Source organism: Sphingomonas sp. CBMAI 2297 (assembly GCF_029870595.1).
GTDB lineage: Bacteria > Pseudomonadota > Alphaproteobacteria > Sphingomonadales > Sphingomonadaceae > Sphingomonas.
This window is the reverse complement of the sequence record NZ_JAPDIR010000003.1, coordinates 225173-340515: the sequence shown is the minus strand read 5'-3', so window position 1 is coordinate 340515 and position 115343 is coordinate 225173. Positions and strand designations below refer to the sequence as shown.

The window sequence follows — 115343 nt, the reverse complement described above, 5'->3', positions numbered from 1 at the left end:
GAAAGCGTGCTCGCGACCTGCACGTCGCCGCCCAGCTGGCCGATGACCGCGAGGCCGCCGCCCGACACGGTGGTGGTGCCGGCAAAGGCCGCGCTGTTGCCGCTCAGCGTCAGCGTGCCGGTGCCGGCCTGCGCGACCGTGCCGCTGCCGGAGAAGCTGCCGGCATAGGTCGTGGCGCCGGCCCGGTCGAAGGCTAGGGTGCCGCCGTTGATCTGCGCCGAACCGCCGGCAAAGCTGCCGTGCAGCACCGACACGCCGCTGTTCTGCACCAGGGTGCCGGTGCCGAGATTTGCATGCACGGTTGCGCCGTCGAGCGTGTAGCTCGCCGCCGAGAGCGTGCCGGTGCCCGCGAGGGTTCCGGCGAGGGCCAGAGTGCCGACGCTGCCGCCAAAGCCCTGGAGGTCGAGCGTCGCGTCGCGCGCCACGGTCACGGCCGCGCCGGCGGCAAGGCGATCCGCGCCGCCCAGGCGCAGCGTGCCGCCGTCGATCCGGACGGTGCCGCTCGCCGCAGTGCCGCCGAGCAGCGAGGTTCCCGAATGCTGGACGAGCGTGCCGGTGCCGAGATTGGCGCTCACGATCGCGCCGTCCAGCGTCGTCGTGGCGGCGGTCAGCGTGCCGGTGCCCGCCAGGGTTCCGGCGAGGGCCAGCGTGCCGATGCGGTCGTCAAAGCCCTGGAGGTCGAGCGTCGCGCCGCTCGCCACGGTCACCGCCGCGCTGTCGGCAAGGCGATCGCTCGCGCCGAGCCGCAGCATGCCGCTATCGATCCGGACGATGTCGCTCGCCGCAGTGCCGCCGAGCAGCGAGGTCCCCGAATGCTGGATGAGCATGCCGGTGCCGAGATTGGCGTTCACGACCGCGCCGTCCAGCGTCGTCGTGGCGGCGGTGAGCGTGCCGGTGCCCGCGAGGGTGCCGGCCAGTGTCAGCGTGCCGATGCGGTCGTCAAAGCCCTGGAGGTCGAGCGTTGTGCCGGCCGCGACGGTGACCAGCCCGGTATCGAGAAGGCGATCGCTCGCGCCGAGCCGGAGCGTGCCGCCGGCGATGTCGAGCCTGCCGGCGGCCGTGGTGCCGCCGAGCAACGAAGTGCCGGAGCGCTGGACGAGCGTGCCGGCGCCGAGATTGGCGGCGACCGTCGCGCCGTCGAGCATCGTCGTCGCCGCGGTCAGCGTGCCGGTGCCGCCCAGCGTGCCGGCCAGCGCCAGGCTGCCGATCGTGTCGCTATTGCCTTGCACGTCGAGCACTGCGCCGGAGGCGACAGCGACCGATGCCGTATCGGACAGGCGGTCCGACCCGCCAAGGCGCAGCGTGCCGCCCGTCACGTTGATGATGCCGGCAGCCGCGGTGCCGTTGAGGTCGGAAACACCCGAATGCTGGGTCAGTGTGCCGGTGCCGAGATTGGTGAAAACCGTCGCCCCGTCGAGCGTGTAGGTGGCGGCGGTCAGCGTGCCGGAGCCCCCGAGCGTGCCGGCCAGCGCCAGGCTGCCGATGGTCTCGTCATGGCCTTGCAGGTCGAGCGTCGCGCCGGCGAGCACCGTCACGATCGCGGTATCGGCAAGCCGCTGGCTCGCGCCGAGCTGAAGGGTGCCGCCCTCGACATGCACCGCGGATCCGGCGGAGGTGCCGTTGAGCAGCGTGACGCCGCTGCGCTGATAGACTGCGCCGGCGCCCAGATCATGGTCGATCGTGCCGCCGAGCAGATTGTAGATCGCGGCAGTCAGCGTGCCGCCGCCGATCAGATTGCCCGCGATGGTGAAGCTGGCGACGGTCTCGTCGAAGCCGTTCAGGTCGAGCGTCGCGCCGTTGCGCACCTCGAGCGTCGAATCGTCGGCGAGCACCCCGGAGGCCCCGAGGCGCAGCGTGCCGGCATCGACCAGGGTGAGGCCGGAATAGGTGTTGGCGCCCGAGAGAGTCAGCACGCCGGTGCCCGTCTTGGTGAGGCCGCCGGTGCCCCCGATCACGCCGCCGAAGTCGCTGTCCTCATCGTCCCAGCCGACCGTCAGCCGGTTGGCACCGAGAGCCACGGTGCCGTTGCCGGAAAGATTGGCGATCTCGATGTCCGCGCCGGCGCCCGAAATGTCGAACGCGCCATGGGCGATCAGCGCGCCGCCGCCGATCGTGCCGGCGCCGGCGAGCGCCAAGGTGGCGCCGCCGTCGATCGTGGTGGTGCCGAGATAGGTGTTCGCGCCGCGCAGCGTGCTGGTGCCGTTGGCAAAGGCCAGGTTGCCCAGGCCCAGGATCTCGCCCGAAAAGTCGCTGGCGCCGAGCGAAAGATCGGCGAAGACAAGCCGGACCGCGCCGCCGCCGGTGAGGCGGGTGAGCGCCGCGCCCCATCCCCCGATCGCGAGCGTGCCGTCGGCGATGACGGTGCCGCTCGCGAGCGAGCCGCCGTTGAGGAACAGCGCCGCGCCGTCGTTGATGTTCGTGTCGCCCGTATAGGTGTTGGCACCGCTCAGTATCTGGAAGCCCGAGGCGATGGTCAGGCCGCCGCTGCCCTGGATGACGCCGCCGAAGCTGGTGCTGTCGGGGTTGTTGAACGTCAGCGTGTTGGCGCCGAGATCGACCGTGCCGTCGTCGCGCAGGCCGCCGAACTCGGTGGCGCCGCTGGTCAAGCCCGAGAGGTCGAGCGTGGCACCGCTGGCCACCGAAACCGCGGCATTGGCGCCGAGCGCGCCGTTGCCCGAAAGCGCCAGCGTGCCGACCTCCACCGTCACGCCCTGGAGCATGTTCTGGCCGGTGAGCGTCAGCGTGCCGGCACCATTTTTGAGGAAACCGCTGCTCCCCGGGAAGGTCGCTTCCTGCAGGGTGCCGGCGAAGAGTGTCGCCGCGCTGTTGTTCACGGTCAGGCCCTTCGGCCCGAGATTGACGCGGCTGCCCGCGACGCCGGACAGGTTGTTGATCCGCTCGCCGATGCCCGCGCCGACGTTGAGGACCGCGTTCGCGCCGGTGAGCGCGACCGAGGACGCGGCGAGGAGCTGGTTCGGCCCGCTCAGCGAAAGCGTGCCGTCGGCGACAATCACATTGCCGGTGAAGACTCCGCTGCCGGCAAGGTTCGTCGTTCCCGGGCCCGCGATCTTCAGCGTGCCGGCGCCCGACAGACCGTTCACCTGGACGGTGCCGGTCCGGTTGGTGGTCAGCGTGCCGCCGTTCAGCGCGATCGCGCCGCTGAGCGAGCCGTTGCCGGCGCCATCGCCGATGGTCATGCTCGCGCCGTTCAGCAGCGTGGTGATGCCGCCATAGCTCCAGTCGGTGGCGACGGTCTGGTGGCCCGAGGCGATCGTCACCGCGCCATTGCCATAGCCCGCCGCCTGGGTGATGGCGCCGGTGAAGTCGCTCTCGCCGCCATTGCCGGCGATGCTGAGCACGCCGTTGCCGAGCCGGATGTTGCCCGTGCCGGTGAAATGAGTGAACGGGAGCGCGCCGCTCGCGCCGGATACGTCGAAGACGCCGTTCACGGTGATGGTCGGGCTGGCGATCGAGCCGCTGCCCGTCAGCGCGAGCCCCGCGCCGGCATCGATCACGGTGGTGCCGGTATAGGTGTTGACGCCGCCGAGCGTGAGCGTGCCTCCGGTGAGGTGCAGCCCGCCATTGCCCTGGATCACGCCGGAGAAGCCGCCGCCCGCGTTGCCGATGGTCAGGTTCTTGTCGCCGAGCGTCACGGTGCCGATGCCGGCAAGCCCGCCGATCGCATGGCCGGCGCCGGCCACGCCCGACAGGTCGAGCGTGCCGCTGGCCATCGTCAGCGCCGCGCCGCCGCCGATCGAACCGCTGCCGGCGAGCGCAAGCGTTCCGCCGTCGATGCGCACCGCTGCCAGATCGCTCTGGCCGGTGAGGGTGAGCCTGGCCGTGCCCGCGAGCGTGAGCGCCGGCGTGGGGGAAATCGCGCCGCTCGCCACGTCGTCGAAGCTGCCGGCGAAGATGGCATCGGCGCCCTGGACGATGCGCATGCCATGATCGCCATAGCGGACCACGGCGCCGGAAGCGCCCGAGAGCGTGTTGATCGTGCCGCCCGCCACCGTCAGGTCGAGCACCGCGCCCGTGCCGGAAAGTGCGATGCCGCTGCCGTTCGACAGCACTTGGCTGGTGTCGAGGGCGAGGGTGCCGTTCGCGACGGTGACGGCGCCGGTGAAGTCGGCCGCGCCGCCCAGACGGGTGGTGCCGCCGCCCGCCTGCACGAGGCTGCCGCTGCCGATCAGGCCGGTGACCGAGAGGCTGTCCGAACGATCGACGGTGAGCGTGCCGTTCGCGGTGATCGTGCCGCGCACCGATCCGCCGGCGCCGCCATTGCCGAGCGTGAGACCGGCACCCTGCGCGATGGTCGTCGCGCTATTGGCGTTCGCGCCGGTGAGAGTCAGCGTGCCGCCGGCGATGACGAGCGTGCCACCATTGCTGTCGCCGATCACGCCGGAGAACATGCCGCCATTGTTGATGGTCAGCATATTGCCGTTGAGGATGAAGCTGCCCGCGCCCGAGAGGCTGCCGATGGTCTCGTCGGAACCGAACAGCTCGGCGGTGCCGGCCGCGCCGATGATCAGCGCGGATCCATCGTTGATCGCGTTGCCGTTGAAGAGGCGCAGCCGTCCGTTGGTGACCGTCGTGGAACCGGTATAGCTGTTGTTCCACAGCGAGAGAATGCCCGAGCCCGCCTGGACGAGGTTGCCGGCACCGCCGCCGATATTGGCGACGGTCCAGTCGTCGGCCTTGTTGATCGTCAGCGTGCCGTCGTTGAGCACGAAGCTCGTGCTGTAGAGATAGCCGTCGGTGCCGCCATTCCCGAGCGTGAGGTTGCCGCCGTTCAATGCGATCGTGTTGAGCGAATTGTTGCCGGTCAGGGTCAGCGTGCCGCCGGTCAGGTTGAGCGTGCCGTTGTTGAACTGGCCGGCATAGCTGCCGCCATTGGCGATCGTCAGCGTGTAGCCGTTGAGGAAGGCGGAGCCACCCCCGCCCGAGAAGCTGCGGACGCTCGCATCCGCGTTGAGCAGCTGGAAGAAGCCGTTCGCCGCGACGTCCGAACTGGCGAGCGATCCGGCGCCGCTCAGGTTGAGCTGCGCGCCGCTGGCGATCGTCGTGGTGCCCGAATGGGTGTTGGCGCCCGCAAGAGTCGCGACGCCGGCGGCGAGCGTGATGCCGCCATTGCCGGAGATCACGCCGCCGAAGCTGTTGCCATTGGCGGCCGCGGTGATGGTGAGCAGCTTGTCGCCCAGGGCCACCGAGCCGCCGGTGCCGCGCAGATCCTTGATCGCCGCACCCGCGCCGCTCACGCCGGAAATGTCGAAGGTGCCGCCGTTGACCGCGACATAGCTGGCGCTGGCAAGCGTGCCGCCGCCGGACAGGGCGAGCGTGCCCTGGTTGACCAGCACCGGCAGCAACAGGTCGCTGTTGTTCCCCGCGAGAGTGAGCGTGCCCGTGCCGCTCTTGGTCAGCGCGCCCGTCGATGTCGGCGTGCTGCCGAGCGTGCCCGCGAAGATCGTGTTCGCGCTGTTCGCCAACGTCGTGCTCTTGCCCGACAACAGCACCCGGCTGCCAGCGACGCCGGACAGATTGTTGAGGACAAGTCCGTCCGAGTTGAGGCCGGCGGCGTCGAGCACCGTGTTCGTGCCGGTCAGCGCAATGGCGGAGCTGCCGGCCAGCGCGCCGGTGTTCGATAGCGACAGCGTGCCGGCTTCGATCGTCGTCGTGCCGGTGAAGCTGTTGGCGGAAGCGAGCGTCAGCGTGCCCGCGCCGCGCTTGACCAGGGCGCCGCTGCCGGAAACCACGCCGATCTGGAAATAGCTGCTGCTTTCGTCGAATATGATCGTGCCGTCGTTGGCGATGGCATAGGAGCCATTGCCCAGCGCGGTTCCCGAGCCCTGCAGCGTCGCGCCCGCCAGGATCTGGGTGCCGCCGCTCCAGAAATTATTCTGGTTGGTGAGGATGATCGTGCCCGCGCCGCCGATCACCAGCGGCTGGCCGCCGCTTTGTTCGATGAGCTGGCCGGTGAGCGTCGCGACCACGCCGGCATCGGCCTCCAGGCGGGTGGGATCGTTTGCCGGATCGATCGCGGCCAGGATGATCTGGTTCGCGTAGCTGCCCGTCGCGGCATATTGGATCGTCGGGTCGATCGCGGTGATCGTGCCGGTGCCGAACGCACCGGCGCCGGTCGCGCGGATCGTCGCGCCGTTGACCTTGATCGTGCCGGTGAGCCCGGTGCCGCTGAACACCAGCGTGCCGCTCGGAGTGCCGTTGCCGGCGGTGATCGCCATTGCCGGGCTCGCGGCCGCGCCGCTCAGCGTCCAGGTGCCGGTGCCGACCTTGTTGAGGATCTCGAAGCTGTTGACGGTTGCCAGGTTCAGCGTGCCCGTGGTGGGGCCGTCCAGCACCACCGTATCGGTGCCGTTGCCGCCGGCAATCGTCCCGAACGTCGCGCCGGTCATGATGTTGATCGTGTCGTTGCCGTTGCCGAGGTTGATCGAGCCGATCGTGGTCGAACCGGAATTGAGCGTGACGATGTCGTTGAAGGTCGACAGCGAGATCGCGCCCGAACCGCCCGAGATGGTGCCGTCATTGACCACGATGGTCGCGGCGCCGGCGGAAGTGATGCCATAGGACACGCCGATCAGCGAACCGGTGTTGGTGATGCTGCCGCCGCCGTTCAGCGTCGCGCCGACCGAGCCGTTGACGGTGCCCGAGTTGACCAGCGTCGCGGTGCCCGAGGGCACATAGATGCCGAAGCTGGTCGCGTTGATCGTGCCCGAATTGTTCAGCGTCGATCCCGAGGCATCGGTGCGGATGCCGATATTGGCGTTGATCGTGCCGCGATTGTCCAGCGTGGAGGCCGCACCCGTGCTGCGCAGGCCGGTGCTGTTGTTGCCCGTCGCGGTGATGTTCGCATGGTTGGTCGCGGTGCCGCCCGCGTTGAGCATGATGCCCGCGGCGTTCCCGGCGGTGATCGTGCCGTAATTGTCGATCGTGCCGGCCGCGCCGGCCACGTTGACGCCGAAGCTGCCGCTGCTGATCGTGGCGCCCGAGCGATTGATCAGGCTGCCGCCATTCAGGAAACTGACCGCTGAGCCGTTGCCTGGCGTGCCGGCCGCGCCGTTGACGATCGTGCCGTAATTGTCGATCGAGCCCTGGGTCAGCGTGATCGTCGTCTTGCCGGCCTGCGACTGGTTGCCGCGCAGGGTGATGCCCGATCCGATCGTGAGCGCGGTCGCGCCATTCTCGGCATAGATCGCTTCGTCCTGCGCGGTGATGTCGCCGCCGATGTCGAAGGTCGCGGTTCCCGAATTCAAGCTGGCGTAAATGCCCCGTCGCGCATTGATCGAGGCGGTGGTGCGAAGCGATCCGGCCGGGCTGTCATAATATATGCCCTGGTCGAAGAGGTTGTCCGTTCCGGTGCTCAAGCTGCCGATCGCGCCACCGATCTGAAGATCGGCAACCGCGGAGAAAGTCAGGATAGCCGAGCCGCCATTGCCGACAGTGTCGATCGTCGCGCCCGCGCGGGTGACGATCCTGTTTTCTATCAGATCGGCGTAGATGCCGTAGCGACTGAAGGCGTTGTCCAGCCCCGCCTCGCCGAACATGATCGAGGCACCGACATCGATATCCGAGCGCAGGCCAAAGCCGTTGCTGACATAGATGCCGCTGTCGCTAGCGACGATCGATCCGCTGTCGATCTTGACGATCATCGTTTCCGTCGAGGCGAAACGGACGCCATTGGAGCCGCTGTTGATGTCCACCCGGCCAAGCTGCGCATTCAAATAGGTGCCGCCGTTCGCGAAAATACCTTCGCCGCTCCCGTTGAACGTCAGCGTGCCGTTGTTCCGGATGTTGACCGTGCCGCCCGGGCCATTGACCCAGATGCCGCTTCCGCCGGAAAAGCGATTATCGCCGTCCAGCGTCAGGTTCACTGCGGCGTTCCCCGTGGGCGCCCTCAGATAAAGCGCGACCGCATAATAGGCGCTGGATGGGGCCGTGGCCGCCAGGTTGCTGTCGGTGACGCGTAGGTTCACCTCCGGACTGGCGGTGTCCTGGAAATAGGCGGCGACGTATCGCGGCGGGATGATCGTCGTGCCTGAGACGTTGTTCACGGTGACCCCGGTGATCGCCACATCGGTCGTCGTGCCGTTCAGGACGATGCCGCCGCCGATCGGCGTCTCGTCGGTCACCTGGGTCGGCGCGCCGCCTTCGATCGTACCGCCTCCCACCGAGAGCGTCTGCCCATAGGCCGGTGCTGCCGCCGCAGCGGCCGCGACCAGGGCGGTCGAGGCGAGCAGGAGATTGCGGGCGCGGCGCGGCGTGCGCAGGATCGGAGCGGTCATCTTCATTCCCTCAGCTCGGCGCTTGACGCGCGCATATGCGAAGCCGTGCGCACGGGAACGGCCCGACACGCGGCAAATGATCTTCGGTTGGGAGATTCGCCGGCTATCCGCCGACGACGATCAGACGGTGTGGAATGTCTTTCGCATGGTGCCCCCCGTCGCCCCTGAAACGAGCGCTTTCCTTAAGGGAAGCTCCAAAATGGCTCAATGAAACAAATTGGTACTATTTCGCTATCGTGGGAGAAATTTTCCAGTAAATACAATCGAGTTTCAGCTCGATCTCACGGAATCCCAAACCCGTCCATGGCTTCGCAACCCTTGCCACTGCCTCCTTATGCCACTGCCGACATGTTGAAGCGGCACCCCCGGTTCGACGCGGCGGTATCCAATCTGACCGATGGTCTCGCCACGCTGTACGGCGGGGACCGGCGGCTCATCCGCGAGCTTTCCGAATATAAGCGCGCGGTCACCTTCATGCTGGCGATCTGCATCGCCGCGGGCGAACGCGAAGAGGATCCGGAGACCTGGCTGACGGTCGCCAGGCTCGTCGAGCTGGCCAAGATCATGGCGATCGGCCCGGCGCGCCGGGTGCGCCGCTATGTCGAGGAAATGCGTGCCGACGGCCATCTGATCGAAACGCCCATGGCGGAAGATCGGCGCCGGCACCGGCTGCGCCCTACCGAGGCGATGCTCGCGATCGATCGGGAGTGGGTGGCGGTATTTCACGCGCCCCTGGCACTGATGTTCCCCGAAGAGCCGCGCTACCGGGCGGCGGTCTCGCAGGACCCGGCCTATCATCATTATTATCGCGCGCGCTCGCTCATAACGCTTGCCATGGCCCGCGAGACGATGGTCGAGCATCCACCTGTCGATTCCTTCCTGCACCAGGCGGGCGGCGCGCGTATCCTGGCCACGCTGCTGCAATCGGCGCGCGACAATCCCGACGGTTGGACTGAACCTGGCTTCTACTCGCTGGCAGCCGAGCGCAGCGCCACTACCCGCGTGCATGTTCGCGGTATTCTGCGCACCGCCACCGCTGCCGGCTATGTCGAGATAGTCGAGAGCCAGGGCACGCGCGTTCGTGCGACCGCCGCGCTGGTGGAGGATTTCAGGAATTGGTCGGCGGACTCCCTGGCGACCACCGATCTCGTCTCGCTGCTGACCCAGTCGCTATGAGGTCGCCCGCGGCCTGAGCCACGGCAACGTCGATACTATCGGCGGCGTCGGTGCGCCCACGGCCCCTGTCGCATCCGGCTGCCCGGCGTGCTTCGCGTTCCTCGATCGCGATCCGGACTGCTCCGCCGGACGCTGGCGGAAAATATCCTGAAAGCAAGGTGACGTGGCGGCATATCCATGCTGCCGGCGGGAGGCCCCGAGGCGGAGTGGGGAGGCGGGGCGCGGAAGAGCGCCGTGCCCCGATCCCCCGGAGGCCTGGCCTCCGGAGGAAGGGCAACCGCGTGGTTACATGCGCAGCGAGACACCGGCGACGATCTGCCGGCCGAGCAGATCATAGCCCATGATCGTGTTGCCGCGCAGCAGGCCGATGCGCGAACGGCTGTCCGGCACGATCGGGGGATCGCGATCGAAGATGTTGTTCGCGGCAAGCCGGAACGTCATCCGCTTGGTGACGTCGAAGCTGAGCGCCAGGTCGAACCAGTCATAGGCCTTGATGCCCGGGAACTGGTCGCGCAGCTGGCTGGGGGCCGCCGTCGGGATGCCGGTGCTGGCCGGCGCATAGACGTCGAGCGGCATGCCCGCGCGGTGGCGCCAGTTCACCGAGACGCTGGCGATGCGCTCCGGCAGGACCCAGGTGGCGCGCATCTGGTGCGCCCATTTGGGCATGCTCTCACCGCACGAATTGCCCCAATAGCCGACGCAATTGCGCGAGGTGGCGGTGGGCGATGCCTGCGAGGCGACCCGCGTCATCAGCGTGCCGTTGAAGATCATCTCGAGGCGGCCGACCGATCCCATGCCGACGTCATACTGCCCCTGGAAGTCCCAGCCATGCGACTGCGAGCGATAGCCATTTGCCGGGCCGCGCGCGACCCAGCCCGTGGCCGGACGCGTCGCCGGCGAGCTGTACAGCGTGCCGTCCGCGTTGCGGACGATGGCGCGGCAGAAATACTCGTTGCCGGTGGTGAGGCAGTCGTTGATCAGGTTCTGCGGCTGGAGGAAGTCGAGCTGGTCCTTCAGATCGATCAGCCAGCGATCGACCGAGACGGTCAGCCCCCGCACGAAGCGCGGGCGGAACACCACGCCGAACGTCTTGGTGTACGCGGTTTCCGGCGTGAGGTTGAAGCCGCCTTCGCGGACGGAGCAGCGATCGTCCGGGCAGATCAGCGTGGGGCTGTTATAGAGGTTCGCCGGCAGGCCGGTATTGGCGCATTGCTGCTGCGTTGCGGCCGGGGCGATGCGCGGTCCGCCGGGGTTGGCCGCATCGATCCGGGGGGCGCAGGGGTCCGCGTAAAAGCCCTGGTTCCAGAAGATGTTGGACGCGCTGGCGGCGGTGCCGACGCCCGGTGCCGCCTGCGCCTTGTTGAACGAGGCACGGAAGCTGATGTCCTCGACCGGCGACCAGATGCCCTCGATCTTCCAGGTGCCGAACTTGTTGTCCAGGCGGTTATACTTGGACAGGCGATAGCCGCCGTTCAGCTGGAGCAGCTTGGTCCAGGGCTTGTTCTCGACCAGCGGCACCTGGATTTCGGCATAGGCCTCCAGGATGTTCTGGGTGACGCGCTGGTTCGTGCCGCCATTGTTCTGCTGGTAGATTGCGTTGACGACGGTGCGTTCCATCTCCTCGCGATATTCGCCGCCCAGCGCGATCGCGATGCCCTGCTCGGCGAGGGGCGAGGCAATGCCGTACTTGCCGAGATCGCCGCTGACGGTGCCGATGAACTGCAACAGGCGCGGAATACGCGTGCTGATGCCGCCAGAGGCGTTGCCGTACAGATAGCTGTTGAGCGCCGCATCATTGTTGAACGGCGCGAAGGCGTTGAACGGCACGCAGTTCCTGTCGGTGCCGTTGACCACCGAGCGGCAGGTCGGGCGGCCGTTGACGTTCACCACGTCGAGCGAGCGGTTGACGGTGGCGAACTCCGCGGCCGGCACGTCGATCGTGTCGAGCTGCGCGCGCGAGAGCATGCCCGCCACGTCATAGGACCAGACATTGTCCAGCACGCGGCCACGCAAGCCCGCGACGACGCGATAGCCCGAGTTGATGAATTGCTGGCGGACCAGCGGCATCGAATCGAAGCGATAGCGCACGTCGAGCGGCGCATACTGACCCGCCACGCCCGCATTCGCGCCGCACAGGGTCTGTGCCTGCGATGCCGAGAGGAACGGGTTGTCGCAGTTCACCTGATAGGGCGTGTTGCCATAGACGCTGTACGAATAGGTGCGGTTCAGCATCGTGTTGTACGACTTGTCCCGATACCACAGCGCATTGCCGTACAGCTCGACATGATCGGTCAGCTGCGCGGTCAGGAAGCCGCCCGCGTTGACGCGGTTGAACGCCCGCTGGAACGCCCAGTCGTCATAGGGATTGGCCGAGGCGCCCACCGGGCCGCTGTTGATCGGAATGAAGGTGCCGTTGCCGTTCGGGTTGTTGACGAGCGTCGTCCCGCTGCTGGCGCCGGCGCGCGGGATGATCGTGCCGGCCGGGGTATAGGTCGCCCGCGAGCAGGAGAGCGGCGAGGTGTTGCTCGTGGTCACCACTTCGCAGACGGCGTTCGCGCGGTCGCGCAGGCGGACCAGGCTCGACTGGCGATAGTTGACGAAAGCCGAGATGTTGACGCGGTTGTCGAACAGGTTGGTGCCGGCGGCGAGGCTGACATCGGCGCGGCCGCCATCGTTGCTCATGCCGCTGGCGGAATTGAACCCGGCGCGCTGCGCGGCCTCGGTCACTGCGCTGGAGCGGTTGTTGTGGTTGAAGAAGCTGTAGTTGCCGTTGATGTGGATGCCGTTGAAATTCTTCTTCAGGATGAAGTTCAGGACGCCCGCGACCGCATCCGAGCCGTAGACCGCGGAAGCGCCGCCGGTCAGCACGTCGACCCGCTCGACCAGCGCGTTCGGGATAATGCCGACGTCGACCGTGTTGGGCAGGCCGATGCGCATCCCGTCGATCAGCATCAGCGTGCGCTCATAGCCCAGGCTGCGCAGCTTGATGCGCTGGCGGCCTTCGGAGTCGCTGAAATTCTGCTCGGAATTGACCTGCACCTGCGGCAGGCGGTTGACCACTTCCTCGATCGTGGTCGCGCCCTGTGCGGCGATCTCGGCGGCGGTGGTGGTGACGATCGGCGCGGCCGAGCGGTTGTTCAGGCGAACGATGCGGGTGCCGGTGACGACGAGAGTGCCGTCGTCCCGGGCGTCGGTGGCGGAGCTCCCGGCAGTGTCCGGCACGGTTTCCTGCGCCATGGCAGGTGCGGCGAGCAATACCGCGAAACATGTCGAGCTCAGCAACAATGCATTGAATTTCTTCATTACTTCCCCCCTTTTGGAAATAGATACGGTCACTTGGTCGTTGCGGGCATTTTCAGGCTCTGGGCGGCCTGGACCCGCGTCCGCCCCGCAAGGTCGGTCGCGGCGAAGGTGAAGCCGGGCTGGAGCGCGAACGCGCCGATCCGGCCGTGATGGTCGATCGCGAGGAACCCCACCTGCGCGTCACGCACGGCGTCGCCGCGCAGCCTGGCGATGTGGAGCACGGCCTCGCGGCAGGCGGCCTGGGGCGACATGCCGGCGCGCATCGACGCGACCACTCGCGCCGACCCGGCGATCCGGGTGACTTCCTCGCCCACGCCGGTGGCCGTGGCGGCGCCGACGCCGGCCTCGACGAACAGGCCCGATCCCGCCTGGGGTGAATCGCCGACGCGGCCGCGCAGCTTGAACGCCATGCCCGAAGTGGTGCAGGCGCCGGCCAGCCGCCCGTCCGGCGCGCAGAACAACATGCCGATCGTGTCATGGTCGAGCGCCGAGCCGCGCTGGTTCTCGATATTGACGACCGGCTTGTACCGGGCGGTCCGGAGCCAGTCGCGCCATGCCTTCTCGGCCGCCGGCGTCGGCATCGCGACCTTGTCGAAGCCCTCGGCCTCGGCGAACTGGTGCGCGCCTTCGCCGACCAGGAAGGTGTGCGGCGTCTTTTCCATCACGCGACGCGCCACCGAGATCGGATGCGCGAAATCCTCGAGCGCGGCGACCGCGCCGACATTGCCGCGGTCGTCCATGATGATCGCGTCGAGCGTCACATGCCCGTCACGATCGGGATAGCCGGCATGGCCGACCGAATGGTTCTCGGGATCGGCCTCGGGAATGCGGGCGCCGGCTTCGACTGCGTCGAGCAGGCTGCCGGTCCTGCGCCACTGGGCATGGGCCGCGGCGTTGGCGGCGGCGCCGAAATCCCAGGTCGACAGGATCAGCGTGCGTTCCGCGCCGCGGGCGAGCCCGGGCGCGGCGGAGGCGAGGGCGGCGCCTCCCATTCCCCATGCCATGGCGCCGCGGCGAGACGTTCTCATCGATGAATATTACCCCAGTTACCCGCCGCGTGGCCGCGGCCTTGCCGTGCCGGGGTGCCGATTCCACGCCCCGATCGTAGTGAAGCTGTCATAGGTGAAAATCTATTTCAATTCCAAAAAGACTACTGATGTCCTATGTCGCGAACATCCCGCGTGGCAGTTGCAAAATTACGCCACTTGCGCCGGGGCAGTGCGGGGCGGCGCTGCTACGACAGCGGCGTGTCCCGGCCAAGCGCCAGGTCGAGGAGCCATGATCTTCTCTCGTCGCCCCGTTCTTCCCCCGTCATCGCCGCTGGCATCCCGGTCGTCCCCGCGCGGGCGGGGGTGACGAAAAATGGGGGCGTAGGGCCCGGGCCGGAGGTGGGCCGCGACCGATGCTTTGGTCCGTCACCGCGCGCGGGCGAGGGGAGGGGCCGATTCCATCGCGGTCGTGTCCCGGTCGCCCGCAGGTGAGACTTTACAACATAACATCTTTGTTGCATCGCCTCGGCCGTGAACGGCAGTCGCCCGAATCGCTTGCGCGAAACGAGGGCGCCGCGGGGCGGGCAGCGAACCGTGACGCGGTGGGCGCTGCTCTGCGCCCTGCTCCTCGCGTTCGTCTGGCAGGGCGCCGTCGTCCAGACGCACAATCACTTCGATCGCGGCATCGCCCTGGAAGCGGCGGGGCTTGCCCCGGCCGGCGCGGGCAAGGCGACGGATCGCCAGGCGCCCGCGGATTCCCCGGCGAACTGCCCGATCTGCCGGGAAGTGGCGAATATCGGAGCGGTGCTGCTGCCCGCGCCGGTCGCGCTTGCCGCTCCGGCCCCGGTCGCGTTCCGCGCCGCGCCGGTGCGCCTGCCCATATTATCCTTCTTCGCACCTCCGCGAACCACGCGCAGCCGGGCGCCGCCACAACGGCTCCAAGCCTAGGGAATCGGGACCACCCCGGTGCAATTGCGCGCCGGGGCCTCGTGTCCGCGTCCCTCCCGCGATAAAATCAAGGTTCTCGGAGTCATTTTCGATGCGTCATCTGTTCCTGCTGCGCGCGGCCACGCTCGCGCTTGCCATCCCCGCCGCCGCGCACGCCGCCGGCCCCGACAGCAACAACCCGCCGGCGCCCCCGGCCACTCCCGCCCCGGCCGGTGACAGCGGCCCGGACGGGCAGAGCACGACCGGCAACAAGGGCAACGAGATCGTCGTTACGGGCATCCTGCCGACCAGCGAGCGGGACGTGCTCGCCGGCACCTCGGTCGTCTCGGGCGAAGTGCTCACCCGCGATCTGCGCCCCAGCATCGGCGAGACGCTGTCCAAGCAGCCGGGCGTGTCGGCCACTTCCTTCGGCCCCAGCGCCTCGCGGCCGATCCTGCGCGGTTTCCAGGGCGAGCGCGTCCGCGTGCTCACCGACGGGATCGGCTCGATCGACGTCTCGAACACCTCGGCCGACCATGCGGTGATCATCGATCCGCTGCTGGCGGAGCGCATCGAGGTGCTGCGCGGCCCGTCGGTGCTGCTCTACGGCTCCTCGGCGATCGGCGGCGTCGTCAACGTGATCGACAAGCGCATCCCGCGCGCGCTGCCCGAGAACGGCTATGACGTGGACGCGATCGCCACTTATGGCTCGGCCGCGAACGAGCGCTCGATCGCGGGCTCGGGCGATGTCGCGCTGGGCGGGCATTTCGTCTTCCATGCCGACGGCTCCTACTCCAAGAGCGACGACCTGAAGATCGGCGGCTATGTGCTCAGCCCCTCCGCCCGGGCACAGGCGCTCGCCGCCGCGGCGGGGCCGACCACGCCCGACGATCCCGATTTCGCCGAAACCGCGGCGCTCCGGGGCAAGCTGCCCAACACCCAGGCCGAGACCTGGACCGCGGGCGCCGGCCTGGCCTATGTCAGCGATACCGCCAATATCGGCGTGTCCTATTCGCATTATGACAGCCTGTACGGCGTGCCTATCCGCTATGCGCTCGCCTCGGGCGAGGAGCAGGAGGCGCCGCGCCTCTCCGTGCTCCAGAACCGTTTCGACTTCCGCGCCGACATCGACACCGGGGGCGGCTTCCTCTCCAAGGTCCGCGCGCGCGCCGGCTATGCGAATTATCGCCATTTCGAGCTCGAGGAGGACGGCTCGATCGGCACCGCCTTCTACAACAAGGGCTTCGAGGGGCGGCTGGAGCTGGTCCAGGCCAAACGCGGCGGCTGGCAGGGCGCCTCGGGCGTGCAATATTATCATCGCGACTTCAACGTGGTGGGGGACGAGGCCTTCCTGCCGCAGAACAATACCAGCCAGATCGGCCTGTTCACGCTCCAGCAGTTCGACTTCGGCAAGCTGCGTGCCGAGGGCGGCATTCGCTACGAGCATAGCAGCCTCCAGTCGAACCCGGCGGCGGGCGACCTGCGCTTCCCCAATGCCAAGCGCAATTACGACGCCTTTTCGGGGTCGGCGGGGCTCTCTTATGCCCTGTCCGACGATGTCCGCATCGGCATCAACGCCTCGCGGACCGAGCGCGCGCCTTCGGGCGAGGAGCTGTTCGCCAATGGCGGCCATGCGGGCACCCAGGCCTGGGAGCTCGGCAATCCCAATTTCGGGCTGGAAAAGTCCTGGGGCCTCGAGACGACGCTGCACGTCCACAAGGAGGGGTTCAGCTTCGACGCCTCGGCCTATTATGACTGGTTCGACGGTTATATCTCCGAGAACCAGGTCGCGCAGAGCGTCTGCCAGGCGGCGGCGCTGCCGAGCGGCCGCACCGTCGATCTGCCCTGCTTCCAGTTCCAGCAGGTCAAGGCCCGCTATTACGGGCTCGAGGGCGACCTGTCGGCGCGGCTGGCCCGGATCGGCGACTATGCGATCAACTTCGACCTGCTCGGCGACTATGTCCATGCCAGCCAGGGCAATGGCGATCCGGTGCCCCGCATCCCGCCGCTGCGCGTGCTCGGCGGCCTCGAGGCGCAGTCGAGCCGGCTGACCGCGCGCGTCGAGCTCGAGCATGTCTGGGCGCAGGACCGGATCGCGGCGTTCGAGACGCCGACCGCCGGCTATACGCTCACCAACGCCTCGCTGAGCATCCGGCCGTTCGCGCAGAACCGGAAGATCTCGTTGACGCTGAGCGCCAACAACATCTTCGATGTCGATGCGCGGCGCCATTCGAGCTTCCTGAAGGACTTCGCGCCGCTGGCCGGCCGGGACCTGCGGGCGACGCTGCGGCTGGGCTTCTGATCCGCCGGGCGGCGCGCCGCGAACGCGCGCCGCCCGGCCATCCCTTCGGCTTGGAGATACCGCATGCGTTGCGATCCGCACGCAGGCCGGACCCGCGCGATCGACCTGATCGAGCGCGCGGCGGTCGGCGCGTCCCTGCTTTGCCTGGTTCATTGCGCCGGGCTGCCCCTGCTGCTCGCGGCGCTGCCCGCATTGTCGCGGGTGCTGGCGATTCCCGAACAGCTGCACCTCTGGCTGCTTGCCTTCGCCATCCCCAGCTCGGCGCTGGCGCTGATCGGCGGCTATCGCCGGCACGACCAGCCGGAGATGCTCGCGCTCGGCGGCGCCGGGCTCTCCCTGATGGCCGCCGCGGCGCTCGTCTTCGCCGAGAGCGCGGCGGAGGCGCCGATGACGGTCGCCGGCAGCCTGTGCCTTGCCGCGGCGCATATCGGCAACTGGCGGCTGCGGCATCGCGGCCACCGCCATGGCTAGGCGCCGCGCGGGCGCGCTGGCCGAGCGGATCGCCGCGCTGCTCGCACAGGCCCCCGGTCCGCTCGGCGGCCTGGAACTGGTCGAGCGGTTGCGGGAAGGCGGCGATCCGGCCGCGCCCAGCCTGGTGTTCCGGGCGCTGCGCCAGCTCGTCGATGCGGGCAAGGTGCAGAAGCTGCTGTTGGCGCGCGGCTATCTGCTGCGGGAGGATGGCGACCAGCCGCTCTACCTGCATTGCACGCACTGCGGCGCGATCCTGGTGGCGCCGGGCGAAGCGGTGCGGGCGGCGGTCGAAGCGGCGGCCGGGCGCGCCGGCTTCCGGGCGCACCGGATCTTCGCGGAGCTTCCGGGATGCTGTTCGGACTGTGCTGGGGAGCGCGCCTAGGTTGGGGGCCTCATGCTGGTTCCGTCATCCCCGCGAAGGCGGGGATGGCGGGAATGGGAAAATATGAGCCCCTAACCGAATGCGAGCCCGCCCCGTAACGGCGCGGATCAGGGCAGGACCTTGTGCAGCCGCAGCCAGGTGAGGAACAGGTTCGGCCATTGCGCTACCGGGGTGCCCGGCTTGCCGGCGCCCCAGCTGTGCCCGCCCTTTTCGAAGACATGGAGCTCCACCGGCCGCCCGGCCGCGCGCATCGCCGCGAACATGCGCAGCGAATGCTCGACATTGGCGATGGGATCGTCGGTGGCGTGGGCCAGGAAGACGGGCGGCGTATCCGGCCCCACCTGCGCCTCGACCGAAAAGGCGTCGCGATAATCGGGCAGGACCGAGAGTTTCTTGCGCGTTTGCGTCGTATCGATCGGCGGGCGCATCGAAACGACGGGATAGATCATCCCGGCAAAGGCCGGGACGGCGTTCAGCCGGTCGGCCTCGTCCGCCGGCGGATAGAAGTCATGGCTGCCGCGCGTCGCCATCATCCCGGCGAGGTGCCCGCCGGCCGACATGCCGACCACGCCGATCCGCGCGGGATCCAGGCCCCAGCGCGCGGCCCCCGCCTTGAGCAGCCGGAGCGTGCGCTGCGCGTCCTGGAACGGCGCGTCCGCGTTCCAGCCGTCGCCGGGCAGGCGGTAATAGAGGATCACCGGCGTGATGCCGGCCGCCGCCAGCTTGGCCGCGACGTCCTTGGCCGAGCCGATCTGGATGCGGAAATAGCCGCCGCCACCCAGCAGCAGCGCCGCCGCGCCATTGGGACGCTTCGGCCGATAGACTTCGTAGCGCGGCTCCGAGATGTTCGACCAGGAACCGGTCTGTCCGCCCTCATTGCCGATCTTCTCCGGCCCCGAAGGCTTGCCGAAGCCCGGCGCCTCGCCCGGCCACACCCGGTAGGTTTCGGGCTTGCCCAGCCCGTCCTGGGCGAGGGCAGGGCTGGCCGCGGCAAGAACCGCGGCCAGGAGGGAGACGAGGAAGGACAGGCGCAGCATCAGAACCTCTTGCCGATCGTCATGTAGAGATGGCGGCCATAGGGGCTGTAGAGCGAGCCCAGATAGCCGTCCGCGGTGATCGGCGGCTGCTTGTCGAAGATGTTGCGCGCGCCGATGCGGATGCGCGTGTCGTCCAGCACCCCGCCCTTGAAGCGATACTGGGTATAGAGGTTGAACGTCACCTGGCCGTCCAGCTTGTAGGGGCGGCCGTTCGCGTCGAGGAAATTGCTGTCGTAGACGGTGTCGATATAGTTGGCGAAGGCACCGATCTGCCAGCCGCTCTTCGACCAGGTGAGCGAGCCGGTGACGCGCCATTTGGGCTTGCCGCGGTCCGCGATCAGGTCGCGCGCGTCGGTGAGCGGGGTGGCGGCGTTGATCTGCCCGGCTGTGCGCGCGTCGAACAATGCCTGTACCGCCGGCGGGGTATCGCGCGAGAATTTGGTCAGCCGCGCGCCGTTCAGCGCCAGGTCGAACTTACCGATGCCGGTGCGGACATTGTAGAGCAGCGCCAGGTCGACGCCCTGCACCGTCTGCGGCAGCAGGTTGACGAACTGGTCGTTGATCCGGGTGACGACGCCCGCGGGCGCGAGGCCGGTGCCGGTGAAGACCGGCGTGTCGTCCGCCGTCGGCGCGGCGCGGATCACGTTCGGGTTGCTCGACCCCTGCAGGCGCAGCAGATAGTCGAGCACCAGCGCGTTCTGCGCGCCGAACTGGCCGACGATGCCGGTCTGCTTGATCGACCAGAAATCGGCGGTGAGCGTCAGCCGCCCGGCGCTTTCGGGGATGAACTTGGGCTGGAGCACCGTGCCCAGCGTCCAGCTGGTGCTGTTCTCCGGCTTCAGGTTCGGATTGCCGCTGACGAAGATCGAATAGCTGATGCCGCGCGAGCAGGCGCTGTAATTGGCGATGCGCCCGGCACGCAGATCCGCCTCGCAGCGATAATAATCGGTGTTCGAGTTGAGGCGCGAATAGGCGACGGTGTTGGTCTGCTCCAGGTTCGGCGCGCGGAAACCCTGCGACCAGGAGCCGCGGATGCGCAGGCCGTCGACCAGGTCCCAGGCCGCGGCGACCTTGGGCTTCGCCACCGAGCCGAAGTCGCTGTAATGCTCGTAGCGCCCGGCGAGCTGGACATCGAGGCGATGGACCAGCGGCACGCGCATCTCGGGCGAGACCAGCGGCACGGCGAGTTCGGCGAATGCCGAGAAGACTTCGCGGTGCCCCTTGGTGCTCGGCGTCGGGCTCACCGCCGCCACGTTCGACAGGTTGGTCTCGCCGGTCACCATGTCGACGAAGCCGATCGTGCCGTTGAGGTTGGGATCGCGGTCGTCGCGCTGAGTCTCGCGGCGGCCCTCGATGCCGAAGGCGACGCCCAGATTGCCGCCCGGCAGCGCGAGCAGCCGCGCGTTCGACATCTTGAAGTCGGCCAGCGCGAGCGTCGTCCGGGAGCGGCGCTTGAGCTTGAACTGGAAGGAGTCGATCGTCGCGGCGGAAGCGGGCGAGCAGTCGCCCACGCTCGGCGTCGCCGCGCAGCCGCCGCTGAACGGATTATACGCATCCGGCGTCGACAGCGCGAGATTCTGCTGCAGCTTGGTCATGTTGATGGCGTTCGAGACGTCGGTCGCCTGCGCCGCCGAATAGAGGAACGCGCTGTCGAAATCGAAGCTGCCGATCTGCCCCTTCAGGCCGCCCAGGAAGCGGGACTGCCAGTTGGTGACGTTCACCACCTGGTTGCCGGCATCGACAAAGCGATAGGTGGAGAGGCGCACCGGCAGGCCGGCGGCGGGCACGTTGGTGAGATTCGGGATACGGTTCGGATTGGGCTGGCCGTTGATCGTGGTCGGCCCGAACGGATTCCAATAATTGGAGGCCGGAATGACGATGGCGTTGAGGTTGATCGTCGGCGGCTGGATGCGGCGCGTCTCGGCATAATAGAAGCCCGCCTCGCCATAGACGGTCAGGCTGTCCGAAATGTCGTAATGCGCGCTGGCGAAGCTGTTGTAGCGGTTGATGCGCGGCGAAACCGTTGTCCCCGGGCGGGTGTCGAACCGTTCGGAGCGCAGCGTCGAAGCCGTCGCGCGCGTGCCGCTGCCCAGGCAGGTGTCGGCGCTGAGCGCCACCAGGCAGCCCGGATTGGCGCTCGACTGGGTATGGAAGGCGCCGGCCGAGGAGGTCAGCGCCTGGTTGCCCGGGCTGCGGCGGATCGTGCCGGGGCCGCCCACCACGGCAAGGTTCGCCCAGGGCGACTGGGTGGCGCGCCCGTCGGCGGTCAGGTTGCCGGCATAGGCGGGATCGTTGGCGAAATAGGACATGAGGTTGTCCGTCGCCGTATAGGGCTGGTCCTCGGCCAGCTGGGCGGTGCGATGGGTATAGTCGAGATACAGCGAGACGTTGCCGCGGCCGCCGGCGAAGTTGCTGCCCGCCGTGCCGGTCACCTGGAACTCGCGGCGATGCGTGCCTTCGGCCCCGCCATAGCGGAAGTCGAGCGAGCCGCCATGGATGTTGGTCTTGGTGACGGTGTTGACCACGCCCGCCACCGCGTCCGAGCCATAGATGGCCGCCGCGCCGTCGCGCAGGATCTCGAGCCGCTGGATGCCCGCCACCGGCAGCGAATTGGCATTGTAGCCGAGCACGGGCACGTTGCCGTCGCCGGCCTGGCTGGTCGGGTGGTTCACCAGGCGGCGGCCGTTGAGCAGCACCAGCGTGTTGCCCACGCCCAGGTTGCGCAGGTTGATCGAGTTGACGTCGCCGCGCGCCGCGTTGCTGGTCTGCGGATTGTTCGCTTCGTTGAAGGTCACGTCGCCGGCCTGCGGGATCGAGCGGAAGAGCTCGTCGCCCGAAAGCGCGCCGGTGGCGTCGATCTGGTTGGCGTCGATCACCGAGACGGGGAGGGCGGCCGTGGTGCTGGCGCCCTTGATCTGGGTGCCGACCACGACGATCTCGTCGGTCGCGACGCTGCCTTCCTGGGCCGCCGGTGCCTCCTGGCCCGCCGGGACCTGCACTTCCTGCGCCTGTGCCGCCTGCGCGAGCATCAGCACCCCGAGCGCGCTGCCCGCCGTCAAGGCAATGTGCCGATATCCTTTCCTCATGTCTTCTCTCCCTGTTCTGTTTTTTCTTGTTTGTTTTGGTCTGTTGATCTTGTTCTAGGCCGCCTGGCTCCGCTCCAGGCTCTCCGGCTGTGAAAGGGTGCGACCCGAGAGCGCGGCATCCAGCGCCGCGCGATCGAGCTTGTTTTCCCAGCGCGCGACGACGATCGCCGCCACCGCGTTGCCGACGAAGTTGGTGAGGCTGCGGCACTCGCTCATGAAGCGATCGACGCCGAGGATCAGCGTCATGCCCGCCACCGGCACGCTCGGCACGATCGAGAGCGTCGCCGCCAGGGTGATGAACCCGGCGCCGGTGACGCCGGCCGCGCCCTTGGAGCTCAGCATCGAGACGAGGACGAGCAGGATCTGCTCTTCCCAGCTCAGATGCACGCCGGTCGCCTGCGCGATGAACAGCGCGGCAAGCGTCATGTAGATGTTGGTGCCGTCCAGGTTGAACGAATAGCCGGTCGGCACGACCAGGCCGACCACGCCCTTCTCGCAGCCCGCGCGCTCCAGCTTGGCGATCAGGCTGGGCAGCGCGGCCTCGGACGAGGAGGTGCCCAGCACCAGCAGCAGCTCGGCCTTGAGATAGCGCAGCAGCTTGAAGATCGAGAAGCCGTTGAACCAGCCGACCGCGCCGAGCACGACCAGGACGAAGAACAGCGAGGTGGCATAGAAGGTGCCGACCAGCCAGGCGAGGTTGCCGAGCGACTCGACGCCGTACTTGCCGATGGTGAAGGCCATCGCGCCGAACGCGCCGAGGGGCGCGACGCGCATCAGGATGCCGACGATGCGGAAGACGATCAGCGCGACTCGCTCGACCAGGTCGAGCACCGGCTCGGCCGGCTTGCCGACCAGCACCATGGCGACGCCGAACAGCACCGCGACGAACAGGGTCTGCAGGATCGAGCCCTCGGTCAGGGCAGAGGGGAGCGTCGTCGGGATGATCGACATCAGGAAGCCGATGACGGTCGTCTCGTGTGCCTTGTGCGCATAGTCGGCGACGGCGCTGCCATCGAGCGTGCTGGGGTCGACGTTCATCCCGGCGCCCGGCTGGACGACATTGGCGACGACCAGGCCGATGATCAGCGCCAGCGTGGAGAAGAACAGGAAATAGCCGAACGCCTTGGCGGCGACGCGGCCCACCGAGCCGAGTTCGCGCATGCCGGCGATGCCGCTCACCACGGTGAGGAAGATCACCGGCGCGATCACCATCTTCACCAGCTTGATGAAGCCGTCGCCAAGCGGCTTGAACGACTCGCCGACGGATGGCCAGAAATGACCGAGCGTCACGCCCAGCGCGATCGCCACGAGCACCTGGAAATAGAGGTGCCGGTAAAAGGGCTTGCGGGCAGCGCTGGGCTGCCCGTCGGGGATCGACTGGATGATCATATTCTCCTCTCGTCGCGCCGGCATGGCGCGCGCACCCTCTTGTGTCGGGGCCTTGGCCGTGCACCATATCCCTCTTGCTGCGGCCCTCCAGCGCTTCGGATTTTTTGGGATAAGTATTTGAGTTATATATGTTCCTGTGAATCGAGCCCCGATGCCGCCGCGGAAAAGCGTGTGAAAGTCCGCGCGGATTCTCCTGAAATGTGCGATAAACCGCACAAATGAGATTCCTGGCGGCGCTTCGGTATCGGCATCTGCTGCTCGCGTGCGCGACGATCGCCATGATCCTGCTGCTCGCCTGGGCGGGCAGCCGCTGGGCCATGGGGCAGGCGCGCGCTTCCGCCGATGCGATGGCGCGGCAGACGGCCCGCGCGCATGCGGGGCTGCTGACCAGCGAGCTGCAGAAGTTCCGGCTGCTGCCGCTGGTCCTCAGCGAGAATCCGGAGATCGCGCCGGCGCTGCGCGGCGGCGATCCGGTGGCGCAGCGCCGGCTGAACGCCACGCTCGAACTGCTCGCCGCACGCACCGATGCCGCGGTGATCTACGTCATCGACCGCCACGGCCGGACGGTCGCCGCGAGCAACTGGCGGCTGCCGACCAGCTTTGTCGGCCAGGTCTATGGCTTCCGGCCCTATTTCCGCGACGCGATGGAGCGCGGCGCCTCGGAGCTGTTCGCGCTGGGCACGATCAGCGGCCGGCCTGGCCTGTATCTCGCGCGGCGGGTCGATCGCGGCGGGCAGGCGCTGGGCGTGGTCGTGGTCAAGGTCGAGTTCGACGATGTCGAGACCGCCTGGGCGCGCGCGCCGGGCATTACCATCGTCACCGATGCCCATGGCGTGATTCTGGTCACGTCGATTCGTGCCTGGCGCTTCCAGACCACGCGGGCGCTCGATGCGGCGACGCTCGCCGATGCGCGCCGCACGCTCCAGTTCGGTGCGCAGCCGCCCCGGCGCGCGCCGCTCGCGATCGACGGTGCTGCGGCGAGCGTGGCGGCCGGGGGCAAGCCGCAACGCTATCGCGCCGCCGCCGAGCCGGCGCCGCTGGCGGGCGCGCATCTGATCCATCTCGCGCCGCTCGAGCCGCCGCTGGCCGCGGCGCGCACCCAGGCGCTGCTGATCGCGCTGGCGATCCTGCTGACGGCCGGCATGCTGCTCGGCTTCGCCTTGCGCGCGGCCGAGAAGCGCCGTCTGCAGCGCCATCACCAGGCGCGGCTGGAAGCGGAGGTGGAACGACGCACCGCCGAGCTGCGCGACGCCAATGCCCGGCTGATCGTCGAGTCCGACGAGCGTATCGAAGCCGATCGCCGCTATCGCGCGGCGCGCGAGGAGCTGGCCCAGGCCAGCCGGCTCGGCTCGCTCGGCCAGATCACCGCCGGCGTGGCGCACGAGATCAACCAGCCGGTCGCCGCGATCCGCACCTTCGCCGAGAATGCTTCGACCTTCCTCGACCGGGCGGCGCCCGACAATGCGCGCGCCAATCTGGCGCAGATCGTCTCGCTGACCGAGCGGATCGGCACGATCACCGCCGAGCTCCGTGCCTTTGCCCGGCGCAAGACTCCGGCCGAGGGGAATGCCGAGCTGGGCTCGATCCTCGACGGCACGCTGCTGCTGCTCGGCGAGCGCGCGCGCGGCGTGGTGACACTCAAGATGCCCAGGGGACTGCGCCAGGTCGTCGTCCGGGGCGACCGGATCCGGCTCGAGCAGATCCTGATCAACCTGCTCCAGAATGCGCTCGATGCGATTCAGGGCATGAAGGAGGCGCGCGTGCTCGTGGAGGGCACGCGGGAAGGGGAGACGGTGCGGCTTTCGGTGATCGACAATGGACCGGGCGTCGATCCGGAGATCGCGGACACGCTGTTCTCGCCCTTCACTTCGGCCAAGCCGGGCGGCCTCGGCCTTGGCCTCGCCATCGCCCGCGACATCGCGCGCGAGTTCGGCGGCGATATCGCGCACACCGCCAATCCGGGCGGCGGCGCGGCGTTCCACCTCCTGCTGAAGGCGGCATGATGCTCGCGCCCGACAATGCCACCGTGATGTTCGTCGAGGATGACGAGCAGCTCCGGCTCGCCACGGTCCAGACGCTGGAGCTGGCCGGGCTCCAGGTCCTGCCGTTCGATCGCGCGGCGGCGGCGCTGGGGCGGCTGACGCCGGACTTTCCCGGCGTGGTCGTGTCCGACATCCGCATGCCGGGCATGGACGGGCTCGAGCTGCTCGCGCGCATCCTGGCGGTCGATGGCGACATCCCGGTGCTGCTCGTCACCGGGCATGGCGATGTGCCGATGGCGGTCGCGGCGCTGCACGATGGCGCGTTCGACTTCATCCCCAAGCCCTTCGCCACCGAACGGCTGCTCGCCGCCATCCGCCGCGCACTCGATCGCCGCGCGCTGGTCATCGAGAATCGCCGCCTGCGCGCCGCGGCGGCGGCCGCCGCGCAGGAGGAAAGCCCGCTGATCGGCGAGAGCCCGGCGATGGTCCGGCTGCGGGCGATGATCGGGCAACTCGCCGAGACCGATGTCGACATCCTGCTCGAGGGGGAGACCGGCACCGGCAAGGAACTGGTCGCGCGGATGCTGCACCGGAGCAGCCGGCGGCGGGGCAAGCCTTTCGTGGCGGTCAATTGCGCGGCGCTGCCCGACGGGATCGCGGAGATCGAGCTGTTCGGCCATGCCGCCGACAGCGTGCCGCATACCCGGCTGTCACGCACCGGGCGCATCGCATCGTCGAGCGGCGGCACGCTGCTGCTCGACGAGATCGATTCGATGCCGCTGGCGATGCAGGCGCGCCTGTTGCGGGTGCTGGAGGAGCGCGAAGTGCAGCCGATCGGGGCGGAACGTCCGGAGCCGGTGGACCTGCGCGTGATCGCGACCGCCAAGGAAGACGTCGCCGGAGCGGTTGCGGCCGGGCGGTTCCGCGCGGACCTTTACTATCGCCTGGCGACGATGCGGCTGCGCGTGCCGGCGCTGCGCGAATGCGCCGGCGACGTGTTCCTGCTGTTCGCGGCCTTTATCGAGGAAGCCAAGCAGCAGCTGGGTGTCGGCGACGTGGTGCTGGACGCGGCGGTGCACGCGCATCTCGCCGGGCATGGCTGGCCGGGCAATGTGCGCGAGCTCAGGAACTTCGCGTTCGAAGTGGCGGCGGGCCGGAGCTTCGCCGGTGCCGAGGGGGCGGGCGGCCGGGCGGATCTGCCGGCGCGGGTGGCCAAGTTCGAGGAGAATCTGATCCGCGATGCGCTGCTGCGGCATGGCGGCCGAGTGTCGCTGGCGCTCGCCGAGCTCGGCGTCCCGCGCAAGACGCTGTACGACAAGATCGCCCGCTTCGGCATCGATCTGGCCGAGATCAAGCGCTCGAGCCGGGGCTAGGTTCGGGGCCCCGGCAGCGCGCCCGGCGGCAAGGACGACCCGCGCAGGTGGGGCTGCGCGGGCCGGGGACACGGGAAGGAGGGGTGTGTCCCTATCGGGCCTTGGCCGATACGTTCTGCGCGTCGCATCTGGCGCGTGCGGGCAGGGCGGTCTTGCCCGCCTGATGATGGCTCTGCGCCGGCTGGCAGGCCGGCTTGTCGCGCATGCGCCAATGCGCAACCGGGGTCTTGCCCGAGGGCGCCCAGACCAGCTGGTGAGTCTCGTGCAGCGACTGGGCCTGCGCGGCCGGGGCGAGGAGCAGGATGGGCGCCGCCGCGGCGGCCAGGGCGAGTTTCATGCAATCTCCTTTGTGCAATGTCCGGAGATAACGGCGGCGCCTGAGCGGCGCTTTGCCCGCCTGTAAGGAAGATTTTCCCGCCGGTTGCGAAGCCATGCTGGTTCGTGACAAAGCATTGCTGTAATCGCGGGTCAGCCTTGAGGGTGCCCCGGGAGACGCCTAAGTGCCGGCAATGAGTTTTTGCGAGACCATGGCATGAGCGCCCCTGTCATCGTGCTGGTGGAAGACGATCCGGCCCTGCGCACCCTCACCGCGCGGGCGCTTCAGGAAAATGGCTATTCGGTCCGCCAGGCGGCCACGGCGCCGGAGATGTGGCTGGCGTTCGAGAATGGGCCGGTGGACCTGGTGCTGCTCGACATCATGCTGCCCGGCACCAGCGGCATCGATCTGTGCCGCGAAGTGCGGCGCAAGAGCGACGTGCCGATCATCTTCATCAGCGCCAAGGGCAATGAGCATGACCGTGTGCTCGGGCTCGAGCTCGGTGCCGATGATTATCTCGGCAAGCCGTTCAGCACCCGCGAGCTGATCGCGCGCATCCGCGCGGTGCTCCGCCGCGGCGGGCTCGAGCGGATGGCGGGCGGGGACCGCGAGACCCAGGCGCATTTCGATGGCTGGACCGTCAACTTCCCGCGCCGCGAAGTGAAGTCGCCCAGCGGCGCGGTGGTCGAGCTGACGGGGGCGGAGTTCGATCTGCTCGCGGCCTTTCTGAGCCAGCCGCAGCGCGTGATCGCGCGCGAGCGCCTGGTCGAGCTGTCGCGCGTCCGCCTCGGCGACAGCTCGGATCGCAGCGTCGACGTGCTCGTCAGCCGGTTGCGCCGCAAGATCTCCGCCGCCGGCCATCAGCCGCCGATCGGCACGGTGCGCGGCATCGGCTATATCTTCCGTACAGAGGTAACCCGCTCCTGAGCCTGGTGCCGCGCCATCCGCTGGGACTGCTCGGCAGGATCCTGCTCATCCTGCTGCTCACCGTCGCGATCGAGTTCGGGGCGAGCACCTTCCTGTACGAGCGCGCCTCGCGCTACTCGATCGAGGAGAGCGACGCGCACCGGCTCGCCGAGCATCTGGTGATCGCCGAGAAGCTGCTGAGCGAGCGTCCGGTGGCCGAGCGGTCCGACGCTGCGCGCGAGCTCACCACCGATCGCTACATCGTCCGCTGGTCGCCCACCATCCCCGAGCGCCCCGCCTTTCCGCCGCGCCAGAAGCGGATGGAGGCGCAGGTGACCAATTGGGAAAAGGGCCTGGCCGCGTCGCACCTGCAACTGCGCCTGGCGCCGAGCGCGCATGGCTCGGTGGTCGCCGGCGAGATGCGCCTGGCCGATGGCAGCTGGATCGTGTTCAAGACCCGCGAGGCGGTCCAGGTCTGGCAGTTCGCGATCGAGCGCACGCTGGTGGCGCTGGTGCCGGCGCTGCTGCTGCTCACGCTCGGCGCGCTGCTGATCCGGAGCACCTTGCTGCCGCTGCGCAAGCTGGTCCGCGCGATCGGCCGGGTCGGCTCGGGCGACGGGGTGACGGTGGTGGAGGAAGAGGGCACCGCGGAGATCCGCGGGCTGATCCACGCCTTCAACGGCATGCAGCGCCGCATCCATGAGCTGATCGAGAACCGCACCCAGGCGCTGGCCGCGGTGGGGCACGACCTGCGCACGCCGCTCGCCCGGCTCCAGCTGCGGCTGGAGGACGTCCGCGACGAGGACAGCCGCCGGGCGATGCAGGACGATGTCAGCGAGATGGACGACATGATCGCCTCGCTGCTCACTTTCCTGAAGGGCGAGGATGATCCCGAGCCGGCCGTCGCCGTCGACGTCGCGGTGATGGCGGCAACGCTGGTGGAGGACGCCACCGATCGCGGGCGCGACGCGCGCTATTCGGGGCCGCAGCATCTGGAATGGGTGGCGCGCCCGTCGATGCTCCGCCGCGCGCTGAGCAATCTGATCGAGAATGCGCTGCACTACGGCAAGTCCGTTCGGGTGACGGTGGGGCACGAGGAAACCGAGCTGGTCTTCCGCATCGAGGATGACGGGCCCGGCATTCCGCCGGCGCAGATCGAGGAGGCGATGCGCCCCTTCGTCCGCCTCGATGTCGAGCGTGGGCGCAATACCAAGGGGTTGGGCCTGGGCCTTGCCATCGTCCAGCAGGCAGTCGCGCTGGAGAAGGGGCGGCTGACGCTCGCCAATGCCGAGCGCGGGGGCCTGATCGCGGAAATCCGCCTGCCCGGCTGACGGCAACACTTTCTCACAGTTCCGCTGCGCTGCGGCAAAACTGGCTCCTTAGGTTGCAATCCGCTGTAAAAGGAGTTGTAACCGTGAACGAGTTGATTGGTCGGGTCTTCAGCTTCGAGAAGACCGTCTTCCCGAACCAGAGCGACCTCTATGGCAAGCTCGCAACCCAGGGGCAGAGCCCCAAGGCGCTGATGATTTCCTGCGCCGACTCGCGCGTCGTGCCCGAGCACATCATGCAGGCCGACCCGGGCGACCTGTTCGTCTGCCGCAATGCCGGCAACATCGTCCCGCCCTTCGCGCAGAAGATCGGTGGCGTCTCGGCGACCGTCGAATATGCCGTGATGGCGCTCGGCGTGCGCGACATCATCGTCTGCGGCCATTCGGACTGCGGCGCGATGAAGGCAGTCGCCCATCCCGAGATGGTGGCGGGCATGCCCAATGTCGCGGTGTGGCTGAATCACAGCGACGCGGCGCAGAAGGTCGTCGCCGATGCCTATCCGGGCCTCGACGAAGCCGCTCGCGTCCGCGCGATCAGTCTCGAGAACGTCGTGGCGCAGATCGCGCACCTGCGCACCCATCCCTCGGTCGCGTCCGGGATCGCGCGCGGCGAGATCGCGCTGCACGGCTGGTTCGTCGATATCCATGCCGGCCAGATCCTGGCGCTCGACGGCGAGACCAGCCGCTTCCAGATCGTCCGTGACGATCAGCCGCTGCCCGTGGCCGTGAAGCCCGCCCAGCGCCGCGCCGCCGACTTCGACCTGGTGGAAGCCGCCGAATGACCTCCGCTACCCTCCCCAAGGGCTGGGTCGTCCGTGACTTCACGGCTTCGATCGTGGTCTTCCTCGTCGCGATGCCCCTCTGCATGGGCATCGCCGTCGCGTCCGGCATGCCGCCCGAAAAGGGCCTGCTGACCGGCATCATCGGCGGCGTCGTCGTCGGCCTGATCGCGGGCTCGCCGCTCCAGGTGAGCGGCCCCGCGGCGGGCCTCGCCGTCATCGTGTTCGAACTGGTGCGCGAGCACGGCCTTGCCGCGCTCGGCGCCATCCTCGTCCTCGCCGGCGCCCTGCAGGTGCTGGCCGGTGTCGTGAAGGTCGGCGGCTGGTTCCGCGCGATCTCGCCCGCCGTGGTGCACGGCATGCTCGCCGGCATCGGCGCGCTGATCGTGGTCGGCCAGTTCCACACGCTGTTCGACGCCAAGCCGCTCTCCAGCGGCCTCGAGAATCTCGCGGCGCTGCCGGGCCGTCTGTTCGGCCTCGACCCGACCAACATCGCCGGCACCGAGCTGGCGCTGGGCCTGGGCGTGCTGACGATCGTGCTGATGCTCGGCTGGGACAAGCTCAAGCCCCAGGCGCTCCGCCTGATCCCGGGCGCGCTGGTCGGCGTGGTCGGCGCGACGCTGGTCGCCTTCGGCTTCGGCCTCGACGTCGTCCGCGTCGCGGTGCCGGATTCGCTGGCCTCGGCGGTGACGCTGCCGGGCGGTGATTTCCTGAGCTCGTTCCTGAGCCCGACGATCATCATCGCCGCGATCGCGGTGGCGTTCATCGCCAGCGCCGAGACTCTGCTCTCGGCCGCCGCGGTCGACCGTATGCATGACGGCGTGCGCACCGACTATAACAAGGAACTGCGCGCGCAGGGCGTGGGCAACCTGCTCTGCGGCTTCGCGGGCGCGCTGCCGATGACCGGCGTGATCGTCCGCAGCTCGGCCAATGTCCAGGCGGGTGCGATCACCCGCATGTCGGCGATCCTCCACGGTGCCTGGCTGCTCGGCTTCGCCGCGCTGCTGCCCTGGCTGCTGCGCGAGATCCCGATGGCGGCGCTTGGCGGCGTGCTCGTCGTCACCGGTTGGAAGCTGGTGAGCGTCAGCCATGTCCGTCACCTGTTCCATCACTATGGCATGCTGCCCGCCGCGATCTGGGCGGTGACCTTCGTGCTGGTGGTGGCGACCGACCTGCTGACCGGCGTGCTGGTCGGCCTGGGCCTCTCGGTGCTGGAACTGCTGCCGCACTTCCGCCGCCTGCGCCTGAAGGTGGACGCGGAACATGGCGAGGAGACGCACCGGATCAATCTGGACGGTGCCGCGACCTTCGTCACGCTGCCGAAGCTCAACAGCGCGCTCGACGCGGTGCCGGGCGACCAGCCGGTCCATCTCGCCTTCGAGAAGGTGCCGGCGATCGACCATACCAGCGCAGAAACGCTGCGTGACTGGGTGCAGCGGCGCCGGGCCCGCGGGCTGAAGGTGGAGCTGAGCGGCCATCCCGATCAGCTCCGCAAGCTCCAGCCGGCCTGAGGCGCAGCAACATTTTCTCACAAAGGAGAAACCCGCCGGCCTGACTGGGCCGGCACTTTGAAAGTCGGAAAGCAGCGGCTCCCTTCCCACTACCCATCCCGGGATGAGAGGGTCGCGCTTTCCGACGCAGGCGGGAACATTCTCAAGCTAAGGGGAATGCCCGCATGAAACACTATCTGATCGCGGCCGTGCTTTGCTGCACGGCCGCACCGGCTTTGGCGCAGGAAGAAGCGCCGCCCAAGCCGATCACCGTCTCCGGCAATGTCGCGCTCGTCTCCGACTATCGCTTTCGCGGCGTGTCGCAGAGCGACAAGGGCATGGCCATTCAGGGCGGCATCACCGTCTCCCATGAAAGCGGCCTCTATATCGGCACTTGGGGCTCGAGCCTTGCGGGTTGGGGCACCTTCGGCGGCGCGAACATGGAGCTCGACCTGATCGCCGGCTACAAGAAAGAGCTGAGCGACGGGCTGGCGGTCGATGTCGGCGTCACCTGGTACATGTACCCTTCGGGCGCGGACAAGACCGACTTCGCGGAGCCCTATGTGAAGCTCAGCAGCTCGATCGGGCCAGTCTCGATGCTGGCCGGGGTCGCCTATGCGCCGCGCCAGGAGGCGCTGGGCAATTGGAGCAACACCCCGCGGAGCCGCCCCGGCGACAAGCAGGACAATCTTTATCTATGGGCCGACGCCAGCACCGGCGTTCCCGGCACCCCGATCACGCTCAAGGCGCATCTCGGCGGCTCGCGCGGCAATCCGGGCCTGGGGCCGAACGGCACCAGCGTGGCGCCCACCGGCAGGTATCTCGACTGGTCGCTCGGCGCCGATGCGGTCGTGGGGCCGCTCACGCTCGGCATCGCCTATGTCGACACCAATATCAGCAAGGCCGATACGGCCTATATCCAGCCCAATTTCTCGCGCGTGAAGGACGGCAGCTCGATCGCGGACGGCGCGGTGATCTTCTCGGTCAGCGCGGCCTTCTGAGGCAGGAATAGATCCACGGGAGAGGATCATTTCACCGGAGCGGCGGGGCCCGCTCCGGTGATCCGCCCGGAATGCGGGCGGATCCGGGAAGGAAATGCATTTCAAGGACGGGCGCGGCGCGCTAATCCCGGGCTTCACCAGCATGAGAAGCCTCCCGATGACCGCATCCACCGACACGAATTCCCCCATGGCCCGGGATCCGCGGCGCGTGCGTTCGGTCGTCATTCTGGGCGGCGGAACGGCGGGGTGGATGACCGCCGCCGCATTGTCGCGCCAGTTCGGGCGGGCGCTGCGGATCACGCTGCTCGAATCCGAGGAGATCGGCACCGTCGGCGTGGGCGAGGCGACGATCCCGACGATCCACTGGTTCAACGAACTGATCGGGCTCGACGAGGCCGCCTTCCTCAGCGAGACCAAGGCGAGCTTCAAGCTGGGCATCGAGTTCGTCGACTGGGTGCGCCCCGGCCATCGCTATTTCCATCCGTTCGGCGAATATGGCGTGCGCTTCCCCGGCGTGGCGTTCCACCATCGCTGGATGAAGGCGCGGGCCGAGGGCGTGGACCTGCCGCTCTCCGCCTTTTCGCTGGCGACCGAGCTGGCCAGGCAGGGGCGCTTCGCCATGCCGACGGGCGATGCGCGCTCGATCCTGTCGACGCTCGGCTATGCCTATCATTTCGACGCGAGCCTCTATGCGAAGCATTTGCGCGGGCTCGCCGAGGCGGCCGGAGTCACGCGCGTCGAAGGCCGGTTGCAGGATGTCGAGCGCGACGCCGAAAGCGGCCTGATCACCGCGCTCACCACCCAGCGCGGCGAGCGGATCGAAGGAGAGCTGTTCATCGACTGCTCGGGGTTCCGCGCGCTGCTGATCGACGGCACGATGGGCGGCGGGTTCGAGGATTGGTCGCACTGGCTGCCCTGCGACCGCGCCGTGGCGGTGCCCTGCGCGCGGACCGAGCATACCACGCCGTTCACGCGCTCCACCGCACGCCCGGCGGGCTGGCAATGGCGCATTCCGCTCCAGCACCGGATCGGCAACGGCCATGTCTTTTCCAGCCGCTTCATGGGGGAGGACGAGGCGACCGCGATGCTGCTCGCCAATCTCGACGGCGAGGCGCTGGCCGAGCCGCGCACCCTGCGCTTCACGGCGGGCACGCGGCGCGAGGCGTGGATCGGCAATGTCGTGGCGATCGGGCTTTCCTCGGGCTTCCTGGAGCCGCTGGAATCGACCAGCATCCACCTGATCCAGAGCGGCATCGCCAAGCTGCTGACGCTGTTCCCCGATCGCGACATGGATCCGATGCTGGCCGCGCGGTACAATGCGCTGCTCAATGCCGACATGGACAATATCAAGGACTTCCTGATCCTGCACTATCATGCCAATCCCGGGCGGAGCGACCCGTTCTGGGTCGAGCGGCGCGAGATGGCGCTGCCCGAGACCTTGGTGGCGCGCGAGGAGCAGTATCGCCGCTCGGGCCGGCTGATGCTGGGTCCCGAGGAGCTGTTCCGCGACGCGAGCTGGCTGGCCGTGCTCAACGGGCAGGAGATCGTGGCGGAGGACTATAATCCGCTCGCCGACGTGCTGGACAGTGCCGCCAACAGCACGCAGGTCCGCCAGGTCGCCGAAGTGATCCAGCGCGCCGCGCCGACGCTGCCGCTGCACGATGCCGCGCTGGCGGCGGCGATGGGCGGGTGACGAAGCCGGACATCGTCGCCCGGCGGATCGGCGGCGAGGGCCAGCCGATCGCGATCGTCGACGGCTTTCATCCCGATCCGGATTCGCTGCGGGCGGCGGCACTGGCGGCGAAGTTCGAGCCCGGCCGGCATCATTATCCGGGCATCCGCGCGGCCCTGCCGGTCGACTACTTCGCCAAGGTGCGGCCCGCGCTGGTGCCGGTGCTGCGCGAAGTGTTCGGGGTTTCTGGCGTGGACCTGCTCGATGCCAGCTTCTCGATCGTGACGACGCCGCCGGGCGAACTCGGCGTCGAACAGCGCCTGCCGCATGTCGATGCCGTGCAGCCCGGCCGGATCGCGCTGGTCCATTATCTCGCGCCGACAGGCGGCGACGGCACCGGCTTCTTCCGCCACCGCGCGACCGGCTTCGAGACGATCGATGCGGCGCGTTCGGCGGGCTATCTCGCCACGCTCAATGCCGAGCTGCGCGCCGACGCGCCGGCTGCGGCCTATCCTTTCGGCGATACGAGCCTGTTCGAGCGGATCGCGCACGTCGAGGCGCGGTACAATCGCGCGGTGATCTATCGCAGCGCGCTGCTCCACAGCGGGGCGATCGCGGCCGATGCGGTGCTCGATCCCGATCCGGCGACCGGGCGGCTCACGGCGACGGCGTTTCTGTCCGCGGGTTGACCTCGTGATCGGCATCACCGCGAAGGTGGGGGCCAGGACAACAGAGCGATGTCCTGCGTGACTCTGGATCCCCCGCCTGCGCGGGGATGACGGGCGGGGGAAGGGCGCTCCCTCAAAAAAACGCCCGCCACCCCGGGGAGGGATGGCGGGCCGAGGTGGGGTGTTGGGTTGGCTCAGCTCAGCGCTTCTTCTTCGCCGGTGCCGCCTTGGGCGGCTGGACCGCGAGATAGACGGTGCTCCAGAGCTGCGCGGCGTTGGATTCGTCGACGTCCGCCTTGCCGGCGCCGAAGGCGACGACCTTGTAGCGGCCATTCTCGAACGCCCAGGACCAGAGCTCCGAGCTCTGCGTCGCCCGGGTCGCCTGGATCGCGCGCCACAGCTTGGCCTGCGCATCCTTCAGCACCGCGCGGGTAGCGGCGGGCAGGTCGGTGCGGGCGAGCTGGCGCTCCAGGCCGGCGGCGAACAGCGCCTGCTGCCATGACCAGACCACCGCGCCATGATAGGCGGCCGGCGTGAAGCGGTCCTGTACTTCGGTGCTGGCCAGCGCCGGATTGGCCACGAGCAGCCCGATATCGGTCATCAGCCCGGCCGGGAAGGGCCGTGCCAGCGCGCCGACATAGGCCTGGAGATCGGCCGGATCGGGATGGCCGAACAGCAGCGCGAAGCCTTCGTCCGAATTGATGATCGGCACCGGCTTGCCATCATCGTCGAGCGCGATCGCATGGTAGCGCAGCGCCTGCCCCTTGAGCGCGGCGAGCGCCGGGGCGGCGGGCACGCCGACACGGGCGGCATAGTCGCGAACCTGGGCCGCGGCCTCGGCGGCGGGGGTCTCCACGGCGAATAGGCCCGGCGCCTTGCCGCGCCAGGTCGCGGCCATGGCATGGGCATGTTCGAGCGCGGCGCGGTCGTCCGGGGTCAGGAAGCGGTCGAGCAGCCCGGCACGGAGCAGCTTGTCGGCCGCTTCGAGCGCGGCGGGGACGAGGATGGCGTTGACGTCATAGGGATAGCGGCCCCGGCCGAGCCCTTCCTCGCTGTCGCGCCATTCGCCGGTCAGGCGACCGGCCCTGACCGCGACGAGCTTGTTCCAGCTCGGATCCTTCGCGAAAGGCGCGGCGTGCTCGAGCACGAAGCGCAGGTTGCGGACCAGCAGCGCACCGGCGGGCTGGGCGGTGCCCGGATGCGCGACGCTCGGCACGTCACGCGCCAGGAAGGCGCCGGCGGCGGCGCGATTGGCCGGGGCGAGCAGATATTCGGCGGCGACCGGCGCGAGCATATAGTCGTCGTCGATCATCGCGTAATCGAGCGTCGGCGTGTCGCCGCCCGGCTGCCCATGGTGCTGATGGTCGACCAGCGCGAATTCGGAGAGCCCCTCCTCGTGCGCGACATCGCCCTTGTCGTCGAGGCGGGCGAGCACCGCGCCGAGCCCGGCCTCGACTGCCGGGCCCTTGAGCGCCGGCATCAGCAACCGGACCGACATCAGCGTGTCGCGGCCGAAATAGGTATCGAAGCGCCACGAGCCGGCGAGGAACTTCTCGCGGTAGCTGAGGAAGGCGAGGGCATTGCGCGCGGCGGGATCGGCGGCGGCCTTGGCATTGAGCAGCTCGGCCTTGCTCAGGCCGGTCAGCGGCGTATCGCCGGTCGCGGCGACGATGCGCAGGCGGATGCGGCCATCGGCACCGGCGACGATCGCGCCATTCTTGATCCGGCCGCCCAGCACCTGGATCTCCAGGCTGTAGCCCGGCGCGCCATCGACGCGGTCACGGGCGTAGAGGATGCGGTTGCCCTCGACGCGCATCGGCGCGGCCACTTCGGCGGGGAAGCGGCTGACCGACTGATAGTCGCGCAGGAAGCGGACATTGGAGAGCACTGCCTGTTTGGGAGCGAGGCGGGCGGCATCGATCGTCGCGATGCTCTCGATGCCGTGGAGCGGGCGACCCTTGGCATCGGCGAAGGTGACCGGGCGCGGCGCCTGCTCGAGCCGCCAGGTGGCGGGACGGGCTACAGGCTCGAACCACAGGCCGACGCCGCTGTTGCCGGCGGGGAAGGCGACGAGGATGCGCGGATCGCTGCCGTTGCGCAGCAGCAGGTGCGCCGCGACCTTGCCGTCCCGCACAAAGGCATTGAGATTCTGCCCCTCGGTCAGGCTATAGGCCAGCTCGGGTGCCTTGCCCCCGCGCTGCTGCGCCATGGCCGTTTTGCTCGCGCCCGCAAGCAGCAGCCCGCCCACCAGCATCAATCGCATCGAACCTCGCATCCGCTTCCTCCTTTTTATTCCAGATACGGAAAGGCGCGGCGAACCTCTCAGTTGCCGCGCCCCCCTTTTGCGACCCTCGCGGGTTATCAGAACTTGAACGTGATCGTGCCGCCATAGGTAGCGCCGACGATGCCGCGGGCGTAGAAATAGCCGTTGGTGATCGCCTGGGTCTGGCCCTGGCGCGGATTGCCCTCGGTGAGGCCGATGACGTTGAAGATGTTGTCGGCGTTCACGCTCAGCTGCAGCTGCTTGCTGAGGTTGAACGAGGCGCCGACGCTGGTCACGCCATAGCTCGGCAGCGCCACGCCGTTGCCGGCATCGGCATAGATCTTGCCGATATACTTGTAGCGGCCATAGATCTCACCGAGACCGTTCGGCAGCTTGTAGCTCGGCGTGATCGTGAACAGGCGCGCCGGGGTGCGCTCGGGGCGATTGCCCTCGAAGCCCGCCTGGTTGGCGCCGTTGATCGCCAGATTCACCAGCTTCGGATCCTGGAACACGCCCTGGAAGTCGATCGAGAACGCATCGACCGGACGGACGTTCAGGTTGAGCTCGACGCCGTTGGTGCGCAGGTCGGCGTTGATGTTGCTCTGCACCGACGGGTTGATCGGATCGGCGAAATTGTAGTTCTGGTTGCGGAAGTTGGTGCGGAACACCGTCGCCGAGGCCGAGATCAGGCGACCATGCTGGTAGCGCACGCCGGCTTCGTACAGCTCGATCCCGGTGATGGGATCGACGTTGTTCATCTGGAAGCCATTGGCGTAGCGGGCATAGATCGAGAAGTTCGGCGTGATCAGATAGTTCGCGCCGACGGTGTAGGCCACCGCCTTCTTGTTCGCCTTGCGCACCGAATAGGTGCCGTCCCAGGTCGAGCCGACCGTGGTGAGCACGCCGGCGGTGCCGGCCGGGACGAGCTGCTCGAACGAATTTCCCGGAGTCCGGATGATGCGCGCGGCGGCATTGGCGGCGGTCGGCGTATTGCCGTCCCACGCCGTGGCGCTGTCATGCTCCCAGCGCACGCCCGCGTCGACGTGCAGGTCGCCGATCGAGAACTCGTCGTTCACATAGAGCGACAGGCTCGAATCCTTGCGGCTGCGGATGCCCGCGCCCCAATCGCCATAGGAGACCAGGCCGTTGTCCGACAGCGTGCCGATGACCTGGTTGCTCGCATTGAGCGCGACGATGTCGTAGATGTCGCTGTTGGTGCGCACGTCGTTGACCACGCTGGCGGTCGCCGACTGATCCTGGTTGCGCTTGGTGTTGTAGTACATCACGCCCGCGGTCAGCGAGTTCTTGAAGCTGCCGCTCTCGAAGCTCCAGCGGCCGCCGACGTTCATGCCGAAGTCATAGGCGTCGATCGCGTCGTGGTTGAGCGTGGTGCGCTGCAGGAAGCCGTTGCCGTTGAGGGCGTTGAGCACGTCCGTCTGGTTCGAGCCGATCACCTGGCCGGTGCGCAGGTTCTTGATGCCGAAGCGCGCGGTGGCCGGGAAGGCGGCCTGGCCGAGCGTCAGCAGGCTGTTGATCGGCGAGTTGTTACCCGGGGTCAGATAGTTGACCGCGCTGGTCAGGCCGGCATTGCCGGTGCCCGAGCCCGGGAACAGGCCGTTGAAATCGTACGAATAGTCCAGATAGCGGCCATGGCCGAACAGGGTGAACGAATCGCTGACCGGCTTCTCGAAGTCGAGGCGCGCCTGCCAGGTCTTGGCGACCACGCCGTCGCGATACTTGAAGTCGCGATAGCCGCTCGAATGCGCGAAGGTCGAGACCGGCACGGCGATGTTCGCGAAGGCGTCGCCGCCGACATTGCCGAACTGGGTGTCGAGGCTGGTGATGCTCGTCGGCTTGCCGTTCTGGAAGCGATAGGGCTGGTCGGCGTAGTAGGCGTTCTCCACGTGGCCGCCCTTGCCCGACAGGCGGATATAGCCGCCGTCGTCGAACTTGTACTCGAGCGAGCCCTTCAGGCGCCAGCCCTGATAGTCGAACGGGTTCTTGCGGACGCCCGGGCTCGACTGGAAATAGCCGCCGACGTTGAACGCGAGCTTGTCGGTGATCGGCTGCGAATAATAGAAATCGCCGCGCTTCAGGCCGTAATTATAGGCAGTGAAGCGGGCGATGCCCTCCGCCTTCTCGTGGTTCGGGTTCTTCGAGACGAAGTTGATCGTCGCGCCCGCGCCGTTGACGGTGAGCACGCCCGACGAGCCGCCCTTGACCGCTTCGAGGCGATCGATGGTCAGGTCCTGGTCGAAGAAGAAGTCGGCGCCGCCGCCGCCATAGAGGATCGGCATGCCGTCCTCCTCAAGCTGGACGAAGCGCTGGCCGCCGCCCTGCAGGCCGCGGACCGAATAGTTGTTCGAGATCTGGCCGGCGGTCGCCTCGACGAAGATGCCCGGGACCATCTCGAGCAGGTCGGCGGTCGAGCGCGGGGCCTTCTGGTCGATCAGCTCGCGATTGGCGAGCGTGATGTCGGCCGAGGCGGTGATCAGCGGACGATTCGGCGTGGTCTGGCCGGTGACGATGATCTGGCCCTCGTCGGCGGCATCGTCCTGCGCGGCCGGCGCGGCCGCGTTGGTGGCCGCGGTCTGGGCCTGGGCGGCGAGCGGCAGCATGGCTGCGCTGGCCAACAGCGCAGCGCGAACGCCGGCGCGAACGGAAAGCAACATATATCCTCCCCAACCGAGTTTATCGCCGGACTGTCCGGCGGTTGATCCCGCCCGACTAATCGCGGCCGCAGGATAATGAAATCGTTTTCTGCAACTGTCACGCGGAATTTGCCAACCAGTGGTGCACTGGGGCAACACGTCCAGATTCCAACGGTTTTCGCCTGCTCCCTGGTGGGGCCGCGGGTGTGGGAGAGCGGATTTTGAGGCAGGGAAGGATGGCGCGCGACGCCGGAACGCGAATCGGCCGCCGTGCCTTGCTCGCCGGATCGGCCCAGGTGGCGCTGCTCGGCATGCTGCCGGTCGCGGCGCGGGCCGCGTCCGCGCGGATCGACGATCTGGTCGCGCGGATGACGATCGCGGAGAAGGCGGGCCAGCTCAGCTGCTTCAACGACGAGATCCGGCCGGTGGGGGCGGTGTTCAACCCTGTGGTCGACCCGCGCGGCGCCGATGCGCTGCTCGCCGATATCCGCGCCGGCCGGGTGGGGATGCTGTTCAACGGTTATGGCGTGGCCGGCGCGCGGCGGGCGCAGCAGGCGGCGCTGCGGAGCCGGCTCGGCATTCCGCTGCTCTTCGCCGCCGACGTGATCCATGGCTGCCGCACCATCTTCCCGATCCCGCTGGCAGAAGCGGCGGCGTTCGATCCCGAACTCTCCGAGCGCGCCGCCCGGGCGGTGGCCGAAGAGGCGAGCGCCGGCGGCCTGCACTGGACCTTCGCGCCGGTGGTCGATGTGGCGCGGGACCAGCGCTGGGGCCGCGTGGCCGAAGGCGCGGGCGAGGACGTGCTGCTCAACCGCCAGCTCGCCGTGGCGCGGGTGCGCGGGCTCCAGGGCCCCGATCTGCGGCGGCCGGACAGCCTGCTCGCCACGCCCAAGCATTTCGCCGGCTATTCGGCGGTGCGCGGCGGCATGGAATATGCCGCGGTCGACATGAGCGTGGCCGAGCTGCGCGAAACCTATCTGCCGCCCTTCGCCGCCGGCTTCGGCGCGGGCGCGCTGGCGACGATCGCTTCGTTCACGGATTTCAACGGCGTTCCGGCGACGGCCAATCGCTGGCTGCTCACCGACATATTGCGCGGCGAGCTGGGCTTTGGCGGCGTCTGCGTCTCCGACTATGACGCCGATCGCGAGCTGATCGCGCATGGCGTGGCCGCCGACGAGGCCGATGCGGCGCGGCTGGCGATCCTCGCGGGCGTCGATGTCTCGATGCAGAGCGGGCTCTACAACAAGCATTTGCCGGCGCTGGTCGCGAGCGGCCGGGTGCCGATGGCGCGGGTGGACGAGGCGGTCCGGCGCGTGCTGGCGCTGAAGGAGGCGCTGGGGCTGTTCGACGACCCCTTCCGCTCGCTCGACGCCGCGGCCGAGCGGAAGCGGACCGCCACGCCCGCGATCAAGGCGCTGGCCCGCGAGGTGGCGACCCGCTCGGTCGTGCTGCTGCGGAACCGGGGCGATCTGCTGCCGCTGCCGCGCGCGGGCAGGCGGGTGGCGCTGATCGGCCCGTTCGGGGCGGACCGGGCGAACCTCAACGGCCCCTGGTCCTTCGCTGGCGATGCGCAGCATGGCATCGACCTTGCCACCGGCATCCGCGCGCTGCTGGCCGATCCCGACGCGCTGGCGGTGGAGGCGGGGAGCGGCATCCACGAGCCGCTCGGCGGCGGCATCGCGCGGGCAGTGGCGGCGGCGAGGGCGGCCGATGTCGTGCTGCTCGCGATCGGCGAGGCGGGCGACATGTCCGGCGAAGGCAATAGCCGCGTCGAGATCACCGTGCCGGCGGCGCAGCAGGCGCTGGCAGAGGCCGTGGCGGCGACCGGCACGCCGGTGGTGGTGCTGCTCCGCCATGGCCGTGCGCTGGCGCTGGAGGGGGCGGTGCGCGATGCGCCGGCCTTGCTCTGCACCTGGTTCCTCGGCGAGCAGACCGGCGCGGCCGTGGCCGATATCCTGTTCGGTTTGCGCGAGCCGACCGGGCGGCTGCCGGTGAGCTTCCCGCTGGCGACGGGGCAGCAGCCCTGGTCGTATGATCGGCGCGGCACCGGCCGCCCGGCGGCCGACGCCGATCCGATGGCGCCGGGCCGCAGCCATTGGCGCGATGCGCCCGATCGCGCGCTGTTCCCCTTCGGCAGCGGACAGGGCTATGCCCGCTTCGCGCTTGCCGATCTCCAGCTCTCCTCGCGGGTGGCGCGCGGCGAGGCGGTGCAGGTCCGCATTGCCGTCACCAACATCGGCGGCCGCCGCGGCGAGGCGTTCGTCCGCGCCGACATCCACGACCGAGTCGCCAGCCGCACGCGGCCGGTGCGCCAGATGAGGGCCCATGCCCGCGTCACGCTGGATCCGGGCGAGCGGCGCGTCGTGACGCTCGCCATTCCCCATGCCGAGCTCGCCCTGGTTGCCGCGGACGGGCAGTGGCGGATCGAACCGGGCGCGTTCGACCTGTGGGTCAATGCTGGCGGCGAGGAACTCCACAGCCAATTCGACGCGGTTTGACGCAGCCGTTGAAATGCATTGCATGATCTGCTTCGCTGCCGGGCGACAGAGAGACGGAGAGGATCACGAATGAAGCGCGCAGCCTGGGCGGTACCCGCCCTGATCACCAGCTACGCCCTGCTCGGGCTGCTGATGAACAGCGTCGGCACGGTGATTCTCCAGTCGATCGCGCATTACGGCGTCAGCAAGCCGCAGGCGGCGACGCTCGAGGCCTGCAAGGACCTGTCGGTGGTCGTCGCCTCCTTCCTGTTCGCCACCGCGCTGCCGCGCTTCGGCTTCCGGCGCGCGCAGATCGGCGTGATGCTCGCGGTTGCCGCCGGGGCGCTCGCCATCTCCTTCGCGAACAGTTTCTGGGCGATGCAGCTGTTCTTCGTGCTGGTCGGCCTGTGCTTCGGCATCGCCAAGGTGGCGACCTACAGCTCGATCGGCCTGGTCCGCCCCGATCCGGCGCGCCACGCCAGCCTGACCTCGCTGATCGAGGGCGTGTTCATGGTCGGCATCCTTGCCGGCATCTGGCTGTTCGGCTGGTTCATCGGCCAGGACATGACGGGGCAGGGCTGGCTTGGCGTCTACCGGGTGATCGCGGTGCTCGCGCTGGCGACGGCGGTGCTCTGGTGGTTCGCGGATCTCGACGAGAGCGCCGCAAAGGCCGCGCAAGGCGAGCCGGGCACCGGCTATCGCGACGCGCTGGCGCTGCTCGTGCTGCCCTCGACCATCGCCTTCCTGGCCGCGATCTTCCTCTATGTGCTGATCGAGCAGGGCGTCGGTACCTGGCTGCCGACCTTCAACAACCAGGTGCTGCATCTGCCCAGCGCGATGAGCGTGCAGGCGTCGAGCATCTTCATCGCCGCGCTGGCGGTGGGGCGGCTGAGCGCCAGCGGGCTGGTCGCGCGGCTCGGCTGGCTCAGGCTGCTGCTCGGCTGCCTCGCGCTGATCGCGGCGCTGGTGCTGCTGACGCTGCCGACCACCCAGGGGCTGCACCCCCGTGCGAACATGGGCTGGCTCGACGCGCCGGCCGCCGCGTACATCTTCCCGCTGATCGGCATGTTCATGGCGCCGATCTACCCGATCGTTTCCTCGGTGGTGCTGAGCGCGCTGCCGCGGGAGCGGCATGCGGCGATGGTGGGGCTGATGGTGATCTTCTCGGCGCTGGGCGGCACCATCGGTTCGTTCATCACCGGCTTCACCTTCGATCGCTTCTCGGGCCAGACGGCGTTCTACCTGGTGCTGGTGCCGCTGGTGCTGATCGCGCTGGCGCTGGTGCGACTGGAGCGGCTGACGCGGAAACCTTCCAACGGCACGGCCTGAGTCGGGGCCCGGAAGGTCGCGAGAGTCACGACGTCGCGCGGATTTCATGGAGCGAAAACCGTGACTTTCGCAACATGCTTGCGCATCGGCGATCCTATATTTCCAACATGCAAAGAGCGGTCTGACGACGGCCAAGCCCAGCAGTTCGAATCCTACATCGCAAGGCATTCGTCATCCCCGCGAAGGGCGTCGCTCCGCTGCCCGAGGCGGATGGCGAACCAGGAAATGCAACCGGCCTAGAAGACGTACTCGGCCAAATCGAAATCGGCGATCGCCGGGATGATCCAGTCGGCTTCCGGGAGCGCGGCGCGATCGCCGACGCCCAGTGCCTTCATCCCCGCGGCATGGATCGCCACGACGCCCGCCGGGGCATCCTCGACGCCCAGCATCTCGGCGGGCGCGACGGCAAGCGCACGGGCGGCGGCAAGGAAGATGTCGGGCGCGGGCTTGCCGGCGGCGAGGCTGGCGGGATCGATCACCGCGTCGAACAGCTCCGCCACTTCCATCCGCGCGATCAGCAGCGGCGCGTTGCGGCTGGCCGAGGCGAGCGCGATGCCCAGCCCGGCGGCGCGGCACTGCGCGAGCGCCGCGCGGGCGCCGGGGAACAGGTCGCCGGGGCCGAAATGCGCGATCTCCTCGAGATACCAGTCGTTCTTCCGCGCGGCGAGGCGCTGGCGCTCGGCCATGTCATGGCCCGGCCGGTCGCCGAGGATCAGCGCCAGGCTGCCCATCCGGTCGACGCCCTTCAGCGCCTCGTTTGCTTCCTCGTCGAACGGAATGCCGAGGCTGTCGGCAAGCTTCTTCCAGGCGCGATAATGCGCGCGCGCCGTGTCGGTCAGCACCCCGTCCAGGTCGAAGGCGACGCCCTTCAGGGTCATGCGGCCAGCGCTCCGGTCCAGCTCTCGCCGGGGGCGAGGCGGATCTCGCCGTCATGGTGCCCGATGGTGATCGCGGGGCCCGAGACGGCGCGATAGGTGATCTGGTCGCCCGCCACCTCGACGCGCACCAGCGTGCCGCGCCAGACCAGGCCGAAGCCATAGCCCTGCCAGGCTACGGGGCGAGTGGGGCGGAAGCGCAGCGCCGGCCCATGGGGGCGGAAGCCCGCAAAGCCCCAGACCAGCGCCAGCCAGGAGCCCGCCAGCGCCGCCATATGGACGCCGTGCCCGGTATTGCCGTGGCGATCGTCGATATCGACCAGGCTGGTCTCCGCGAAGAAGCGCAGCGCTAGTGCCTCGTGCCCGACCTCGCTCGCCAGGATCGCGAAGGTGGAGGCGGAGAGCGTGGAATCATGCGTGGTGATCGGCTCGTAATGGTCGAACACGCGGCGCTTGCGCTCCGCCGAGACCTCCTCGCCGCCCAGCACCATGGCGAGCACCAGATCGGCCTGTTTCGAGACCTGGTGCCGGTAGAGCGTCATCGGGTGATAATGGAGCAGCAGCGGGAATTCGGACGCAGGCGTGCCGGCCAGGTCCCAGCGGGGCTTGTCGAGGAAGCTCGCATCCTGCGCGTCGAGCTCGCGCGCCGCGTCCCAGGGCAGGTGCAGCGCATCGGCGACGCGGCCGAACTCGGCGAGCTCGTCCGCGTCCAACGCCATGTCGGCGGCCAGGCCGGCCCAGGTCTCGGGCGCCAGCGCGGCGACGCGCGCGGCGGCGGAGGCGGCGAGGCGCAGATGCTTCTGCGCCATGCGGTTGGTGTACCAGTTATCGTCGACCAGCGCGGTATATTCGTCCGGGCCGGTGACGCCGCGCAGATGGAACCGCCCATCCGCCCAATCGCCCAGCGCCAGCCAGATCCGCGCGGTCTCGACCAGCATGCGCGCGCCGTGCTCGACCAGGAAGGCTTCGTCCCCGGTCGCATCGACATAAGCGCCGATCGCGAAGGCGATGGCCGAATTGATGTGATATTGCGCCGACCCGCTCGGATAATGGGCTGAGCATTCGCGGCCCTCGATCGTGCGCCAGGCATAGAGCGCGCCCTTGCGATGATCGAGCGCGCGGGCATTGGCGAAGGCGGCGTCGAGCGTGTGCGCCCGGTAGACGAGCATCGCCCGGGCAATGTCGGGCGCGAGCACCGAGAGCACCGGCAGCATGAATGCTTCGGTGTCCCAGAAATAATGGCCCTCATAGCCTTCGCCGGTCAGGCCCTTGGCCGCCGCGCTCGAACGGCCGTCGCGCCCCGCCGAAGCGAAGAGGTGGAAGAGGTTGGCGCGCAGGGTCGCGGCGAGGCGCGGCTCGCCGGCAATGGCGAGATCGGCGGCGGCCCAGAAGCGATCGAGCAGCGCATGCTGCGCGGCCGCGGCGGCTTCGAACCCGGCGGCGAGCGCGGTGTCGGCGAGCGCGGCGGCCCGTTCGGCCAGCGCGTCCGAGCCGTCGCGTCCGGTGGCGAAGCCAGTGGTCGCCAGCAGCCAGCCCGCGTCCTCGCGGGTGCGCTGCACGGCGGCGACGGCGATGCCGCTGCCGGGCAGGCGCTCGACGACGATATCCTCCGCCGCCTGCTCGGTCTCGAAGCCCCGCGAGGCGAGGTTCACGCCGATGCGCGGATCGTCCGACTGGGCGGCGCCATGAGGGGCCCGGGCGAGGCGGGGATGCAGCGTGACGCTGCCCGCGCCTTCGATTTCTGCCTGGAGCCGGCGGACCAGCAGCGTGCTGCCGTCGAGCGGCACGATCCGCTCGGTGCGGATGCGCAGCAGCCGTCCGTCGGGCAGGGACCAGCGCGTCTCGCGGCGGAGCATGCCCGCGCGCAGGTCGAGCGTGCGCCGAGTCGCCGAGCGCAGCGTCGTGAAATCGATTGCTTCTCCATCGATCCGCACCTCCATGCCCAGGGCTTCGGCAACGGGCACGCGCGAATCGGAGCGGGCGGCGAAGCCCTTGAGCTTTTCGTGATAATGGATCGGCGCCTGTTCATAGGCATGGGCCAGGAAGGTGGTGGCCTCGGCACGCTCCTCGATCGCCCCGCGCACGCCGATCGCGCCGTTGGAGAGCGCGAGAATCGTCGCTGCCCAGCCCTCACGGGCCGGGTCGTCGCCGATCACGTCCAGCGACCAGCCGTCCTCCGCGAAGAGCACTCCATCTTCCGCGCCGTTCAATGTCCGAGCCAACACCCGCTCCCCAACTCTTATGAAAAGTTGCGTTACAGGCTCTTTGATATCGTTTTCAAGAACAAAGGATCAGGGTTGTCGCGCGGCGTGGTTTCCGTTCCCTTTCCTTACGGCCTGAGCCGCCCGTTCAGGTATCGCGCACGACGATCTCGGTGGGCAGGGTGGTGGAACGGGCGCGGCCGCCATCGACCTGCTGCATCAGCTTCTCGACGAGCAGCGCGCCGGCCACGTCGGTCTTCTGGTTGATCGTGGTGATCGCCGGGCTGAAATGGGCGGCGGGCGGAATGTTGTTGTAGCCGACCAGCGCATAGTCGCGCGGCGCGACGAGGCCCCGCTCCCTGAACGCGCCGGTCACGGCCATGGCGGCGGTGTCCGAAAAGGCGAATACCGCGTCGGGCTGGCGGCCGGCGGCGAGATAGGCGGTGACGGTGTCGGCGGTGGCGTGGAACGCCATCGAGGCGATCGGCAGGAAATCGACGGTCACATCGGCCTGGTCCCTGGCGGCCGCGCACAGCCCCTCGTAGCGCAGCCGCAGCTCCTCGTGGCGGATGTCGCCGACGAACAGCCAGTGCTTGCGGCCTGCGCGCAGGAAATGGCGCCCGGCCAGCTCTCCGCCCAGGAAATTGTCGCTGCCGACCGAGCAATAGCCGGCATCGGGCGCAACGGCGCCCCAGACCACCAGCGGCACTTCGCTGCGGCCGAGCTCGCGCAGCATCGTGTCGCGGGTGCCCTGGCCGAGCACGATGAACCCGTCGGCGCCCCGCGCCTGGTAGAAGTCGCGAAAGGCGCGGACGTCCTCGAGCCCGGGCGGGGAGAGGAGGAGGTCCTGGTTGCGGATCGACAATGCTTCGGAGACGCCGGCGAGCAGTTCGAAGATGAAGGGATCGCCGATGGCGCCGTGCCGGTGCGAGCCGAAATCGAGCATCACCGCCACTGTGTTGGTGCGGGTATGCCGCAGCTTGGCGGCGTTGCGGTTGACGGCATAGCCATGCTGGCGCGCCACTTCCATCACCCGCTCGCGCGTTTCCTCGGTCACCAGCGGGCTGCCGTTGAGCACGCGCGACACGGTGGGCGTGGAAACCTGCGCCAGGCGCGCAATGTCCTGCATGGTGAGTCGGGCGCCCGTCTTGCCGGGCCGCTCCTTGGCGGTCTTCCTCGTCATCGCCCGCTTTATGGGCGCACAACCGCGCCGCAGTAAACCGCAAGCGGCCCATCCCGGTTCAGCTTATTCGCTCCCCTCCCTTGCAGGGAGGGAGAATGGGGCCGAACTCCTCAGCTTGTTCTGCGGACGATCAGCCGGGGCGGGAGCAGCCGCATCTCGGACGAATGGTTGCCGATCTCGCCGATCAGCGTGTCGACCAGCATCTCGCCCGCGGCATTGTAATCCTGCGCGACGGTGGTGAGCGGGGGATTGGTAAGGCTGGCGGCGGGGATGTCGTCGAAGCCGACCACCGATATGTCGCCGGGCACCGACTTGCCCGCTTCCTGCAGCGCCCGCAGCGCGCCCATCGCGATCAGGTCCGAAGCGGCGAAGATCGCGTCGAAGGGCACCCGGCCCGCGAGCAGCCGGCGCGCGGCCTCGAATCCCGATTCCTCGATCGACAGCGCGCCGGTCTGCAGGCGCGGATCGGGCTCGATCCCGGCTTCGAGCTGGATGTCGCAAAAGCCGTGATAGCGGTCGCGGAACTCGGGATAATGGCTGGTCGCCTCGCCGATAAAGGCCAGCCGGCGGCGGCCCTGGGCGAGGAGATGCGCGGCGGCGAGCCGCCCGCCGAGCATGTTGTCGCAGCCGATCGTGGTGCCCAGCCCGTCCAGCTCCACCGATCCCCAGCGCACGAAATGCGTGCCCTGGCGGACCAGGTCCTGCAGCCGGGCGCGGTACAGCTCGTAATCGCCATAGCCGAGCAGGATCAGCCCATCGGCCTTGCGCGCGTCCTCATAATCCTTGTGCCAGTTCGACGAGAGCTGCTGGAACGAGGTGAGCAGGTCGTAGCCGCGCTTGGCGCAGGTGCGCAGGATCGAGCCGAGCATCGCCAGGAAGAAGGGGTTGATCGCGGTGCCGTCGGGCAGCGGGTCCTCGAAGAAGAGCAGGGCGAGCGTGCTGCTCTGGCCGCGGCGCAGCGAGGACGCGTTCTTGTCGACCTTGTAGCCGAGCTGGGCCGCGATCGCCTCGATCCGCTTGCGCGTGCCTTCGTTCACGGTGGGATCGCCGCGCAGGGCACGGCTCACGGTCGGCTGCGAGACTCCCGCCAGTGCCGCGATGTCGAACGATGTCGGCTTGTCCGGCGAGGCCATGCCGCTCCCTGCTCCCCAGCCGCGCGAATTGTTGCGCGCTTGTTGCAACTAGCCTGACTGGGCCGGAAGCGGAAGCAGCGCTGAATACGTATGCGGTTGCCTTCACTTGTCGGCCGCATGCGGCGAATTGGGGGAGGCTTAGAAAAACCGTCGCCAGTGAAAGGCGGCGAGGACCTTTGGGGAGGAAGACGATGGCTCAGTCCAATCACGCCGAGATTCTGCGCGCCCGTTCGGCGCTTTCGCTGGGAACGAGCAGCCGCGCGCTCGGCGCCGCACTGCTGCTGCTGGGCGCGACCCCGGCCTTCGCCCAGGACGCCACGCCGGCACCGGCGCCCGCCGACCAGGCGGAGGAGGGCAACCTCATCGTCACCGGCATCCGCGCCTCGCTGACTTCCTCGGCGAACATCAAGCGCAACAACGTCACGATCGTCGATTCGGTCTCTTCGGAGGATATCGGCAAGCTGCCCGACGTCTCGATCGCCGACTCGCTGGCGCGCATCCCCGGCGTCACTGCCCAGCGGCTCGAGGGGCGCGACCAGCGCCTGTCGATCCGCGGCCTTGGCCCGGACTTCTCGACCACGCTGCTGAACGGCCGCGAGCAGGTCACCGTTGGCGACAATCGCGGCGTGGAATATGATCAATATCCGTCCGAATTCTTCAAGAACGTCAATGTCTACAAGTCGGCCGACGCCTCGCTGATCGCGGCGGGGATCTCGGGCACGGTCGACCTGCGCATGCTGCGCCCGCTCGACCAGAAGAAGGACACGTTCGTCGTCTCGCTGCGCGGCCAGATGAACGAGAAGGACAAGCTCAACCCCGACGGCACGCGCTATGGCTATAAGGCCTCTGCTACATATGTCGGCAAGTTCGCCGGCGACACGCTGGGCATCGCGCTGGGCGTCTCGGCGCAGAACACGCCGACCCAGATCGAGCGCTACGCCGCCTGGGGCTTCCCGAACGAGCCGCTCGCCGGCGGCAACCTGTTCCTCGGCGGCGCCAAGCCCTATGTCCAGTCGAACCTGCTGAAGCGCTATGGCGGAGTCGCCACCATCGAATGGGCGCCGAGCGAGAATTTCCACTCGACCTTCGACGCGCTCTATTCGAACTTCAAGGAAACCCAGCATCTGCGCGGCATCGAGTTCGGCGTGGCGCCGGCCTGGGGCTCGGGCGGCGTGATCGCGCCGGGCTATACGGTGCGCGACGGGCTGGTCACCGAAGCGACGATCAGCAACCTCGTCGCCGTCCAGCGCAACGACCTCAACGAGCGCAAGGCCGAGAATATCTCGCTGGGCTGGAACAACGACCTGAAGCTCAGCGACACGATCCACCTCAATGTGGACGCCAGCTGGAGCCGCGCCACCCGCACCGACTTCCTGCTCGAGACCTATTCGGGCACCGGCTATAATTCGAGCGGCGCCAAGGACACGATCAGGATCCGCCAGAACAGCGACGGCACCTATGACATCGTGCCGACGATCGACTATTCGAACACCGGCGTCATCCGCCTGACCGATCCGCGCGGCTGGGGTTATAACGGCACCACCGCGGTGGTGCAGGCCGGCTTCCTCAACCGGCCCGATTTCGTCGACGACCTCAAGGCGCTGCGTGCCAGCCTGAAGGGCGAGATCAGCGGCAGCGTGCTGAGCGCCTGGGAAGTGGGCGGCAATTTCAGCCGCCGCAAGAAGGAGAGCAACTACACCAGCTACTTCCTCTGCCCCAAGGGCGGCGGCACCAACTGCACCGTCGCCAGCGGCACGCCGACCAGCCTGGCGGTGCCGAACGACGTGCTGCTCGGCGAGACGGTGAGCCTCGACTATCTGGGCGTGCCCCGGATGCTGACCGTCGATCCGATGAAGGTCTATGGCCTGCTCAATTCGGTGTACGACAACCGGCCGGATTCGCTGGTGCGCGACAATGTCGTGAGCGAGGACGTGTGGACCGGCTATGCCAAGCTGACCGTGGACGGCACGGTGGGCGACAAGCCGCTCAAGGGCTCGCTCGGCCTGCAGGTGATCCGCACCAAGCAGCAATCGTCGGGCCAGATCGCGGCGCTGGTGGGCGGCGTCGTGACGATCTCGCAGGTGGCGGGCTCGGTCAGCTACACCAATTTCCTGCCTTCCGCCTCGTTCAGCCTCGAGCTGGAGCCAAGCTTCTACATCAAGCTCGGCGCCGCGCAGACCATGGTGCGCCCGCGCCTCGACCAGGAGCGCATCACCCAGGCAGTATCGATCGACCTCTCGAAGATCGGCCTGGGCGGCCAGCCGCAGAACAGCCCGTTCAGCTCGAACGGCGGCAATTATCGCCTGCGCCCCTATCAGTCGACCAACATCGACATCTCGTTCGAGAAGTATCTGGGCAATAGCGGCGGCTATCTGGCGCTGACCGGCTTCTTCAAGCACCTGACCGATTTCGTCGATCCGAACAATTCGGTGCTCTACGACTTCTCGCCGCTGCTTGCCGCGCTCACGCCGGCGCAGCGTGCCATCGTGGTCGCGCAGAACGCGCAGATCGGCCTGGTCAGCTCGCCCAAGAACACCGGACGCGGCGATATCCTGGGCGTGGAAGCCACCGCGTCGCTGCCCTTCACCGTGTTCAGCCAGGCGCTGGACGGCTTCGGCATCTTCGCCAGCGGCACCTATGTCGACAGCAAGATCCGCTACGCCAACAACGTCACGCCGATCACGCTGCCCGGCCAGTCGAAATGGGTCGCCACCGGTACCGCATATTTCGAGAAGAACGGCTTCCAGGCGCGTGCGACCTATCGCTGGCGCGACAGCTTCCTGGCGGAGCTGGCCGGCCTTTCCGCGAACCCGGAATATCGCCTGGGCCGTTCGGAAGGCGTGCTCGATGCGCAGATCGGCTATGAGTTCCGCAACGGCCCGCTGACCGGCCTCTCGATCCTCGCCCAGGCGAAGAACCTGACCGACCAGCCCTTCGTCACCTCGGAGGCTAGCGATCCCCGCCTGGTGCGCGAATATCAGCGTTACGGCCGCGACTATTATATCGGCATCACGTACAAGTTCTGACGCGTGGAAACGCGGCCCGGCCGTGGCGCCGGGCCGCCTGTTTATCGAGGGGCGGACGTGCAGAGTGAGCAGCCGATCCGGATCGTGATCGCCGGCGGCGGCACCGCGGGCTGGATGGCCGCGGCCGCGTTCGCCCGGTTCCTCGGTCCCCGTTTCCGGGTCGCCCTGGTCGAATCGGAGGAGATCGGCACGGTCGGGGTGGGCGAGGCGACGATCCCGCAGATCCGCCTGTTCAACGCCGGCCTGGGCATCGACGAGGACGCTTTCATGGCCGCCACCCAGGCGAGCTTCAAGCTCGGCATCGAGTTCGTCGGCTGGACGAAGGGCGGGCGCTACATGCACGCGTTCGGCGATGTCGGCCGCGCGAACGGGCTGCTCGCCTTCCAGCACAGCTGGCTGCGCGGCATGGCCGAGGGCGTCGCCCGGCCGCTTGGCGCCTATTCGCTCAACAATGTGGCGGCGCTGACGAACCGGGTGCAGCGCGGGCCCGCGCGCACGGCGAAGCTGCTGCCCGAAATGCCCTATGCCTTCCATTTCGACGCGGGCCTCTACGCCCGCTTCCTGCGCGGCCTGGCCGAGAGCGGCGGCGTCGAGCGCGTGGAGGGCCGGATCGTCGCGGTTGCGCGCGACGGCGAGAGCGGCGACGTCACCGCCCTGACGCTGGAGGGCGAGCGCGAAGTGGCGGGCGACCTGTTCCTGGATTGCACCGGCTTCCGCGCCCTGCTGATCGGCGAGACCCTGGGCGTGGGGTTCGAGGCGTGGAGCGACCTGCTCCCCTGCGATCGCGCCATGGCCGTGCCCTCCGCGCGCGCGCGGGACTTCACCCCCTATACCCGTGCCACCGCGCATGGCGCCGGCTGGCAATGGCGCATCCCGCTTCAGCACCGCACCGGCAACGGGCTGGTCTATGCGAGCGCGCATCTTTCGGACGACGAGGCGGCGGCGCGCCTGCTCGCCGGCCTGGACGAGCCCGCGCTCGCCGACCCCCGGCCGCTGCGCTTCGCGGCCGGCAAGCGCCGCGGCTTCTGGAAGCACAATGTGATCGCGCTCGGCCTCGCCAGCGGTTTCCTCGAGCCGCTCGAATCGACCAGCATCCACATGATCCAGTCGGCGATCGAGCGGATCCTGGACCTGCTTCCGGGCTGCCATGCCTCCCAGACGCAGCGCGACGAATATGATCGCCAGGCGCATCTCGAATATGACCGCGTCCGCGACTTCCTGGCGCTGCACTATTGGGCGAACGACCGGGACGAACCCTTCTGGGCCGAGCGGCGGGCGGCGGCGCTGCCCGCCGGTCTTTGCCACAAGATCGCGCTGTGGCGCGATGCGGGCAGGATCGTGCGCGGCGAGGCCGACCTGTTCAGCGAAGTCGCCTGGCTGCAGGTCCTGGCCGGGCAGGGGATCGCCGCGGCCGGCTACCACCCGCTCGCCGATGCGCCGCCGCGCGAGCACATCGCGGAGTATCTCGGATTGATCGAATTGCTGAACGCTCGCGAAGCCGGCCAGATGGCGGACCACGCGGCCTATGTGGCGCAGCATTGTTCGGGGGAGGCTGCGGCATGAAAGGCGCGTCGTCATCCCCGAAAACCCTATCGTCATCCCTGCGCAGGCGGGGATCCAGGGCCATTGGCGGAATGGGCGGGGCTCGCTTCGGCCTGTCCGGCGGCCGAGCGCTCGATAGCGCCGGTTGTTCCGCGCTACCCTGGATCCCCGCTTTCGCGGGAATGACGAAGATGTGGCGAGGGCTTGCCTGGGGCGTTGGCCTGGCTGCCGCCGTCATTGCCCCGCAGCCTGCCGCCGCCCAGGATTTCCGCGCCCGCCTGCCCCAGGACGAAGTGATCTATTTCGTCCTGCCCGATCGCTTCGCCAATGGCGATCCGGCCAATGATCGTGGCGGCCTGTCCGGCGATCGCGGCACCACCGGCTTCGATCCCGCCGACGCGCGCTATTATCATGGCGGCGACCTGAAGGGGCTCCGGGGGAAGCTCCCCTATCTCCAGGCGCTCGGCATCACCGCGATCTGGGTCGCGCCGATCTTCGTCAACAAACCCGTCCAGGGCCGACCGGGCCAGCAGAGCGCGGGCTATCACGGCTATTGGATCACCGATTTCGCCCATGTCGATCCGCATTTCGGCACCGATGCCGAGTTCAAGGCGCTGGTCGACGCCGCGCATGGGCGAGGCATGAAAGTCTATATGGACATCGTCGCCAACCATACGGCGGACGTGATCCAGTATCGCGAATGCGCCGGCGCCGATGCCTGCCCCTATCGCGGCCGCGCGGACTATCCCTATCAGCGCCGGGGCGGCGTGGACGGTGCGGCGATCAATCCGGGGTTCGCGGGCGATGCGATCGGCACGGCGGCGAATTTCGCGCGCCTGACCGATCCCGGCTATGCCTATACCCCCTTCGTTCCCGAAGCGGAGAAGGCGGCCAAGCATCCCGCCTGGCTCAACGATCCGATCTATTACCATAATCGCGGGGACTCGACCTTCGCCGGCGAGAGCTCGACGATGGGCGATTTCGTCGGGCTCGACGATCTGATGACCGAGAATCCGCGCGTGATCGCGGGCATGATCGACATCTATGGCAGCTGGATCGACCGGTTCGGCATCGACGGTTTCCGCATCGACACCGCTCGCCACGTGAACCCCGAATTCTGGCGGGCCTTTGTTCCTCCGATGCTGGCGCGGGCCCGGGCTCGGGGCATCCCCAATTTCCACATCTTCGGCGAAGTGGCGGACCCCGCCGCCCAGGCCGCGCACACGATCACCGCGAAGCTGCCCTCGGTGCTCGACTTCGCCTTCCGCCAGGCGCTGCTCGACAGCGTTGCCGGGACCAAGGGCACCGATGTGTTCGAGAAGCTGTTCGACGACGATGTGCTATATGCGCGCGGCTTCGACACGGCGATCGCGCTGCCGACGTTCAGCGGCAACCATGACAATGGTCGCTTCGCCTGGTTCGTCCGCAAGGCCTTTCCCCAGGCGAGCGAGGCGGAAGTTCTCCGGCGGGTACTGCTCTCCAACGCGCTGCTGCTCACACTGCGCGGCGTGCCGACCATCTATGCCGGCGACGAACAGGGCTTTGCCGGCGGCGCGAACGATGTCGATGCGCGCGAGGACCAGTTCGGCAGCAAGGTCGCGCAATATGCCGCGCGCAAGCTGGTTGGCACCGATGCGAGCATCGCCACGCCGCGCTTCGACGAGGCGCATCCGATCTTTCGCGCGATCGCCGGCCTGGCGCGCGTCCGCACCGCCACGCCGGCGCTCACTCGCGGACGGCAATTGCTGCGCGCCCGCGAGGACAAGCCGGGGCTGCTCGCCTTCTCGCGCTTCGATCCCGTCACCGGTGCCGAAGTGCTGCTCGCCTTCAACACCTCCACCGAGCCGCTGGCCCGTCAGGTCCAGGTCGAGACTCGCTCCCACCGCTTCCATCCGCTTGCCGGAAGCTGTGCCGCCACGGCCAGCGCGCCCGGCTCCCTTACCATCACCCTGCCGCCGCTCGGATATGCGGTGTGCGCGGCGGAGACGAAACAGTGAACCAGCTTGCCGCGAAAGCGGAAACCCGGAATGCGCAGCCATGGTGGCGGGGCGCGGCCATCTACCAGATCTATCCCCGCAGCTTCTTCGATTCGAATGGCGACGGCATCGGCGACCTGCCCGGCATCACCGCGCGGCTCGATCACATCGCCAGCCTGGGCGTCGACGCGATCTGGCTCTCGCCCTTCTTCAAGTCGCCCATGGCCGATTTCGGCTATGACGTGGCCGATTATCGCGACGTCGATCCGATCTTCGGCACGCTCGCCGATTTCGACGCGCTGATCGCCCGCGCCCATGCGCTGGGGCTGCGCGTGCTGATCGACCAGGTCTGGGCGCATACTTCGGACCAGCATGGCTGGTTCGTCGAGAGCCGGGCCAGCCGCGCCAATCCCAAGGCCGACTGGTATGTCTGGCACGATGCCAAGCCGGAAGGCTCGCCGCCCACCAACTGGCAGTCGGTCTTCGGCGGCCCGGCCTGGACCTGGGACGCGCGGCGCGGCCAATATTACATGCACAATTTCCTGAAGGAGCAGCCGCAGCTCAACTGCCATCATCCCGAAGTGCAGGCGGAACTGCTCGCGATCACGCGCTTCTGGCTGGATCGTGGCGTGGACGGCTTTCGCATCGATGCGATCAACTTCTCGATGCACGATCCCGAATTCCGCGACAATCCGCCGGCGCCCGACGACGGAACGCAGCGCACGCGCCCGTTCGATTTCCAGCTGCACATCTACAATCAGAGCCATGCCGACATCCCCGGCTTCCTCGAGCGGCTGCGCGGAGTGTTCGACGAATATCCCGATCGCTTCACCGTCGCCGAAGTGGGCGGCGCGGACGCGGACCGCGAGATGAAGCTGTTCACCGCGGGCGGCAACCGGCTCAACACCGCCTATGGCTTCGACTTCCTCTATGCCCCCCGCCTGAGCGCGGCGGGCGTGCGCGCGGCGCTGCAGAACTGGCCGGCCGGCGGCAGCTGGCCCAGCTGGGCGTTCGAGAACCACGACGCGCCGCGCGCGGTGTCGCGCTGGACTCGGCCGGAGGCGGCGGACGCGTTCGCGCGGATGAAGATGCTGCTGCTCGCGGCGCTGCGCGGCAACATCTTCCTCTATTATGGCGAGGAGCTGGGGCTCGACCAGGTCGAGATTCCGTTCGAGGCGCTGCAGGATCCCGAGGCGATCGCCAACTGGCCGCGCACCTTGTCGCGCGACGGCGCACGCACGCCGATGCCCTGGTCGGCGACCGCGCCCGAGCTCGGCTTCACCAGCGGCAAGCCCTGGCTGCCGCTCGGCCCCAACCATGCCGCGCTGGCGGTGGACGTGCAGGATGCCGATCCGGCTTCGCTGCTCGCCTGGACGCGCCGGGTGCTGGCGCTGCGCGGCGCCTCGCCCGCGCTCCGCACCGGCGACATCGCCTTTCTCGACGCGCCGGGCGAGCTGCTCGCGTTCGAGCGCGAGGCGGAGGGCGAGCGCCTGCTCTGCCTGTTCAACCTGGGCGATGCCGCGCAGCGCTGGGCGCCGGCGAACCCGTCTCATTGGCGCCCGCTGCTCGCGACCGGCACTGTCGGCGACTGGACTTTCGCATCCCATTCCGGGCTGATCGCCCGCTACGAAGCCTGAGGAGAAACCATGAAGCTCGCCCCCCTCGCGCTGGCGTTTGCCGCCTTCACCTTCACGGCGCCCGCGCTGGCGCAGGACGATCTGTCGCAGAAGCGGGACGGCAATGTCGTCGCCCGCGGCGCCTCGCCCGACGGCAGGATCACCGTGACCGTCAGCATCGATGGCGATGGCCGGGCCAGCTATGCGGTGCAGCGCGCCGGCAAGCCGCTGCTCACCGACAGCCGGCTGGGCTTCCTGTTCACCGACGCGCCGAAGCTCGACCGCAACATGGCGCTGGTCGAAGTGAAGCGCAACAAGGCGGACACCAGCTGGACCCAGCCTTTCGGCGAATGGACCACGATCCGCGACAACCATAATGAGATGACCGTGCGGCTGCGCGAGAGGGCTGATTTCGCGCGCGAGATGGACGTGACCTTCCGCATCTTCGACGATGGCGTCGGCTTCCGCTACACGCTGCCCGCCCAGCCCAACCTCAAGCATGCCAACATCGCCGACGAGTTGACCGAGTTCGCCTTTGCCGAGCCGGGCACGGCCTGGTGGAAGCCGGCCTATCTGTGGAACCGCGAGGAATATCTCTACAACAAGACCCCGCTCGACACGGTCGGCACCGCGCAGACGGTGATGACGGTCAAGCTGGCCGGCGGCACCCATGTCGCGCTGCACGAGGCGGCGCTGGTCGATTATTCGGCGATGAACCTGGCGCGCGCCGAGGGGAATACCTTCAAGGCCTCGCTCACGCCGGGCGCCGGCGCGGCGAAGGTGTCGCGCGATGCGGGCTTCTCGACGCCGTGGCGCACCATCGCCATCGCTGACGACGCGGCCGGCCTCTATGCCGCCAGCCGCATCGGCCTGAACCTCAACGCGCCGAACAAGCTGGGCGATGTCTCCTGGATCAGGCCGGGCAAGTTCGTCGGCGTGTGGTGGAACATGATCAAGGGCGAATGGACCTGGTCGCGCGGCCCCAAGCACGGCGCCACCACCGCGCATGTGAAGCAATATATCGACTTCGCCGCGGCGAACGGCATCCCCGGCGTGCTCGTCGAGGGCTGGAACATCGGCTGGGACGGCAACTGGTTCGGCAATGGCAACGAGATGCAGTTCGACCGGCCGACCGAGGATTTCGATGCCGCCGAGCTGGCGCGCTACGCCAAGGCCAAGGGCGTCTATCTGATCGGTCACAACGAGACCGGCGGCTCGGCCAGCCATTATGACAGCCAGCTCGACCGCGCGTTCAGCTATGCCCGGGACCACGGCATCCCGGTGGTGAAGACCGGCTATGTGACCGACGCGGCGCAGATCGAGCGGGTCGATCCCGACGGCACGCAGCACCGCGAATGGCATGAGGGCCAGTGGATGGTGAACCACCATCTGCGCGTGGTGGAGACGGCGGCCAGATACCATGTCTCGATCGACAGCCATGAGCCGGTGAAGGACACCGGCCTGCGCCGCACCTGGCCGAACTGGGTGGCGCGCGAGGGCGGGCGCGGCATGGAATACAACGCCTGGGAGGGTGGCAAGAACCCGCCCGAGCACGAAGCGAACATGGTCTTCACCCAGCTGCTCGGCGGGCCGATGGACTTCACGCCCGGCGTGCTGAGCCTGAGCGGCTCGAACGGCTCGGCGATCCAGTCGACCGTCGCCAAGCAGCTCGCGCTCTACGTGGTGCTCTATTCGCCGGTGGTGATGGCGGCCGACACGCCGGAGAACTATGCGAAATACCCGCGCGAGATGAAGTTCATCCGCGACGTGCCGACCGACTGGAGCGATACGCGCGTGCTCAACGGCGAGGTCGGCGACTATGCGACGATCGTCCGCAAGGCCAGGGGCAGCGACGACTGGTATCTGGGCGCGGTGGGCGACGAGCAGGCGCGCAGCTCGGTGGTGACGCTCGACTTCCTCGATGCCGGCAAGACCTATGTCGCCGAGATCTATCGCGACGGTCCCGGCGCCGACTACCGCACCGATGCCCGCCATGCGATCACGATCGAGAGCAGGCCGGTGAAGCAGGGCGACACGCTGGCAATCGCGCTGGCGCCGGGCGGCGGCGAGGCGATCCGCTTCGTCGCGCCGGGCAAGAAGGCGCGGCGGCGATGAGCTCGGCCGGGGGGCGGCCGCGCCAGGGGTTCGCGGGGCTGTGGAACATCAGCTTCGGTTTCCTGGGCATCCAGATCGGCTTCGCGCTGCAGAACGCGAACATGAGCCGCGTCTTCCAGTCGCTGGGCGAGAGCATCGACAATCTCCCGCTGCTGTGGGTCGCCGCCCCGCTCACCGGACTGCTCGTCCAGCCGGTCATCGGCCATTATTCGGACCGGACCTGGGGCCGGTTCGGCCGCCGGCGGCCCTATTTCCTGGCCGGCGCGGTGCTGGCGACGCTGGCGCTGTTCGCCATGCCCAACGCGCCGGTGCTGCTGGTCGCCGCGCTGCTGCTCTGGGTGCTCGACGCCTCGCTCAACGTCGCGATGGAGCCGTTCCGCGCGTTCGTCGGCGACATGCTCGACAAGACGCAGCACACCGCCGGCTATGCGGTCCAGACCGCCTTTATCGGCGCCGGCGCGGTGATCGGATCGGCGACGCCCTGGCTGCTCGATCATCTCGGCGTGTCGAACGTCGCGGCGGCTGGCGGCCTGCCCGATACGGTGCGCTGGAGCTTCTATCTCGGCGGCGCGGCGCTGCTGCTCGCGGTGCTGTGGACCGTCCTCACCACCCGCGAATATTCACCGGAAGAAATGGCGGCGTTCGACGGCCCGCGCGCCGAAGCGCCGCGTCCGGCGCCGCCGGCCACGATCGGCGCGGGCATCCCGTGGCTGGTCGGCGGCGCGGCGCTCGGCGCGCTCGTCTTCGTCCTGAGGCTGGAGAAGGAGCTCTACCTGCTCGCCGGCCTGCTCGCCGCCTTCGGCCTCGCCCGGATGGTCACGGCGGTGACGAAGGCGGGCATCCTGGGCGATCTGATGGGCGATTTCTCCGGCATGCCGCCGATGATGAAGCGGCTCGCGCTCGTCCAGTTCTTCAGCTGGTCCGCATTGTTCATCATGTGGGTCTACACCACGCCCGTGGTGGCGCAGTATGTCTTCCACGCGCCGGATACCACCGGCGCCCTGTATAACGAGGCGGGCAATTGGGTCGGCATCCTGCTCGCCGCGCAGAATGCCGTCGCCACGCTCGCCGCGCTGTTCCTGCTCCGCCCGCTCGCCGCCCGGGTCGGCAAGGTGCGCGCCCATGCGATCGCGCTGGCGCTTGGCGCGCTCGGCTATGCCGGCTTCCTGGTGCTGCGCGACGCCCATGCGCTGCTCGTCGCCGAGATCGGGATCGGCATCGCCTGGGCCTCGATCCTCGCCATGCCCTATGCGATCCTCGCCTCGGCGCTGCCCCAGGCCAAGCTCGGCGTGTACATGGGCCTGTTCAACATCTTCATCGTCATCCCCCAGCTGCTCGTCGCCACGCTGATCGGCACGGTGATGCGCCACCTCTTCCCGGGGCAGCCGATCTGGACGATGGCGATCGCGGCGGTGGTGATGCTGCTGGCGGCGCTGGCGACGCTGCGGGTGCGCGAGGCCTAGCCCCGCTTCCCCGCGAACTGGATCGCCACCGCCACCGCCGCGAACCCCGCGCCGAGCAGCGATACCGCGTTCCAGCCGCCCAGCGCCCAGGCCCAGGTCGCCGCGCCGGAACCGGTGGCGCCGCCGATGAACATCGCGCCCATGAAGATGGTGTTGAGCCGCGCCCGCGCCTCGGGCCGCAGCGCATAGACGATGTGCTGATGCGAGACGAGCGCGCCCTGCACGCCGAAATCGAGCAGGAGCACGCCGATCACCATGCCGGGGATCGTGGGCCAGAGCCCGTTGAACGCCCAGCCGGCGAGCACTGCCGCCGCGCCGAGCAGGATCACCGGGCGCGGTCCCCGCCGGTCCGCGATCCGCCCGGCGATCGGGGCGGCGAGCACGCCCGCCGCGCCGACCACGCCGAACAGGCCGGCCACTTCGGCCCCCAGCCCGAAGTCCGGCTGCTGCAGGCGCAGTGCCAGGATCGTCCAGAAGCCGCTGAATGCAGCGAAGAGCAGGCCCTGGGTGATCGCCGCCCGGCGCAACGCGGCGAATTCGCGCCACAAGCCGCCGAGCGAGCGGAGCAATTGATGGTAGCGCAGGTCCGAATCCGGCGCGCTGTGCGGCAGGGTCAGCGCCATGACGCCGCCCGCGGCGAGCGCCAGCGGCACGCCCAGCCAGAACATCTCCCGCCAGCCGGCATGCGCCGCGACGAAGCCGGCAAGCGTGCGGCTTAGCAGGATGCCGCAGAGCAGCCCGGCCATCACCGTTCCCACCACCGCGCCGCGCCGTTCGGGCGCGGCCAGATGGGCGGCCAGCGGCACGATCTGCTGCGCCACGGTGGCGGCGAACCCCACCGCGATCGAGGCGGCGATCACCAGCGCGGCGCTGGGCGCGATCGCGGCCAGCATCAGCGCGCCTGCCAGCACGACGAACTGGATCGCGATCAGCCGCTTGCGCTCGACCAGATCGCCCAGCGGCACCAGCAGGAACAGGCCCAGCGCATAGCCGATCTGGGTGGCGGTGGGCACCAGCACGGTCAGCGCGCCGGGCAGGTCGCGCTGCATCACCCCCAGCATCGGCTGGCAATAATAGATGTTGGCGACCGCGATCCCGGTGGCGGCGGCCATGGCGAAGATCAGCGGACGGCCTAGCCGGTCCGGCGCGGCGCCGGTGGCCTGGGGCAGGGGGGTGGTCATGGATGCTCCGGGGGAAATCAGACGTAGCGCGGAATGGGGCCCAGCTGGGGTGTCTGGTCGGGCAGTTCAACCACCAGTTCGTCGACATAGCACCAGCCCCAGCCTTCCGGAGGGTCATAGCCTTCGATGATCGGGTGGCGTGTCGCATGGAAATGCGCGGCGGCGTGGCGATGCGGGCTCTGGTCGCAGCAGCCGACATGGCCGCAGGCCCGGCACAGGCGCAGATGCACCCAGGCGCTGCCGATCGCCAGGCACTCCTCGCAGCCGCGCGCGCTGGGCGTGACCTGGTTGACGGTCATCACGTGGCGGCATTCCATCGCCGTGGCTCCCTTCGGGTTCGGTCGAGCCCTTGTCGCAGCTATAGCGGCGAGTGCCAACGGCTTGCCAGCCACACGCGATGTCGCTACATCTCGCGCTCGTTCCACTGCGAAGAAGGGAGGGCGTAAATGACAGATGTTACCACACGCCTTCCGGGTGCGTTCCGCACCATCGGGCGCTTCCACCACTAGGTCCTGAAGCCTCCCTGATCCGGGTTCCTCCCGCATCACCCCTATCGATATCGCATTGGAGACGGCGCTTCGGCGCCGGTTCACGACATGACCCACGACACCGACCGTCCGGATTCGATCCGCCGCGTCCTGCGCTTCACCTTCCGCCATTGGGCGCGGCAGCGGGGCCGCGCGACCTATATCGCCTGCTTCATCACCGCCGCGACGGTGACGGAGATCTTCGTCCCGATGTTCGCGGGCCGGCTGATCGACGCGCTGGCGGCCGATCTACGCAATGACGCGCTGGCGCTGTTCGCGGCGATGGCGGCGCTCGGCCTCGCCATGGTGGTGCTCCGCCACATCGCCTGGGCGGGCATCATCCCCTTCACGCTGCGCATGATGCGCGACGTGACGCAGGACGGCTTCCACCGCGTCCAGCGCTTCTCGACCGACTGGCACGCCAACAGCTTCGCCGGCTCCACCGTGCGCAAGATCACGCGCGGCATGTGGGCGTTCGACACGCTGAACGACGTGCTGCTGCTCCAGCTGCTGCCGTCGCTCGCCGTACTGCTTGGCACGATGCTGCTGCTCGGCTGGCACTGGCCGGTGCTGGGCGTGGTGATGGCGATCGGCGCGATCGCCTATGTCGCGATGACGATGGTGCTGGCGACCCGCTGGGCCTCGCCCGCCGCGACTCTCTCCAACGCCTGGGACACGAAGCTGGGCGGCCTGCTCTCCGACGCGATCGGCTCGAACGCCGTGGTCAAGGCGTTCGGCGCGGAGGAGCGTGAGGAAGGCCGTGTGGGCGCGCTGCTGGCCAAATGGGCGAAGCGCACGCGGCGCACCTGGCTGCGCTACACCTGGTCGGGCAGCGCGCAGATCGCGGTGCTGTGGGCGATCCGCGCGGCGATCACCGGCACCGCGCTATGGCTGTGGTGGCGCGGGGCGGCGACTCCGGGCGACGTCACCTTCGTGCTGGCCAGCTATTTCGTCGTGCACAGCTATCTGTTCGACATCGGCTTCCACATCCATCACCTGCAGCGCTCGGTGAACGAGATGGAGGAGCTGGTCGACCTCGACGAGCAGCCGCTGGGGATCGAGGACCGGGCGGATGCCGCGCCGATCCGCATCACCGCGGGCGAAGTGCGCTTCGATGACGTCACCTTCCGCTATGGCGGGCACGAGACGCCGCTCTACGAGCATCTTGACCTCACTATCCGCGGCGGCGAGCGCGTCGGCCTGGTCGGCCATTCGGGGTCGGGCAAGACGACCTTCGTCAAGCTGATCCAGCGCCTCTACGACGTGAACCAGGGCCGGGTGACGATCGACGGACAGGACGTGTCGCACGCGACCCAGCAGTCGTTGCGCGCCCAGATCGCGATCGTGCAGCAGGAGCCGATCCTGTTCCACCGCAGCCTGGCCGACAACATCGCCTATGCCCGCCCCGGCGCGAGCCAGGCGGAGGTCGAGGCGGCGGCGCGGCTGGCCAATGCGCACGACTTCATCGTCAAGCTGCCGCGCGGCTATGCGACGCCGGTGGGCGAGCGCGGCGTCAAGCTGTCGGGTGGCGAGCGCCAGCGCGTGGCGCTGGCCCGCGCCTTCCTGGCCGATGCCCCGATCCTGATCCTGGACGAGGCGACCTCGAGCCTCGATTCCGAGAGCGAGGCGCTGATCCAGCAGGCGATGGACCGGTTGATGAAGGGCCGCACGGCGATCGTCATCGCCCACCGGCTCTCGACGGTGCGCACGCTCGACCGGATCCTGGTGTTCGACCAGGGCCGCATCGTCGAGGATGGCGACCATGCCGCGCTGCTGGCCGATCCGGACGGCCGCTATCGCCGGCTGTTCGACCGGCAATCGGGCAACATCGTCGACGAGGAGCCGGCGCTCGCCGAGGGGTGAGCGCCGGCCCCTTCCGCGGGCGATCCTGGCATGGGCCGGCCGTGACCGGCGCTGCGCGTATTTCTGACGTAATATACGAACAGTATCGGGCCGGGCGGCATCTATAATGGGGGCGTGCAGGCATGCGACTGCTTACGGAATATGAATTGGATCTGGTCGCCGGAGGAACAGGTACTACCGATGACGCCCAGCTTAATGGCAACGACAATTACGACGGTTCCTGGTATGGTGCCGGCAATAGCGGTGGCGGTGGAAACCCCAACAACACGTCCAATGGCGGCCATTGGGCTTGGTTCGCCCCGGCAAGCTATTTTGGAGACTACCCACCCGGTGGCAACGGCACCTGGCGGTGGGTCTCCGCCGGTGGCAATCCCGGTGGCGGCGGTGGTGGCGAGCAAAGCACGCCACCGCCAGCGGGGACGCCGAACGTCATTCTGAAGGACGTGGATTGCGCGAAGGAGGAAGCGGCTTTCAGCAGCGCCCTCGAGGCCCTTCGTACTGCTTCTCCCACAGCAGCTGCTGTCATGGATCGCGTGCTCAATGGCTCCTATCAATGGACCATTTCCCTGGTGAACAATGGCGTCGACAATACTCAGGTCCGCCTCACGAATATCAACTGGGATCCGTTCTCGGGACTCGAGTTCACCGACGCCGAGGGGAAGGTGGTTCGTCAATCGGCGATGGTGGCCCTTGCGCATGAATTCGCACATGCGGAATATTGGAATCGATCGGACGCCGACAGCTACGCCCATGCGATGGAAGTAGAACGCGCCGTCGCTGCCGAACTCAACGCTTACTATAACAACAACGCGGAGGCGGCTCGTCCGGCAAACGGACATAATGTCGGGACACCTTATGTAACGGCGTCTTCGACCACCACTCGGGCAGCGGCGGGAGGGCGGCCGTCATGCGCATGATATTCGAACTGCTAGCCGCCATGTTTGCCCTAGGGGGACAAACCAGCGGCTCCGCCGGCCTTGCGCAATCCATCGAGACACCGGCGCTCTGCCGGACGCAGCGTCCGTCGGATTTCATCGAGATACGCGTGATAAGGCCCGGCGTGGTTTTCCGGATTCAGCCGGGTCCGGACGAGATCGTCAAAAGCGGAGAGGGTTTCAGGGTAACCCGCGGCTCTCCGCTCTGGGAACGGTTCGCGCGCCAGATCTGCAACCCTTCGAAGCGCGCGACCGAGCGGGAGAAAGATAATTTCGTGCCGCGTATCGTCGTCTTCCTTCCCGGAAGCTCCACTGGGAACGCCGCGATATTGGAGTTCCCAAGGGAGGATCTCGGCTCCAACGCCGTGGATTATTCCTTTAATGGCCTTGCTGGAACGATCGATAGTAAGGAAGTCAGGCTCTTGCTCGATTTCGCGGCGAGAATCGATTGAGGTTGGTCGACATTCGGCGCGAAAGGCCGCGATAGTCCTACCTGCCCGCCATCCCGGCCTTGAGCCGGGATCCCGCTTCTTCTTCCGACCATAAGGCAGCGGGACCCCGGCTCAAGGCCGGGGTGACGAAGGGAGAATGTGGGCTCCACCTAAATCCGGTTCGCCCGCGCGATCGCGCCCAGGTGCAGCGCGCTCGGGCGGGGAGTGCGCTTCAGCGTCTCGCGGTCCACCGCGACCAGCCCGAACGGCACGCCATAGCCCGAGGTCCATTCGAAATTGTCGAGCAGCGACCAGTAGAGATAGCTGTGCACCGGAATGCCCTCGTCCAGGCAGGCGCGCACGCCGTCCAGCGCCTGGTCGATAAAGGCGATGCGGCGGGCATCGTCCTTCGCCGCGATGCCACTCTCGGTCACATAGATCGGCTTGCCGATCTCGCGATGCGCCCAGCGGATCGTGTTGGCCAGCGCCTGGGGATAGAATTCATACCCCGCCATCGTCATTTCCGCGTCCCTGGGCGGAGCGACCATGCCGTTCGCATCGAACACGAAGCGAGTATAGGTCTGGACGCCGAAGAAATCGGCCGCCTCGCGCGCTACCTGCACCCATTCGCCATAGAGCTTGTCGCGATAATAGGCGGCGCGCTCCGGCGTGTCGGCCTGCACGTCCTGGGTGGTCAGGGTGATGCCGACGGGCAGGGTGGGGCGGACTTCCTTGATCGCGGCATAGGCCTGGCGGTGCGCCGCCTGCATGATCGGCGTCGCCACCGCCGGATCGGCATAGGCCAGGCGCGAGAATTTCGGCGAGCCGGTCGCCCGCGCCGCGGCGGCGATCGCCGCTTTCACCACCGGCACGAACGCGGCGATCCCCGGCATCATGTCGACCAGCAGGCGGATATTCGCCTCGTTGAAGGTCGTCGTCATGTGCATCAGCCCGCCCAGCCGCTCGGCGACCTTGCGGCAATAGCGCGCGAACAGCTGCGGCGCGTCCGCTACTTCGAAGCCGCCGCGCTGCGCGAACCAGAGCGGCGTGGTGAAATGGTTGAGCGTCACGATCGGGCGCAGGCCGTGCGCGCGGCACGCCTCGAGCATCCGCGCATAATGATCGAGCTCGGCGTTGGAGAAATAGCCCTGGCTCGGCTCGATCCGCGCCCATTCGATGCCGAGCCGGTAGCTGTTGAAGCCCAGCTTCGCCGCGAGCGCGAAATCCTCGGCATAGCGATGATAGGAGTCGCAGGCGTCGCCCGAGCGCTCCTTGAACATGCTCGGCTGGAGATTCTCCATCAGCCAGGCGTCGGCGTTCGTGTTGTTGCCTTCGCTCTGATAGGCGGAGATCGCCGTGCCCCACAGGAAGCCCGGCGGGGCGGGCTTGCGGCGGGCAAGGGGCGTGGCCGCCGCGGGAGAGGCCCCGGCTGCCCCCAGCGCGGCGGCCGCGATCAGTTCGCGGCGACCGAGGCGGAGGCCGTCGCTCACCGCGCCGTCGCGGCGACCGGGGCGCGCCGGGTGGCGGCCGCCACTTCGCGCTCGGCCTGGGTGAAGCCATAGGCGGGGACGATCTCGTCCGTGCGGTCCGCCACCGCGCTCCATTCGGCGGCGACCCGCTCGCCCGCGGTGTCGCTCCGGCCGACCTGGATGCCGTCGGTCAGCGTCACGTGCGCGGCGGCGAAATGGCCGGCGCCGGCGCAGAGGATCGCGCGGCTGGGGGCGTCCTCGCCGACCAGGGCGAGCAGGCCGGGGCTCACCAGCTCGGGCGCCAGCATCTCCAGGCTTTCGGCGGAGAGCACGCCCTCGGTCATGCCGGTCGCGGCGGTGGGGGCCAGGCTGTTGACGCGGATCCCGTATTTCTCGCCTTCGATCGCCAGCGTCTGCATCAGGCCGACCAGCGCCATCTTGGCGGCGCCGTAATTCGCCTGGCCGAAATTGCCGTACAGGCCTGAGGAGGAAGTGGTCATCACGATCCGCCCGTAATTCTGCGCGCGCATCGTCTCCCACACCGCCTTGCAGCAGATCGCCGCGCCGATCAGATGGACGTCCACCACCAGGCGGAAATCGTCCATGCTCATCTTGGCGAAGCTCTTGTCGCGCAGGATTCCGGCATTGTTGACCAATATGTCGATGCGGCCGAAGCGGTGCAGCGTCTCGGCGACCAGCGCGGCGATGCGGGCCTCGTCGGTCACCGATGCGGCGAAGGCGATCGCCTCGCCCCCGGCCGCGCGGATCTCGGCAACCACCGCGTCGGCCGCGGGCTGCGACAGGTCGTTGACGAGGATGCGGGCGCCCTTGCTCGCCAGGTACAGCGCGTGCGCGCGCCCCAGTCCCCCGCCCGAACCCGTCACGATTGCTACACGACCCGCCAGCGACATCCCGCTCTCCGTTCTTCGACTCTATCGACGGGGCGCTTGGTAGCGCTGCGGTGGTTCACTAGCAAGATAGCGAATATATGGCGCTATTTGCCCCGGCTGCATATCTCGAGGAAGCCGGCGGCCATGAACGAAGCCATGCGCTCCTTCACCGCGGCGAAGTCGTCCGAATGGCAGAGGCCGTTGGAGAGCTTGTCGATACGGCCCGTGCGCGCGAGCGTGAGCATCAGCGCGCCGGTGACGAAGTGATAGCCCCAGAAGATGTCCGCTTCGGCGCAATCGGGCAGGGCCCGTTTGAGCAGGCCGATCAGGCGCAGCACGACGGGGTCGAAATGCGCGTCCATCAGATCGGCGCCCCAGGCCGGGGTGTTGGCGACCTGCGCGCCCAGCTTGGCATAGTTTTTCCAGCCCTCGCCGCCCTGGATATAGGTGTCGAGATCGGTATCGAGGAACGCCCGCAGCGCGCCTTCCACCGTCGGCATGCCGCCGCATTCGGCCTCGTACGCGTCGAGCGCCTGCATCCGCCGCTCGCTGGTCACCACCGCGCGACGGGCGAAGACGGCATCGAACAACGCCTTCTTGTCGGCGAAATAATAGTTGAGCAGCGTGTGGTGCACGCCCACCTGCTTGGCGACGTCCTTGAGCGTGACGCCGTACAGCCCGTGCTGCGAGAACAACGCCTCGGCGGCGTCGTAGATCTGCTCCATCGTCTCGGCGCGCTGCTCGGCCTTGCGGGAGCGGCGAACGGGTTTGGCGGTTTCGGTCACGCCTGTGTTCCTTCCCGTCTAAGGGCTTAGCGTCAAGCCTCCGCGCAGATATTCACACGCGTGATAGTGTGTGTTGACAGCATCGCGCGCTTGCCCGCATGATACGGCAAAGGCGGAAGAACCGTCAGGGAGAGAGGAAGCGTGGAAACCCAGGCAAGCGGCGCCCGCCGCTGGATCGTGCTCGTCACGCTCACCTTCGTCTATGTCCTGAATTTCCTCGACCGGCAGCTCCTCGGGATCCTCGCCAAGCCGATCCAGGATTCGCTCCATGTCACCGACGGCCAGCTCGGGCTGATCGGCGGGCTGTATTTCGCGATGTTCTACTGCTTCATCGCGATCCCCGTGGGCTGGCTGGCCGATCGCACCAACCGGGTGACGATCCTGTCGCTCGCCTGCGCGATCTGGAGCGGGGCGACGATCGCCTGCGGCCTCGCCACCAGCTACACCCAGCTCGTCGTCGCCCGCATGACCGTGGGCTTCGGCGAGGCCGGCGGGGTGCCGCCCAGCTATGCGATCATCACCGACACGTTCCGCCCGGGTGAGCGCGGCACCGCCTTCGGCATCTTCAACCTGGGCCCGCCGATCGGCGCGGCGCTGGGCATCGCGTTCGGCGCGACGATCGCCGCGATCTTCGACTGGCGCGACGCCTTCGTGGCGATCGGCATCGTCGGCGTGGTCACCGCGATCCTGGTCCGCATCATCGTGCGCGAGCCGAAGCGCGGCGCGACCGACCCGGTGCCCGCGGCCGAGCAGCCTGCCGCCACCGCCAAGGCGCCCTTCTGGGGCACCTGCTGGATGTTCTTCACCCATCCGGTGCTGATGCTCGCCGCGCTCGGCAGCGGCGCCACCCAGTTCGTCACTTATGGCCTGGGCAATTTCGCGGTGCTGTTCCTGATCCGCGAAAAGGGGATGACCCTGTCGGAGATTGCGGTCTGGTACGCGCTGGTCGTCGGCATCGGCATGAGCGCGGCGATGCTCATCTCCGGCCGGGTGATCGACCGGCTGAGCCGCCGCTCGCGCACCGTCTACGCGCTCGGCCCCGCCCTCTCGCTTGCCGTGGCGCTGCCCTTCTACATCGCCTTTGTCTGGGCGCCGGGCTGGCCGCTCGCGCTGCTGCTGCTGACCATCGTCAACTGCTTCAACTATTTCTACCTCTCCGCCTCGGTCGCGCTGGTGCAGGAGGAAGTCCGGCCCGATCAGCGCGTGCTCGCGGGCGCGCTGCTGCTGCTGGTGATGAACTTCATCGGCCTCGGTCTCGGGCCCACCTATGTCGGCGCGGCCAGCGACTGGTTCAAAGCTCATGGCTGGGAGCATGGCCTGCAGCTCGCGCTCTACACGCTCTCCCCCTTCTACCTGATCGCGATCGCGCTCTTCCTCACGCTCGCCCGCATCCTGCGCGCCGAGCAAGCCGCAAAGGTGCCCGCATGAAGCTGTTCCGCCACGCCGCCATTGCCGCCGCGCTGCTGCTCTCGGGCACCGCGCTCGCCCAGGAGCCCGTGGTCGGCGCGCCCTCGGGCAGCGTGCGCGGCACGAGCGAGGGGGATATCCGCGTGTTCAAGGGCATTCCCTATGCCGTGCCCCCGGTCGGCGGCATGCGCTGGCGCCCGCCCGCGCCGATGCAGCCCTGGCAGGGCGTGCGCGACGCGAAGGATTTCGGCCCGGCCTGCGTCCAGTCGCAGAGCAGGACGCCGACCAGCGTCTATTCCCCCGCCGCGCCGCTGCCGGTGAGCGAGGACTGCCTGACGCTCAACATCTGGGCGCCCGCCGATGCGAAAAAGGCCCCGGTCTTCTTCTGGATCCATGGCGGCGCGCTTTCGGGCGGGTCCAGCCGCGAGCCGATGTACGACGGCAGGAAGATGGCCGAGCAGGGCGTGATCGTCGTCTCGATCAACTATCGCCTGGGGGTGCTCGGCTGGCTCGCCCATCCGGCGCTCTCGGCCGAGTCGCCGCAAAAAGTGTCGGGCAATTACGGCCTGCTCGACCAGATGGCGGCGCTCGCCTGGGTGAAGCACAATATCGCGGCGTTCGGCGGCGATCCGGCCAAGGTGACGATCGCGGGCGAATCCGCCGGCGGCCTCAGCGTGATGTTCCTGATGGAGTCTCCGCTCGCCCGCGGCACTTTCAGCAAGGCGATCGCGCAGAGCGCCTATATGGTCGCCATGCCCGAGCTGAAGAAGCAGGCCTATGGCGCGCCTTCGGCTGAGGCGGTGGGCACGATGCTGGCGGCCGGCGTCCAGGCGCCGGACCTCGCCGCGCTGCGCGGCATGGACGCCCAGACCCTCACCGACAGCGCCGCCAAGCTCGGCTTCTTCCCGTTCGGCGTGGTCGACGGGCTGGTGCTGCCGACCCAGATGGTCGACGCGTTCGACCAGGGCAAGCAGGCGCCGGTGCCGATCCTGACCGGCTTCAACCAGGGCGAGATCCGCTCGCTGATGGTGCTGGCGCCCAAGGCCCCGGCGACGGCCGGGGACTATGAGAAGGCGATCCGCGAGAAGTACGGCGAATTCGCCGATGCCTTTCTGAAGCTCTACCCCGCCGCCGACTATAAGGAGAGCATCCTGGCGACGAGCCGCGACGCGCTCTATGGCTGGACGACCGAGCGGCTCGCCCGCAAGCAGGCGGCGATCGGCCAGTCTGCCTGGGTCTATCTGTGGGATCATGGCTATCCGGCGATGGAAGCGGCGGGGCTGCACGCCTTTCATGCCAGCGAGCTGCCCTATGTGTTCGGCAACCTGGCGCCGCTGCCGCCGAAATGGCCGGCGATGCCGGAGGGCGACCGCCCGCTCTCGGATGCGATGTTGGGCTATTGGACCAGCTTCGCCAGGACGGGTACGCCCGGCGCGGCCTGGCCGGCCTTTGGCAAGGCGCGAACCTATCTCCACATCACCGATGCCCCCCGGGCGGAGAGCGGCCTGATGCCGGGGATGTACGACCAATATGAGGCCGTGGTCTGCCGCCGCCGTGCGGCGGGCGTGGCGTGGAACTGGAACGCCGGCCTGGCCTCGCCCAAGCTCCCGCCCAGGGCGGCGGGGTGCGATTGAGTCCGTCCCGCATCCCAATGGGCCCCGCACCCATTGGGGCCATTCCACCTCCCATGATCGTCATCCCCGGTTCTGCTGGGTGACGACAAGGGCCGGTGGGCGGGAAACTCGTCCCTATCGCCCCAGCTTCCGCCCCGCGATCCGCCCCTCGGCATAGTCATCGCGCAGCCGCTGCTTGTCGATCTTCCCGGAAGCCGCGAGCGGCATCGCGTCCACCTCGGCCACCTCGCCCGGAATCCACCAGTCGGCGACCTTGCCCCGCAGCAGCGCGAGCAGCGCGCGCGGGTCGCCCTCGCTGCCCTGGGTCTCGACGATCAGCACCGGCCGCTCGCCCCATTTGTCGTCGGTACGGCCGATCACCGCGACGTGCCGGACGGCCGGATGCGTGCCCACGATCGTTTCGATCTCGTTCGGGTTGATCCACTCGCCGCCCGACTTGATCAGGTCCTTGGCGCGCCCGCAGATCGTCAGGTTGCCGGCCTCGTCGAGCATCGCCAGGTCGCCGGTGTCGAAATAGCCCTCGGCGTCCAGGGCGCTCGCCTCGGTGCGGAAATAGCGCTCGATCACGCTATGGCCCTTAACCTTCAGGTGCCCCAGCACGCCGCGCTGGGGCACCAGCGCGTTGCCTTCGGAATCGGTGAGCTTCAGGTCGATCCCCATGGCCGGCCGGCCCGATGCGCGCGGCGCGTCCGCCGGCAGGTCGCGCGGCGCCATCGTGCCGATCGGCGAAAGCTCGGTCATGCCCCAGCTCGTCTGCACGGCGGCACCCAGCTTCGCCTCCAGCCGGCGGATCAGCGCGTCCGGGCAGCTCGATCCGCCGATCAGCACGCGTTCCAGCGTGGGGAAGCGCTCGCCGGTCGCCTCGGCCTGATCGGCCAGCGTCAGCCAGACGGTCTGGACGCCGACGGCCACGGTCACGCCTTCCTCGCGGATCAGCCGGGCCAGGCTGGGTCCGTCGAGCGTCCGCCCCGGCAGCACCAGCTTGGTGCCGGCGGCCGGCGCGGCGAACGGCATGCCCCAGCCATTGGCATGGAACATCGGCACGCCGAGCAGCAGCGTGTCGCGCGCAGTGATCGCCACCGCATCGGCCTGGAGCGCCCGCAGCGTGTGAATATAGTTGGAGCGATGGGTATAGACCACGCCCTTGGGGCTGCCGGTGGTGCCGCTGGTATAGCAGAGCCCCGCCGGCGCATTCTCGTCGAACGTGCCCCAGGCGACGGGTTCGCCATGTGTCGCGAGCAACGCCTCCAGCCCCCAGATGCGCGCCCGGTGCGACCCGAGGGCGTCCGAATCCGCGTCCGGCCCGTCCAGGATGACGACATGCTCGATCGCCGGGCACCGCGCGATCACTTCGCGGGCCAGGGGCAGCAGGTCGGCCGCCACCGCCAGCACGCGATTGCCGGCTTCGTCGATCATCGCGGCGAGGTGCGCCGCGGTCAGCCGCGGGTTGAGCGTGTGGCACACCAGGCCCACGCCCATCGCCGCATAATAGATCTCGAAGTGATGGATCGTGTTCCAGGCGAGTGTGCCCACCCGGTCGCCCGGCTCCAGCCCCAATGCGATCAACGCGCCTGACAGGCGGTTGCTGCGCTCGCGGAGCGCCGCATAGCTGCTCCGCCGGACAATCGCTCCCGCATCCGCCTCCACCACCTCGCAGTCCTGGAACCACTTGGCGGCATGATCGAGGAACTTGTCTACTGTCAGTCCGTAGGGCTGCATGAAACCTTGGGGCGCACGGAGGGAAGGAATGGCCGCCGGAGAGGGAGCCCCGGCGGCCGGCAGGAAGATCAGAAGGTCTTGAGCAGCTTGATGCCGTACTGGCGGGGCGGCCCGGCGAAATAGAGGCCGGAGTTGAGCGCCGCCGGATAATGCTGATCGGTCAGGTTGGTGGCATAGAGCGTCGCCGTCCAGCTGTCGTGCTGATAGGCCAGCTGCGCGTTCAGGATGTTGCGCGCCTCCAGATGGTCGCCGCGCGCGCTGCTCTGGAAGAGCGTCGCCCATTGATCGCCGACATGGCCGAAATTGACGCGCGGGGTGATCTTGTCGCCGCTCTTCAGCTCCAGCTCGTATTGCGCCCCCAGGTTGAAGGTCAGGTTGGGCGCATAGGTCTGGCGCCGGCCGGTCAGGTCGATGCACTTGCCGCCCGCCGGGCCCGCCGCCGGGCTGCACGGCCGCACCGGATCGGCGGGGGTGCCCGCCGGCGGGTTGCGCGTGTCGACGGCGTAGAAGGTACCCAGCTCGCTGTGCAGCACGTTGATGCCGGCATCGAGCTGCAGCTTGCCGAAGTGGAACTGGGTCTCCGCCTCGAAGCCGTAGATCTTGGTCTTGCCCGGCACGTTGAGCTCGATCCCGAAGGTCGGGAAGTCCGGATAGCCGATGATGACCTGGAAGTTCTTGTAGTCGTTGTAGAAGCCGGTGAGCGTCGTGCGGATCTTGCCGCCTGCCCAATTGGCCTTCCAGCCGGCCTCGAACGACGTCACTTCCTCGGGCTTGAACGGCGCGGGCAGGCCCAGGCCCACCGGCACGTTCAGGCCGCCGGGGCGGAAGCCGGTGGCGACGAAGCCGTAGAGATACTGGCTGTCGCTCGCCTTCCAGCCGAGCGAGACCTTGTATGACACATTGTCGGACTTCACTGTCTGGTCCTGGCGGATATAGGTGCCGTACTGGAGCACGTCGACATGGTTGGTCGATCGGCTGGCGGTGTAGCGGATGCCCGCGTCGATCTTCAGGCGGGGGGTGATCGCGAAGCCGATCTGGCCGAACGCCGCCAGCGAACGCGTCGGATTGGTGCCCTGCAGCTTGTACTGCGCCGTCGGCAGGTTGAACGGAGCGGCAAGGTCGACGATGAACTGATAGGGCTTGCGGAAATAATAGTCGTTCCACAGGCCGAACGCGCCGAGCAGCCAGGTGACGCGCTGGTTGTCGGGCGAGATCAGGTTGAGCTCGGTGGTGACCTGCTGCTCGTCGACGCTGTCGAAGAAGGTGCTGATGCCCGTCGCGGTGCCGTCTAGGTCGGCGCGATACCGGGTGTTGGCCCATTGATAGCTCGAGACCGAGCGGAGCTTCACGCCGCCGGCGAGCTCATATTCGGCCTTCAGGGTGGAGCGGACGAACTCGTCGCGTGCCTCCTGCGGTGCGTTGAACGACACGTCGAACAGGTCGCGATGATTGGGGTTCGGCGTGGTGGTGCCGGGCAGGGTCTTGAAATAGTTGGAATAGGGGGATGCCGGATAGGCGCCCATGTCGAGATGGCCGAGATCGGTCTTCCACAGCACCGACAGCCGGTCGCTCGGCTTCCACAGGAAGCTGACCCGCGCGGCCATGATGCCGACATTGCCCTTGTCATAGGGATAGGGGCCGCCGTTCGGGCCGGTGATGTTGTAGAAGCTGTCGCGGCGCGAGCCGTAGAGCGCCACGCGCGCGGCGAAGGTGTCGCTCAGCGGCAGGTTCACCGCGCCCTGGACACCGGCTTCGTTGTAGTTGCCATAGTTCAGGTTGAAATAGCCATGAATGCCGCCGCCGATGATCGGATCGTTGGTGTTGACGAACACCGCGCCACCGGTGGCGTTCTGGCCGACGATCGTGCCCTGCGGGCCGCGCAGGACCTGGATGTTGGCGATGTCGTAATAGGGCTCGCCCTGCACATATCCCGGAAAGGTCGGCACCCCGTCGCGATAGGTGATCACGCCGGTGGTGGTCTGAGTGTTGTGCTCGGCCTTGCCGATGCCGCGGACGTTGAAGTCGTTGCCCTGGCCGAAATTGTTGACGACGATGCTCGGCATCGCGAACTGCAGCGCGTCGACATTGGCGACGCCCTTGTTGTCGAGCTGGGTGCCCGACAGCACCGAGGCCGAGACCGCGGTGGTCATCAGATTCTCGCTGCGGCGCTGCGCGGTGACGACGATCTCGCTCTCTTCGCCCGAAGCGTCGGGCGCGTGCTGCGCTTCAGTGGTGGCGGTCTGCGCCGCGGCGCCGCCGCTCCAGACCATGGCCAGCGCCGAGGCGCCGAGCAGCAACGGACGGTATCTCATCAGGGTCCCTCCCACATCCATCTCCAGCCGCGCTCTTCGGCACGGTCGGGCGAGGATGCCGCAAAGCCGGAGGGCTTGCAACACTAATTCTCTACCGAGTGAATATAACGAAAGCGAAAGGAGCTCTCCCTGGCAGCCGCCTGGCCTTCGGTGTCCGGAAGAGCGGGAAGCCGGCGCGCCGCCCCTGGGGCACGAGGCCCTGCGGGTGGCGCGATCGATGGTGCCGCTCAGTCCTCGCGGGGAGGGCGTCCCATCGGGCCGCCGGGGCCGGGGCCCCTTGGTCCGCCGGGTCCGCGATCGCGCGGTTCCAGGCTGCGCAGCTCTTCCATGCTCAGCACGCCGTCATGGTCGGCATCGGCGGCATCGAAGCGCTTGCGCTCATAGGCGAGCAGCTCGTCGAGCGATACGCCATTGTCGTAATTGGTATTGGCGTTGACGATCACCATCGCGCTCAGCGGCTCGATCAGCCGGCGGAGCGCCATGCCCTCCATATCGTCGTCCAGCTCGGGCGCGATGCTCTCGGACACGGGGCCGCCCATCTCGGCGACCGGCTGGTGCTCCGACGATGCGAGCGAGCCCATGTCGTGTTGCCAGGCGAAGAACTCGGCGGCGCTGATCGCGCCGTCACGATTGGTATCGATCCGTTCGAACCGGGCCTTGATGCGCGCGTCGCGGCGCGCCTCGATGACGGACTTGAGCTCCTCGAAGGTCACCAGCCCGTCGCCATTCCGGTCGGCAGCACGGAACATGCCCGTCACTGCCTTGTCGAGCTGGTCGCGCTTGATCGGCTTGATCATGCGCGGGCGCTCGCCGCGCGGACCGCCGCCGGGAGGACCGCCGCGGCCGCCATGCCCGCCCGGGCCGCCACCGCCTGGAAAGCCGCCGCCTCCGGGGCCCATCTGGGCGAGGGCCGGTGCGGCCAGGGTCAGCGCCGTGCCCAGAATGGCGGCGCGCATCAGATGGCGGCGTGCGCCGAACGATTTCGAATCCTGCATGAAATCCCCCGTGAAGATCGTGTCGGCGATGCTCTGGGAGCACCGGCGCGCGCGGGGATTTCGGTTTGTTGCAACCAGGAGAGGCAAGCGCCGGCCCGGGATCAGGCCGGCCCGCCTCCGCGCGCATCGATCAGCGCGCGCATCGCGGCGCGGGCGGCCTCGGGATCGCGCGCCCGGATCGCCGCGAGCGCCCGGCCATGGTCCGCGATGCCGGCGGGGCCGCCGTTCAGGCGGCCGGCGACGCGGATCGCGGTGCCGACCATGGCGCGGAACTGGAGATAGAAGGGATTGCCCGAAGCGCGCAGGACAGCGGTGTGGAAGGCGATGTCCGCCTTGAGCAGGTCGTCGGGCGTTTTCCCGGCGGCGGCGAGGCTGGCGAGGTCTCCGCCGATCGCCTCGATGTCCGCGTCGGTGGCGAAGCGGGCGGCGAGCGCCGCGGCTTCGGGCTCGATCGCGACGCGCAGCTGGTCGAGCTGGGCGAGCAGGTCCGCCGGGGAGCGCCGTTCGAGCAGCCAGCGCAGCACGTCGGTGTCGAACAGGTTCCAGGACGAAGTCGGCTCTACCATGGTGCCCTGGCGCGGGCGGGCGCTCAGCAGCCCCTTGGCAGTGAGCATCTTCACCGCTTCGCGCGTCACGGAGCGGCTCACGCCGTGCTGCCTGGCGAGCTCCGCTTCGGTGGGGAAGGGCCGGTGCGCATAATGGCCGGTGACGATCGCGTGCCCCAGCCGATCGAGCAGGCCATGGGTCAGGTTGTGCCCGAGCCGAGGGCGCGTCTCGCCCTGCGGCCTGGATGGAGACGCTGTCACGCGCGGTTCTTCCTTTGCTGCGGAGGCGATCGCTTGCCCGGTGGGAGCCAGCCTATCCCAAACCCCATGGCGGACAAGGCAAACAAGAACCGTTCCGCCGGCCGGCTTCGTCGCATCCTGGCGGCATTGGTCGCAGAAATCTTCGTGCCGGTCCGGTCCGGTGCCACGGGTCGCGGGCGCGGCTCTGCGCGTCCCCCCTTGTTCCGATGGTTCGACGCATGGCCGCCTTGCTCAAGGAGAACCATGTGATGAGAAAGATCGTTGCGGCCGCATCCTGTGCGGCCATCCTGCTCGCGATTCCCGCCCAGGCGGGCTTCCAGGACGTTCCGCAGACGGCGCCGGCCGCTTCCGCCGATGCCGGCCAGGCGACGCCGGAGTGCAAGCCGAAGAAAAAGAAGAAGAAGGGCTTCGGGCTCGGCGGCGTGCTGCGCGCCGCGCGCAATACCGGCCTGATCGGCGGTATCGCCGGACGGGTGGGAGGCGATGCCTATCTCGCCAGCACCGCGGCGAGCACTGCGATCGACGTCGCCGCCAGCCAGCCTGCCTCGACTGGCCAGGACGGCTCCAGTGAGGGGAGCGGCTGCTGATGATGCACCATGTCGGGTATGTTCGCGCCGCGCGCCGGATCGCGACCCTTTCGCTGTTGCTGCCGTCCCTGCTGGGCGGATGCGGCCAGGAACCGGCCGCCAATGCCAGTGCCAACGCCGTCGCCGGCGCGGCGCAGCCGGCCCTGCAGGGCTTTGGCGGGTCGCTCCGCCCCGGCCTCTACAAGATCGTCCAGACCGGCGATGCGGAGGAAGAGAGCGAGCGCTGCATCACCGCGGAGACGCTGGCGAAGGGCGGCTATGTCGCGGCCAAGGACGTGCAGCCCGGCTGGACGGTGGTCCGTAACCGGGCCTCGGGCGGGGTGATCGATTTCGAGGCGAAGGGCCCGGCCAAGGGCCTGATGTCGTTCAAGGGCAGCTATACCGCCGCCGGCTTCACGCTCGATGCCGTGCTCAGCTTCGAGCATAACGGCCAGCCGATGACCCTCAAGAACCGGCAGGTCGGCACGTTCCAGTCTGCCGATTGCGGCGAAGCCGCCGAATGAGGTCCCGATCCCCGGGTATCCGCGTGGGTGCGGCGGCCCGGGGATCGCCGGAGACAGGAGAAGAAATGTTCCGCTGGATAGCAGGGCGCGCGCGTTGCGTTGCCGGAAAGCACGAGCGCAACCGAAGCAATGTCCGCCCGGCGCGCAATGGCCGTTTCACGAGCCGGTGCCGCTATTGCCGGGTGCCGATGCTACGGCGCCAGAAATATGACTGGATCGCGCTCGAGGCATGGCCGGCCGATTGAACCGGCCGGCCTCGCATCCGGATCAGTCGATCGTCTTGGCAAGCTCGCGGTTCAGCCATAGCGCCAGCAGCGTGCCGATCGCACCCGAGAGCAGATAGGCACCCGCGGCGAGCAGCCCGAAGCTGCTGCCCAGCCACAGCGCCACCAGCGGCGCGAAGGCGGCGCCGAACAGCCAGGCCAGGTCCGAAGTGAGCGACGAGCCGGTATAGCGGTGCGGCTTGGAGAACATCGACGAGAGCGCGCCCGAGGACTGGCCGAACGAGATGCCGAGCAGCGCGAAGCCGAACAGCATGAACACGATCTCGCCCACCTCGCCGGCGGCGAGCAGCTGCGGTGCGAAGCCGCTGAACGCCGCGATCGCCGCGGCCGAGACGCCGAGCAGGGTGCGGCGGCCGATCCGGTCGGCGAGCCGGCCCGAGAGGATGATCGAGAGAGTGCCGACCACGGCCGCGGCCGCTTCGATCACCAGGAAGTCGACCGGGCTGTTCTCGGTGTAGAGGAACACCCAGGAGAGCGGGAACACCGTCACCATGTGGAACATGGCGAAGCTGGCGAGCGGGGCGAAGGCGCCCATCACGATGATCCGCCAGTCGGCGCGCACGGTTTCGGCGATCGGCGCGGGTTGCAGCTCGCGATCCTCGAACAGGCGGGCATATTCGGGCGTCACCACGATGCGCAGGCGGGCGAACAGCGCCACCACGTTGATCGCGAAGGCGACGAAGAAGGGATAGCGCCAGCCCCAGCCGAGAAAGTCTTCGGCCGGCAGGGCGGCGATGAAGAAGGCGAAGAGCAGGCTGGCTACGAACAGGCCGAGCGGCGCGCCCAGCTGCGGGATCATCGCATACCAGCCGCGCTTTTCGTGGGGGGCGTTGATCGCGAGCAGCGAGGCGAGGCCGTCCCAGGTGCCGCCCAGCGCCACGCCCTGGCCCATGCGGAACAGCGCGAGCAGCAGCGCCGCGGTGATGCCGACATCGGCATAGCCGGGCAGGAAGGCGATCGACGCGGTGGAGCCGCCGAGCAGGAACAGCGCGATGGTCAGCTTGGCGCCGCGGCCATAGGCGCGGTCGACCGCGGTGAAGATCAGCGTGCCGAACGGGCGCGTGACGAAGGCAAGGGCGAAGATCGCGAACGACCAGAGCGTGCCCTGCAGCGGGTCGAGAAAGGGGAAGATCAGCTTCGGGAACACCAGCACCGAGGCGATGGCATAGACGAAGAAATCGAAGAACTCGGACGTGCGGCCGATGATCACGCCGATGGCGATCTCGCCCGGATGGATGCGGTGACCGCCGGCATGCAGCGCACGGGCGTCGCGCTCGGCGGGAAGGGTGGGGACGGTATCGCCGCTCATCGAGTTCGAACTTTCCTGCAACACGCGCCGCGCGAGCGCGTTTCATAACGCCGTGGAGGAGGCTAGAGTGCCCCCGGCGCGGCGCTCTTGCGCCATAGCAGACAACGCAGGGATTGGACAAAATGTCCTATGTGCGGTGCAACATGAGCAGCCTAGGCGCCCGCCATGCCTAGCCCCCGTCCGCTCCTCGCACGCCTCCGTGCGCTGCTGATCCTGCCGGCATTCGCGCTGTTGTGCGGATGCGACATGGTCGTGCTCAACCCCGCCGGCGACGTCGCCCGTCAACAGGGCGACCTGGTGATCGTCTCGACGCTGCTGATGCTGCTGATCATCGTGCCGGTGATGGCGCTGGTCGTGCTGTTCGCCTGGCGCTATCGCGAGTCGAACAAGGAAGCGACCTATGCGCCGGACTGGGATCACTCGACCAGCCTCGAGCTGGTGATCTGGTCGGCGCCGCTGCTGATCATCATCTGCCTGGGCGCGATCACCTGGGTGAGCACGCACCTGCTTGACCCCTATCGCCCGCTCTCGCGCACCGCGCCGGGCAAGCCGATCGCCGCGAACGTCAAGCCGCTCGAGGTGCAGGTGGTCGCGCTCGACTGGAAGTGGCTGTTCATCTATCCCGAGCAGGGCATCGCCACGGTGAACGAGATGGCCGCCCCGGTCGGCCGCCCGATCCGCTTCCGGATCTCGGCCTCGTCGGTGATGAACTCCTTCTACATCCCCGCGCTCGCCGGCCAGATCTATGCGATGCCCGGCATGGAGACCCCGCTGAACGCCGTGTTCGACAAGACCGGCGCGTTCCAGGGCTTCTCCGCGAATTACAGCGGCCACGGCTTCTCCTCGATGCGCTTCAAGGCGCACAGCACCGACCAGACCGGCTTCGATGCCTGGGTGGCCGAGGCGAAGAAGGCCGGCGCCATGCTCGACCGCGCCGAATATCTGAAGCTCGAGCGCCCGAGCGAGAAGGAGCCGGTGCGCCGCTTCGCCGGAGTCGAGGCCGGGCTGTTCGACATGGTCACCAACCTGTGCGTCGAGCCGGGCAAGATGTGCATGCACCAGATGATGGCGCTCGATGCGCAGGGCGGCATGGGCAAGGCCGGGCTCCATAACGTCCGCCAGCTCGCCTATGACAAGTTCGGCGGCCGCGGCACCCATGCGCATGGCGGCAAGAGCTTCGTCGGCGAGATCTGCGCCGACAAGCAGGGCATTGCCGTCCGCGCCGCGCCGAAGCCGGGCAACCCCAGGCCGCTGACCGGCGCGGGCATGAAGCAGCCTTCGGCCGAGCCGAGCCCGACCGCTCCCAGCGTTGCGTCCGAGACCCGGCCGCGTCCTCTCTCCTGATCGCGAATCGAGATATGATCCCGCAACCCGCACCCGTGAGCCCGATCCTGGGCAAGCTCTCGCTCGACGCGCTGCCGCTGCACGAGCCGATCGTCGTGGCGACCTTCGCGGTCGTCGCGCTGGGCGGCATCGGCCTGTTCGCCGCGCTCACCTATTTCCGCCTCTGGGGCTATCTCTGGAAGGAGTGGTTCACCAGCGTCGATCACAAGAAGATCGGGATCATGTACATGATCCTCGGCCTGGTGATGTTCCTGCGCGGCTTTGCCGATGCGCTGATGATGCGCCTCCAGCAGGCGCTCGCGTTCAACGGTTCGGAAGGCTATCTGAACGCCCATCACTATGATCAGGTGTTCACCGCCCACGGCGTGATCATGATCTTCTTCGTGGCGATGCCGTTCGTCACTGGCCTGATGAACTATATCGTGCCGCTGCAGATCGGCGCGCGCGACGTGTCGTTCCCCTTCCTCAACAATTTCAGCTTCTGGATGACGACCGGCGGCGCGGTGCTGGTGATGGCCTCGCTGTTCGTCGGCGAGTTCGCCCAGACCGGCTGGCTGGCCTATCCGCCGCTCTCGGGGATCGCCTATAGCCCCGGCGTCGGCGTCGATTATTATCTATGGGCGCTGCAGGTGGCGGGCGTGGGCACGACATTGTCGGGCATCAACCTGATCGTCACTATCCTGAAGCTGCGCGCGCCGGGCATGAGCCTGATGAAGATGCCGGTCTTCACCTGGACCTCGCTGTGCACCAACGTGCTGATCGTCGCGTCCTTCCCGGTGCTGACCGCGGTGCTCGCGCTGCTCGGCCTCGACCGCTATGTCGGCACCAACTTCTTCACGAACGATTTTGGCGGCAGCGCCATGATGTACGTGAACCTGATCTGGATCTGGGGCCACCCGGAGGTCTACATCCTTATCCTGCCGCTGTTCGGCGTGTTCTCGGAAGTCACCTCGACCTTCTCGGGCAAGAAGCTGTTCGGCTATTCGTCGATGGTCTACGCCACGATCGTCATCACGATCCTGTCGTACCTCGTCTGGCTGCACCACTTCTTCACCATGGGCTCGGGCGCCAGCGTCAACAGCTTCTTCGGCATCACGACGATGGTCATCTCGATCCCGACGGGCGCCAAGATCTTCAACTGGCTGTTCACCATGTATCGCGGCCGCATCCGCTTCGAGCTGCCGATGATGTGGACGGTGGCGTTCATGCTGACCTTCGTGATCGGCGGCATGACGGGCGTGATGCTGGCGGTGCCGCCGGCCGACTTCGTGCTGCACAACTCGCTGTTCCTGATCGCCCACTTCCACAACGTGATCATCGGCGGCGTGCTGTTCGGCCTGTTCGCCGCAATCAACTTCTGGTGGCCCAAGGCCTTCGGCTTCAAGCTCAACGTCTTCTGGGGCAAGGTGAGCTTCTGGTGCTGGGTGGTCGGCTTCTGGATGGCCTTTATGCCGCTCTACATCCTGGGCCTGATGGGCGTGACTCGCCGCATGCGGGTGTTCGACGATCCCAGCATCCAGATCTTCTTCGTCATCGCGGCGCTGGGCGCGGTGCTGATCGCCGCCGGGATCGGTGCGATGCTCGTCCAGTTCGCGGTGAGCATCTGGAAGCGCAAGGAACTGGCCGACACCACGGGCGACCCGTGGAACGGCCGCACGCTGGAATGGGCGACCAGCTCGCCCCCGCCGGAGTATAACTTCGCCTTCACGCCGGTGGTCCACGACCTCGACGCGTGGTACGACATGAAGTCGCGCGGCGGCGAGCGTCCGCTCACCGGCTTCAAGGACATCCACATGCCGAGCAACACCGGCGCGGGCGTGATCCTTGCCGGCATCAGCACCCTGATCGGCTTCGCGCTGATCTGGCACATCTGGTGGCTGGTCGGCCTGGGTTTCGTGGCGCTGATCGGCTCCACGATCTTCCATACCTTCAACTACAAGCGCGATTTCGACATTCCCGCCGAAACCGTCGCCGAGACCGAGGCGGCGCGCACGCGCCAGCTCGCCGCCGGAGCCTGACCGATGAGCACCACCACGCTTCCCGCTACGGACGAACCGGTCCGCTTCTACGACTTCGACGAGCATCCGCATCCGGAAGGCTACAGCACCATGCTGGGCTTCTGGATCTACCTGATGAGCGACTGCCTCATCTTCGCGATCCTGTTCGCCTGCTACGCGGTGCTCGGCGGCAACTTCGCGGCCGGCCCCGGCCCGAAGGAGCTGTTCGACCTGCCGCTGGTCGCGCTGAACACCGCGATGCTGTTGTTCTCGTCGATCACCTATGGCTTCGCGATGATGGGCATGGCGCGCGGCAACAAGTCGCAGGTGCTGATCTGGCTGGCGATCACCCTGGTGTTCGGCGCCTGCTTCCTGGGCATCGAGCTCTACGAGTTCAGCGAGCTGATCCATGAGGGCGCCGGCCCGTGGCGCAGCGCGTTCCTGTCGAGCTTCTTCACCCTGGTCGGTACGCACGGCCTGCACGTCACCTTCGGCTCGATCTGGCTGGTCACGCTGATGGTGCAGGTGAGCCGCTTCGGCCTGACCGCGGCGAACCAGCGCCGCCTGGCCTGCCTCAGCCTGTTCTGGCACTTCCTCGACGTCATCTGGATCGGCGTCTTCACCTTTGTCTATCTGATGGGAATGCTGCGATGAGCCACGACACCCATGACCACGGGGATCACGGCCACGGCGTCGAGATCCCGCACGGTTCGATGCGCGACTATGTCATCGGCTTCGTGCTCTCGGTGATCCTCACCGCGATCCCGTTCTACCTGGTGATGGAGCGCCCGTTCTCCAACGGCGTCACCGCTGCCGCGATCATGGCATTCGCCATGGTCCAGATCGTCGTCCACATGGTCTATTTCCTCCACCTCAAGCCGAACGCCGAGGGTGGCTGGACGATGACCGCGCTGCTTTTCACCATCATCGTCGTGGTGATCATGCTGTCCGGCTCGCTCTGGGTGATGTACCATCTCAACGCCAACATGATGCCGCTGCACGACCCGAGCCAGCTGCCGTGACCGATGCCCGCCGGCCCCGCGCACGGTGGGGCGTCGCGCTGGCGGCGCTCTTCTGTGCGGCGGTGCTGGCGGGGCTCGGCATCTGGCAACTCGAGCGGCGGGCCTGGAAGCATGAACTCGTCGCGGCGGTGGATGCCCGCATTCATGCCGCGCCGGTGTCCGCCCCCGGGCCGTCCGCATGGGGAGGCATCACCGCGGCGGGCGACGCCTATCGCCACGTCACCGTCTCCGGCAGCTTCCGCGACGACCGCACCACTCTGGTGAAGGCAGTCACCGAGCGCGGCTCGGGCTATTGGGTGATGACGCCGCTGGCGGCGCCGGGCTTCACCGTCCTGGTCAATCGCGGCTTCATTCCCGATGCCCTGCGCCGGCGCCCGCCCGTCGCGCCCGGGCAGGCGAGCGTCACCGGCCTGTTGCGCGTCAGCGAGCCGGGCGGCGGCTTCCTCCGCGCCAACGATCCCGGGAGCGATCGCTGGTATTCGCGCGACGTCGCGGCTATCGCCCGGGCCCATGGGCTCGGACAGGTCGCTCCCTATTTCATCGATGCGGATGCCGCGCCCAATCCCGGGGGCTGGCCGGTGGGTGGGTTGACCGTGGTGCGCTTCGCCGACAATCACCTCGTCTATGCGCTCACCTGGTTCGGGCTCGCGGCCATGGCGCTGTGGGCGGCATGGTTCGTCGGCCGGCGGCGCGGAGCCGCGGCATGATCCCCGCCAGGGGGCTGGAGGACACCGATCCCGGCCGCCGCAACATGTGGCTGCTCGTGCAGTTGCGCTGGATCGCGGTGGGCGGCCAGCTGGGCACGATCGGTTTCGTCCATTTCGTGATGGGCGTGCACTTGCCGCTCGTGCCGCTGTTCATCGCGCCGCTGATGCTCGCGGGCATCAACCTGGCGACTTATCCGCTCCTCGATCGCCGCGCCGCGATCACCAATTGGGAGCTGACCGTGGCGATGCTGGCGGACGTCGCCGCACTGGCCTGGCAGCTGCATTTCACCGGCGGGCTCGCCAATCCTTTCGCCTCGCTCTTCCTGCTCCAGGTCGTCACCGGCGCGATGCTGCTCCAGCCTGGGTCCAGCTGGATGATCGTCGGCGCCGCGAGCCTGGCGCTCTTCGCCATCGCGATCAGCCCGGTGCCGCTCGACCTGCCGACCGGAGTCAATGATCCGTTTCGGCTCTATCTTGCCGGCAGCCTGATCTGCTTCGCCCTGATCGCCGTGCTGCTCGTCCTGCTGATCACGCGCATCGCCCGCAACCTGCGCGAGGGCGATGCCGAACGCGCGGCGATCCGCCAGCGCGCGGCGGAGGAGGATCACATTGTCCGCATGGGCCTGCTCGCCACCGGCGCGGCGCATGAGCTTGGTACGCCGCTCTCCTCGCTCTCGGTGATCCTGGGCGACTGGCAGCGCATGCCGCGCATCGCCGGCGACAGGGACCTGGCGCAGGACGTGGCCGACATGCAGGCCGAGGTGGCGCGCTGCAAGACGATCGTCAGCGGCATCCTGCTCTCGGCTGGCGAGGCGCGCGGCATCGCCTCGGAATTCACCACCGTCCGCCGCTTCCTGGACGCGGTGGTCGCCGAATGGCGCGCCAGCCGGCTGACCGGCATGCTCGACTATGCCGACGGCTTCGGGCCCGACATGCCGATCGTCGCCGATCCGGCGCTGCGCCAGGTGCTGAGCAACGTGATCGACAATGCCGCCGAAGTCTCGCCCGACTGGATCGGCATCGCCGCGTCGCGCGAGCGGGACGATCTCGTGATCGAGATCTCCGATCGCGGGCCGGGCTTCGCGCCCGAGATGCTCGCCGGCTTCGGCCAGCCCTATCGCTCCAGCAAGGGCAAGCCGGGGGGCGGGCTGGGGCTGTTCCTGCTCGTCAACGTGCTGCGCAAGCTGGGCGGCACGGCCAGCGCCGAGAATCGCCCGGGCGGCGGCGCGCTCGTGCGCATCCGCCTGCCGCTTGACGCGATTGCCCGGCCCGGGGAGGAACAGGCATGACCGCCATCCGCAAGCTGCTGATCGTCGAGGACGATGAAGCCTTTGCACGGACGCTCCGCCGTTCGTTCGAGCGGCGCGGCTATCTGGTCGAGGCCGCGGCGAGCCATGAGGAACTGACTGTGCTGCTCGAGCGGTTCCATCCCGCCTATGCCGTGGTCGACCTCAAGCTTGGCGGCGCTTCCGGCCTGGCCTGCGTGCAGACGCTGCGCGCGGCCGATGCGGCGATGAAGATCGTCGTGCTTACCGGCTTCGCCAGCATCGCCACCGCGGTGGAAGCGATCAAGCTCGGTGCTTCCTATTATCTCGCCAAGCCTTCGAACACCGATGATATCGAAGCCGCGTTCGGGCGCGAGGAGGGCGATCCCGATGCGCCGCTCGCCAGCCGGCCCTCGTCGATCAAGACCGTGGAATGGGAGCATATCCACCAGACCCTGGTGGAGACGGACTTCAACATCTCCGAGACCGCGCGGCGATTGGGGATGCACCGGCGGACGCTGGCGCGGAAGCTGGAGAAAAGGCAGCTGCGCTAGGGTTTAGAACCCAAGCAAGCCTTTGATTTTCATCGGCATCCCGGCCTTTGACCGGGATCCGGCTTCTGCTTCCGCGAGGCGAGGCGGCTGGATCCCGGCTCAAGGCCGGGTGACGAAGGAAGAATATGAGCCATCAACCCATTTCAGGCCGCTTCGACTTGCGGGGAGCGAGGCGGGGCATCTGATCGCTTCCCATCCGCCGGCGATGAGCGCAGCATGGTCGGCCGGAGGAACGGCTTGAAGATTCGCGCCGACATCGTTGCGGGCCTTGCGGTATCGGGGCTGATGCTGCCCGAGGCGGTGGCCTATGCCGCGATCGCGGGCGTGGCGCCCGGGCATGCGATCCTCGCCGCGATTATCGGCACGCTGGCCTATGCCCTGGCCGGGCGCAGCCGTTTCGCCGTCGTTTCCGCCACCTCGTCCTCGGCCGCGATCCTCGCCGCGTCGCTGGCGACGCTGCCGGGGGGAGAGGGCGTGCGTGCCCTGTTCCTGATCATGGCGGTGGCGTTTGCCGGGCTGCTCTTCCTGCTTGCCTGGCTGTTCCGGCTGGGGGGGCTCACCGGCTTCATCTCGCATCCGGTGCTGCGCGGTTTCGCCTTCGGGCTGGCGATCACGATCTGCGTGAAGCAGCTGCCGGTGCTCACCGGCATTCCCGCGCCCGGCGGCAGCCTGTTCCATACCGGGTTCGCCGTGGCGCGGGCGCTGCCGGACTGGCACCTGACCAGCCTTGCCGTCGGCCTGGTTGCGCTCGCCGCGCTGCTGGCGCTGCGGCGCTGGCCGGGCATGCCGGGTGCGTTGATCGTGCTCGTCTCGGGCGTTGCCGCCTCGGGGCTGCTCGATCTGGGCGCGCATGGCGTCGCGACCGTCGGCCGGATCGTGCTGATGCCGGGCGCCACGCCAATGCCTGCCTTCTCGCTCGCACTGGTGCTGGAAACGGCGCAGCTCGCGGTGCCCCTTGCGCTGATCCTGCTGGCGGAGAGCTGGGGCACGATGCGCGCGCTGGCGCTGCGGCACGGCGACCTGCTCGATCCCGGCCGCGAGCTGCGCGCATTGGGCCTCGCCAACCTCGCGGCATCTCTGGTGCAGGGCATGCCGGTCGGTGCCGGCCTGTCCGCCAGCGCGGCCAACGAAGCCGCGGGCGCGCAATCCCGCCTGGCGGGAGCGGTGGCGGCGCTGGCGCTCGGCGCGCTCGTGCTGTTCGCCATGCCGCTGGTCGCGCTGCTGCCGCAGCCGGTGCTGGCGGCGGTGGTGATCGCCGCGCTCACCCATGCGCTCGATCCGCGGCCGATCAGCCGGCTCTGGGCGCTCGACCGCGACCAGTATATCGCGCTCGCCGCCGCGCTGGGCGTACTTCTGCTCGGCGTGCTCGACGGAATGCTGTGCGCGATCCTGCTTTCGCTCGCCGCGCTGGTGCAGCGTTTCGGCAATGCCCGGCTGGCCCGGCTCGGCCGGCTGGGCGCCAGCCACGACTTTGTCGACGCCGACCGCCATCCGGATGCGCAGGTGCCCGCGGGAATCGCGATCTGGCGGCCCGCCGCGCCGCTGTTCTTCGCCAATGCCGAGCGGATGTTCGCCGAGATCGCGCGGCGGACCCTGGCTGAGCCCGGAACCCGCGCCGTGGTGATCAGCCTCGAGGAGAGCAGCGATATCGACAGCACGGCGCTCGACGCGCTGCTCGACTTCGACCGGGCGATGACGGCCAAGGGCTTCGCCCTGCACTATGCCCGGGTGCATGACCGGGTGCGCGACCTGTTGCACGCCGCCGGCGCGGACGCGCTGGTCGAGCGCAGCGATTATAGCGTGGCCGATGCGGTCGCGCGGCTGGAGAACCCCTGATGCGCGAGCCCGAACCCTTTCTTCGCCCCGTCTCGATCGATGCGCTGCGGCCCACCCAGATCACCGTCGGCTTCCGCGAAGTGGCCCGCAAGCGGCACGACTGGCGGGCGCGGGCGCAGACCGACGGCTCCGAGTTTCTCGGCCGCCACATGATCCCCGCTGTGCGAGGGCCCAAGGACCGTTTCTGGATCGTCGATGCCCATCACCTCGCCCGCGCGCTGCACGACGAGGGCGTGGAATTCGTGCTGGTGCGCGAGATCGCCGATCTGTCCGCCTTGCCCGGTCGCGCCTTCCGCACCTTCATGGACAGCCGGGGCTGGCTTCATCCCTATGATCCGCAGGGTCGCAGGCTGGATGCGCGGCATCTGCCCAAGCATGTCGGCGGCCTGCGCGACGATCCCTGGCGCTCGCTGGCCGGCGAGCTGCGCCGCAGCGGCGGCTATGCCAAGGATCCGACTCCCTATTCGGAGTTTCTCTGGGCCGATTTCCTGCGTCGGCACGTGACCGCCAAGCTGCTCGATGCCGATTTCGACAGGGCCCTGGAGCGCGCGCTCGACCTGGCGCGCCACAAGCGCGCCGCCTATCTGCCGGGATGGGCGGGCCCCGAGGGTTGAGCCGCGCCGCTGCGACAGTTTGCGACACAAGAATCGCCTCCGCGCCGATGATCCGGATACGGTTTATGCCTATATAATCCGTCATCTCCCCGAAGGGGGATCGAAAGGACAGTGCCATGAACAGGATCTCGATCAGTCTGCTCGGTGCCGCGCTGCTCGCCGCGGTCGCCACGCCTGCCGCAGCCGCTGCGCGCGACGGCGAGGCGGACCTCGCCAAGGCAGTCGCCGGACGCACCGCCGGCAAGCCCGTCGATTGCATCTTGCTGCGCAACATCCGCTCGTCGCGGATCATCGACGGCACCGCGATCGTCTATGAGATGAACAACGGCGTCTTCTACGTGAACCGGCCGAGGAGCGGCGCGGAATCGCTCAACTGGACCAATGTGCTGGTGACCGACACGCATTCGTCGCAGCTGTGCAGCATCGATACGGTGAAGCTCTACGATACCGGCGTCCGGATGACGACCGGATGGGTCGGGCTGGGCGATTTCGTGCCCTATACCAAGCCGCCGCATAGCTAGGCGCGCGGCCTGCCGGGCGGATCGAGGCATCCCGCCGCCGCCCGGGTGCGTCTGATCGCGTTTGCCTTGCGGGACCGGCGCTGCCGCTCCGTCTCGACCTGCAACCATTTGTTGGGTCTTGGTTATGCAGCGTACTCCAGCCCGGGCCTGGCCCGAGGCGAACCATTTGCGTCAGCTTCGCCTGGTCGAGCCGGATCACGCCCCCTGGACGGTGCGGCTGGCGGCGGCGGCGCGGACCTGGATCGCCAGCCCGGCGCGGCTCGCCGCCCTGCTGCTCCTGGTCGCGGTCGCGGCGCGGGCGGCGCAGTTCGGCAATCCGGTGGTCCAGGTCGATGACGAATTCTACCTGCTCACCGGCGACCGGATGCTCCATGGCGCGCTGCCCTATGTCGACATATGGGATCGCAAGCCTGTCGGGCTGTTCCTGATCTATGCGGCGATCCGGCTGCTGGGCGGCGCGGGCGTGCTGCAATATCAGATCGTCGCCACGCTTTTCGTGGTGGCGACCGCGCTCGTCGTCGCGCGCATCGCCCGCAATCTCTCCGGCCCGCACGGCGCCGCCGCGGCGGGCGTGGTATACATCCTCTATCTCGGCATGTTCGGCGGCGAGGGCGGCCAGTCGCCGGTCTTCTATAACCTGTTCGTCGCGCTGGCCGCCTGGACGATGATCGGCCTCGTCCGGCGGCCGGGCTTCGGTGCCTTCGGATTCGCCGGAGGCCTGGCGGCGATGCTGCTGATCGGCGTGGCGATGCAGGTGAAGTACACTGCGCTTTTCGAAGGGCTGTTCTTCGGGCTGGCGCTGCTCTGGTTCGGCCGGAGGGGCGGAACGGGACGATGGGCGCTCGCGGCGATGGCGCTGGCCTGGGTCGGCGCGGCCCTGCTTCCCACGCTCGCCGCCTGGGCGTGGTACGCGGCGATCGGCCATGGCGATGCCTTCGTCCAGGCCAATTTCCTGTCGATCCTCGATCGCGGCTCCGACGGCATCGGCATCGCGTTCAAGCGGCTTGCCTGGATGACTCTCTGCCTCGTCCCGCTCGGGCTCGCCGCCTGGCTGGGGCGCGGCATGGCGCGGCCGGTGAGCGACGATGTGCGGCGCCTGCTCGACGGCTGGGCGATCGCGGCGATCGGGGGCGTATTGCTGTTCGGCACCTATTTCGATCACTATGCCCTGCCGCTCATCGCCCCGCTCTGCGTGCTCGCCGCGGCCTGGTTCGGCGACGGCGCGGCCGGGCTGGTGCTCGCCTCGGGCCGCACGCGCTGGCGCATCCCCGCGGGCCTGGCGATGATGGTGCTGATCACGTTCGTCTCGCTCCAGATCGTCAACGACAATCGGCGCGCGCGGGGCTGGGGGCCGCAGGTCGAGCGCATGGCCGATTTCATCCGCCCGCAGCTTCGGGACTGCCTCTACGTGTTCGACGGGGAGCCGGTGCTCTATCGCCTGACCGACAGCTGCCTGCCCACGCGCTGGCCCTTTCCGAGCCATTTGACGCTCACCCGCGAATCGCGGGCGCTCGGCACCGATCCCATGGCCGAAGTCGCGCGGATCATGGCCGCCCGGCCCGAATTCGTCGTCGCCAGCACCCGGCCCGACCGCGATCTCAGCCCGGAGGTGCTTGCCTATATGACCAGGCTCCTGCAGCGCGATTACACGCCCGCGCTGGCAGTCCCGGTGGGCAATCGCAACCGCATCGTCTATCGGCGGCGGCCCGGTGCCTGAGCCGGCGCGCGGCGGCGCATTCGCACAATCGCGAAGCCGAGGCTTGGCAATTGCCGCGCACAATGCTTTTGGCGCGAACATGGATTCGTCCTCGCAGACCGGCGGGTTGCAACGCGTGTTGGAAAATGAGCGGCCGCGGCTGCTCCGCTTCCTTGCGGCCCGCGGCGCGGGCGACGATGCCGAGGACGTGCTGCAGGACCTGTGGCACAAGATCTCCGGCGTCGAGGCGCGGCCGGTCGCCGATCCGGTCTCCTATCTGTTCCGCGCCGCCGAGAATGTGCTGCGCGACCGCCAGCGCGCCACGCTCAGCCGCGACCGGCGCCAGCATGAATGGCACGACCTGGCCGGCAGCGACGACGCGCCCCAGGGCGAGCGTGTGCTGATCGCGCGCGAGCGGCTGCGCGAGGCCGAGGCGACGCTGCTTGCGCTGGGCCCGCGAGTCGATCAGGTTTTCCGTCGCTACCGGCTGGATGGGCTCGGCCAGGTGGCGATCGCTCGGGAATTGGGGATAAGCTTGAGCTCGGTGGAGAAGGATCTGCAGAAGGCATATCGCGCCCTTGCGCACCTCAAGGACAAATTCGATGCGGAATGAACGCTTCGACTCCGTCCCTGCGCAGAGGTGGGCATGAACGGGCAGGTTTCGGATTATCTTGCGGAGGATGCCCGTAACTGGGTGATCCGGCTGCAGGACGCGGCATTTGCCGATTGGGACGCGTTCGCCGAATGGCTCGAGCGCGATCCCGCGCACCTGTCCGCCTATAATGCCGCGCTCGAAACCGACGAGGCGATGGCCGAGCTGTTCCGCCTGGCGCCGGCGAAAGCGGCGGAGACGGTGGCCCGCCCGTCGCGCCGGCTGTTCCTGATCTCGGGCGGGGCCGTCGCCGCGGCGCTGGCGGCGGTGGTCGGCTGGACCAGCCTGGTTCCCGGACCGAACGCGCCGTTCGAATATCGCACCGCCCCCGGCGAGCACCGCGAGGTCGCGCTGGCCGACGGCTCGAAGATGGTCCTCAACGGCGGCACCCGCGTCGCCATGGTCGACAGGCGCCATGCCGAGCTGATCGAGGGCGAAGCGCTGTTCGAGGTGCGCCACGACGCCGCGCATCCCTTCATCGTCAAGACCGGTGGCGTGACGCTGGAGGACGCGGGCACCGTGTTCAACGTGGTGCGCGACGAGACCGGCCTGCGCGTCTCGGTGGCCGAAGGCGCGGTGATCTATCAGCCCCGGGCCGATGCCGTGCGCCTTGGCCCTGGCGATGCGTTGAGCGTGAGCGGCTCCGGCCGCCCCGAAGTGACGCGCACCCTGGCCGCCGATGTCGGCAGCTGGCGCGGCGGCCAACTCGTCTATCGCAACGCCACGCTGGAGCGCGTGGCGGCGGATGTCTCCCGCAATCTCGGCATTCAGGTCCGCGCGGGGAAGGGGACCGGCGATATTCCGTTCACCGGCACGATCTCCACCCAGGGCGGCCCCGGCGCGGTGATCGAGCGCATTGCCGCGCTCACCGGGACGCGGGCGACCCGCGCAGGCAATGGATGGATGCTGGACGCGATCGACGGTGCGCCGCGCTGATCTGATCCTCCCGCTGGCGCTGCTGGCCGCTTCGCCGGCGCTGGCGCAGGACAAGCGCCATTCCGTCTCGGTGCCCGCCGGCCGTCTCGATGCCGCGGTGTTCACGCTCGGCCGCCAGACCGGTAGCAGCATCGGCCTGCGCGAGCCTGGTCTCTCGGGGATCAACGTCCGTCCCGTGAAGGGCAGGCACACGGTGGACGGCGCGCTGGCGGAGATGCTGCGCGGCTCCGGCACGCGCGCGCGCCGCGTCGCCGCCGCCACCTGGCTGATCGAGCGCCTGCCGCCCGAACGGCCCCGTCCGCGCCCCTTGCCGCCGCCCGAGGAGCCCGATGCTCCGCCCGCCGAGATCCTCGTCACCGGCAGCAAGCGCGATGTGCCGCTCAAGGCCTATCCCGGCGGCGTGCAGATCGTCGAGGGCAACGATATTCCTGTCTCGCAAGGCGGGCAGGGCAGCGACGTCATCGCCAATCGCGTCGCCAGCCTGGCCTCCACGCATCTCGGGCCGGGCCGCAACAAGCTGTTCATCCGGGGCATCGCCGATTCCAGCTTCGTCGGCCCCACCCAGGCGACTGTCGGGCAATATTGGGGCAATAGCCGCATCACCTACAGCGCGCCCGATCCGGACCTGAAACTCTATGATATTGGCCGGGTCGAGGTGCTCGAGGGACCGCAGGGCACGCTTTACGGCGCCGGCTCGCTCGGTGGCGTGGTGCGGGTGGTGCCGCGCGCGCCCGATCTGTGGGCGCGGGGCGGCCAGGTCTGGGGCGGCGGCTCGGCCACCGAGCATGGCGCTTTGAGCTGGGATGCCGGCGGCATCGTCAACCTGCCGATAAAGGAAGGGGACGTGGCGGTGCGCGCGCTGGCCTTCACGGCCCTGGACGGCGGCTATATCGACGATCGCGAGCGCCGCCTGAAGGATGTCAACAGCGTGCGCACCACCGGTGGGCGCCTGGCGTTGCGCTGGGACATGGACGGCTGGACCATCGATCTGAACGGCGTCGGCCAGAGCATCGTCGGGCGCGACGCGCAATATTCGGACGGGAAGGGCGACGGGCTGTCCCGCCGCAGCTCGATCGCCCAGCCCTTCCAGAATGATTTCTGGCTGGGCGAGCTGGTGGCGCGCAAGCGCTGGGGCGATCTCGAGCTGAGCTCGGCCGTCGCCTATGCGCGGCAATATGTGTCGGAAGTGTTCGCCGGCGCTTCGGTCTCCGACGTCAATCAGGGCTTTCCGTTGCCCGCGGCCGATGCGCCGCTGATCGGCTATCAGCAGATCAACCGGGTGAGCATGCTCACCAGCGAGACGCGGCTCGCGCGCCGCGGGCCGCGCGGCACCGGCTGGCTGATCGGCGTCAGCTTTCTGCAGAATCGCGGGCGGGTGAACCGCAATTTCGGCGTCGCCCGCGCAGCGCTTACCGGCGTGCGCAACAGCGTCGACGAGGCCACGCTTTATGGCGAAGGCACGATCGAGCCGGTGCGCGGCGTGACGGTCACCGCCGGCGGCCGTCTCACCAATTCGCACCTCACGGGCAATTCCGAGGACGCGGATCTCTATTTCGCCTTTCGCGAGGACCCTCGCGCCCGGGCGGCGCGCACCGAGACGCGGCTGTTGCCTTCCGCCGCGATCGCCTGGCGGCCCGCCGATGGGCTCACCGTGTTCGGCCGCTTCGAGCAGGGTTTCCGGCCCGGCGGCCTGGCGGTGCGCCGCGACGTGATCCAGCGCTTCCAGGGCGATCGCCTTTCCACCATCGAGGCGGGGGGGCGCTACACCGAGAACGGCCTGTCCGTCTCGGCCAACGCATCGGTGACCTGGTGGACGAGCATCCAGGCGGACCTGATCGACGGCTATGGCTTTCCCACCACCGCGAACATCGGCGATGGGCGGGTGCTCTCGCTTGGGGTGGCGGTACGCTGGCGGCCGCTGCCGGGGCTGGATCTCGACGGTTCGCTCTATCTGAACGACAGCAAGGTCACCAATCCCTCGCAGGCGGTGTTTCCGCTGGCCGAGGGGCCGTCGGACTTCAACCGGCTGCCCAACGTCGCCGATGCGAGCGGCCGGCTCGGCGCGGCGTGGCGCGAGGCGCTGGCCGGCGACATGGAATTATCCACGACCGGCTATCTCCGCTATGTCGGCCGCTCGACGCTCGGCATCGGCCCGGTGCTCGGCCGGCCCCAGGGCGACTATGTCGATACCGGCCTCGAGTTGCGGCTCGAACGGGGCCGGCGCGCGATCACGCTTTCGGCGACCAATCTGCTCGATACCCGCGGCAACCGCTTCGCGCTCGGCACGCCGCTGCTGATCCGCGACGAAAAGCAGATCACGCCGCTGCGCCCGCGCACGGTGCGTCTCGGGATCGAAATCGGCTTCTAGATTTTTTGGATGATCCGTTGCGGGATCGCCGCGGGGGCTCCGTCTCAACCATGCCCCCGAGGCAAGCCACGATAGTCGTCCCCCGGCTCGATGGTGTTGTCTCGAACCCCCGGGAGGGCGCGCCACGCGTATCTGTGCCCCGGCGCGTCCCTCCCGGGGCCCAATCAGGGCTCGGAAAAGGGATCGCATGAAGCTCCTTCTCGACGGCGAGACCGCCCGGTTCGTCCGCATCGCTCCCGCTGCGGATCTCGAGCTCGCGGTGGTGATCCCGACGTTCAACGAGCGTGCGAACGTGCCGTTGCTGATCGAGAAGCTGGATGCGGCGCTGAAGGGCCGGAACTGGGAAGCGGTATTCGTCGACGACGACAGCCCGGACGGCACGGCGGACGCGGCGCGTGCGCTGGGGCGGCGGGATCCGCGGGTGCGGGTGATCCAGCGGATCGGGCGGCGGGGCCTGTCCTCGGCCTGTATCGAGGGGATGTGCGCGACGGCGGCGCCGTTCGTGGCGGTGATCGACGGGGATCTGCAGCATGACGAGACGCTGCTGCCGAAGATGCTGGACGCGCTGGAGGGGGATGGCGGTCTCGACGTGGTGATCGGCTCGCGGTTCGTCGATGGCGGCGGGACGGGGGAATGGGACGACGACCGGGTGGCCAAGTCGGCCTTCGCGACGAAGCTGTCGCGGCGGGTGCTGAAGGCGGACCTGTCGGACCCGATGAGCGGCTTCTTCATGATCCGCACGGAGATCGTGCGCGGCCTGGTGCCGACGCTGTCGGCGATCGGGTTCAAGATCCTGCTGGACATCATGACGGCGTCGCCGCGTCCGCTGAAGTTCCTGGAGCTGCCCTATGTGTTCCGGACGCGGGCGCTGGGGGAGAGCAAGCTCGATTATGTGGTGGCGATGGAATATCTCATCGCGCTCTACGACCGGATGTTCGGCCGGGTGGTGCCGGTGCGCTTCGTGATGTTCTCCGGCATCGGCGCGCTCGGCGCGGGCGTGCATTTCCTCGTGCTCGGCGCCCTGTTCCGCGGCCTCAACTGGCCCTTTGTCGGGGCGACGCTGACGGCCGTGCTAGCCGCGATGACTTTCAACTTCTTCCTGAACAATGCGCTCACCTATCGCGAGCAGCGATTGAAGGGTGCGGGCCCGATGCTGGCGGGCTGGTTCTCCTTCTGCCTGGTGTGCAGCGTGGGCGCGGCGGCGAATGTCGGCGTGGCGGCGTTCCTGCACAACGTCCAGCACGGCGACTGGCGCTTCGCGGCGCTGGCCGGCATCGCCGTCGCCGCCGTCTGGAACTTCGCGCTGTCCTCGCGCTTCGTCTGGGGACGGTACTGACGGTCCCCTCCCGGGAAGGGAGGGGTTCAAGCCACCAGCCGCAACCGCCTCCGCATCGCGGCGCTGCGCGAGCCGCCGCCCACCAGCGTCTGCAGATCGATCATCCCGCGCGCCAGCCCCAGTCCCGGAGGCGCGCCGATATAGCGGGCGGTCCATACCGGCGAGAACTTGTCCTTATAGGCGCGCAGCCCCTCGAAACCGTAGAACGCATCGCCATGGCGATAGAGCAGCGCCCCGATCCGCGCCCACATCGGCGCGAGGCGGCGCGATTCGATGCCCGATAGCGGCGCCATGCCGAGGTTGAACCAGCGATAGCCCTGGTCGCGGCCCCATTGCATGAGCTGGACGAACAGGAAGTCCATCGTGCCATAGGGCATCTCCACCAGATGCCGCATCAGATCGACCGAGAGCTCCTCGCGATTCTCCGTCGCCCAGATATTGGCGAAGGCGACGATCCGCCCATGCTGGCGCACCAGCGCGCAATCGAAGCGGGAGAGATAGGCAGGATCGAAGCGGCCGACCGAAAATGCCTTCTCGCTCTGCCCCTTGTCGTGCAGCCAGGTATCGGAAACGGCGCGCAACTCGGCCATCAGCGCGGGCACCTGGGCGGCGGGGACGATCTCGAAGCTTGCGCCTTCGCGCGCCGCGCGGCGTTCCGAATGGCGCAGCGAGCGCTTTTCCGATCCCTCCATCGTGAAGCCGGGCAGCGCCACGCGCGCTTCCTCGCCATATTTGACGAGCTGCAGGCCGAGGTCGATCGCGATCGGCAGCGCGTCGGTGGAGATCTGATAAAGCAGCAGCCGGCCCTGCGCGGCGTCCGCCATCTCGCGAATCTCCCAGAGCAGGTCGCCCCATTCCTCGGCGGGGCCCACCGGGTCGCCCATCACGATCCAGCTCTGCCCCTGCACCTGGTACATCAATAGCGTCTGGCCGCTTTCCGAACGCAGGAAGCGCTTGTCGCCGGCATAGGCGAGCAGCGCGTCGGTGCGGTTGGCATGGGCGAGCGGCAGGCGGGGCAGCTCCGTGTCCGGCGCATGTTCTTCGCGCTTCGGCTGGGCATAGCCGAACCACTGGGTCACCGCGACGCAGGTCAGCGCCACCGCGGCGGCGAAGCTTGCGCGCAGGAAGCGCGAAGCGTCGCCGCGCCAGGCGAATTCCCACCACAGATCGTCCTGATAGGGCACGTTCTTGAACGCGAAGAAGCCGATCCAGGTCGCCAGCGCCACGGCGACCGCGACGGAGAGCAGCGCCCGTGTCGACAGCGTGCTGGTGAGTGCGGTCTTGCGGTAGAAGGCGGTGCGGGAGAGCTGGAGCAGGCCCGCGATGATCAGCAGGATCATCGCCTCCTCATAGTCCACGCCTTTCACCAGCGAGAAGAGCGCGCCCGCCAGCAGCAAGGTGCGGCAGAGGTGGAAGGCCGCATCGAGCCGCCGATAGAGCGCCGGCGCGATCAGCAGCAGCGCGGTGCCGGCCAGGCTTGCCGCGATGTGGGAAGCCTCGACAAAGGGCAGGGGTATGAAGGCGTGCAGGTCGCGCAGGCGCGCATGGATCGCCGGCAGCGAGCCCGAGACGAGCAGCACCACGCCGCCTACGAAGACCAGCGCCGCGAGGAAGGTCGGCGCCAGCCCGTGCATCGCCAGCCCCACGGCGCGGATCGCGGCGAGCGGCTTGCGCAGCTGCCGCCGCTCGTGGATGGCGAGCAGCGCGCCCGCGACGAGCAGGGGGAATACATAATAGATCAGCCGGTACAGGATCAGCGCGGCCAGGACGTGCGACGGATCGGTGTCGGGCAGCACCGCGAGCATGACCGCCTCGAACACGCCGACGCCGCCCGGCACGTGTGTCACCAGCGCCGCGATGATCGCCAGCGCATAGCCCAGAAAGAAGGCCGGGAAGGCGTGCAGCCCGGCGCCGGGAACCAGGATCAGCAACGCCGCGCTGGCCAGCGCGAGGTCGATCGCCGAGGTCGCGATCATGCCCAGTGCCTGAGGCAGGCTAGGGCAGCGCAGCCGCCAGTGCCACAATTTCACTTCGCGTGCCGGTCCGCGCAGCATCGCGAGCACGCCCAGCGTCACGATCAGGATGGCGATGCCGATCCCGCGCTGCACGCTGGCCGGGATGGTGAATCCGGCAAGTTCCAGCCCGCCGGCGTGCAGTGCCAGCGCCGCGCCCGCCATCACCACCACGCCCGACCAGAAGGTGAGGCTCGCGGTGGCGACCACCTTGACGATATCCGCGGTGTCGAGCCCCGCCGCGCTATAGACGCGATAGCGGGCAGATCCGCCGGTAAGCAGTGCGAAACCGAGATTGTGGCTGAGCGTGTAGCTGGTGAACGAGGCCAGCGCGGCGGTGCGATAGGGCAGGGGCCGTCCGATGATGCGCAGCGCGAGCACGTCGTACAGCGTCAGCATCACATAGCTGCCGATGGTCAGCGCCAGCGCGCCGGCGATCTGCCACAAGCTGATCGCGCGGAAGGCGTGGCGCACATCGCGCCAGTGCACTTCATGGAGCAGGCCGTGCAGCGCCGCGAAGGCGAGCGCGGCGACCGCGACGACGGCGCCGACCTGCAATGCGGTCTTGTAGGCGGGGCGCATCGCGGCCGACCTCAGCCGCGCTGCCAGACCTGCGACTTGCAGATCCAGCCACCCAGGATGCATCCGCTGATCTTCAGGCTGTTCGGCCCCTGCTGCTCGATCTTCGAGTAATAGGTCTGGCCCATATCGGGCACATAGACGCGGCCCTGCCACTTGCCGTTGCCGGTGGGATGATAGTCCTGGAGCAGCTCGGTGCCGATCAGCTTCTGGACGCCGCTGTCGCGCGCGTCGCGCTGGGCTTCGTCATTGGCCCAGACGACCCAGCCGCACAGCTTGTCGCCGCATGCACCGGTCTGCACCTTCACGCTGCCGCGCGGATTGACCCAGGTGCCGACCACGCCGGTCGCGGCCGCCGGCGCCTGGGCGGAAGCCTGCACCGTGCCGAGCAGAATGGCGCCGACGCCGATGCCGGCCAATAGCTTGCCGAAGCGCATTTCGAAAACTCCCTCGGTATCTCTCGTGTCGCTCTTTGGCCCTGCGTGCCTGTCGGCGCCGTGATCGAAATCCTAATTTTTGGTAATGTCGGCGACCGCGGGTTTGAGCGTATCGTACAGCGTATCGGGGTCGTGGTGAAGCATGTGTCCGCCCGGCAGCGCCACGCTACGCACATTGGGCTGGGTCAGCATCGGGCACAGGCTGTTCTTCTCCTCCACGCCCTGCACGCAGAGCGTCGGCACCCAGGTGAGCTGCCGGCCGGTGGACAGCGCCATTGCGTCGGGCTTGATCCAGTTGAACATCTCGGCAGGCGAGACCTGGTAGAAGACGGTGTCGGTCGGCACCACCAGCGCGACCAGCTTCACCTTGGCGCGCAGGTCCTGGGGCAGGCCGGTCAGGCCCACATGCGTCATGTCGGCGCCATAGGATTGCCCGATCATCACCAGCCGGTCCGCATGGCCGAAAGCGAGCGCGCGCCGTGCCGCGTCGGTGATCAGGGCCTGGATTTCGGCGGGCGTGCGCTTGTGCCGGAAATAGGCCATCGAGCTGACGCCCACCACGGGCACGCCGTCCGCGGCGAAGCGCCTCGCGATTTCCGGCCCCATGCCGATCTTGAAGCCCATATCGCCCGATACCAGCACCACGGCGAGGCCCTTCATCGCGGGCGGCGTCGGGCGGGTGGGCGCTATGTCGTAATAGACCGGGCCGCCCAGATAGCCGACATAGGCGAGGAAGCCGGTGAAACCGGCCAGGATCAGGGCCAGGGCGGCGAGGGCGATGCCGAGCTTGCGGCGGCGAAGGCGCATGGCGAACTCCTTGAAAGTCTCGCCTCGATAGATACACGCGATTCGCTTTCCCGTGACGAGATCATGACCAAAGCTTAACGTGACTTGGCTGGGCGCCACGGGCATTTCCATGCTCGCAATGACCAGCCGCGACATCCAGGATAGCACCGCTCCCGCCGGTCGCACGATGCGCGGAACCGATGGGTTCGTGCTGATCCTCGTCCTTTCCTTCGCGCTCAGCGCCATGGTGATCCTGGGCTGGGCCTGGCGATCGGGTATCAACCGCGTCTTCGCCGCGCAGAGCGGCGCCAGCCTGTTCCCGGGCTTCACCGCCGAGACGCCGGGCAGCACCGCGCGCGGGCTGGTGGTGACCAGCCTGCGTTCGGGAAGCGAGGCGGCCAGGGACGGGATGGAGGTGGGCGACGCGATCGTCGCCATCGACGGGCGCGGGGTGGACACGCTCGATCAGGCCCGGCGCTATCTCCGCAACGATCGCCACCCGCAGGTATATCTCGACTTGGTGCACCAAAAGCAGCTACGCCATCTCAAGCTCTTGCGAAGCGCGAGTGGAGAGAATGGGGCACAAGCTGCTGCTGGTGGAGGATGACGAGCCCACCGCTGCCTATATCGTCAAGGGAATGAGCGAAGAGGGGTTCACGGTCGACCGTGCCGACAATGGGCGCGACGGCCTGTTCCTCGCCAGCGACGGCAGCTACGACGCGATCGTGCTCGACCGCATGCTGCCCGGGATGGACGGCATGGCCGTGCTTGGCGCCCTGCGCGCCGCGAAGATCGAGACGCCGGTGATCATCCTCTCGGCGCTCGGTACTCCGGACGACCGGGTCGGTGGCCTCACCTCTGGCGCCGACGACTATCTCGTGAAGCCCTTCGCCTTTGCCGAGCTGCTCGCCCGCATCCGCCTGTTGCTGCGCAAGCGCGGCGCGGCGGAGACCGCGGTGACCAAGCTCGGTTCCGGCGATCTGGAGATGGACCTGCTCTCGCGCCGCGTGAAGCGCGGCAGCAAGGTGATCGACCTTCAGCCGCGCGAGTTCCGCCTGCTCGAATATTTCCTGCGCCATCCGGACCAGGTGATCACCCGCACCATGCTGCTGGAAGGGGTGTGGGATTATCATTTCGATCCCGGCACCAATGTGATCGACGTCCATATCAGCCGGCTCCGGAAGAAGCTGGACGACGGCGGCGAGCCGATCCTCCACACGATCCGCGGCGCCGGCTATCGTCTCGGTCCGGCGGCGTGACGTGACGCTGCGCTGGGGGCAACTCGCGCGCTCGGTCATCGCGCGCTTCGTGATCATTGCCTTCCTGGTGCAGCTCACCGTCACCGGCGGCATCCTGCTCTTCGTCCAGCAATCGAGCGAAAGCGCGCTCGCGGCCGAGCAGAAGGCGCTGGTAACCGATCTGCGCGACGATCTCGTCTCGGCCTGGCATGCCGGCGGCGATGCGGCGCTCGTGCGGATCATCGACGCGCGGCTTGCCCAGGCGCATGCCAGCCCACTGGTGATCCTGCTCGCCACCGCGAAGGAAGACCCGATCCGCGGCAATCTCGGCGACTGGCCCACGGTGATCCCGGCCGAGACCGATTGGCGCGCGATCGAGCTCTATCGCACCGGCAGCGACCGGGCCGAGCTGATGGGCGTCTCCTCCACCACGCTTCCCAATGGCGAGCGGCTCCTCGCCGGCCATGTGATCACCTCGAGCGCGCGCCTGGCGCGCGTGAACGAGGAAGCGATCACCGCCGCGCTGGTGATCGGCGTGGTCTTCGCGCTGCTCAGCGCCCTGCTGATCGGCCGCGTCCTCTCCAATCAGATCCAGGCGGTGGTTACCACCGCGCGCGACGTGGGTGAGGGCAGGCTGGGCCGCCGTGTTCCGATCGACGGCAGCGGCGACGCGTTCGATGCGCTCGGTGAAGCGGTCAACGGGATGCTCGATCGCATCGAGGCGCTGGTCTCGCAGCTGCGCATGATGACCGATGGGCTGGCGCACGATCTCAAATCGCCGGTCACCCGGATCAAGGTGACGCTCGAGCGGGCGATCATCGAGACGGAGGACGAGACTGCGCTCGCAGCGCTGGAGCGCGTTTCGGGCGAGGCGGAGACGCTGCTCGGCATGCTCTCCACGGCGTTGCTGATCAGCCGGGCCGAGGCGGGGATCGGGCGCGACCGCTTCGTCGATACCGATGTCGCCGCGCTGCTGGAGGATCTTGCCGAAGTCTATGGCCCGCTCGCCGAGGACCGCGGCTTCGAGATCGCGGTCGAGGCCGAGCCCGGCATGCACGCGCCGCTCCATCGCGAACTGATGGGTCAGGCGCTTGGCAATCTGATCGAGAATGCCACCAAATATGCCGAGGGTGGCCATCGCATCGTCGTCGGCGCGGCGCACGAGGCGGGCGGCATCGCGCTCTGGGTGGCCGATGATGGTCCCGGCATCCCCGCCGAACGCCGCGCCGAGGCGCTGAGCCGTTTCGGCCGCCTGGATCCGGCCCGCCACGTCACCGGTTCGGGCCTGGGGCTGTCGCTGGTCGAGGCAGTGGCCCGGCTCCACCAGGGTAGCCTCGCGCTGGAGGACAATGCGCCCGGGCTTCGCGCGACGATCCGCTTCTGACGCTGCTTGCCCCTTCGGCTCTCATTCCGTCGAAGGAATATGGACCTCCAGCCTACACCGCCAGCGCATAGGTCATCACCAGCGCGGCCACGGTCATCAGCAGCATCGCCGCGATAAAGGTCACGTCAGCGACGCGCTCGAGATCGTGCATCCGCTTCGTCGTCACCGTCCGCAGCGCGAAATAGGAAGTGAGCGTCGCGATCAGGAACAGCACCGCGTCCAGCGCCAGCAGGTCGTCGGCGAGCGTGTTGGCGCGCCTGACGGCGATCACCACCCGCAGGATGCCGATCGCCGTCAGGCACACGCCCACCATGGCCGCCGCGATCGGGCAGATCATCCGGCATGCGCGCTCGTCCAGCACATATTGGCTGGGTCTTTCCTCGGGCAGTTTCCTCATGCGGCGGTTGCCTGCGTCTCCCCCGCGGCCCGCGTCTCCTGCGCGGGTTGCGCCTCCGGCGTCGCCTGCGCCTCCACCCGGCCGCTGCGCTCCAGCTTGCCCCAGCCGACCCAGGGGCCGCGCAGCGCATTGGCGACGGCGCGGATCACCACCCAGTACATCAGCTGGCGATAGACGAAGCGCTGCGCGAGCAGCAGCAGCCCCGGATAGCGTTTCTCGCGCTTCTCCATGCGATAGGCGACCCAGCCGCACAGGAAGTCGATCGCCATGAACGAAATCCAGTAGATGCCCATGCGCAGCACATCGCTCTCGGTCTGGGCCCAGCCATGCTGCCAGACCCGGACCGCGGTGCCGATGATCGAGGCGATCAGCGCCAGGTCGATCAGCGGAGAGATCAGCGCGAAGGCGATCTGGAACACCCAGGCCTGGGGAATGCCGACCAGGGCCAGGCCCGCCGGCTTGCGGGTGCGCAGGATCGCGCGATGCTTCCACAGGCACTGGAGCGTGCCGAACGCCCAGCGGAAGCGCTGCCTGGCGAGCGCGCGGAAGCTCTCCGGGGCCTCGGTCCAGGCGACGGCGTCGATGTCATAGCCCACGCGCCAGCCCTTGCGCTGGATCGCGATGGTCAGGTCCTGGTCCTCGGCCAGGGTGTCGACCGGATAGCCGCCCACATCGTCGAGCGCCGCCTTGCGCCACGCGCCGACCGCGCCCGGCACCACCATGATCGCGTCGAGGCTGGCCAGCGCCCGCCGCTCGAGATTCTGCGAGGTGACATATTCCACCGCCTGCCAGCGGGTGACGAGGTTGATGCGATTGCCCACCTTGGCGTTGCCGGCGATGGCGCCGACCTCGGGATCCTCGAACCAGCGGGCGAGGCGCGCGATGGTCAGCGGTTCGAACTGGGTGTCGGCATCGAGCGCGATGACGATGTCGCCCCTGGCCAGTGCCAGCCCGCGGTTGAGCGCGCGCGCCTTGCCGCCATTCTCCAGCGTCAGCAGCTTGACCCGCGGCTCGCCGGCAAAGGCGGCGCGGACCACGTCGCTGGTGCCGTCCTGCGATCCGTCGTCGAGCACGATCACTTCGACGCTCACCTGCTCGCTGGCGAGGACGCGCCGGATCGAGGCCTCGATCACCTTTGCCTCATTGAAGGCTGGGATCAGCACCGAGACGAAGCGATCGGGCACGATCTCCGGCGCCAGCGGCCGGTTCTTCCGCCGGTTGCCGTTCACCGCCAGCCCGGCAAGGACGAGGGCGCGGGCGATGCCGAGCGCGATCGCCAGGAAGAACGACCATTTCAGCATGAAGCCCAGCGTCGCCGCGACGAGGAAGATGCCCACGTCCATCCGCACCGCGGCCAGATCGCCCTCCTGCACCTCGGGCATCACCTGGTCGCGGGTAAGGCCGGCGAGCTGCGAGACGGGGACGAACTGATAGCCCTTGGCCCGCAGCCCGTCGATGATCCGCGGCAGCGCCGCCAGCGTCTGCGAACGGTCGCCGCCGCCGTCGTGGAGCAGGATGATCTGGCCCGACTGCTCGGCATTGCCCGCTTCCACTTCGCGCAGCGTGGTATCCACGATCGCGTCGACGCCCGGGCGCTGCCAGTCGTTCGGATCCACGTGCAGGCCGACATTGGTATAGCCGGCGCGCTGCGCCGTGAGCGCGGGGATCAGCTCGTCGGCGGTGGTCGGCTCGGCGTCGCCGAAATAGGGCGCGCGGAACAGGCGGACCGAGCGGCCGGTATAGGCCTCGATCAGCCGCTGGGTGGCGTTGAGCTCGATCCGCGTGCCGCGCGTCGAGGCCAGCGCGAGGTTGGGGTGGGTGAAGGTATGGCTGCCGATCTCATGCCCTTCGTCGACCACCCGGCGGACGAGGAACGGTTCCGCCATCGCGTTCTCGCCGATCATGAAGAAGGTGCCGGTCACCTGCTTCTGCTTGAGCACGTCGAGGATCTTCGGCGTCCAGTCGGCATCGGGGCCGTCGTCAAAGGTCAGCGCGACCTTGCCGGGCATATAGCCGGTGCGAGTGACGACATACGGGGTCGGCAGCGAATGGAAGATCTCGTCGACGATCAGCCCTTGCGGATTCTGGACGATCGTGCGCGCGCCGACGCTCGGCGTGCTGGTGATGCGCAGGATTTCGCCCGACCCCTCCACGTCGACATCGCCGACGGCCTCGATCCGGCGCAGGTCGGGGATCTTGCCCGAATGGGCCGCGCCCAGCGCCGCCCAGAAATTGGAATCTTCGGAGCCGAGGCGCCACAGCGCCACGCCGCCCACGCCCTTGATATTGGCGGCGCGCAGCTGGTTCCAGGCCGTGGTGGCATCGGCCATCCACACGGTGTGCTCGGTGCCGTTCTCCTCATAGGCGAAGCTCTGGTTGCCGCTCGCCTTGTCGAAGGTGACGGTGGCCTCGCTGTCATGGGCGATCAGCCAGGCCTCTTCGATCGAGATCGGGTCGGCCTTGCCTGGTGCCGTCCAGTTATAGCCATAGTTGGCGATGCCGACGATCAGCTTTTCGGCGGGCACCTGGGTCAGCGCGGCGTTCATCTGGCGGACGAACCAGGCCTGGCTGGCGATCGGGCCCGCGGCGGTGGCCGGGGCATGCTCGTCATAGTTCATCAGGATCACATGGTCGGCCGCGGCGGCATAGGCCTTCATGTTCCAGTCGTCGTCCTGCGCGGGCACGGTGACCGCGATGCTCAGCTTCGCCGCGGCGAAGCGGGCGCGCGCCTCGCGCAGCAGCGCCAGATAGTCGCGCTGCGAGGCGGTGGGCAGCTCCTCGAAGTCGAACACCACGCCGTCCGCCTTGCGCGCCGCCAGGGTGCGCTGCAGGTCGTCGAGAAAGGCGGCGCGCGTCTTGGGATCGCGCAGCAGCGCGGCGGCGCCGGCGCTGTCCCAATTGTCGCCGGTGGCGTTCTGCACCATCGGCAGCACCTTGGGCCGGCGCGTGGCCGAGGCGAGGATCGGGTCGAACTCGGTGTCCGGCGCCGTCGCGATGCGGTGCTGCGGCCCGGTGACGGTGTAGAGCGAGGGAACCACCCAATCCAGCTCGTTGATATGGCGGCGCAGCGAGGCGCCGCTGGCATCGTCCCAGGGCACGTAGAAGCCCACCGCGAGCGGCGCGGCGGAGGCCTTGGCCGGTCCCTGCGGCAGCCAGGAAGCGAAGCTGTGGCGCAGCCGGTTGGCCTGCTGCTTCAGTGAGCGCGGCTGGGGATGTTCGAGCGCCATGGCCAGCGGCCCCGGCGTGGGCACCCGCACCACGGTCATCGCGAAGGCACCGGCGGCGAGGACGATCGCCAGCAGCAGTGCGAAGAAGGCCCGCATCGTCCAGCGGTTCCGCTTGCCGCTCGCATCGAAGAAGATCGGACGTTCCATCGTCTGTGTGCCCTGGTTGCAATGTCTGGGTGCGACGCCCGGCCCGAGGAGTGCAGGAGGGCCGGGCGCCGCGGTTTGCCGGCCATGAACGCGGAGATGGCCTGCCCGTTCGGGATAGCCTTGCCCGCCCTTCCCGGACCTGCCTTGCAGATTAACTTACTGTCATGTGCGCCATTGGCCAAAACAAAACGGCCGGCGCGGGAGGGGATGCGCGCCGGCCGTTCAGGTGTTGCGGGTGCAGGCAAAAGAGGAAACCCGCACCCGCTGGCATCGCCCCGGACAGGGAGAGTGAGCGATGCCGAAACTGTCGTGGTCAGCGCCCGTGCGCGGCCGCCACCGGTGCGTGCGCGACGAGGCGGGCATCCGCGGTCGACCAGGCCGCCGATCCGCTCACGAGCGTGGCGATGGCCAGAAGCGCGATCGTGGTGCGGCGATGGGGCATTTCCTTACTCCTCTCTGGTCGTTCTCGGTGACCGTGAGACGGGAAATGCACTCCCGCCGGTATCGGGGCGGTGGCCGTCAGGTTACATTTTCGACAGGCGCGCGCAGCCCCAGCCAACGCGCCAGCCCCGGCGCCATGCGCCGCGCCCCCAGTTCGAAAGCCGCCGCGATCGCCAGCGTGATCCCGAACAGCGGCATCAGCAGTCCGAGCATCACGGTCAGGCCGACGAGCGCCCAGCTGTGCCGCAGCGGATCCTTCGCCGCCGGCGCGCCCAGCCGGCCCGGCGACCGCCGGCGCCACCACAGCACCAGGCTCGACACCGCCAGCGTCACCAGCCCCATCAATATCGTCAGATTGGCCAGCTGGTTGAGCAGCCCCAGCCACGCTCCCTCGTGCACCGCGACGCCGAAGCCCACCGCCCGGTCGATCCAGTGCCGGTCGCCAAAGCCCTGTGATCCGATCACCGCACCGTCCTCACCGATCTCGACCGAGACGCGGCGGGTCCGGTCCTCGGCCTGGGATCGGGCGAGCCAGCGCGCGCCCGGGCGCGTCGGCGGGCTCACTTCGGCCGGCGCGGCGAGCCCGAGCGTCATCGCCTTGGCCACCACTCGGTCGAGCGCGGGGCCCGCAGGCGCGACATGCGCCATCGTCATCCCGTGATGCCCGGCATGCTCGTCGAGCATCGCGCGCGCGCCCTTGTCCAGATCGGCGCGCGCCGCCGCATCGGCGGCCGAGCCCGCCGACCAGTCCTGCCGCCCTGCCGCGGTGCCCGTCGCCACGCGCACCTGCTTGAGATAGTCGCCCCAGTTCTTCGCCCAGGGCAGGCCCGATGCGATCAGGAACACGGCGCCGATCGACACCCACAGCCCGGTCACCGCGTGCATGTCGCGCCAGAAGACGCGCTTGCCGGCGCCGAGCCGGGGCCACAGGATTCCGCCCGGCCCCTTGCCCTTGCGCCCGCGCGGCCACCACAGGAACAGGCCGGTGAGGATCATCACGATCGTCCAGCAGGCGGCGATCTCGACCAGCGCCGAACCCCGGTCGCCCGCCAGCAGCTCGCCGTGCAGGCGGAAGATCACGCGCATGAACCGCGCCTCTTCGGGCACTGCCTTCAGCACTTGCCCGGTCTGCGGATGCACCCAGACCCGTGTTTCCTCGGCGCCGGTGCCGACGAGCAGCTGCACCGCGTCGTCCGGCGCTTCGGGCAGCACAAATTTGTGGAGCACCGATCCCGGCACCGCGCGCGTTCCCGCCGCGACGATCCTTTCGGGCGCCAGCATCGGCACGCCCGGCTGCGCGACATGCGTATAGGGCGCATAGAGCCAGCCCTCGATCTGCGGCTTGAACAGATAGATGCCGCCCGTCACCGAGAGCCACAGGATGAAGGGCACGCAGAAGATGCCGGCGTAGAAATGCCAGCGCCACACCGCGCGGAACCAGCGCTCGTGCCGGGCAGGGGCGGGCGCGCTCACAGCGTCCACCCGGCTTCGACCAGGAAGCTGCGCTGCGGATAGGGATGATAGACCCAGGCGCGATCATTGGTGATGTTGTCCACGCCCGCGCTCAGCCGGAACCTGTCGGTCATCTTCCAATTCACTCTCGCATCGAGCGCGAACAGCTCCGAGGTATAGCCGAAGGTGTCGCCGCGCTGCAGCCCGAACAGGTCGGTATTGGGCCGCGTCGCATAGCGCAGGCCGAGCGAGGCGAGCAGCCGCAGCGTCACCTGGTACCGGACATTCGCGTTGAGCCGCCAGCGCGGGATGCGGGGGAACTGCACGCCCTCCGCCGCCGGCGCGCTGGCGTTCCGCACCGTCCGTGAATCGATCCAGGCGGCATTGGCGTCGATGTCGAGCCCGGGCAGGCCGACATCGCGCGCCTCGGCGATCAGCTCCAGGCCATATTGCCGGGTCAGGTCGATATTCTTGAAGCTGGAGGTGGTCACGCCGTTCTGGTTGAATCCCGCGAACGCGAAGATCGTGTCCTCCACCCGCTGCCAGAAGGCCGATCCGGTGAGCTTCAGCCGCCCGAAATCATGCGCCACCACCAGATTGGCATCGCGCGAGCGCTCGGGCTTCAGGTTCGGATCGAAGCTGTCGCGGTTGAAGCTCCCGTCGCCGTTCAGGCTGCCCTGGAACAGCTCGCCCACCGTCGGGAAGCGGGTTGCCTCGGCGAGGCTGAGCTGCACGCTGGTCGCCCCGCCATGCCATTCGACCGAGGCTTTGGGATCGAACGCCGTGTCGCTGCGCGCTGCATAACGATTGGTCACGGGCTGACCGGAAGCGCCGATCCGCCCGAGCCCGCCGTCGAACGCCCGCCAGCTTTCCAGGCGCGCGCCCAGCGTGAACACCAGTGCATCGGCATGCAGCCGCGCCTCGGCCCAGCCGGCGAGCAGCCGCGTCCTGCCGAAGGTGCGGGTCGAGAAAACGCGGCCGCCGTCGGTGCGCCAGCGTGGCAGGGTGTAGTTGGTCAGGTCGGTCCGGTAGAGATTGGCGCTCGCCCCGGCGGCAAGGTCGAGCGCGCCGGCCCTGCCGTCCAGCGACAGCTCGGCCGTGTACCAGCCGGTGGGCCCTTGCCGCGCGAGCAGGCCGGCGCCGTCGGCGGCGCCCGCCGCCCAGCTCGCCGAAGTGAACCCGTCCGATCGCGCGATCTGATAGGTGGAGAGGTTGAGCTTCGCCGTCACCCCGGCCCCGATCGGCGCCGCGATCCTGCCGCCCGCCAGGAACTCGTCCCGCACCGTCCGCGACCAGCGCGCGCCCGCTGCCGTCCAGGTCCGCCCGAGCGTCGTCACGCGCCCTTCGCAGACCTTGTTGCCCGCCGCGTCGCGCAGATAGCAGTCGGGCGCATATTGGGCATCGAGATTGCGCCAATAGGCGAACAGCATCTCGCCGGTGACGCCCGAGGCGCCGTCATAGCCGATCCGCAGCTTGGCCTGGTCCTGCGTCGTCGCCGCCGGGCTCTGCGCGGCGAAGATGGGATTGCCCGCGCTGCCCGGCGCGTTGGGGATGGCCTGGCCCGGATCGATCACCGCGCCGGTCACCGCCGTGCCCGGCGCGCCTGTTGCCGGTACGAGCCCGTACCAGCTCATCGGCTGGCCGTCGTTGCGGAAATGCCGCCCGGAGACCCGCGCCGACCAGGGCCCGTCCTGCTGCCGCCAGCCCAGGCCCGCCTCGCCCGACCAGCCGCGATAGGTCGCATGGGTGCCGTACTGGTCATAGGGCTCGGCCAGGCCCTGCACCGTGGCGAAGGCCTCGGTCTTCTCTGGCGAGCGCGTGGTGATGTTGACGATCCCGCCCATGGAATTGCCCGGATAGCGCGCCGAATAGGGGCCGTAGACGATGTCGAACTGCTCGACCTCGCCCGGGCCGACCACGCCCCATTTCGGCGCGAAGCCGAACGAGTTGCCGAGGAAGTTCGACACCACGAAACCGTCGACCATCACCAGCGTACGGGCGCTCTGGGTCGAATGGGTGCCGCGAAAGCCCGGCACGCCGTTGGAATCGCCAGCATAGCGTTTGCGCACGAAGAAATCGGGCGCATATTTCATCAGATCCTCGACATTCTGGGCGTTGACGCCGGCGAATTGCGCGTCGCCCAGACTTACGGAGAGTCCGCGCGGGTCGATGGTGATCGGCGCGCCCTTCTGGCCGACGACTAGGATGGAGGAATCATTCTCCGCTTCCTGCGCCAGGGCGGGAGCGGCGATGCACAGGAGCGGCAGCGCGCAAAGGCGCGCGCGACGATGGGAAGCCATGGGAAATCACCTGAACGAGGAAAGTCGACGGGTTCAGGCGCGGGAAGGGGGCCCCTGGGCAGGCGGCTGGGCGAAGGCCCGGCGCCGGATCATGGGCTGCGCGGCGGGCGCGAAGCCCAGCGCGAGCAGGAAGGCGATCGCGGCGAGCAGCAGCACCGGATCGGCGCCGCCCGTCATGGCATGGCCGAGCGAGGAATAGGCGCAGCCGCCATCCTGCTTGGTGCCGTCCGGCGCCTTGGCGTGATCGGGTGCCATCGGCACGTCGATGGTCATCGTCGCGGGGCCGTTGCCGTCGCAGATCGCCACGGTGAGCGTCTTCCCGCCGGTGTCAGCGAGCATATATCCCTGGGGAACGAGCGCCTTCACCGCCAGCGCCGCGGCGATCAGCCACAATGCCAGCCAGCGATGCTCCTTCAGGAAAACGCGCCATGCCCCCATGATCGACCGGGCTACGCGCTTCGGTGCGGCGTGTCACCTGCGTAATTGCGCAGGCGGGCTGGGCATTTTGTCCCACGCTCCCGTCATCCCCGCCTTCGCGGGATGACGTCGGGAAGGAAGAGGCGTAAGGGCCGCGCATGACCAGCACCCAGCCCATCCTCGTGCTCACCACCGGCGGCACGATCGACAAGCAATATTTCGACGCCTCGAGCAAATACACGATCGTGGGCACGATGGTGACGCGGCTGCTCGAGCTGGGCCGCGTGCTGCATCCCTTCGAGGTCGAGGAGGTGATGCGCAAGGACAGCCTGGAGATGGACGACGCCGATCGCGCCCTGATCGCATCGCGCGCCGCCGCCTCGGATGCGGAGCGCATCGTGATAACGCACGGCACCGACACGATGACCGAGACCGCCAAGGCGCTGACCGGCATCGCGGGCAAGACGATCGTGCTGGTCGGCGCGCTCGCCCCGGCGCGCTTCGCCGAGAGCGATGCCACCTTCAACCTCGGCATGGCCTTCGCCACCGTCCAGGTCGCGAAGCCGGGCGTCTACATCACCATGAACGGCACCGTGTTCGAGGCCGGCAGGGTCGTGAAGGACCGCGAGGCGGGCAGGTTCGTGGAGATCTGAGCCGAAACGCCCCTCCCCGGAAGGGGGGGAGATAGGGGCGCCGCGCTTACAATATCCCCGGCAGGTCCAGCCCCTTTTCCCGCGCGCAATCGATCGCGATGTCATAGCCCGCATCGGCGTGCCGCATCACGCCGGTGGCGGGATCGTTCCACAGCACGCGCTCGAGCCGCTTCGCCGCTTCCGGCGTGCCGTCGGCGACGATCACCATGCCGGCATGCTGCGAATAGCCCATGCCGACGCCGCCGCCATGATGCAGCGATACCCAGGTCGCGCCGCTCGCGGTGTTGAGCAGCGCGTTGAGCAGTGGCCAGTCCGAGACGGCGTCCGATCCGTCGCGCATCGCCTCGGTCTCGCGATTGGGGCTGGCGACCGATCCGCTGTCGAGATGGTCGCGCCCGATCACGATCGGCGCCTTGAGCTCGCCCGACGCCACCATCGCGTTGAAGGCGAGGCCGAGCCGGTGGCGGTCGCCCAGGCCCACCCAGCAGATCCGCGCGGGCAGCCCCTGGAAGTGGATGCGCTCGGCCGCCATGTCGAGCCAGTTGTGGAGATGCGCGTCGTCGGGCAGCAGCTCCTTCACCTTGGCGTCGGTGCGGGCGATGTCCTCCGGATCGCCGGACAGCGCGGCCCAGCGGAACGGCCCGATCCCCCGGCAGAAGAGCGGGCGGATATAGGCGGGGACGAAGCCGGGAAAGGCAAAGGCGTCGGCCACGCCCTCGTCGAGCGCGACCTGGCGGATATTGTTGCCGTAATCGACCGTCGGCACGCCCACCGCGTGGAAATCGAGCATCGCGCGGACATGTTGCGCCATCGACGCCTTTGCCGCCCTGGCCGTCGCTTCCGGGTCGCGCTCGCGCCGCTCGATCCATTCGGCGACGGACCATCCCACGGGCAGATATCCGTTGACCGGGTCATGCGCCGAGGTCTGGTCGGTCAGCAGGTCGGGGCGGATGCCGCGCGCGAACATCTCGGGCAGCAGCTCGGCCGCATTGCCGAGCAGGCCGACCGAGACCGGCTTGTCGGCGGCGCGGATGATCGCGAGCGCTTCGTCGATCGTCTCGGCGGCGCGGTCGAGATAGCCGGTGCGCAGGCGCATCTCGATCCGGCTCGGCTGGCATTCGATGGCGAGGCACGAGGCGCCCGCCATCACCGCCGCCAGCGGCTGCGCCCCGCCCATGCCACCCAGGCCGGCGGTGAGCAGCCAGCGGCCCTTAAGGTCGCCGCCATAATGCTGGCGGCCCATCTCGGCGAAGGTCTCGTAGGTGCCCTGCACGATGCCCTGGGTGCCGATATAGATCCAGGAGCCGGCGGTCATCTGGCCGTACATCGCCAGGCCCTTGCGATCGAGCGCGTTGAAATGCTCCCAGGTCGCCCAGTGCGGCACGAGGTTCGAATTGGCGAGGAGGACGCGCGGTGCGTTCTCGTGCGTGCGGAACACGCCGACGGGCTTGCCCGACTGGATCAGCAGCGTCTCGTCGGCTTCGAGATCGCGCAGCGCGGCGACGATCCTGTCATAGCTCTCCCAGTCGCGCGCCGCGCGGCCGATGCCGCCATAGACGACCAGCTCCTCGGGCCGCTCGGCGACATCGGGGTGCAGGTTGTTCATCAGCATGCGCAACGCCGCCTCGGTGAGCCAGCTTTTTGCGCTGAGTTCGGTACCGGTGGCGGGCTTGATGATGCGGCTGTTATCTAGGCGAGTCATTCCGGGGCTCCGGCGAAATTGAGGCAGGCGGTGAGGATCTGGGCGAGCGCGTCGCGCATCGGCGCGGCACGGGCCTCGTCATAGGGGGTGGGCCAATGGCCCTCGTCGAACGTCGCGGGCTCTTCGATATAGCCTCGGCAGGCCAGCTCCATCTGGATGGCATGGACGCCTTGTTCGGGCCGGCCATAGTGGCGCGTGGTCCAGCCCCCGCGAAAGCGGCCGTCGATCACCCGGCTCCACGGCGTGGCGGCGCAGGCGGCCTCGACTGCTCGGGTGAGCGCGGGCGCGCAGGTGGTGCCGCCATTGGTGCCGATGTTGAACTGGGGCAGTTCGCCATCGAACAGACGGGGGACATGGCTGCGGATCGAATGGGCGTCGTAGAGCACGACTTTGGGGTGGATCGCCCGCAACCGGGCGATCTCCGCCTCGATCGCGGCGTGATAGGGATCGAACCAGATGGCGCGGCGCCGGGCGATCTCATCGGCATCCGGGCGCTGGAGGGGCTCGCCGTCGAAGGTCGTGGTCGGGCAAAGCTCGGTCGTCGCTTGGCCGGGATAGAGCGAGGCGCCCGACGGATCGCGATTCGCGTCGATCACGCTGCGCGAGATCGTGGTGCGGATCATGGTCGCGCCGAGGCCGGCGGCGAAGTCGTAGAGCCGATCGATCCACCAGTCGGCATCCTTGCGGGCGAGCCAAGGCGAAGTGAACGCGATCTCCGCCGGAATGTCCGTTCCGGTATGTGGAAAGGCGACGATCAGCGGCGCCTCGCCGCGATGGACCTCCAGCCAGCTCATGCGACCCCCGGCAGCGTGATCGCCGCTGCCTCGGCTACCGCACCGGCGCGGACCAGGGCGGTGGCGGCCTCGATATCGGGGTGGAAATGCCGGTCATGGTCGAGCGTTGGCACCTCGCGGCGCAACCGGGCGCGAACGCGCTCCAGCGCCTCCGACGAAGTGAGCCCGGCA

At 68.4% G+C, this 115343-nt stretch carries 84 protein-coding genes (2 of these 84 running past the window's edge); 49 read left to right on the top strand and 35 right to left on the bottom strand.

The annotated features are described in order from the left end of the window. On the bottom strand, positions 1–8294 hold the 5' portion of the coding sequence (locus OMP43_RS06520; RefSeq protein WP_280278920.1) for an autotransporter-associated beta strand repeat-containing protein. The gene continues 2677 nt to the left of window position 1, outside the view; 8294 of the gene's 10971 nt are visible here — the first part of the coding sequence; the start codon lies at positions 8292–8294; the stop codon falls past the left edge of the window. A 348-nt stretch (positions 8295–8642) separates the two neighbouring features. Between OMP43_RS06520 and OMP43_RS06515 the strand changes: the two genes are divergently transcribed. Then, positions 8643–9470, top strand: coding sequence for a hypothetical protein (locus tag OMP43_RS06515; RefSeq protein WP_280278919.1), 828 nt, complete (start codon positions 8643–8645; stop codon positions 9468–9470). Between the two features lie 285 nt (positions 9471–9755). Here the strand turns inward: OMP43_RS06515 and OMP43_RS06510 are convergent, their stop codons facing one another. Both OMP43_RS06510 and OMP43_RS06505 read right to left on the bottom strand, forming a co-directional pair. After that, positions 9756–12773 (bottom strand): TonB-dependent receptor plug domain-containing protein, encoded by a 3018-nt coding sequence (locus tag OMP43_RS06510; RefSeq protein ID WP_280278918.1) that lies wholly within the window; start codon positions 12771–12773, stop codon positions 9756–9758. Positions 12774–12802: 29 nt separating this feature from the next. Next, on the bottom strand, positions 12803–13765 hold the full coding sequence (locus OMP43_RS06505) for a N(4)-(beta-N-acetylglucosaminyl)-L-asparaginase (RefSeq protein WP_280278917.1): 963 nt from the start codon (positions 13763–13765) through the stop codon (positions 12803–12805). Between the two features lie 591 nt (positions 13766–14356). Here OMP43_RS06505 and OMP43_RS06500 point away from each other — a divergent pair. From OMP43_RS06500 to OMP43_RS06485, 4 genes are all read left to right on the top strand, one after another. Continuing rightward, positions 14357–14710: a DUF2946 family protein gene (locus tag OMP43_RS06500; RefSeq protein ID WP_280278916.1), complete on the top strand. Its 354-nt coding sequence runs from the start codon at positions 14357–14359 to the stop codon at positions 14708–14710. A gap of 91 nt (positions 14711–14801) precedes the next feature. Continuing rightward, positions 14802–16991: a TonB-dependent receptor gene (locus OMP43_RS06495; RefSeq protein ID WP_280278915.1), complete on the top strand. Its 2190-nt coding sequence runs from the start codon at positions 14802–14804 to the stop codon at positions 16989–16991. A gap of 63 nt (positions 16992–17054) precedes the next feature. Next, positions 17055–17462, top strand: coding sequence for a MerC domain-containing protein (locus OMP43_RS06490; RefSeq protein WP_280278914.1), 408 nt, complete (start codon positions 17055–17057; stop codon positions 17460–17462). After that, positions 17455–17844, top strand: coding sequence for a hypothetical protein (locus OMP43_RS06485; protein WP_280278913.1), 390 nt, complete (start codon positions 17455–17457; stop codon positions 17842–17844). The genes OMP43_RS06490 and OMP43_RS06485 overlap by 8 nt, the downstream gene beginning before the upstream one ends. 107 nt (positions 17845–17951) lie before the next feature. Here the strand turns inward: OMP43_RS06485 and OMP43_RS06480 are convergent, their stop codons facing one another. From OMP43_RS06480 to OMP43_RS06470, 3 genes are read right to left on the bottom strand one after another with little or no spacing between them, the layout of a single operon-like run. Continuing rightward, positions 17952–18881: an alpha/beta hydrolase gene (locus OMP43_RS06480; RefSeq protein WP_280278912.1), complete on the bottom strand. Its 930-nt coding sequence runs from the start codon at positions 18879–18881 to the stop codon at positions 17952–17954. Next, the gene (locus OMP43_RS06475) at positions 18881–21967 is read right to left on the bottom strand and encodes a TonB-dependent receptor (protein WP_280278911.1); all 3087 of its coding nucleotides are present in this window, start codon (positions 21965–21967) and stop codon (positions 18881–18883) included. Before OMP43_RS06475 ends, OMP43_RS06480 begins: the two co-directional genes overlap by 1 nt. 54 nt (positions 21968–22021) lie before the next feature. After that, on the bottom strand, positions 22022–23356 hold the full coding sequence (locus OMP43_RS06470) for a dicarboxylate/amino acid:cation symporter (RefSeq protein ID WP_280278997.1): 1335 nt from the start codon (positions 23354–23356) through the stop codon (positions 22022–22024). 218 nt (positions 23357–23574) lie between these two features. Between OMP43_RS06470 and OMP43_RS06465 the strand changes: the two genes are divergently transcribed. Next, positions 23575–25359 carry an ATP-binding protein gene (locus OMP43_RS06465; RefSeq protein WP_280278910.1) on the top strand — a complete coding sequence of 595 codons (1785 nt, stop codon included), beginning with the start codon at positions 23575–23577 and terminating at the stop codon, positions 25357–25359. Further along, positions 25359–26711, top strand: coding sequence for a sigma-54 dependent transcriptional regulator (locus tag OMP43_RS06460; protein ID WP_280278909.1), 1353 nt, complete (start codon positions 25359–25361; stop codon positions 26709–26711). The genes OMP43_RS06465 and OMP43_RS06460 overlap by 1 nt, the downstream gene beginning before the upstream one ends. Before the next feature lie 91 nt (positions 26712–26802). On the opposite strand, the gene OMP43_RS06455 is transcribed toward OMP43_RS06460, so the two are convergent. Continuing rightward, on the bottom strand, positions 26803–27048 hold the full coding sequence (locus OMP43_RS06455; RefSeq protein WP_280278908.1) for a hypothetical protein: 246 nt from the start codon (positions 27046–27048) through the stop codon (positions 26803–26805). Between the two features lie 195 nt (positions 27049–27243). Between OMP43_RS06455 and OMP43_RS06450 the strand changes: the two genes are divergently transcribed. From OMP43_RS06450 to OMP43_RS06420, 7 genes are all read left to right on the top strand, one after another. After that, positions 27244–27954 carry a response regulator transcription factor gene (locus OMP43_RS06450; protein WP_280278907.1) on the top strand — a complete coding sequence of 237 codons (711 nt, stop codon included), beginning with the start codon at positions 27244–27246 and terminating at the stop codon, positions 27952–27954. Between the two features lie 2 nt (positions 27955–27956). Next, the gene (locus OMP43_RS06445; RefSeq protein WP_280278996.1) at positions 27957–29264 is read left to right on the top strand and encodes an ATP-binding protein; all 1308 of its coding nucleotides are present in this window, start codon (positions 27957–27959) and stop codon (positions 29262–29264) included. Positions 29265–29347: 83 nt separating this feature from the next. Next, positions 29348–30043 (top strand): carbonic anhydrase, encoded by a 696-nt coding sequence (locus OMP43_RS06440; protein WP_280278906.1) that lies wholly within the window; start codon positions 29348–29350, stop codon positions 30041–30043. Further along, positions 30040–31551: a SulP family inorganic anion transporter gene (locus OMP43_RS06435; RefSeq protein ID WP_280278905.1), complete on the top strand. Its 1512-nt coding sequence runs from the start codon at positions 30040–30042 to the stop codon at positions 31549–31551. Before OMP43_RS06440 ends, OMP43_RS06435 begins: the two co-directional genes overlap by 4 nt. A gap of 164 nt (positions 31552–31715) precedes the next feature. Further along, the gene (locus tag OMP43_RS06430) at positions 31716–32531 is read left to right on the top strand and encodes a TorF family putative porin (protein WP_280278904.1); all 816 of its coding nucleotides are present in this window, start codon (positions 31716–31718) and stop codon (positions 32529–32531) included. Between the two features lie 157 nt (positions 32532–32688). After that, a complete protein-coding gene (locus OMP43_RS06425; protein WP_280278903.1) occupies positions 32689–34224 on the top strand; it encodes a tryptophan 7-halogenase in 1536 nt (511 codons plus the stop codon). Continuing rightward, positions 34221–34892, top strand: coding sequence for a DUF6445 family protein (locus tag OMP43_RS06420; protein ID WP_280278902.1), 672 nt, complete (start codon positions 34221–34223; stop codon positions 34890–34892). The genes OMP43_RS06425 and OMP43_RS06420 overlap by 4 nt, the downstream gene beginning before the upstream one ends. Positions 34893–35070: 178 nt before the next feature. Here the strand turns inward: OMP43_RS06420 and OMP43_RS06415 are convergent, their stop codons facing one another. Both OMP43_RS06415 and OMP43_RS06410 read right to left on the bottom strand, forming a co-directional pair. Next, entirely contained in the window at positions 35071–37146 is a 2076-nt protein-coding gene (locus tag OMP43_RS06415; protein WP_280278901.1) for a hypothetical protein, read from the bottom strand. A gap of 86 nt (positions 37147–37232) precedes the next feature. Beyond that, on the bottom strand, positions 37233–39806 hold the full coding sequence (locus tag OMP43_RS06410) for a TonB-dependent receptor (RefSeq protein WP_280278900.1): 2574 nt from the start codon (positions 39804–39806) through the stop codon (positions 37233–37235). A 215-nt stretch (positions 39807–40021) separates the two neighbouring features. On the opposite strand from OMP43_RS06410, the gene OMP43_RS06405 reads away from it, so the two are divergent. Together OMP43_RS06405 and OMP43_RS06400 are read left to right on the top strand one after the other, a co-directional pair. Then, positions 40022–42283 (top strand): glycoside hydrolase family 3 N-terminal domain-containing protein, encoded by a 2262-nt coding sequence (locus tag OMP43_RS06405; protein WP_280278899.1) that lies wholly within the window; start codon positions 40022–40024, stop codon positions 42281–42283. A 69-nt stretch (positions 42284–42352) separates the two neighbouring features. Then, positions 42353–43591: an MFS transporter gene (locus tag OMP43_RS06400; RefSeq protein ID WP_280278898.1), complete on the top strand. Its 1239-nt coding sequence runs from the start codon at positions 42353–42355 to the stop codon at positions 43589–43591. A gap of 236 nt (positions 43592–43827) precedes the next feature. On the opposite strand, the gene pgmB is transcribed toward OMP43_RS06400, so the two are convergent. From pgmB to OMP43_RS06380, 4 genes are all read right to left on the bottom strand, one after another. Beyond that, positions 43828–44469 (bottom strand): beta-phosphoglucomutase, encoded by a 642-nt coding sequence (gene pgmB, locus OMP43_RS06395; RefSeq protein ID WP_280278897.1) that lies wholly within the window; start codon positions 44467–44469, stop codon positions 43828–43830. Continuing rightward, positions 44466–46688 carry a glycosyl hydrolase family 65 protein gene (locus tag OMP43_RS06390; protein WP_280278896.1) on the bottom strand — a complete coding sequence of 741 codons (2223 nt, stop codon included), beginning with the start codon at positions 46686–46688 and terminating at the stop codon, positions 44466–44468. The genes pgmB and OMP43_RS06390 overlap by 4 nt, the downstream gene beginning before the upstream one ends. A 127-nt stretch (positions 46689–46815) precedes the next feature. Further along, positions 46816–47850: a LacI family DNA-binding transcriptional regulator gene (locus OMP43_RS06385; RefSeq protein WP_280278895.1), complete on the bottom strand. Its 1035-nt coding sequence runs from the start codon at positions 47848–47850 to the stop codon at positions 46816–46818. Between the two features lie 110 nt (positions 47851–47960). Further along, the gene (locus OMP43_RS06380; protein WP_280278894.1) at positions 47961–48983 is read right to left on the bottom strand and encodes a LacI family DNA-binding transcriptional regulator; all 1023 of its coding nucleotides are present in this window, start codon (positions 48981–48983) and stop codon (positions 47961–47963) included. A 191-nt stretch (positions 48984–49174) separates the two neighbouring features. Here OMP43_RS06380 and OMP43_RS06375 point away from each other — a divergent pair, with 191 nt between their 5' ends. The 6 genes from OMP43_RS06375 (at position 49175) to OMP43_RS06350 (ending at position 60721) form a co-directional block, all read left to right on the top strand. After that, on the top strand, positions 49175–52009 hold the full coding sequence (locus tag OMP43_RS06375) for a TonB-dependent receptor (RefSeq protein WP_280278893.1): 2835 nt from the start codon (positions 49175–49177) through the stop codon (positions 52007–52009). Positions 52010–52066: 57 nt separating this feature from the next. Continuing rightward, the gene (locus OMP43_RS06370) at positions 52067–53572 is read left to right on the top strand and encodes a tryptophan 7-halogenase (RefSeq protein ID WP_280278892.1); all 1506 of its coding nucleotides are present in this window, start codon (positions 52067–52069) and stop codon (positions 53570–53572) included. A gap of 170 nt (positions 53573–53742) precedes the next feature. Next, positions 53743–55548 (top strand): alpha-amylase family glycosyl hydrolase, encoded by a 1806-nt coding sequence (locus tag OMP43_RS06365; protein ID WP_280278891.1) that lies wholly within the window; start codon positions 53743–53745, stop codon positions 55546–55548. Next, complete coding sequence (locus OMP43_RS06360; RefSeq protein WP_280278890.1) at positions 55545–57164, top strand: alpha-glucosidase; 1620 nt, start codon at positions 55545–55547, stop codon at positions 57162–57164. Before OMP43_RS06365 ends, OMP43_RS06360 begins: the two co-directional genes overlap by 4 nt. Positions 57165–57173: 9 nt before the next feature. Continuing rightward, entirely contained in the window at positions 57174–59258 is a 2085-nt protein-coding gene (locus tag OMP43_RS06355; protein WP_280278889.1) for a glycoside hydrolase family 97 protein, read from the top strand. After that, positions 59255–60721 (top strand): MFS transporter, encoded by a 1467-nt coding sequence (locus OMP43_RS06350; RefSeq protein ID WP_280278888.1) that lies wholly within the window; start codon positions 59255–59257, stop codon positions 60719–60721. Before OMP43_RS06355 ends, OMP43_RS06350 begins: the two co-directional genes overlap by 4 nt. On the opposite strand, the gene OMP43_RS06345 is transcribed toward OMP43_RS06350, so the two are convergent. Then, positions 60718–61902, bottom strand: coding sequence for an MFS transporter (locus tag OMP43_RS06345; RefSeq protein ID WP_280278887.1), 1185 nt, complete (start codon positions 61900–61902; stop codon positions 60718–60720). The two genes, OMP43_RS06350 and OMP43_RS06345, sit on opposite strands and share 4 nt — an antisense overlap. A 17-nt stretch (positions 61903–61919) precedes the next feature. Continuing rightward, entirely contained in the window at positions 61920–62219 is a 300-nt protein-coding gene (locus tag OMP43_RS06340; protein WP_280278886.1) for a UBP-type zinc finger domain-containing protein, read from the bottom strand. Between the two features lie 279 nt (positions 62220–62498). Here OMP43_RS06340 and OMP43_RS06335 point away from each other — a divergent pair, with 279 nt between their 5' ends. From OMP43_RS06335 to OMP43_RS06325, 3 genes are all read left to right on the top strand, one after another. Further along, positions 62499–64292, top strand: coding sequence for an ABC transporter ATP-binding protein (locus tag OMP43_RS06335; RefSeq protein WP_280278885.1), 1794 nt, complete (start codon positions 62499–62501; stop codon positions 64290–64292). A 122-nt stretch (positions 64293–64414) separates the two neighbouring features. Further along, entirely contained in the window at positions 64415–65209 is a 795-nt protein-coding gene (locus OMP43_RS06330) for a hypothetical protein (RefSeq protein ID WP_280278884.1), read from the top strand. Next, on the top strand, positions 65200–65679 hold the full coding sequence (locus tag OMP43_RS06325; protein ID WP_280278883.1) for a hypothetical protein: 480 nt from the start codon (positions 65200–65202) through the stop codon (positions 65677–65679). The genes OMP43_RS06330 and OMP43_RS06325 overlap by 10 nt, the downstream gene beginning before the upstream one ends. A 149-nt stretch (positions 65680–65828) precedes the next feature. Here the strand turns inward: OMP43_RS06325 and OMP43_RS06320 are convergent, their stop codons facing one another. From OMP43_RS06320 to OMP43_RS06310, 3 genes are all read right to left on the bottom strand, one after another. After that, a complete protein-coding gene (locus OMP43_RS06320) occupies positions 65829–67148 on the bottom strand; it encodes a family 1 glycosylhydrolase (RefSeq protein WP_280278882.1) in 1320 nt (439 codons plus the stop codon). Next, positions 67145–68038 carry an SDR family NAD(P)-dependent oxidoreductase gene (locus OMP43_RS06315; protein ID WP_280278881.1) on the bottom strand — a complete coding sequence of 298 codons (894 nt, stop codon included), beginning with the start codon at positions 68036–68038 and terminating at the stop codon, positions 67145–67147. Before OMP43_RS06315 ends, OMP43_RS06320 begins: the two co-directional genes overlap by 4 nt. A gap of 83 nt (positions 68039–68121) precedes the next feature. Continuing rightward, positions 68122–68802 carry a TetR/AcrR family transcriptional regulator gene (locus tag OMP43_RS06310; protein WP_280278880.1) on the bottom strand — a complete coding sequence of 227 codons (681 nt, stop codon included), beginning with the start codon at positions 68800–68802 and terminating at the stop codon, positions 68122–68124. 141 nt (positions 68803–68943) lie between these two features. Here OMP43_RS06310 and OMP43_RS06305 point away from each other — a divergent pair, with 141 nt between their 5' ends. After that, on the top strand, positions 68944–70230 hold the full coding sequence (locus OMP43_RS06305; protein WP_280278879.1) for an MFS transporter: 1287 nt from the start codon (positions 68944–68946) through the stop codon (positions 70228–70230). Further along, positions 70227–71843: a carboxylesterase family protein gene (locus OMP43_RS06300; RefSeq protein WP_280278878.1), complete on the top strand. Its 1617-nt coding sequence runs from the start codon at positions 70227–70229 to the stop codon at positions 71841–71843. The genes OMP43_RS06305 and OMP43_RS06300 overlap by 4 nt, the downstream gene beginning before the upstream one ends. Before the next feature lie 114 nt (positions 71844–71957). Here the strand turns inward: OMP43_RS06300 and OMP43_RS06295 are convergent, their stop codons facing one another. The 4 genes from OMP43_RS06295 to OMP43_RS06280 form a co-directional block, all read right to left on the bottom strand. Further along, the gene (locus OMP43_RS06295) at positions 71958–73562 is read right to left on the bottom strand and encodes an AMP-binding protein (protein ID WP_280278877.1); all 1605 of its coding nucleotides are present in this window, start codon (positions 73560–73562) and stop codon (positions 71958–71960) included. A 68-nt stretch (positions 73563–73630) separates the two neighbouring features. Next, positions 73631–75874, bottom strand: coding sequence for a TonB-dependent receptor (locus OMP43_RS06290; RefSeq protein WP_280278876.1), 2244 nt, complete (start codon positions 75872–75874; stop codon positions 73631–73633). 227 nt (positions 75875–76101) lie between these two features. Then, positions 76102–76869, bottom strand: a complete 768-nt coding sequence (locus tag OMP43_RS06285; protein WP_280278875.1) for an EF-hand domain-containing protein — start codon at positions 76867–76869, stop codon at positions 76102–76104. Between the two features lie 101 nt (positions 76870–76970). Continuing rightward, entirely contained in the window at positions 76971–77675 is a 705-nt protein-coding gene (locus OMP43_RS06280) for a FadR/GntR family transcriptional regulator (RefSeq protein WP_280278874.1), read from the bottom strand. A 218-nt stretch (positions 77676–77893) separates the two neighbouring features. On the opposite strand from OMP43_RS06280, the gene OMP43_RS06275 reads away from it, so the two are divergent. The 3 genes from OMP43_RS06275 (at position 77894) to OMP43_RS06265 (ending at position 79010) form a co-directional block, all read left to right on the top strand. Beyond that, a complete protein-coding gene (locus OMP43_RS06275; RefSeq protein ID WP_280278873.1) occupies positions 77894–78262 on the top strand; it encodes a hypothetical protein in 369 nt (122 codons plus the stop codon). Then, positions 78262–78765, top strand: coding sequence for a DUF3617 family protein (locus OMP43_RS06270; protein WP_280278872.1), 504 nt, complete (start codon positions 78262–78264; stop codon positions 78763–78765). Before OMP43_RS06275 ends, OMP43_RS06270 begins: the two co-directional genes overlap by 1 nt. 65 nt (positions 78766–78830) lie before the next feature. Continuing rightward, the gene (locus OMP43_RS06265; protein ID WP_280278871.1) at positions 78831–79010 is read left to right on the top strand and encodes a hypothetical protein; all 180 of its coding nucleotides are present in this window, start codon (positions 78831–78833) and stop codon (positions 79008–79010) included. Positions 79011–79032: 22 nt separating this feature from the next. Here OMP43_RS06265 and OMP43_RS06260 read toward each other — a convergent pair whose 3' ends face one another. After that, positions 79033–80358 (bottom strand): MFS transporter, encoded by a 1326-nt coding sequence (locus tag OMP43_RS06260; protein WP_280278870.1) that lies wholly within the window; start codon positions 80356–80358, stop codon positions 79033–79035. Between the two features lie 165 nt (positions 80359–80523). On the opposite strand from OMP43_RS06260, the gene cyoA reads away from it, so the two are divergent. From cyoA to OMP43_RS06185, 15 genes are all read left to right on the top strand, one after another. After that, positions 80524–81702, top strand: a complete 1179-nt coding sequence (gene cyoA / locus OMP43_RS06255; protein ID WP_280278869.1) for a ubiquinol oxidase subunit II — start codon at positions 80524–80526, stop codon at positions 81700–81702. A gap of 14 nt (positions 81703–81716) precedes the next feature. After that, entirely contained in the window at positions 81717–83720 is a 2004-nt protein-coding gene (cyoB, locus tag OMP43_RS06250; protein ID WP_280278868.1) for a cytochrome o ubiquinol oxidase subunit I, read from the top strand. A 3-nt stretch (positions 83721–83723) separates the two neighbouring features. Continuing rightward, positions 83724–84353, top strand: coding sequence for a cytochrome o ubiquinol oxidase subunit III (cyoC, locus tag OMP43_RS06245; RefSeq protein ID WP_280278867.1), 630 nt, complete (start codon positions 83724–83726; stop codon positions 84351–84353). Continuing rightward, positions 84350–84721, top strand: coding sequence for a cytochrome o ubiquinol oxidase subunit IV (cyoD, locus tag OMP43_RS06240; protein ID WP_280278866.1), 372 nt, complete (start codon positions 84350–84352; stop codon positions 84719–84721). The genes cyoC and cyoD overlap by 4 nt, the downstream gene beginning before the upstream one ends. After that, positions 84718–85428 carry an SURF1 family protein gene (locus tag OMP43_RS06235; RefSeq protein ID WP_280278865.1) on the top strand — a complete coding sequence of 237 codons (711 nt, stop codon included), beginning with the start codon at positions 84718–84720 and terminating at the stop codon, positions 85426–85428. The genes cyoD and OMP43_RS06235 overlap by 4 nt, the downstream gene beginning before the upstream one ends. Further along, on the top strand, positions 85425–86717 hold the full coding sequence (locus OMP43_RS06230) for an ATP-binding protein (RefSeq protein WP_280278864.1): 1293 nt from the start codon (positions 85425–85427) through the stop codon (positions 86715–86717). Before OMP43_RS06235 ends, OMP43_RS06230 begins: the two co-directional genes overlap by 4 nt. After that, entirely contained in the window at positions 86714–87247 is a 534-nt protein-coding gene (locus OMP43_RS06225) for a response regulator transcription factor (RefSeq protein WP_280278863.1), read from the top strand. Before OMP43_RS06230 ends, OMP43_RS06225 begins: the two co-directional genes overlap by 4 nt. Positions 87248–87484: 237 nt before the next feature. Further along, positions 87485–89083 (top strand): SulP family inorganic anion transporter, encoded by a 1599-nt coding sequence (locus tag OMP43_RS06220; RefSeq protein WP_280278862.1) that lies wholly within the window; start codon positions 87485–87487, stop codon positions 89081–89083. Then, positions 89083–89697 carry a ParB-like protein gene (locus OMP43_RS06215; RefSeq protein ID WP_280278861.1) on the top strand — a complete coding sequence of 205 codons (615 nt, stop codon included), beginning with the start codon at positions 89083–89085 and terminating at the stop codon, positions 89695–89697. Before OMP43_RS06220 ends, OMP43_RS06215 begins: the two co-directional genes overlap by 1 nt. A 116-nt stretch (positions 89698–89813) precedes the next feature. Further along, positions 89814–90218 (top strand): hypothetical protein, encoded by a 405-nt coding sequence (locus OMP43_RS06210; RefSeq protein WP_280278860.1) that lies wholly within the window; start codon positions 89814–89816, stop codon positions 90216–90218. 166 nt (positions 90219–90384) lie between these two features. After that, positions 90385–91935: a glycosyltransferase family 39 protein gene (locus tag OMP43_RS06205; protein ID WP_280278859.1), complete on the top strand. Its 1551-nt coding sequence runs from the start codon at positions 90385–90387 to the stop codon at positions 91933–91935. A gap of 79 nt (positions 91936–92014) precedes the next feature. Beyond that, entirely contained in the window at positions 92015–92527 is a 513-nt protein-coding gene (locus OMP43_RS06200; protein WP_280278858.1) for a sigma-70 family RNA polymerase sigma factor, read from the top strand. Between the two features lie 33 nt (positions 92528–92560). Continuing rightward, complete coding sequence (locus tag OMP43_RS06195; RefSeq protein ID WP_280278857.1) at positions 92561–93502, top strand: FecR domain-containing protein; 942 nt, start codon at positions 92561–92563, stop codon at positions 93500–93502. After that, the gene (locus OMP43_RS06190; RefSeq protein WP_280278856.1) at positions 93489–95870 is read left to right on the top strand and encodes a TonB-dependent receptor; all 2382 of its coding nucleotides are present in this window, start codon (positions 93489–93491) and stop codon (positions 95868–95870) included. Before OMP43_RS06195 ends, OMP43_RS06190 begins: the two co-directional genes overlap by 14 nt. Positions 95871–96057: 187 nt before the next feature. Next, positions 96058–97206, top strand: coding sequence for a glycosyltransferase family 2 protein (locus OMP43_RS06185; protein WP_280278855.1), 1149 nt, complete (start codon positions 96058–96060; stop codon positions 97204–97206). Between the two features lie 26 nt (positions 97207–97232). On the opposite strand, the gene mprF is transcribed toward OMP43_RS06185, so the two are convergent. The 3 genes from mprF to OMP43_RS06170 form a co-directional block, all read right to left on the bottom strand. Continuing rightward, positions 97233–99800 carry a bifunctional lysylphosphatidylglycerol flippase/synthetase MprF gene (gene mprF, locus OMP43_RS06180; protein WP_280278854.1) on the bottom strand — a complete coding sequence of 856 codons (2568 nt, stop codon included), beginning with the start codon at positions 99798–99800 and terminating at the stop codon, positions 97233–97235. An 11-nt stretch (positions 99801–99811) separates the two neighbouring features. Continuing rightward, positions 99812–100234, bottom strand: coding sequence for a DUF2147 domain-containing protein (locus tag OMP43_RS06175; protein ID WP_280278853.1), 423 nt, complete (start codon positions 100232–100234; stop codon positions 99812–99814). Positions 100235–100306: 72 nt separating this feature from the next. Further along, positions 100307–101041, bottom strand: a complete 735-nt coding sequence (locus OMP43_RS06170; protein ID WP_280278852.1) for an AcvB/VirJ family lysyl-phosphatidylglycerol hydrolase — start codon at positions 101039–101041, stop codon at positions 100307–100309. A 109-nt stretch (positions 101042–101150) separates the two neighbouring features. Here OMP43_RS06170 and OMP43_RS06165 point away from each other — a divergent pair, with 109 nt between their 5' ends. The 3 genes from OMP43_RS06165 to OMP43_RS06155 are packed head-to-tail and all read left to right on the top strand — an operon-like array spanning position 101151 to position 103642. Then, complete coding sequence (locus OMP43_RS06165; RefSeq protein ID WP_280278851.1) at positions 101151–101627, top strand: PDZ domain-containing protein; 477 nt, start codon at positions 101151–101153, stop codon at positions 101625–101627. After that, entirely contained in the window at positions 101596–102279 is a 684-nt protein-coding gene (locus OMP43_RS06160; RefSeq protein ID WP_280278850.1) for a response regulator transcription factor, read from the top strand. The genes OMP43_RS06165 and OMP43_RS06160 overlap by 32 nt, the downstream gene beginning before the upstream one ends. A 1-nt stretch (position 102280) precedes the next feature. Continuing rightward, positions 102281–103642, top strand: coding sequence for a HAMP domain-containing sensor histidine kinase (locus OMP43_RS06155; RefSeq protein ID WP_280278849.1), 1362 nt, complete (start codon positions 102281–102283; stop codon positions 103640–103642). A gap of 52 nt (positions 103643–103694) precedes the next feature. On the opposite strand, the gene OMP43_RS06150 is transcribed toward OMP43_RS06155, so the two are convergent. The 6 genes from OMP43_RS06150 to OMP43_RS06125 all read right to left on the bottom strand — a co-directional run bounded on the left by OMP43_RS06150 (position 103695) and on the right by OMP43_RS06125 (position 112044). Further along, positions 103695–104039, bottom strand: a complete 345-nt coding sequence (locus OMP43_RS06150; protein WP_280278848.1) for a hypothetical protein — start codon at positions 104037–104039, stop codon at positions 103695–103697. Next, complete coding sequence (locus OMP43_RS06145; RefSeq protein WP_280278847.1) at positions 104036–107413, bottom strand: glycosyltransferase; 3378 nt, start codon at positions 107411–107413, stop codon at positions 104036–104038. The genes OMP43_RS06150 and OMP43_RS06145 overlap by 4 nt, the downstream gene beginning before the upstream one ends. Before the next feature lie 313 nt (positions 107414–107726). Next, on the bottom strand, positions 107727–107855 hold the full coding sequence (locus OMP43_RS06140; RefSeq protein WP_280278846.1) for a hypothetical protein: 129 nt from the start codon (positions 107853–107855) through the stop codon (positions 107727–107729). A gap of 77 nt (positions 107856–107932) precedes the next feature. Beyond that, the gene (locus OMP43_RS06135; RefSeq protein ID WP_280278845.1) at positions 107933–109327 is read right to left on the bottom strand and encodes a PepSY domain-containing protein; all 1395 of its coding nucleotides are present in this window, start codon (positions 109325–109327) and stop codon (positions 107933–107935) included. After that, the gene (locus tag OMP43_RS06130; RefSeq protein WP_280278844.1) at positions 109324–111606 is read right to left on the bottom strand and encodes a TonB-dependent receptor; all 2283 of its coding nucleotides are present in this window, start codon (positions 111604–111606) and stop codon (positions 109324–109326) included. The genes OMP43_RS06135 and OMP43_RS06130 overlap by 4 nt, the downstream gene beginning before the upstream one ends. A gap of 33 nt (positions 111607–111639) precedes the next feature. Further along, positions 111640–112044 carry a DUF2946 family protein gene (locus OMP43_RS06125; RefSeq protein WP_280278843.1) on the bottom strand — a complete coding sequence of 135 codons (405 nt, stop codon included), beginning with the start codon at positions 112042–112044 and terminating at the stop codon, positions 111640–111642. A 137-nt stretch (positions 112045–112181) separates the two neighbouring features. Here OMP43_RS06125 and OMP43_RS06120 point away from each other — a divergent pair, with 137 nt between their 5' ends. Next, entirely contained in the window at positions 112182–112676 is a 495-nt protein-coding gene (locus OMP43_RS06120) for an asparaginase domain-containing protein (protein ID WP_280278842.1), read from the top strand. Positions 112677–112722: 46 nt separating this feature from the next. Here the strand turns inward: OMP43_RS06120 and hutU are convergent, their stop codons facing one another. The 3 genes in view from hutU to hutH are tightly spaced (each overlapping or abutting the next) and all read right to left on the bottom strand, a layout consistent with a single transcriptional unit that may run on beyond the window. Further along, positions 112723–114378 carry a urocanate hydratase gene (gene hutU / locus OMP43_RS06115; protein ID WP_280278841.1) on the bottom strand — a complete coding sequence of 552 codons (1656 nt, stop codon included), beginning with the start codon at positions 114376–114378 and terminating at the stop codon, positions 112723–112725. Further along, entirely contained in the window at positions 114375–115172 is a 798-nt protein-coding gene (hutG, locus tag OMP43_RS06110) for an N-formylglutamate deformylase (RefSeq protein WP_280278840.1), read from the bottom strand. Before hutG ends, hutU begins: the two co-directional genes overlap by 4 nt. Beyond that, positions 115169–115343, bottom strand: the 3' end of a protein-coding gene (gene hutH / locus OMP43_RS06105) for a histidine ammonia-lyase (RefSeq protein ID WP_280278839.1). 1355 nt of this gene lie beyond the right edge of the window; only the last 175 of its 1530 coding nucleotides appear in the window; its start codon lies beyond the right edge, outside the window; its stop codon occupies positions 115169–115171. The genes hutG and hutH overlap by 4 nt, the downstream gene beginning before the upstream one ends.

Coding starts and splice junctions, on each gene's coding strand:
- OMP43_RS06515 (WP_280278919.1), top strand. CDS start 8,643: ATGTTGAAGCGGCACCCCCGGTTCGACGCGGCGGTATCCAATCTGACC.
- OMP43_RS06510 (WP_280278918.1), bottom strand. CDS start 12,773: ATGAAGAAATTCAATGCATTGTTGCTGAGCTCGACATGTTTCGCGGTA.
- OMP43_RS06505 (WP_280278917.1), bottom strand. CDS start 13,765: ATGGGAGGCGCCGCCCTCGCCTCCGCCGCGCCCGGGCTCGCCCGCGGC.
- OMP43_RS06495 (WP_280278915.1), top strand. CDS start 14,802: ATGCGTCATCTGTTCCTGCTGCGCGCGGCCACGCTCGCGCTTGCCATC.
- OMP43_RS06490 (WP_280278914.1), top strand. CDS start 17,055: ATGCGTTGCGATCCGCACGCAGGCCGGACCCGCGCGATCGACCTGATC.
- OMP43_RS06485 (WP_280278913.1), top strand. CDS start 17,455: ATGGCTAGGCGCCGCGCGGGCGCGCTGGCCGAGCGGATCGCCGCGCTG.
- OMP43_RS06480 (WP_280278912.1), bottom strand. CDS start 18,881: ATGCTGCGCCTGTCCTTCCTCGTCTCCCTCCTGGCCGCGGTTCTTGCC.
- OMP43_RS06475 (WP_280278911.1), bottom strand. CDS start 21,967: ATGAGGAAAGGATATCGGCACATTGCCTTGACGGCGGGCAGCGCGCTC.
- OMP43_RS06470 (WP_280278997.1), bottom strand. CDS start 23,356: ATGATCATCCAGTCGATCCCCGACGGGCAGCCCAGCGCTGCCCGCAAG.
- OMP43_RS06465 (WP_280278910.1), top strand. CDS start 23,575: ATGAGATTCCTGGCGGCGCTTCGGTATCGGCATCTGCTGCTCGCGTGC.
- OMP43_RS06460 (WP_280278909.1), top strand. CDS start 25,359: ATGCTCGCGCCCGACAATGCCACCGTGATGTTCGTCGAGGATGACGAG.
- OMP43_RS06455 (WP_280278908.1), bottom strand. CDS start 27,048: ATGAAACTCGCCCTGGCCGCCGCGGCGGCGCCCATCCTGCTCCTCGCC.
- OMP43_RS06450 (WP_280278907.1), top strand. CDS start 27,244: ATGAGCGCCCCTGTCATCGTGCTGGTGGAAGACGATCCGGCCCTGCGC.
- OMP43_RS06435 (WP_280278905.1), top strand. CDS start 30,040: ATGACCTCCGCTACCCTCCCCAAGGGCTGGGTCGTCCGTGACTTCACG.
- OMP43_RS06430 (WP_280278904.1), top strand. CDS start 31,716: ATGAAACACTATCTGATCGCGGCCGTGCTTTGCTGCACGGCCGCACCG.
- OMP43_RS06425 (WP_280278903.1), top strand. CDS start 32,689: ATGACCGCATCCACCGACACGAATTCCCCCATGGCCCGGGATCCGCGG.
- OMP43_RS06415 (WP_280278901.1), bottom strand. CDS start 37,146: ATGCGAGGTTCGATGCGATTGATGCTGGTGGGCGGGCTGCTGCTTGCG.
- OMP43_RS06410 (WP_280278900.1), bottom strand. CDS start 39,806: ATGTTGCTTTCCGTTCGCGCCGGCGTTCGCGCTGCGCTGTTGGCCAGC.
- OMP43_RS06405 (WP_280278899.1), top strand. CDS start 40,022: ATGGCGCGCGACGCCGGAACGCGAATCGGCCGCCGTGCCTTGCTCGCC.
- OMP43_RS06400 (WP_280278898.1), top strand. CDS start 42,353: ATGAAGCGCGCAGCCTGGGCGGTACCCGCCCTGATCACCAGCTACGCC.
- pgmB (WP_280278897.1), bottom strand. CDS start 44,469: ATGACCCTGAAGGGCGTCGCCTTCGACCTGGACGGGGTGCTGACCGAC.
- OMP43_RS06385 (WP_280278895.1), bottom strand. CDS start 47,850: ATGACGAGGAAGACCGCCAAGGAGCGGCCCGGCAAGACGGGCGCCCGA.
- OMP43_RS06380 (WP_280278894.1), bottom strand. CDS start 48,983: ATGGCCTCGCCGGACAAGCCGACATCGTTCGACATCGCGGCACTGGCG.
- OMP43_RS06375 (WP_280278893.1), top strand. CDS start 49,175: ATGGCTCAGTCCAATCACGCCGAGATTCTGCGCGCCCGTTCGGCGCTT.
- OMP43_RS06365 (WP_280278891.1), top strand. CDS start 53,743: ATGTGGCGAGGGCTTGCCTGGGGCGTTGGCCTGGCTGCCGCCGTCATT.
- OMP43_RS06355 (WP_280278889.1), top strand. CDS start 57,174: ATGAAGCTCGCCCCCCTCGCGCTGGCGTTTGCCGCCTTCACCTTCACG.
- OMP43_RS06350 (WP_280278888.1), top strand. CDS start 59,255: ATGAGCTCGGCCGGGGGGCGGCCGCGCCAGGGGTTCGCGGGGCTGTGG.
- OMP43_RS06345 (WP_280278887.1), bottom strand. CDS start 61,902: ATGACCACCCCCCTGCCCCAGGCCACCGGCGCCGCGCCGGACCGGCTA.
- OMP43_RS06340 (WP_280278886.1), bottom strand. CDS start 62,219: ATGGAATGCCGCCACGTGATGACCGTCAACCAGGTCACGCCCAGCGCG.
- OMP43_RS06335 (WP_280278885.1), top strand. CDS start 62,499: ATGACCCACGACACCGACCGTCCGGATTCGATCCGCCGCGTCCTGCGC.
- OMP43_RS06330 (WP_280278884.1), top strand. CDS start 64,415: ATGCGACTGCTTACGGAATATGAATTGGATCTGGTCGCCGGAGGAACA.
- OMP43_RS06325 (WP_280278883.1), top strand. CDS start 65,200: ATGCGCATGATATTCGAACTGCTAGCCGCCATGTTTGCCCTAGGGGGA.
- OMP43_RS06315 (WP_280278881.1), bottom strand. CDS start 68,038: ATGTCGCTGGCGGGTCGTGTAGCAATCGTGACGGGTTCGGGCGGGGGA.
- OMP43_RS06300 (WP_280278878.1), top strand. CDS start 70,227: ATGAAGCTGTTCCGCCACGCCGCCATTGCCGCCGCGCTGCTGCTCTCG.
- OMP43_RS06295 (WP_280278877.1), bottom strand. CDS start 73,562: ATGCAGCCCTACGGACTGACAGTAGACAAGTTCCTCGATCATGCCGCC.
- OMP43_RS06290 (WP_280278876.1), bottom strand. CDS start 75,874: ATGAGATACCGTCCGTTGCTGCTCGGCGCCTCGGCGCTGGCCATGGTC.
- OMP43_RS06285 (WP_280278875.1), bottom strand. CDS start 76,869: ATGCAGGATTCGAAATCGTTCGGCGCACGCCGCCATCTGATGCGCGCC.
- OMP43_RS06275 (WP_280278873.1), top strand. CDS start 77,894: ATGGCCGCCTTGCTCAAGGAGAACCATGTGATGAGAAAGATCGTTGCG.
- OMP43_RS06270 (WP_280278872.1), top strand. CDS start 78,262: ATGATGCACCATGTCGGGTATGTTCGCGCCGCGCGCCGGATCGCGACC.
- OMP43_RS06265 (WP_280278871.1), top strand. CDS start 78,831: ATGTTCCGCTGGATAGCAGGGCGCGCGCGTTGCGTTGCCGGAAAGCAC.
- OMP43_RS06260 (WP_280278870.1), bottom strand. CDS start 80,358: ATGAGCGGCGATACCGTCCCCACCCTTCCCGCCGAGCGCGACGCCCGT.
- cyoA (WP_280278869.1), top strand. CDS start 80,524: ATGCCTAGCCCCCGTCCGCTCCTCGCACGCCTCCGTGCGCTGCTGATC.
- cyoB (WP_280278868.1), top strand. CDS start 81,717: ATGATCCCGCAACCCGCACCCGTGAGCCCGATCCTGGGCAAGCTCTCG.
- cyoC (WP_280278867.1), top strand. CDS start 83,724: ATGAGCACCACCACGCTTCCCGCTACGGACGAACCGGTCCGCTTCTAC.
- cyoD (WP_280278866.1), top strand. CDS start 84,350: ATGAGCCACGACACCCATGACCACGGGGATCACGGCCACGGCGTCGAG.
- OMP43_RS06230 (WP_280278864.1), top strand. CDS start 85,425: ATGATCCCCGCCAGGGGGCTGGAGGACACCGATCCCGGCCGCCGCAAC.
- OMP43_RS06225 (WP_280278863.1), top strand. CDS start 86,714: ATGACCGCCATCCGCAAGCTGCTGATCGTCGAGGACGATGAAGCCTTT.
- OMP43_RS06215 (WP_280278861.1), top strand. CDS start 89,083: ATGCGCGAGCCCGAACCCTTTCTTCGCCCCGTCTCGATCGATGCGCTG.
- OMP43_RS06210 (WP_280278860.1), top strand. CDS start 89,814: ATGAACAGGATCTCGATCAGTCTGCTCGGTGCCGCGCTGCTCGCCGCG.
- OMP43_RS06200 (WP_280278858.1), top strand. CDS start 92,015: ATGGATTCGTCCTCGCAGACCGGCGGGTTGCAACGCGTGTTGGAAAAT.
- OMP43_RS06195 (WP_280278857.1), top strand. CDS start 92,561: ATGAACGGGCAGGTTTCGGATTATCTTGCGGAGGATGCCCGTAACTGG.
- OMP43_RS06185 (WP_280278855.1), top strand. CDS start 96,058: ATGAAGCTCCTTCTCGACGGCGAGACCGCCCGGTTCGTCCGCATCGCT.
- mprF (WP_280278854.1), bottom strand. CDS start 99,800: ATGCGCCCCGCCTACAAGACCGCATTGCAGGTCGGCGCCGTCGTCGCG.
- OMP43_RS06175 (WP_280278853.1), bottom strand. CDS start 100,234: ATGCGCTTCGGCAAGCTATTGGCCGGCATCGGCGTCGGCGCCATTCTG.
- OMP43_RS06170 (WP_280278852.1), bottom strand. CDS start 101,041: ATGCGCCTTCGCCGCCGCAAGCTCGGCATCGCCCTCGCCGCCCTGGCC.
- OMP43_RS06165 (WP_280278851.1), top strand. CDS start 101,151: ATGCTCGCAATGACCAGCCGCGACATCCAGGATAGCACCGCTCCCGCC.
- OMP43_RS06160 (WP_280278850.1), top strand. CDS start 101,596: ATGGGGCACAAGCTGCTGCTGGTGGAGGATGACGAGCCCACCGCTGCC.
- OMP43_RS06150 (WP_280278848.1), bottom strand. CDS start 104,039: ATGAGGAAACTGCCCGAGGAAAGACCCAGCCAATATGTGCTGGACGAG.
- OMP43_RS06145 (WP_280278847.1), bottom strand. CDS start 107,413: ATGGAACGTCCGATCTTCTTCGATGCGAGCGGCAAGCGGAACCGCTGG.
- OMP43_RS06140 (WP_280278846.1), bottom strand. CDS start 107,855: ATGCCCCATCGCCGCACCACGATCGCGCTTCTGGCCATCGCCACGCTC.
- OMP43_RS06130 (WP_280278844.1), bottom strand. CDS start 111,606: ATGGCTTCCCATCGTCGCGCGCGCCTTTGCGCGCTGCCGCTCCTGTGC.
- OMP43_RS06125 (WP_280278843.1), bottom strand. CDS start 112,044: ATGGGGGCATGGCGCGTTTTCCTGAAGGAGCATCGCTGGCTGGCATTG.
- OMP43_RS06120 (WP_280278842.1), top strand. CDS start 112,182: ATGACCAGCACCCAGCCCATCCTCGTGCTCACCACCGGCGGCACGATC.
- hutU (WP_280278841.1), bottom strand. CDS start 114,378: ATGACTCGCCTAGATAACAGCCGCATCATCAAGCCCGCCACCGGTACC.
- hutG (WP_280278840.1), bottom strand. CDS start 115,172: ATGAGCTGGCTGGAGGTCCATCGCGGCGAGGCGCCGCTGATCGTCGCC.